Annotated in this window: 87 protein-coding genes (2 of these 87 running past the window's edge); 48 read left to right on the forward strand and 39 right to left on the reverse strand. The window is 54.6% G+C overall.

The window, feature by feature from the left end; genetic code table 11:
• From FYC48_RS26280 to FYC48_RS26320, 9 genes are all read right to left on the reverse strand, one after another.
• On the reverse strand, positions 1-1,542 hold the start of the coding sequence (locus FYC48_RS26280) for a mechanosensitive ion channel domain-containing protein (RefSeq protein ID WP_149499772.1). 1,905 nt of this gene lie to the left of the window's left edge; the window shows 1,542 of its 3,447 coding nt (coding positions 1-1,542); the start codon lies at positions 1,540-1,542; its stop codon lies off the left edge, out of view.
• A gap of 269 nt (positions 1,543-1,811) precedes the next feature.
• Positions 1,812-4,829 carry a WD40 domain-containing protein gene (locus FYC48_RS26285; RefSeq protein ID WP_160149779.1) on the reverse strand — a complete coding sequence of 1,006 codons (3,018 nt, stop codon included), beginning with the start codon at positions 4,827-4,829 and terminating at the stop codon, positions 1,812-1,814.
• Between the two features lie 77 nt (positions 4,830-4,906).
• Positions 4,907-7,069 carry a hypothetical protein gene (locus FYC48_RS26290; RefSeq protein WP_149499774.1) on the reverse strand — a complete coding sequence of 721 codons (2,163 nt, stop codon included), beginning with the start codon at positions 7,067-7,069 and terminating at the stop codon, positions 4,907-4,909.
• A 14-nt stretch (positions 7,070-7,083) separates the two neighbouring features.
• Positions 7,084-9,570, reverse strand: coding sequence for a DUF1549 domain-containing protein (locus FYC48_RS26295; protein ID WP_149499775.1), 2,487 nt, complete (start codon positions 9,568-9,570; stop codon positions 7,084-7,086).
• On the reverse strand, positions 9,567-10,913 hold the full coding sequence (locus tag FYC48_RS26300; RefSeq protein WP_149499776.1) for a DUF1501 domain-containing protein: 1,347 nt from the start codon (positions 10,911-10,913) through the stop codon (positions 9,567-9,569). The genes FYC48_RS26295 and FYC48_RS26300 overlap by 4 nt, the downstream gene beginning before the upstream one ends.
• Before the next feature lie 463 nt (positions 10,914-11,376).
• Entirely contained in the window at positions 11,377-12,498 is a 1,122-nt protein-coding gene (locus FYC48_RS26305; RefSeq protein WP_235034448.1) for a glycosyltransferase, read from the reverse strand.
• Positions 12,495-13,349: a lysophospholipid acyltransferase family protein gene (locus FYC48_RS26310; protein ID WP_230778352.1), complete on the reverse strand. Its 855-nt coding sequence runs from the start codon at positions 13,347-13,349 to the stop codon at positions 12,495-12,497. The genes FYC48_RS26305 and FYC48_RS26310 overlap by 4 nt, the downstream gene beginning before the upstream one ends.
• Before the next feature lie 145 nt (positions 13,350-13,494).
• Positions 13,495-15,075 (reverse strand): phytoene desaturase family protein, encoded by a 1,581-nt coding sequence (locus FYC48_RS26315; protein ID WP_149499961.1) that lies wholly within the window; start codon positions 15,073-15,075, stop codon positions 13,495-13,497.
• Positions 15,076-15,142: 67 nt separating this feature from the next.
• A complete protein-coding gene (locus FYC48_RS26320; protein WP_149499777.1) occupies positions 15,143-16,558 on the reverse strand; it encodes an aldehyde dehydrogenase family protein in 1,416 nt (471 codons plus the stop codon).
• Positions 16,559-17,026: 468 nt separating this feature from the next.
• On the opposite strand from FYC48_RS26320, the gene acs reads away from it, so the two are divergent.
• A complete protein-coding gene (gene acs, locus FYC48_RS26325) occupies positions 17,027-18,985 on the forward strand; it encodes an acetate--CoA ligase (RefSeq protein WP_149499778.1) in 1,959 nt (652 codons plus the stop codon).
• A 168-nt stretch (positions 18,986-19,153) separates the two neighbouring features.
• Here the strand turns inward: acs and FYC48_RS26330 are convergent, their stop codons facing one another.
• Positions 19,154-20,713, reverse strand: a complete 1,560-nt coding sequence (locus tag FYC48_RS26330) for a UxaA family hydrolase (protein ID WP_149499779.1) — start codon at positions 20,711-20,713, stop codon at positions 19,154-19,156.
• Between the two features lie 180 nt (positions 20,714-20,893).
• Between FYC48_RS26330 and sucC the strand changes: the two genes are divergently transcribed.
• The 6 genes from sucC (at position 20,894) to FYC48_RS26360 (ending at position 28,916) form a co-directional block, all read left to right on the forward strand.
• Positions 20,894-22,081 (forward strand): ADP-forming succinate--CoA ligase subunit beta, encoded by a 1,188-nt coding sequence (sucC, locus tag FYC48_RS26335; RefSeq protein WP_149499780.1) that lies wholly within the window; start codon positions 20,894-20,896, stop codon positions 22,079-22,081.
• 64 nt (positions 22,082-22,145) lie between these two features.
• Entirely contained in the window at positions 22,146-23,018 is an 873-nt protein-coding gene (sucD, locus tag FYC48_RS26340) for a succinate--CoA ligase subunit alpha (RefSeq protein WP_149499781.1), read from the forward strand.
• Positions 23,019-23,334: 316 nt separating this feature from the next.
• The gene (locus FYC48_RS26345; protein WP_149499782.1) at positions 23,335-25,854 is read left to right on the forward strand and encodes a CHAT domain-containing protein; all 2,520 of its coding nucleotides are present in this window, start codon (positions 23,335-23,337) and stop codon (positions 25,852-25,854) included.
• 257 nt (positions 25,855-26,111) lie between these two features.
• Positions 26,112-27,149, forward strand: a complete 1,038-nt coding sequence (locus FYC48_RS26350; RefSeq protein ID WP_149499783.1) for an aldo/keto reductase — start codon at positions 26,112-26,114, stop codon at positions 27,147-27,149.
• A 402-nt stretch (positions 27,150-27,551) separates the two neighbouring features.
• Entirely contained in the window at positions 27,552-28,433 is an 882-nt protein-coding gene (locus tag FYC48_RS26355; protein ID WP_149499784.1) for an alpha/beta hydrolase, read from the forward strand.
• A gap of 12 nt (positions 28,434-28,445) precedes the next feature.
• Complete coding sequence (locus FYC48_RS26360; RefSeq protein ID WP_149499785.1) at positions 28,446-28,916, forward strand: methyltransferase family protein; 471 nt, start codon at positions 28,446-28,448, stop codon at positions 28,914-28,916.
• On the opposite strand, the gene FYC48_RS26365 is transcribed toward FYC48_RS26360, so the two are convergent.
• On the reverse strand, positions 28,917-29,633 hold the full coding sequence (locus tag FYC48_RS26365) for a hypothetical protein (protein ID WP_149499786.1): 717 nt from the start codon (positions 29,631-29,633) through the stop codon (positions 28,917-28,919).
• A 342-nt stretch (positions 29,634-29,975) separates the two neighbouring features.
• Here FYC48_RS26365 and FYC48_RS26370 point away from each other — a divergent pair, with 342 nt between their 5' ends.
• The 13 genes from FYC48_RS26370 (at position 29,976) to FYC48_RS26430 (ending at position 42,716) form a co-directional block, all read left to right on the forward strand.
• Entirely contained in the window at positions 29,976-31,589 is a 1,614-nt protein-coding gene (locus tag FYC48_RS26370) for a type II and III secretion system protein family protein (RefSeq protein WP_149499787.1), read from the forward strand.
• Positions 31,590-31,672: 83 nt separating this feature from the next.
• Positions 31,673-32,269: a hypothetical protein gene (locus FYC48_RS26375; RefSeq protein ID WP_160149780.1), complete on the forward strand. Its 597-nt coding sequence runs from the start codon at positions 31,673-31,675 to the stop codon at positions 32,267-32,269.
• 71 nt (positions 32,270-32,340) lie between these two features.
• Positions 32,341-33,027 (forward strand): tetratricopeptide repeat protein, encoded by a 687-nt coding sequence (locus FYC48_RS26380; RefSeq protein ID WP_160149781.1) that lies wholly within the window; start codon positions 32,341-32,343, stop codon positions 33,025-33,027.
• A gap of 175 nt (positions 33,028-33,202) precedes the next feature.
• The gene (locus tag FYC48_RS26385) at positions 33,203-33,532 is read left to right on the forward strand and encodes a hypothetical protein (protein ID WP_149499790.1); all 330 of its coding nucleotides are present in this window, start codon (positions 33,203-33,205) and stop codon (positions 33,530-33,532) included.
• A 219-nt stretch (positions 33,533-33,751) separates the two neighbouring features.
• Entirely contained in the window at positions 33,752-34,111 is a 360-nt protein-coding gene (locus FYC48_RS26390; protein WP_149499791.1) for a Flp family type IVb pilin, read from the forward strand.
• Between the two features lie 78 nt (positions 34,112-34,189).
• The gene (locus FYC48_RS26395; protein ID WP_149499792.1) at positions 34,190-34,528 is read left to right on the forward strand and encodes a hypothetical protein; all 339 of its coding nucleotides are present in this window, start codon (positions 34,190-34,192) and stop codon (positions 34,526-34,528) included.
• 251 nt (positions 34,529-34,779) lie between these two features.
• A complete protein-coding gene (locus FYC48_RS26400) occupies positions 34,780-36,336 on the forward strand; it encodes a hypothetical protein (protein WP_149499793.1) in 1,557 nt (518 codons plus the stop codon).
• Positions 36,337-36,357: 21 nt separating this feature from the next.
• The gene (locus FYC48_RS26405; RefSeq protein WP_149499794.1) at positions 36,358-37,530 is read left to right on the forward strand and encodes a hypothetical protein; all 1,173 of its coding nucleotides are present in this window, start codon (positions 36,358-36,360) and stop codon (positions 37,528-37,530) included.
• A gap of 227 nt (positions 37,531-37,757) precedes the next feature.
• Complete coding sequence (locus tag FYC48_RS26410; RefSeq protein WP_149499795.1) at positions 37,758-38,258, forward strand: A24 family peptidase; 501 nt, start codon at positions 37,758-37,760, stop codon at positions 38,256-38,258.
• 63 nt (positions 38,259-38,321) lie between these two features.
• The gene (gene cpaB, locus FYC48_RS26415; RefSeq protein WP_149499796.1) at positions 38,322-39,518 is read left to right on the forward strand and encodes a Flp pilus assembly protein CpaB; all 1,197 of its coding nucleotides are present in this window, start codon (positions 38,322-38,324) and stop codon (positions 39,516-39,518) included.
• A complete protein-coding gene (locus FYC48_RS26420) occupies positions 39,515-40,846 on the forward strand; it encodes a CpaF family protein (RefSeq protein WP_149499797.1) in 1,332 nt (443 codons plus the stop codon). The genes cpaB and FYC48_RS26420 overlap by 4 nt, the downstream gene beginning before the upstream one ends.
• On the forward strand, positions 40,843-41,763 hold the full coding sequence (locus FYC48_RS26425; protein ID WP_149499798.1) for a type II secretion system F family protein: 921 nt from the start codon (positions 40,843-40,845) through the stop codon (positions 41,761-41,763). Before FYC48_RS26420 ends, FYC48_RS26425 begins: the two co-directional genes overlap by 4 nt.
• A complete protein-coding gene (locus FYC48_RS26430; RefSeq protein WP_149499799.1) occupies positions 41,760-42,716 on the forward strand; it encodes a type II secretion system F family protein in 957 nt (318 codons plus the stop codon). Before FYC48_RS26425 ends, FYC48_RS26430 begins: the two co-directional genes overlap by 4 nt.
• Positions 42,717-42,736: 20 nt before the next feature.
• On the opposite strand, the gene FYC48_RS26435 is transcribed toward FYC48_RS26430, so the two are convergent.
• The 7 genes from FYC48_RS26435 to FYC48_RS26465 form a co-directional block, all read right to left on the reverse strand.
• Entirely contained in the window at positions 42,737-44,347 is a 1,611-nt protein-coding gene (locus FYC48_RS26435) for an AI-2E family transporter (protein ID WP_149499800.1), read from the reverse strand.
• Positions 44,348-44,415: 68 nt separating this feature from the next.
• Positions 44,416-45,240 carry a DUF6690 family protein gene (locus tag FYC48_RS26440; protein WP_149499801.1) on the reverse strand — a complete coding sequence of 275 codons (825 nt, stop codon included), beginning with the start codon at positions 45,238-45,240 and terminating at the stop codon, positions 44,416-44,418.
• A 619-nt stretch (positions 45,241-45,859) separates the two neighbouring features.
• Positions 45,860-47,686 carry an ATP-binding cassette domain-containing protein gene (locus FYC48_RS26445; protein ID WP_149499802.1) on the reverse strand — a complete coding sequence of 609 codons (1,827 nt, stop codon included), beginning with the start codon at positions 47,684-47,686 and terminating at the stop codon, positions 45,860-45,862.
• Between the two features lie 213 nt (positions 47,687-47,899).
• Complete coding sequence (locus FYC48_RS26450; RefSeq protein ID WP_149499803.1) at positions 47,900-49,030, reverse strand: hypothetical protein; 1,131 nt, start codon at positions 49,028-49,030, stop codon at positions 47,900-47,902.
• A gap of 330 nt (positions 49,031-49,360) precedes the next feature.
• Entirely contained in the window at positions 49,361-50,287 is a 927-nt protein-coding gene (locus FYC48_RS26455) for a YihY/virulence factor BrkB family protein (protein ID WP_149499804.1), read from the reverse strand.
• A 50-nt stretch (positions 50,288-50,337) separates the two neighbouring features.
• On the reverse strand, positions 50,338-50,520 hold the full coding sequence (locus tag FYC48_RS26460; RefSeq protein ID WP_149499805.1) for a YqaE/Pmp3 family membrane protein: 183 nt from the start codon (positions 50,518-50,520) through the stop codon (positions 50,338-50,340).
• 58 nt (positions 50,521-50,578) lie between these two features.
• On the reverse strand, positions 50,579-50,986 hold the full coding sequence (locus FYC48_RS26465; protein ID WP_235034449.1) for a hypothetical protein: 408 nt from the start codon (positions 50,984-50,986) through the stop codon (positions 50,579-50,581).
• A 264-nt stretch (positions 50,987-51,250) separates the two neighbouring features.
• Here FYC48_RS26465 and FYC48_RS26470 point away from each other — a divergent pair, with 264 nt between their 5' ends.
• Entirely contained in the window at positions 51,251-53,794 is a 2,544-nt protein-coding gene (locus tag FYC48_RS26470; RefSeq protein ID WP_149499806.1) for a chemotaxis protein CheB, read from the forward strand.
• Between the two features lie 84 nt (positions 53,795-53,878).
• On the opposite strand, the gene FYC48_RS26475 is transcribed toward FYC48_RS26470, so the two are convergent.
• From FYC48_RS26475 to FYC48_RS26500, 6 genes are all read right to left on the reverse strand, one after another.
• Positions 53,879-54,502, reverse strand: a complete 624-nt coding sequence (locus FYC48_RS26475; protein ID WP_235034450.1) for an ANTAR domain-containing response regulator — start codon at positions 54,500-54,502, stop codon at positions 53,879-53,881.
• Between the two features lie 8 nt (positions 54,503-54,510).
• Positions 54,511-54,972, reverse strand: coding sequence for an ANTAR domain-containing response regulator (locus tag FYC48_RS26480; RefSeq protein WP_149499808.1), 462 nt, complete (start codon positions 54,970-54,972; stop codon positions 54,511-54,513).
• A 206-nt stretch (positions 54,973-55,178) separates the two neighbouring features.
• Positions 55,179-58,721 carry a PAS domain-containing hybrid sensor histidine kinase/response regulator gene (locus tag FYC48_RS26485; RefSeq protein ID WP_149499809.1) on the reverse strand — a complete coding sequence of 1,181 codons (3,543 nt, stop codon included), beginning with the start codon at positions 58,719-58,721 and terminating at the stop codon, positions 55,179-55,181.
• Between the two features lie 258 nt (positions 58,722-58,979).
• The gene (locus FYC48_RS26490) at positions 58,980-60,179 is read right to left on the reverse strand and encodes an AI-2E family transporter (protein WP_149499810.1); all 1,200 of its coding nucleotides are present in this window, start codon (positions 60,177-60,179) and stop codon (positions 58,980-58,982) included.
• Positions 60,176-61,843 (reverse strand): ABC1 kinase family protein, encoded by a 1,668-nt coding sequence (locus FYC48_RS26495; RefSeq protein WP_160149782.1) that lies wholly within the window; start codon positions 61,841-61,843, stop codon positions 60,176-60,178. Before FYC48_RS26495 ends, FYC48_RS26490 begins: the two co-directional genes overlap by 4 nt.
• A gap of 222 nt (positions 61,844-62,065) precedes the next feature.
• Positions 62,066-62,230, reverse strand: coding sequence for a DUF1328 domain-containing protein (locus tag FYC48_RS26500; protein ID WP_149499812.1), 165 nt, complete (start codon positions 62,228-62,230; stop codon positions 62,066-62,068).
• A 581-nt stretch (positions 62,231-62,811) separates the two neighbouring features.
• Between FYC48_RS26500 and FYC48_RS26505 the strand changes: the two genes are divergently transcribed.
• Positions 62,812-63,279, forward strand: a complete 468-nt coding sequence (locus FYC48_RS26505) for a response regulator (RefSeq protein WP_160149783.1) — start codon at positions 62,812-62,814, stop codon at positions 63,277-63,279.
• A gap of 128 nt (positions 63,280-63,407) precedes the next feature.
• Here FYC48_RS26505 and FYC48_RS26510 read toward each other — a convergent pair whose 3' ends face one another.
• Together FYC48_RS26510 and nadC are read right to left on the reverse strand one after the other, a co-directional pair.
• Positions 63,408-64,868 carry an undecaprenyl-phosphate glucose phosphotransferase gene (locus FYC48_RS26510; protein WP_149499814.1) on the reverse strand — a complete coding sequence of 487 codons (1,461 nt, stop codon included), beginning with the start codon at positions 64,866-64,868 and terminating at the stop codon, positions 63,408-63,410.
• Between the two features lie 142 nt (positions 64,869-65,010).
• Complete coding sequence (gene nadC / locus FYC48_RS26515; protein WP_149499815.1) at positions 65,011-65,949, reverse strand: carboxylating nicotinate-nucleotide diphosphorylase; 939 nt, start codon at positions 65,947-65,949, stop codon at positions 65,011-65,013.
• A gap of 173 nt (positions 65,950-66,122) precedes the next feature.
• On the opposite strand from nadC, the gene FYC48_RS26520 reads away from it, so the two are divergent.
• The 10 genes from FYC48_RS26520 to FYC48_RS26560 all read left to right on the forward strand — a co-directional run bounded on the left by FYC48_RS26520 (position 66,123) and on the right by FYC48_RS26560 (position 77,223).
• The gene (locus tag FYC48_RS26520; RefSeq protein ID WP_200836707.1) at positions 66,123-66,512 is read left to right on the forward strand and encodes a ComEA family DNA-binding protein; all 390 of its coding nucleotides are present in this window, start codon (positions 66,123-66,125) and stop codon (positions 66,510-66,512) included.
• Positions 66,509-69,631, forward strand: a complete 3,123-nt coding sequence (locus FYC48_RS26525; RefSeq protein ID WP_149499816.1) for a DUF1553 domain-containing protein — start codon at positions 66,509-66,511, stop codon at positions 69,629-69,631. Before FYC48_RS26520 ends, FYC48_RS26525 begins: the two co-directional genes overlap by 4 nt.
• Before the next feature lie 3 nt (positions 69,632-69,634).
• A complete protein-coding gene (locus FYC48_RS26530; RefSeq protein ID WP_149499817.1) occupies positions 69,635-71,089 on the forward strand; it encodes a DUF1501 domain-containing protein in 1,455 nt (484 codons plus the stop codon).
• A gap of 102 nt (positions 71,090-71,191) precedes the next feature.
• Positions 71,192-72,175, forward strand: coding sequence for a dihydrodipicolinate synthase family protein (locus FYC48_RS26535; protein WP_149499818.1), 984 nt, complete (start codon positions 71,192-71,194; stop codon positions 72,173-72,175).
• A gap of 138 nt (positions 72,176-72,313) precedes the next feature.
• A complete protein-coding gene (locus FYC48_RS26540; RefSeq protein ID WP_149499819.1) occupies positions 72,314-73,249 on the forward strand; it encodes a hypothetical protein in 936 nt (311 codons plus the stop codon).
• Positions 73,246-74,109, forward strand: a complete 864-nt coding sequence (locus FYC48_RS26545) for a TrmH family RNA methyltransferase (RefSeq protein WP_149499820.1) — start codon at positions 73,246-73,248, stop codon at positions 74,107-74,109. The genes FYC48_RS26540 and FYC48_RS26545 overlap by 4 nt, the downstream gene beginning before the upstream one ends.
• Positions 74,110-74,305: 196 nt before the next feature.
• Positions 74,306-75,067, forward strand: coding sequence for an MBL fold metallo-hydrolase (locus FYC48_RS26550; RefSeq protein WP_149499821.1), 762 nt, complete (start codon positions 74,306-74,308; stop codon positions 75,065-75,067).
• Positions 75,068-75,288: 221 nt separating this feature from the next.
• Positions 75,289-75,474, forward strand: a complete 186-nt coding sequence (locus FYC48_RS28035) for a hypothetical protein (RefSeq protein ID WP_160149784.1) — start codon at positions 75,289-75,291, stop codon at positions 75,472-75,474.
• Between the two features lie 76 nt (positions 75,475-75,550).
• Positions 75,551-76,600 (forward strand): hypothetical protein, encoded by a 1,050-nt coding sequence (locus FYC48_RS26555; protein WP_160149785.1) that lies wholly within the window; start codon positions 75,551-75,553, stop codon positions 76,598-76,600.
• Between the two features lie 194 nt (positions 76,601-76,794).
• Positions 76,795-77,223, forward strand: coding sequence for a hypothetical protein (locus tag FYC48_RS26560; protein ID WP_149499823.1), 429 nt, complete (start codon positions 76,795-76,797; stop codon positions 77,221-77,223).
• A 67-nt stretch (positions 77,224-77,290) separates the two neighbouring features.
• Here FYC48_RS26560 and FYC48_RS26565 read toward each other — a convergent pair whose 3' ends face one another.
• From FYC48_RS26565 to FYC48_RS26580, 4 genes are all read right to left on the reverse strand, one after another.
• Positions 77,291-77,803: a hypothetical protein gene (locus FYC48_RS26565; RefSeq protein WP_149499824.1), complete on the reverse strand. Its 513-nt coding sequence runs from the start codon at positions 77,801-77,803 to the stop codon at positions 77,291-77,293.
• A gap of 410 nt (positions 77,804-78,213) precedes the next feature.
• Positions 78,214-79,002, reverse strand: a complete 789-nt coding sequence (locus FYC48_RS26570; protein ID WP_149499825.1) for an SDR family oxidoreductase — start codon at positions 79,000-79,002, stop codon at positions 78,214-78,216.
• A 392-nt stretch (positions 79,003-79,394) separates the two neighbouring features.
• The gene (locus FYC48_RS26575; RefSeq protein WP_149499826.1) at positions 79,395-79,598 is read right to left on the reverse strand and encodes a CsbD family protein; all 204 of its coding nucleotides are present in this window, start codon (positions 79,596-79,598) and stop codon (positions 79,395-79,397) included.
• An 850-nt stretch (positions 79,599-80,448) separates the two neighbouring features.
• Positions 80,449-80,748 carry a hypothetical protein gene (locus FYC48_RS26580; RefSeq protein ID WP_149499827.1) on the reverse strand — a complete coding sequence of 100 codons (300 nt, stop codon included), beginning with the start codon at positions 80,746-80,748 and terminating at the stop codon, positions 80,449-80,451.
• 421 nt (positions 80,749-81,169) lie between these two features.
• On the opposite strand from FYC48_RS26580, the gene FYC48_RS26585 reads away from it, so the two are divergent.
• The 3 genes from FYC48_RS26585 (at position 81,170) to FYC48_RS28215 (ending at position 83,424) form a co-directional block, all read left to right on the forward strand.
• Positions 81,170-81,610: a carbon storage regulator gene (locus tag FYC48_RS26585; RefSeq protein WP_149499828.1), complete on the forward strand. Its 441-nt coding sequence runs from the start codon at positions 81,170-81,172 to the stop codon at positions 81,608-81,610.
• A 285-nt stretch (positions 81,611-81,895) separates the two neighbouring features.
• Complete coding sequence (locus tag FYC48_RS26590) at positions 81,896-83,149, forward strand: DUF1559 family PulG-like putative transporter (protein ID WP_149499829.1); 1,254 nt, start codon at positions 81,896-81,898, stop codon at positions 83,147-83,149.
• A gap of 110 nt (positions 83,150-83,259) precedes the next feature.
• Positions 83,260-83,424, forward strand: coding sequence for a hypothetical protein (locus FYC48_RS28215; RefSeq protein WP_200836708.1), 165 nt, complete (start codon positions 83,260-83,262; stop codon positions 83,422-83,424).
• 168 nt (positions 83,425-83,592) lie between these two features.
• Here the strand turns inward: FYC48_RS28215 and FYC48_RS26595 are convergent, their stop codons facing one another.
• Positions 83,593-85,683, reverse strand: coding sequence for an esterase/lipase family protein (locus tag FYC48_RS26595; RefSeq protein WP_149499830.1), 2,091 nt, complete (start codon positions 85,681-85,683; stop codon positions 83,593-83,595).
• A gap of 263 nt (positions 85,684-85,946) precedes the next feature.
• Between FYC48_RS26595 and FYC48_RS26600 the strand changes: the two genes are divergently transcribed.
• From FYC48_RS26600 to FYC48_RS26615, 4 genes are all read left to right on the forward strand, one after another.
• Positions 85,947-87,095 carry a multiheme c-type cytochrome gene (locus FYC48_RS26600; protein ID WP_149499831.1) on the forward strand — a complete coding sequence of 383 codons (1,149 nt, stop codon included), beginning with the start codon at positions 85,947-85,949 and terminating at the stop codon, positions 87,093-87,095.
• A 147-nt stretch (positions 87,096-87,242) separates the two neighbouring features.
• The gene (locus tag FYC48_RS26605) at positions 87,243-88,637 is read left to right on the forward strand and encodes a tetratricopeptide repeat protein (protein ID WP_160149786.1); all 1,395 of its coding nucleotides are present in this window, start codon (positions 87,243-87,245) and stop codon (positions 88,635-88,637) included.
• A gap of 64 nt (positions 88,638-88,701) precedes the next feature.
• Positions 88,702-90,129 carry a DUF1501 domain-containing protein gene (locus FYC48_RS26610; protein WP_149499833.1) on the forward strand — a complete coding sequence of 476 codons (1,428 nt, stop codon included), beginning with the start codon at positions 88,702-88,704 and terminating at the stop codon, positions 90,127-90,129.
• Entirely contained in the window at positions 90,126-92,072 is a 1,947-nt protein-coding gene (locus tag FYC48_RS26615; protein ID WP_200836709.1) for a DUF1549 and DUF1553 domain-containing protein, read from the forward strand. The genes FYC48_RS26610 and FYC48_RS26615 overlap by 4 nt, the downstream gene beginning before the upstream one ends.
• A gap of 324 nt (positions 92,073-92,396) precedes the next feature.
• On the opposite strand, the gene FYC48_RS26620 is transcribed toward FYC48_RS26615, so the two are convergent.
• Complete coding sequence (locus FYC48_RS26620) at positions 92,397-92,591, reverse strand: hypothetical protein (RefSeq protein WP_149499834.1); 195 nt, start codon at positions 92,589-92,591, stop codon at positions 92,397-92,399.
• Positions 92,588-93,853 carry a DUF1559 domain-containing protein gene (locus FYC48_RS26625; RefSeq protein WP_149499835.1) on the reverse strand — a complete coding sequence of 422 codons (1,266 nt, stop codon included), beginning with the start codon at positions 93,851-93,853 and terminating at the stop codon, positions 92,588-92,590. The genes FYC48_RS26620 and FYC48_RS26625 overlap by 4 nt, the downstream gene beginning before the upstream one ends.
• 770 nt (positions 93,854-94,623) lie before the next feature.
• Between FYC48_RS26625 and FYC48_RS26630 the strand changes: the two genes are divergently transcribed.
• The 5 genes from FYC48_RS26630 to FYC48_RS26650 all read left to right on the forward strand — a co-directional run bounded on the left by FYC48_RS26630 (position 94,624) and on the right by FYC48_RS26650 (position 101,980).
• The gene (locus tag FYC48_RS26630; protein WP_149499836.1) at positions 94,624-95,991 is read left to right on the forward strand and encodes a Gfo/Idh/MocA family protein; all 1,368 of its coding nucleotides are present in this window, start codon (positions 94,624-94,626) and stop codon (positions 95,989-95,991) included.
• Between the two features lie 153 nt (positions 95,992-96,144).
• Positions 96,145-97,536, forward strand: a complete 1,392-nt coding sequence (locus tag FYC48_RS26635) for a hypothetical protein (protein WP_149499837.1) — start codon at positions 96,145-96,147, stop codon at positions 97,534-97,536.
• Between the two features lie 149 nt (positions 97,537-97,685).
• Positions 97,686-97,937, forward strand: coding sequence for a helix-turn-helix domain-containing protein (locus tag FYC48_RS26640; protein WP_149499838.1), 252 nt, complete (start codon positions 97,686-97,688; stop codon positions 97,935-97,937).
• A gap of 376 nt (positions 97,938-98,313) precedes the next feature.
• Positions 98,314-100,530, forward strand: coding sequence for a PSD1 and planctomycete cytochrome C domain-containing protein (locus FYC48_RS26645; protein ID WP_235034451.1), 2,217 nt, complete (start codon positions 98,314-98,316; stop codon positions 100,528-100,530).
• Positions 100,531-100,540: 10 nt separating this feature from the next.
• The gene (locus FYC48_RS26650) at positions 100,541-101,980 is read left to right on the forward strand and encodes a DUF1501 domain-containing protein (RefSeq protein WP_149499840.1); all 1,440 of its coding nucleotides are present in this window, start codon (positions 100,541-100,543) and stop codon (positions 101,978-101,980) included.
• A 14-nt stretch (positions 101,981-101,994) separates the two neighbouring features.
• Here the strand turns inward: FYC48_RS26650 and FYC48_RS26655 are convergent, their stop codons facing one another.
• The gene (locus FYC48_RS26655) at positions 101,995-103,359 is read right to left on the reverse strand and encodes a DUF4013 domain-containing protein (RefSeq protein ID WP_235034452.1); all 1,365 of its coding nucleotides are present in this window, start codon (positions 103,357-103,359) and stop codon (positions 101,995-101,997) included.
• Positions 103,360-103,796: 437 nt separating this feature from the next.
• Here FYC48_RS26655 and FYC48_RS26660 point away from each other — a divergent pair, with 437 nt between their 5' ends.
• The 4 genes from FYC48_RS26660 (at position 103,797) to FYC48_RS26675 (ending at position 109,740) form a co-directional block, all read left to right on the forward strand.
• Positions 103,797-105,269, forward strand: a complete 1,473-nt coding sequence (locus FYC48_RS26660) for a trypsin-like peptidase domain-containing protein (protein WP_149499841.1) — start codon at positions 103,797-103,799, stop codon at positions 105,267-105,269.
• A 390-nt stretch (positions 105,270-105,659) separates the two neighbouring features.
• The gene (locus FYC48_RS26665) at positions 105,660-107,342 is read left to right on the forward strand and encodes a leucine-rich repeat domain-containing protein (RefSeq protein WP_149499842.1); all 1,683 of its coding nucleotides are present in this window, start codon (positions 105,660-105,662) and stop codon (positions 107,340-107,342) included.
• Positions 107,342-108,613: a nickel pincer cofactor-dependent isomerase, group 22 gene (locus tag FYC48_RS26670; protein ID WP_149499843.1), complete on the forward strand. Its 1,272-nt coding sequence runs from the start codon at positions 107,342-107,344 to the stop codon at positions 108,611-108,613. The genes FYC48_RS26665 and FYC48_RS26670 overlap by 1 nt, the downstream gene beginning before the upstream one ends.
• Positions 108,610-109,740, forward strand: coding sequence for a tRNA-queuosine alpha-mannosyltransferase domain-containing protein (locus FYC48_RS26675; protein ID WP_149499844.1), 1,131 nt, complete (start codon positions 108,610-108,612; stop codon positions 109,738-109,740). The genes FYC48_RS26670 and FYC48_RS26675 overlap by 4 nt, the downstream gene beginning before the upstream one ends.
• 85 nt (positions 109,741-109,825) lie before the next feature.
• Here the strand turns inward: FYC48_RS26675 and FYC48_RS26680 are convergent, their stop codons facing one another.
• From FYC48_RS26680 to ychF, 5 genes are all read right to left on the reverse strand, one after another.
• Positions 109,826-111,907 carry a prolyl oligopeptidase family serine peptidase gene (locus tag FYC48_RS26680; RefSeq protein ID WP_200836710.1) on the reverse strand — a complete coding sequence of 694 codons (2,082 nt, stop codon included), beginning with the start codon at positions 111,905-111,907 and terminating at the stop codon, positions 109,826-109,828.
• Between the two features lie 278 nt (positions 111,908-112,185).
• Entirely contained in the window at positions 112,186-112,857 is a 672-nt protein-coding gene (locus FYC48_RS26685; protein WP_235034453.1) for a DOMON domain-containing protein, read from the reverse strand.
• Between the two features lie 56 nt (positions 112,858-112,913).
• On the reverse strand, positions 112,914-113,270 hold the full coding sequence (locus FYC48_RS26690; protein ID WP_149499968.1) for an amidohydrolase: 357 nt from the start codon (positions 113,268-113,270) through the stop codon (positions 112,914-112,916).
• Between the two features lie 392 nt (positions 113,271-113,662).
• Positions 113,663-114,220: a hypothetical protein gene (locus FYC48_RS26695; protein WP_149499845.1), complete on the reverse strand. Its 558-nt coding sequence runs from the start codon at positions 114,218-114,220 to the stop codon at positions 113,663-113,665.
• 228 nt (positions 114,221-114,448) lie between these two features.
• Positions 114,449-115,343: the 3' portion of a redox-regulated ATPase YchF gene (gene ychF / locus FYC48_RS26700; protein ID WP_149499846.1), read on the reverse strand. Its footprint extends 197 nt past the window's final position; 895 of the gene's 1,092 nt are visible here — the last part of the coding sequence; its start codon lies beyond the right edge, outside the window; its stop codon occupies positions 114,449-114,451.

The following is a 115,343-nucleotide window of genomic DNA, read 5'->3' on the forward strand; positions in this document are numbered from 1 at the left end:
CATCGCACTTCGCCAGCCGTTGGGGGAACCGATCCACTTCACAACCTCGGGCGCCTCGGAGAGTTCTTCGAGTGAAAAGGCGGGGGCACTTCGAGTCCAAAACAAATGCTGGTCGACGAATTCAGTGAACTTCTCAATTTCGGCGGCAAGCCGACGTCGCTGGGTATCGTTGCCGACTAAGGTTGTTAACAACTTACCCTGACTCTGCAAAGTCGACTCGATCAGGTCCTTGCGTCGCCGCAAGAGTACCCACTCGGCTTCTTCTCGAGTGAGATCTGCCCACGGTACCGAGGTTGAATTCCAGTCGACGTTGACTACCTCGATATTTTCAAGTTCTTTTTCAATGCCTTCCAGTTCGTCTTCCAATTCGAACGCGTTCACTTGGAAATCGCTGAGGCTGAATTTTTCTCCGTCGTAGACAATCGTCAGGTCGTCGCGCGGCTGATATCGAGCGCGAAGTGATACCGCTTCTTCGCGCTGTTTACGAAGGATCAGTCCCAACGCATCGGTCAGGCCGACGGCCTTGATCCGCTCTTCACTGGTAACCAAGTCGGTCTGAACATCATTGTAAACCTTTTCGACATTCGTCTTTTCAGTTTGCGCCGCTTCGTCGATCGCCACGAGTTGCTGAATTCGTTTGGCAAGTTCGATGTTTGCCAAGGCATCTTCGCGAAGTGATTCGGGGACCGCGTCGACCGCCTTTTGCATGTCGGTGGTCGTTTCTTTGGCTGCTTGCTGCTGCCGATCGGCGATCAGCGCTTCCAGTTTGTCTTTCTGCAAACGCAACTGCTGGACGTTAGCCTCGGCAAACTGCCGTTCGAGCGGTAGCAGTTCGTCGGTGGTCGCCGTGTAGGCTGCTTGTTCACTTTGCAAGGACTCGATGAGAGCCAGGTTCTCCTTGATAGTCGCTCTTAGCTTTATTTTTTGAACGCGCTGTTGCGGATCATTTGAACTGCCATTGGTGAGCTGTTCGAGCTGTGTTCGAGCCTCCGTGATGGCTTGTTCCGCTTTAGAGACCAGGTCTGGAATCTCCGCGACCTTCGTGCGGCGGCGTGTCGGCTCCACAGTCAAATCGGTGACCCGCTTTGCCGTCGTTGCGATCTCGTTGTTAACCGTGGCAAGCTTCGTTGTCAGTGCGGTAGTGGAGAGGTTCTCATCGACTTTCAGCGGTTTTGCAGCTAACTCCTTGATCGAATCCTCAAGCTGCCCTTGTCGCAGCGGGGCCTCTTGAAGCATCGTTTTCCATCGCTTCGTTGCGTCCTGGTAATTGGCGGCATTGGTGAGAGAATCCTTAGCCTGCTTGAGCGATTCGACCACGCTCCCCTTCAGCGCGTCATCGAGCTGCGAATTAGCTTCGGCATCCGCAAGTTCCTTGTCGATCCCCGCAATGGTCAACCCATCGTCAACCGGCTCTGGATTCGCCGGCGTCTCTTTCGCCGTCGGCAGCGTGAGTTGCGGCCGTGCGTGAACAACCTGCGGTCCATCGACCAAGACAAGGGCTAGCAAAAGAAACGGAACAATTGGGCGGCGAATTGTTAGCATTTCGAGGTGGTAGAGCTGAACTGCGAAAGAATGATCTCGTCAGCCCACGTTCTAATGACCAACCGCCGTTGTTCCTAGAGTGACTCGTCGCGAGAATGCCAAAGTCGGCCGCGTTTCCCATGCCCCGAGGTGGTGAGAGTGACAGTACCCCTGCTCACACTGCCCCCGCTGTGGATGTCGATCGACGCCGAGACAAACGATGCCTGGCAAGCAACCGGGGTGTCTTCAAGAGCGGTTTGAGCGACTTGGCTGATGGCACGTTTTCGTCATCAGTTTCGTGGACTGAGGTCTTCGGTATTCCATCGCCGCAGCGTTCCCGATTGGCCGCACGTCAAAATCGTTTCGCCGTCGGCGGAGACATCCATCGTGTAGGTCAGTTCTCCGGAACCGGCAGCTTTGATCTGTGTCCCGTTGCTGGTTTGATGTACGCGAAGCTGTCCGTCTAGAGTCACACTGGCGAATTTCGCCTGATCAGCACCAACAAAGCGAACGGCGGAAACTTCATCGGATAAAACGCCGATTGATCGCTGTTGTTGACCGCTTTGCACATCCCAAAGTTTAATGTTCTTATCCGCTCCTCCGCTTGCAAGCGTCTGGCCGTCTTGCCGCCAATCAAGGGAAAGGACGTGATGGGTGTGTCCGTCAAGCGATTTGATGATGTTGGATTGTCGATAGTCGATCAGTCGAATCGATTTGTCTGCCGAGCCGCTCGCCAGTATGTCGCCGGCTGGAGAATAAGCGAGTGCGAGCACGGCGTCGCTATGAACGTCGGGTAATCGCCGCATCATCGACCCCGTGTCAACGTCAGCAATCGCAACCATCCCACTGCGGCTTGGAACACCGCTTCCAATCGCCAATGATTCTCCATCGGGGCTGAATGCCAACGCGGTCACTCGATCGGGAATAACGTCGGATCGCAACCCACCGATCATTTTGTGAAGTCGCCAAGCGGCGGGGTGATCGATGGACAATAGCGAGGTGTTCGCCGTTACCCAGATCGAGTCATTCGATGAAGATACGATCGCAGGTTTGCCGGCTACGTTCGTCGACATATCGTGCCGAAGCTTTAGTGCCGGACCCGTCGGCTGACCCGAAAGGATGTCGTAGTCTCGTAGTGTGCCTTCCGCGTCCAACACACTCATCCGATTTGAATCAAGCAATGCGATAGACGTCACCGGATGACCGGATTGCCCCGACGTTTGCAAGGCTTCGATTTGTCGCTTGAGTTGCTCGATTTGCAATGAACGAACAAGGACTTGACGTTGATGCTGGGGAATTCGATCGGCAGCGAGTTGATGTGCCTCTTTGACCGATTCCAACGCTTGCTTGCGGTTGGCTAGATTTTCCTTGTTACCTGCGACAGCTTTGTCACGTTCTTGCAGCGACTTTTCTAGCTGATCGATTTTTTGTTTTTGCTCGGCAGCTCTCTTTGTGGATTCATCACGTTGTTTTTCCAGTGCTGCTAGCTTCGTCGTCGCTTCTTGTTGTTGTTGCTGTTTAGACTTCAGATTAAGTTTGGCCTTTTCGAGCGATTGCATTGCTTGGGCCGCTTGTTGCTTGGCCTGTTCGAGTTGCTTCATTGCTGAGGCAACCTGGGCTTCTGCGGCACTGACGGCTTGATTCGCTTGGTCGGCCGTTGCTTTTAGCGGGGCCAAAGCTTTGGTATCCGATGCCAGTTGCATATCGAGACCAGCAATCGACCTCTTGTACGCCTCGACGTCGGCTTGGGATGTCGTCAAAAACTGTTCGGTCGCTTTCTTTTCTGACGAAACGGCACTGAGCTGCTGATCGACTTCGATACGTTTTTGAACCTCTTGTTTCAGCTTCTCTTCCGCTTCTGAGAAAGCCTTAGTGACCTCATCGAGCGATTTTTTTTCTCGATCGAGGTTGGCCTGCAACTTAGGTGTCTGTCCTTCGAGTCGTTTCGCATGACCTTCCGTTTGCGTGAGAGAGCGTCCCAAACGCTGGGCATAGAGCCGGTCCTGCCAATCGTCTTTTGCAACACTGACCTGCGTCCCGTCTTGCAAATTCAGGGTGATCACCGTTCCTTTGTCGGTGCCCGCAAACAAGTACGGATCGTTCACCGTTAAGGTCGTGACGAGAGACTCAACGGCAAACGTTTGGGTGACTTGGTCTGCTTCCAAATCAATCTGATGGACTGTTCCGGCTTGAGTTCCGACAAACAATGTCGTCGGATTCAAATAAATCGCGGTTGTCGCATCTTTGATTGCCGCAGCAGACGATTTTTTGAGAGGCTGTTTTTGACGGAGCAACCGCAACGTTCCGTCGGTGTGGACAACCACGGTCGAAGATCCGTCCACGGATCTCTCTAGCATGGCGACATTCCCTGAAAGTGATATCGAGCCAATTTCGGCAGCATCGTCGGCTTGGAAGAAACGCAACGTTTTGGTGTGGTCAATCACCGCGATTTCATGTTGAACACTCCAGTCGATCAGCTTGGCGGGTTGAACAGGCGAGATGACCTTCACGGTTTGACGATTGCTTCGCGACCAAATCTGAACATCGCCGACCGGATCGATGAATGCTACTTGTTGTTGGTCGGGTGCACAGACAACCTGTCCGGCGATCGGCATCGACGGGTCGAGCGGTGTCATTTCGCGTTTTTCACGGCGCCAGATCCTGACGCTTTTGTATCCTCCGGTTGCGATGTGTTCGCCCAGTGGCGAAATGGCGATCGCACCGATAAAGTCGACATCTGCAACGCCTGCCGGTGAAAGCGATTGATCGGCTAAGGTTCCGGTGATCATTCCAGAATGCTGATCAATCAATTCAACTCGATTGGCGCGGCCGACGGCTATAAACTGTGCATCGGGTGAAGCGGCGAGCGCGAGGCTGGTTCGAATCGATTCTGCGATTGGTTCCCAGTCCATCGCATCAGCACCTTTTTCGTCGACTTTCGCACCGGCTTCAATCCAGTGTCGGATCAGGTCGACTTCTTCGGCGCTCAGTCGCTTTGCGCCAACCGAATTGTCGTCCGGCGGCATGATCTCGTCCGTGTTAGTAATCCGATCGAGTAGCAGGCTTTCGCTGGGTTGTTTCAAATCGATCAGCTCGCCACTGTCACCGCCTTGGCCCATGCCTACCGCACCTTCGAGCGATAGTCCGCCTTCGGCTTGGCCGTCACGATGGCACGCCAAGCAGTTTTGCCTCAGTATTGGTGCAATGTGGCGGGAGTAACTGACTGCAGTCGTCTGCGTCGATTGGTCGGCGTTGGCCAAGGCTGCCGCAACTATCAAGCAGCCAACGAAAGAAGCATATCGAATCATGGCGTTCATACTTGGGGCGCGTTGAGATGCTTTGGAGATCCGCTGTTAAAAACCAAAGTGGTCAATACGACCACACGTCACTCAACGACAACGGTAATCAGAGAACTGGGGGCGTAAAGCGCGACGTCTTTTGCGGCGACCTGTTTGGCAACGGCTTGCACTTGCTTTTCGGAATCCTCCACTTGTTTTTGCAATCCCGCACGCGTTGCTTCCGTCGCAGACTCCAGCATCTGTTTTAGCTTTTGATGCTTTGCCTTGACCCGATCGAGTGCCTGAGGGTTGGTCGCAAACTTAACCTTGGTTTCCGCTTGTCCCCAAAAAGTGTAGGTACCGGGGGTCGCCTTATCGGTCACTTCGATCGGCCAAGTACCCTCGTCTTTGTCTCCCGCGATCGCCAGGTCGGCAACCTTGACGCCCGGCGGCAGTCCTTTCGCACGCAAGATGATGCTGGATTGATTTCCTTCGCCGCGCACGATCTTAAGAATTGCTTGCCCTTTACCGCCTTTGGGGATCGTCAGCGTGGATGGCTCGGATGCTTTGATGGAAACCGGGCATTGGTCCAGTTCACCAACGGTGATATTTAGCTGATCGCACTGACGGAAGGTCGGTTGTGGCTGGTGGCTGTCGGCGTCAGTCGCGATCGTTGCGAGGCGAGCCGGTTTGCTGAGCGTTTGCCCCGCAACCTCGCACCAGCCTTCGATGTTGAGCGACGTCGTCAACGCGTTTGCGCTAACATCCGCGGTCAGAATTAAATCGGCCGTCGATTGGTTTGAGGCAATCCAAGCGGGTTGACAATGAATGCCTTCTGGCAGGTCTCGTACTGTCAAACGTATGGGCGCATTCTTTCCGGTTCGCAACGCGAAGACGCGGATAGTTTGAGCCCCACCTCGAGGCAAGTAGATCCCTTGTGGTCTGGCGAAGTTTAGGTCCTTACTCGGAGTGACCGAGTAGGCAAGCAGTTCGAAGTCATCTTGTTCATTTTGGACGATCAGCCGATATCGTTGCTCGCTACCCAACGCTTGGCCGTTGTCTTGGTCGAAGACCACGATTTTATAGACGCCATCTGTGGGAGGAACAAAACGAAGTTGAGGATCCTTGCTGATCAATCGTACCACGGCATCACCGACGTTGGCTCGATCATCTGCGTTTGCGATCGGTTTCCAGACCGGGGCTTGTCCTTCCGGCGCTGTTTGTTGACAGATCGTCACTCGCACATCTGTAGGCTGTCCAATTCGTTCGGAGATGACATCGACGGTTAATGGAGTTCCCTTGGGGAAGTACGCCAAGTGACTGTCCAGTTCATCAGACGAATTAAACGCCCCGTCAACAACGAATGGAACTTGATACGGTTCGGTGCTCACTGTAGAGACAGGTCGGTCCATCAGCGGCGTGATCCCGATCGAGTTGACTTGACGATGGTGGAAATCATCGATCCAACTGGACATGCTTTGATCGGTGATTAGCAAACCGCAAGAGAACAGGTCACCGCCACGATAGAGGGCATCGCCGAATTTAATCGTCACCAAGTCGTCGGCGTCGGTCCCGAAAGTCAGCTCCGTGTCGACATCTAGACCACCAAAACGATTCGCCAGCACTTGGCCTTCGCGATCATATACCGTCACCGAACCAATCAACTTTGAATCGACCGCATGAGAGATTAATCGCAAACGATACGTTTGCCCGGCGACGGTTTTGAACACCGCATAGGACCGAGTCGTTGCGGGTACTCGTCCCGCGTAGATCTGATTTAGTTCGACCGGCAAAGGTTGTGCGGCAGAATTAGGAAACTGATCCACCCAGACAACGCGTTCGTCGACGACGACACCCCTAGGATTTGATTCGCCGAACCGTCCACTAATGCGCGATTGGTAGCAGCCGTCAGCGACAGCTTTATCCAGGGCGACATTGAATTTTCCATACGAGGGTTCAGTCACCGAAGTATCGGCAGGTGATTCGGTCGCCGGTCGCACCAGTGCTGACTTGATTCCTTGATCTGAAAAATGTAGACGATCGATTTCTTGTCCGTCGATCGAATCTTGTACATCGACTTCATAGCTCGCACCGGGGCGAAAAAAAGTTTGCGATAGCGCTCGCAAGCCCAGCGAAGGTAATTGAGCGTTTGCAGACCTGGGCGTGCCGGCGAACACCAGTACCCACACGATCATTGTCAGCGTGAATCGAATCGGCATAGGGGTGCCGACAAGAATCGCCGGCAATCGGCTTAGTTCAGTTCGATGCATCGATGGTCGCCAAATCAGTGGTTGAATAGAAATTCTTTGCTGTTGACGAGCGCCCAAATGAGGTCTTCCCACAATTGAACTTGCTGCGTTTGTTCCCCCAGATATGTCAGACTGGTTTTCAGTTCTTGGTCGCTTGGAGATCGACTGAGTGCAACTAAATACAACTCTCGAACTTTGTCGTCCGCCGATCGATTGGCGTCATTGGCGTATTGCTGCGCCCGCCCTTGGTCGGTCCCCAATTTGTTTTGCATCTCCGCGGAATTCAACAGGTGCAGGCTTTGCGCCAAGTTGGCTTCCGCCGATCGTTCACACTCGCAGGCCGTTTTGGCGTCGGGTTGTCCAAAGACGGTTAAAAAATACGAATCAAATCCTGTATCGGGTAGCTCGACTGCTCGGGTCGAAGCCGGCATTCCGCCGAATGAGGTGGTTGATCCGGTCACACGATCGACCGCGTCGAGCAAGGTTTCGGCCACCAATCGCTTCGGAAAAAAACGCGAATAACTACGTCGATCGATCAAGTTGCTTTCGTTGGCGTCGGACGAAGCCGCATAGGTTTGCGAGGTGCAGATGGTGCGGACCAGCTGGCGGAGGTCATAGCCCGAATCGATAAACGATTGAGCCAACGCATCCATCAATTCTGGGTTAGACGGCGGGTTGGTCACCCGCATGTCGTCTTCGGGTTCGACCAGCCCACGGCCCAAGAAGTGTTTCCAGTATCGGTTGACGAGCGATCGTGCGAAGAACTGGTTGTCCGCCGATGTAATCCAATCGGCAAGCGTTTGTCGCGGGTCTTGATAAGGATCAACCGACGTTGGCGTCGCATCGAGACCGGCCGGGGTAAGTGGCTGTCGCGTTCGTGGATGAGGGGACGTTGCGGCCGCGACGCGTGATACAAATGTGACATCGCCTCCAACGTTCTTTTTGGTCACCGTCGAGAAAAACGCCGACATTCGGGCGTAATCTTCCTGGCTCCATTTTTCATACGGATGATGGTGACAACGGGCGCATTGGATCCGTTGGCCGAGAAATAGCTGACTCATATCTTCGATCCGTTCGTTGTGGTCGGTCACATGATTGAGCCAAACGACTGCGGGGTTACTAAAAACACTTCCTCGGGCGGTCAGGAGTTCACGAACAAAGACATCGTAGGTTTTGTTGCTTTGTAGCGAATCTTTGACCCAATGATGAAAGACAAGGTTGTCGGCCTTGAGTGTTCCGCCGTCACGTCGATTCCGAAGAATGATGCTCCACTTACGAGCGAAATTGGACGCGTAGTCTTCGCTGGCTAGCAAGCGGTCAATTAGATGTGAGCGTTTTTCAGACTGTGAATCAGCAATGAACGCTTCGGTTTCTTCGAGCGTTGGCAACCGTCCGCAAATATCAATCGTTGCTCGCCGCAGGAACGTCGAGTCATCGCAGGGGGGAGACGGTTCAATTCCCAGTGAAGCCAGTTTTCGCCGAACTGCTTGATCGACGGGATGGTCCAAGGACGCGATTTGTTTTGGCGAAACGATCCCTTGGCGAGGGATCTCGGCGCGAAAGACGGCCACCCAACCGTTGTACCGAGCCATCACCGCAACGTCACCGATCGACTCACCTGCCGTCACCAAGCCCGTCACGCTGGCCTCGGCCATTTGAGTGTCATTGGATTCGAAGACTGCCGCTCGCGTGACGTCTTCGACGCGTCCGTCTTCAAATGTCGCAACGATCGACAACTGTTGAGTTTGCCCCGGGAACATCCGCCGCCCTTTGGGATAGACGTCCAGCTTTGTCACGCTTGGCACCGGACCGGAGTCGTAGGGCATGCCTTGTGAAATCCAGCGACGCATCAGGCGATACTCGTAGGATTCGGTGTCCGCCCGTGCCCCGCCACCATGGGGCATCGCACCGGTGGTTTTAAGCAACAGCAGACTGCGATCGGGTGACGCAGCGGAAACTCGTCGCCCACGCGATTCGGCGACGAGGTGGCGATAGTCTTCCTCAGGTTCGAAACCCAATAACGATAACCGGAAACCATTTTGCCCAGCGATTTTGCCGTGGCAACCACCGCCGTTGCAGCCCAATTTCGTAAAAATCGGAACGACTTGGCCGCAAAAACTGACCGGTTGGGACGCTTCCATCCCGGTGGTTGTGATCGTCGTTGTCGCTTGTCGCCCGTCTTCGGCAGTCGCGATGATGCTGACTTGCCCGTTGGCAAGCGGCGTCACGAAACCGCTTTCGTCGACGGTGACCAAACCATCAGGCGCAGCCGCATAGGACACTTTACCGGTAACGTCGGTTTCGGCCGTGCCGTCTGTCGCAGTCACGATCAATTGCAATCGCGTGTCGCGACCGGCGAGCAGCAATCCATCAGGCAGCGTTGATTCGAACTTGATCGAGCCCCGTGTTGCTTCGGGCAAGTCAGCCACAACAAGTGTTGGCGGCAATGCGATGCAATGAAACAACAGGGCAAGAAGCGATGCGATCAACAGAAACGAATTTCGAATGTGTTGATCGGTCATCCCACCAGCTCGGCTATTGGATCCTTGTCTACCAGAAATTGCGGCCGCCCGGTTGGGTCCGCAATGGTTGTTGTTTGAGTATCGATGCCAAGGCTGTGGTACAGCGTCGCAACGATTTCTTGCATGTCGACGGGCCGTTCGGTGGCTTCTTCACCCATGCGATTGGTCGCCCCGATCGCTTGCCCGGTGTTTAAACCGCCACCGGCAAGGTAGGCACAACTAACCTTCGTCCAGTGATCGCGTCCGGCTTGCGGGTTGATCTTCGGCGTTCGACCGAATTCGCCCCAAACAGCAATGACAACATCGTCTAGCATGCCGCGTTGATCCAGGTCGGTGATCAATGCACTGAGACACTGATCCAGTTTTCCGCCGTGATCGCGAACGAGATCAAAGTTTTTGCCGTGACTGTCCCAACGGCCGTAGCTCAGACTGACCACCCGTACGCCGGCTTCGACCAATCGCCTCGCGATCAACAGTTGTTCGTTACAGGTCGGCGCCCCGTCGTATTGGTATTTGTAAGGCTTGCCATCACCGTACATCTCGATCGTGCGCGGATCCTCTTGACTAAGGTCCAACGCGTCGACCAGTTTGCTGCTGGTCAATACGTCGAGTGCGCGTTGACCGAACGCGTCCATGCCTTCCATCGTTCCGTGGATATCGATGTCGCGCCGCATGCCATCAAGTTCAGCAAGCAACGCCCGTCGATTCGCGAGGCGATCGAGCGTGATTCCTTGAAGCGTCATATTTTTCATCCCCGGCCCATCGGGCTTAAAGGGGGAAAACGCAGACCCAAGGAATCCCGCTTGGCCGGCATCGGACCAAGGTACATGTCGTGTCGGTGCGGCAAGCCCGACGAATGGTGGCACCGCCGGGTCAACAGGGCCGTAGAGTTTCGCAGCGGCTGATCCGATCGATGGTCGGCCACCGAGACTTCGTAGCGAACCATTATCCCATCCGGTCAGGCACTGGATCGCGTCGTGTCCGCCGCGGCATCCGACAACGCTGCGGATGACCGCAGCCTTGTCCATCATCGAAGCCAACTTGGGGAAAACCTCGCAGATTTGGATTCCCGGGACGTTGGTGTTGATCGGCCGAAATTCACCACGGATCTCGCTCGGGGCGTCCGTCTTGATCTCCCACATGTCCTGATGCGGGGGACCGCCGGCGAGGAAGATATTGATGACCGACTTGTGTTTTCGGTCGGTAGCGTTGGCTGCTTCTGCCCGATAGAGGTCCGCGAGCGTTAGCCCACCGGAACCAAATGACAGTGCACCAATTTTCAAAAAGCTGCGCCGGTTTCGTCCGTCACAATAGCGGCTAGCCGGACCCTTGATCGTCAACATGATCAGGCCGCGGAGGTAGGAGGTGGGAAGCGATGGCGGGAAATCAAACGGTCGCCTGGCCGGAAGTCAAGCTGGATTGAATACCAACCTGGGCAGATACCAATTTGATCTGGATTTCACTGGGAGGCACGACACAACACATACAGTCCATTTGTATCGCTCCGCAGCAGTATACCAATCTAAGGGCGTTCAGTGCAACAAAAGCGAGTTTCTTGGGAAAATCCCCAATGATAGGCTTTCCGGCAAGCTCCCCGCATGACGGCGAGCGTGCTTCCAACGCTAAGCACCACGCTTAAATACCAGACGCAGGCAACAGTGACGAACGGAGTCGTTTTGGGATCGCGACAGCCTGGCATTCGCGTTTCGCACTTTAAACCTCAATTTGGACGGCGGAGGCATTCGCACGGCCGGAACCTGTCCCGTGACCGATGCTTCGGAAACGATGCTACGCTCGGACGTACTTCTATGTCCGGCCGCGCCAAGTGACCGTTCGTCCGGTCAGGTGATATCCTAGCGCCACCCATTGCAGTCCCACAAAAAGGATCGTGGCAGGGATGTGACAGACGACGCCAAAAAACGATTGTCGAAGTTTCATGGTCGCCAGCAAACGCGGACCATGAGCCAACGCCAACGCGATAACCGATACACCCGTCGCGATGCGGTCCGATTGACCGACCGCCATCGCCAGCGTGACCACGGGCAATAAACTGCAGCCAAGCAATAGAACGGTAAACAGTCCAATCAACTTTGGATTGGCGATGCCCTCGATCGCGTTCTTGAGTACGCCTCGAATGACTTGACTACCGCAGTCATACATGCGGCAAGACGCAAGGTCGGTCCCGTCAGTGACGTCGGTCATCAAGCCTGCTTCACGAAAGGCACGCGGCAACTTGATGCCGTCATGTCGAGACGAACGGATCGCGGCGTGTGTCCCGGCCTCCAAGTAGGCTTTTCGATCCGCGAGGAAAAGCTGGCCACATCCGGCCGCCAAACTAGGATCGCTCATCGACTGCATTCGTGAGAACGGCAGGTAGGACAGCAGGATAAAGTGCATCATCGGGATCAGCCACTTTTCCAGCCAGGTCACGGTCACCTGCTCAGGAAACGCGCTGATCAATCCGAGCGAGCGCTCCTCAAGTAGTCGCGACAACTCGGCAAGACCGGCTGGTCGGAGACGGACGTCGGCGTCCAGAAACACCAAGCGATCGTAGCGAGCCGCATCGGCGAGTTGTTTGCAGGCATGTTGTTTGCCGTTCCATCGGTCGGGGAGTGGCTTTCCGTGAATCAGACGTACTCGCGAATCTGCTTCGGCAATCGTGGAAACGATATCGGCGGTCGCGTCAGAAGAATCGTCGTCGAGCACGATGACTTCCAGTTCCACTGTATGGCTCGCCAACGCATGGCGAACACAGTGTTCAATCCCGTCGGCTTCGTCGCGAGCCGGAATTAATACGGAAATCGCGGCGTCAGCCGAATCCGGTTTCTCCGGTCGTCGATCACGAAGAAAACGTGGCAGGTTGGCCACCCACATGACGAGCGGAAACGCGGACAACAAGAGCCCGAAAATCGAAAGCGTGATCGTCAACGAAATTGTTCTCCGTGAGTTGCTTCGAATGGTTTTCCGGTCAGCTTGGCCTTAAGTTTCCGACAGCCATCGTACAGCCAACCGGCGCCGCGGCGGCCGGCGAGCAAGTTTTCAAAGGGTTGGCTGGAGCGAGCAATCGCAGCGTCGGCCAACTCTGCTTGAGCGTCACGCAAACGACTTTGCAGGACTTCTTTCCAGTCGTCCTTGCGCCAATCGGAATGGGAAGCGGCATCGATCAATTGGCCTGGGTTGGCCAAGCATACCGGAAGGCGTTCATCCCAGAATACATATTCCAGTGCCAGCGGTAGTGCGAGCACGGGTTGGCGGTCTCCGCCCCGCGTTGCGTTTTTGTGACAAAGGTGAGCCAACCCGGGCATCAAAGGGACGCTGTGATCTCGGGCATCGGCGAAGCGGCCTTCCGGCGTGATCCATAACGCCGCGTCATGCCGATCAAGGATCGCCGAGCTGTGATTCAAGAAATCCACCACACCAGACTTGCTCGACATCTGCACTCCATAGAAGCCAAGCTTTTCGAATACTTTGTATTTCTGCAGTGCTTGCGCATCGATCGGAGCAAAAAAATGTCGAGGGCTGAGCAATGTTTCGTTCAAAAAGTGGGCGATCAGCGGGTCCCACCACGAAGGATGATTGGCATAGACGATCAGCGGTCGGTTTCCGATGGCGGCGATTCGCTCGCGACCTACTGTAGTCACCGCGACCGCATGAAAATGACGTCGCAAGTATCGGCGCAGGAATCGCTGGAAGCCAGCTAAAAACCAACCCGGCGATGGCTTTGATAACGACGCTGATGGTGTGACATCAGGCGTTAAGTCTTCGGAAGGCTCGATCACGGGGAAACCATCACATGCGGCACGAGTGCTTCGTTACAACTGATACTGGGTATGCGATCTATCGGTCGACAGGTATTGCCCAGTGATCGCCGAGACGGTGGCAACCGCTATGGGGCAGGTCCTGGTTTTACGTGCTATCGAAACACTAAGATCGAGCGCCGGTGAGTTTCCCGCCGCGTGCGTCTTGGTCAAGCGAATCGGCGGCGATCCAGCCGCTCATCATCACCATTGGCATCCCCGGTCCCGGGTGTGCCGCACCGCCGGCAAGATACAAGCCTTCGAGATCTTTGCGGCGGTTGCCTGGCTTGAACGCTCCGGTAAATTTGCCGTGGCTAGCCAAGCCATAGATCGCGCCGTTTAAGACTCGATAGCGATTGTGAATTCCTTCGGGCGTCAGTGAAGCTTCGTAGACGATCGCATCGCGAATCCCTTTGGTGCCCGCACAAGATTCCAGTTTGTCCAGGATGACCTCGCGGTATTCGGGAAGCATCTTTTTCCAATCGTGATGCTCTCGCAAGTATGGCGTGTGAACCAGGATATAAAGTGCCTCGCAACCTTCCGGGGCGACATCGGGTTCGGAGATCGCAGGGGCACAGACGTAGGCCGTCGGGTCCGGTGCTGGCTCGCCCCGATCGTAGATGTACTCGAATTCTTTTTCGGGATCTTTCGAGAAAACAAAATTGTGGTGCAACAGTTGTTCGTAACGACGGTTTAATCCCAGATACAACACCACGCCGCTACATGCCGGTGAGTAGCGATTCGATTTTTCGAAACGCTTCGACTGGTCCGTCCCGTCCAATAATTCACGATACGTTCGTACCGCGTCACAATTGCTAACGACCGCATCGCAAGGCAACAATTCGCCGTTGGCAGTCACAACGCCGGTCACGCGTTTCTCATTCGACTCGATCCGCATCACGTCGACACCGGTTCGGATGTCGACGCCAAGCTCCTCGGCCAGTTTGGCCAGGCCTTCGGGTACCGCTCGGGTGCCTCCGACGGGATACCAGATACCTTCTTCGGTTTGCATGTGGGCGATGCTGCACAAGACCGCCGGAGACGCGTAAGGCGATGACCCGACGTACTGCGTGAAGTGATCCATCATTTGAGATACACGTCCGTCGGGTACGTGCGATCGCACAACGCTGGCGACGCTCTTGCCCATTCGCAGCGACAAAACATCCTTCAGCACGCTCAATGAAAACGCGCCACCGACATCCATCGTGTCCGCCAGTCCGCCGACCGATCGCCAAAAGAAGAAACGGTCGGAGACCTCATGCAAATGCTTGCTCAAACCGATAAAGCGTTCGTAACCGGCGCCGTTGATGTCGCCGCCGGTGAACTCGGCAAGGTGCCGCTTCATCTGTTCGACATCGCTGACTAAATCTAACACGCTGTTTTCGTTGCCCAGGTTTCCCTTGCCGTCGCTTTCATAAAAGCAACGCCACTGTGGATCGAGCGGCAGGATTTCAACGTAGTCTTCCATGTTGCGGCCGGCTTCGTCAAAAACGCGTTTCAAAACGCTTGGGACGGTCAAAATGGTCGGCCCCATGTCGAACCGGTATCCTTCGGCGACATGCTGGGCGGCTTTACCGCCGACCCAATCGTTCTTGTCCAACAGCGTGACGTTGTGACCACGGGCGGCCAAGACACAGGCACTGGACAATCCTGCCAGTCCGGCGCCAACGACAATGACATTTTTCCGGTCCGAATCCGCCGCGATCATGTTATGAATTCCTGTTTCGATGAAGGTCGCTGTATTCTTTCCGAGCGACAAGTGCGACCGAACCCGACTATGACGAGTCGTCCTCGTCAGCCTTTGTTTTGACGCTCGCCTGCATCAGCTTCAAGCCCGCCACTCGTTTTTGTAAGCCTCGGCCATGCAAAAATGTCATCAATCCCTGTAGCAAGCCTCGATCACGCGGTGTTCTGCGATCCAGGTGAGGTGTCATTCGACCACGGCGCGAACTCACTACGCGGATTGTCGTCATCGCCAGCAGTCCTTCGCGGCCCCGGGTCACCCCGAATCCACTTTTACCGCGACCACCGAACGGCAATCGTGGATCCGCCGTCGGTGCGATCAGGTCGTTGATCACCACCGTGCCGACGCGCAGCCGTTCGGCGATCGAGCGGGCTCGTTTTTCCGAGCCAAAAACGCTTGCCGCTAAGCGGTAATCACATTTGTTGACGACATCGATCATTGCTTCCACCCGATCGACTTCGATCACCGAAATCACCGGTGCGAAGATATCAGCGTTGGCGATCGGATCGCTCGGTTTGACATCGGTCAATACCAGCGGCGCGATCCGACCGGTAGTGCGCAGTTTTTGTTCGTCGTAAAGACATCTTGTTTCGTCTGCGCCACGGCGCAAGGCCGAAGCAAGGTTGTCGGCCAGGCTTCCGCGAGCCGCGGGATGGACGACGACTTCTGAGGCATCCTTCAGTTCTTCAGTGAGGGCGCCCACGACCTTGTCACGATCTTTTTTCAAAACAAGCAAACGTCGCGGGCCGATGCACGTTGCGCCGCCATTGAACGTCAACCCGAAACGGATCGCCTTCACCAGCCGCCCCGTATCGCAACCGGGAATCGCCAGTACCGCGTCGCAGCCGCTAAGTTCCATGATCGATGCCGCCAATGTTGACGACGATCGGGCGAGCACATTCTGGCCAGTCGCCGCCGAACCTGTCAGCACGATTAAATCGACGCCCGCATCGATCGCTCCGGTCGCCGATTCGACATCGCTGCCGAGTAGTCGAAGTTTTGATTGATCGAAGCCGACGTCTCGAAAACAGTCAACAAGGATCTCGGCGGAACGTTCTGTTCCAGCGGCGGGTTTAAATTGAACGGTGTTGCCTGCGGCGAGTGCTTGTGCGATTTGCACGCCGGGGAGCAACACGGGATAGTTCCAGGTGCCCAGAACCAATACGTCACCGTGGGGGACACGCTCGATCACCGAAGTCACACCGCTGAGCCAAAGTGGACGACCGAGCCGACCGGCCGACCGAGATCGTAGGACTTTCCCTCCATGTTTGCCGAGCCAGCGCAAGCTGGAGCAGAACGGTAGCAGCTCTCCAGTGATTGTTTCGACCGGGTCAACACGCCAGTCGCTACTACATGCGTCAACGAATTCATCGCAACGCTCAACAATGATAGGAGCGATCGAAGCGATACGCCGGCAGCGTTGGCGGAGAGTGTCGTCTTGGATCATGGTGTCGATCGCTCGAATGCGTCGTCTGTTTTTGTGAGTGTTTCGTCAGCGTTTGAAATTGGAATCAGCCGCATGGCGTTAGCCACGGTTGCTGAGCCATCATCGGCGCTTACACCCGTCGACTAAAGACTCGCACCTGGATATCGGAATGGAACCAAGCACACGCAAATTGATTGTGCAATGAAGAGTAGCCTACGAAGCCACCCACTTGGCCCAGACGGGCATGCTGCCAATCGGACTGACCGTGCGAAGTTGTAGCGGTCAGCCAAGGGAGAACGCGCATTTTTGTCACGTCTGGTCGTCCGGATAGTTGCGAGTATTGGCTACGAAGGCAACTTATCTGCCATGTCGACTTGTGGCCAATATCCCACCCCAAACCGGTAGACTATGCGCGGCGGACGGAAACTATTTAGACTATCCCCCGTCCTTCCCGCCACCCAACCTCGAACCGTTTGGAATTATTACTCGATGTCCGATTCCGCTGCCGGCCAAATTGACCACGTCCTCGATGAAACTCGACTCTTCCCGCCTGCGGCCGAGTTTACCGAAAAGGCCGTGATTTCGTCGCAGGAACAGTACGAAGATCTGTACCGTCGCGCCCTCGAAGATCGGGACGGATTTTGGAAGGAACAAGCGCTCGAACATCTACACTGGTTCGAGCCATTCGGTGACGTTTGCCAGTGGGAAGCACCGCATGCGAAGTGGTTTGTCGGCGGCAAGACGAACGCCAGTTACAACTGTGTCGATCGCAACATCGATCAAGGTCGTGGCGACAAGGTCGCGATCATCTGGGAAGGCGAACCGGGCGATACACGTACGCTGACGTACAACGAATTAAAGATCGAAGTCTGCAAATGCGCCGCGGCATTGAAAGAGCTTGGCATCGGGCAGGGTGACGTGGTCAGCATCTACATGCCGATGACGCCGGAATTGGCAATCGCGATGCTGGCTTGTGCACGAATCGGCGCGATCCATTCGGTGATCTTTGCCGGTTTCAGTGCCGAATCGATTGCCGATCGCAACCAAGACGCCGAAGCAAAGTTGGTCATCACATCCGATGGACTCCATCGTCGTGGCAAAGTTTTACCGCTAAAAAAGACCGTCGATGAGGCTTTAGAAAAGTCACCCTCGGTTCAAACATGCCTGGTTCTGAAACGAGTCGGCAATGACGCCCCGATGACCGAAGGCCGGGATGTGTGGTGGCACGACGTTGTTGATAAGCAATCCGGTGACCTCCCAGCCGAACCGCTCGATAGCGAAACCACGCTATTCATCCTGTACACCTCTGGTAGCACCGGTAAACCCAAAGGCATTCGGCACACCACTGCCGGTTACAACCTGTGGGCCAAGCGAACGTTTGATTGGGTGTTCGATCATCGTGACGATGATATCTATTGGTGCACGGCAGACTGCGGATGGATCACCGGACATAGCTATATCGTTTATGGTCCGTTGACGGCGGGCGCGACTTGTTTGATGTACGAGGGCGCTCCGAACTTTCCCGCCGAAGATCGCTTTTGGGATCTGGTCGAAAAATACAAAGTTACGATTCTCTATACCGCTCCGACCGCGATTCGTGCGTTCATCAAGTGGGGCGACGAGCACGTCGAGAAGCACGATCTATCCAGCTTGCGGCTTCTCGGAAGCGTTGGCGAGGGCATCAACCCAGAAGCTTGGATGTGGTATCACGAAAAGATCGGCGGCGGTCGCTGTCCCATCGTCGATACGTGGTGGCAAACCGAAACGGGCGGCCTGATGATGAGCCCCTTGCCAGGTATTACACCGACGAAGCCGGGATCTTGCACGCGTCCACTGCCCGGAGTTTCTCCGGCGATCATTGACGAGAGCGGTTCGGCCGTCGAAGGCGAAAACGGTGGCATGCTGTGCATCGATCAACCTTGGCCAGGCATGTTGCGCGGCGTCTGGGGGGACGACGAGCGATTCGTTGATACCTACTGGGCGACCGTTCCCGGCAAATACCTGACCGGTGACAATGCCCGTCGCGACTCCGATGGCTACTACTGGATCATGGGCCGTATCGATGACGTGATCAATGTTTCCGGGCATCGGCTCAGTACGATCGAAGTCGAGAGCGCCTTGGTCAGCCATGATGCAGTCGCCGAAGCGGCGGTTGTCGGGCGTCCCGATGACATCAAAGGCCAAGCGATTTGTGCCTTCGTGACCGTGACCACCGCCGATCCAGGCGACGAACTTCGTCAAGAGTTACGCCAACACGTCCGCAAGCAGATCGGTGCACTCGCCCAACCCGATGACATCCGTTTTGCAGCCTCGGTTCCCAAAACGCGAAGCGGAAAAATCATGCGGCGGTTGCTGCGCGACATCGCGGCGGGACGGGAAGCGGCCGGTGACACCAGCACGTTGGAAGATTACTCCGTGCTCGCGAAGCTTCGCGAAGAAGGTAGTTGATCGTCGACGCGAGGAACGCGGTGCGGCTGTCTAGATGTCGCGACACGCCGGGCGAACGTGGCTACCGCTTGGCGGCCTCCTGTATTCATCAGGCCACAGGCCCGTCAAAGCACAGGCCCGGCAAAGCACAGGCCCGGCAAAGCACAGGCCCGTCAAAGCACTGGCCCGTCAAAGCACTGGGCCGACGGTCCAAGGGACGAACTCATGGTCGCCGAAACCGTTTCGTTCGCTTGCCGTCGACTCACCGCTTGCCACGCGCAAGGCAAACTCGAAAAACTCATCACCGAGCTGATCGAGTGTTTTACCCGCGATCGCCTCGCCCGCATTCAAGTCCATGTCGTCGGGCATTCGTTCGAACAGTTCGGAGTTGGATGCGATCTTGATCACGGGCGTCGGCTTGCATCCAAAACAACTTCCGCGTCCGGTCGAAAACAGGACCAAGTTCGCACCGCCGGCGACCTTGCCGGTCACGCTGGATGGATCGAAGCCGGGTGAATCCATCACCACCAATCCTTTCGCGGTTACCCGTTCGGCGTAGTCGTAAACGGCTTCGAGCGCGGTCAGCCCGCTTTTGGACACCGCGCCGAGCGATTTTTCGGTGATCGTAGTCAGGCCACCGGCTTTGTTACCGATCGAAGGATTGTTATCCAATTGCCCTCCGTAGAAAGCGACATAGTCTTGCCACCAACGGATCAGATCGACCAATCGCTGAGCGACTTCGGGGCTGCGGCTGCGTTGGCAGAGTAAATGCTCGGCGCCGTACAGTTCGGTCGTTTCCGAAATGATTGACGTGCCACCACAGGCGACGATGCGATCCGACACGGCACCGATCGCCGGGTTGGCCGTGATCCCCGAATAGCCGTCGCTGCCACCGCATTCGACACCGATCACGAGGTGTGACGCGTCGACGGTGGAACGTTTCGCTTCGTTGGCGCGATCGAGTAGCTGTTCGACCAATGTTTCGGCGTGGTCAATCGTGACGGCCGAGCCGCCTTCGGTTTGCATGGTTAAAACGGGAACACGATCGTCACGTGTGATCGGTTTCCCATCGGGGGCATGTAGCGGGACGACCCCGTGGTGTTCTGCCAGATAGCCCGGGGTATTCTGTTCGCAGCCGAGACCGATGATCAGACGCCCGCCGACGTTGGGATGTTGTGCATAGCCCGCCATGGTACGAGCGATCATCTGATGCTTGCGGCTACCCAGAGCCAACGCACATCCGGTGGTGTGGGTGGCCGCGAAGACACCGTCCACATTGGGCCAACGACGCATGCGTTGCTCGTCGAACCGTTGCACGACTTTGTGGCACACCGTCGCACTGCAATTGACCGTCGATAGCACCGCGACATAGTTACGCGTTCCCACGCGACCGTCGGCGCGGACGTAACCTTCGAAGGTTCGACGTATGGGCGGCGGTGCCTGCGGCGGGGCGGTGCTGCGGATGACTGATTCGACTTCATGATGGTCAGTCAGATTGTGACTATGGACGTGATCGCCAGGGAAAATCAGCGAGGTCGATTTGCCGATCGATTGTCCGTACTTGATCACCGGAGCACCGGCGGCGATTTCTGAGACCGCGATTTTATGTCCCCGCGATATAGGGGCTCGCGCAATGACATGTCGGTCGCGAACCTGAATGTCTGTTCCAGCCGCGATCTCGGTGACGGCAATGGCCACGTTGTCGCTGTCGTTTAAATAGACAACAAGAGGTTGCTTGAGCTGGGCCATGGCATCGTTTGGGCGGTTTTGTTGTGTGAAATCAATCCAAGCTGGGTTGCGGCCGGGGTGCCTATGGTTCCGATCACCACTCGCCGGGCTTATATTCCCGAAATTGGTGCCTTCATGCCAGGGCGCCACGAAAACAAGAGTGCAATCTCATAGCGACCCACCAACGCGATCGGACGACCGATGAAAATCCACGAATTCCAGGGCAAGGAACTGTTTCGAAAGGCCGGGGTGCCGGTATTGGAGGGCATCGTCGCCAAGACGCCCGACGAAGCGGCCCAGGCGTACGACAAGCTCGGCGGCAAAATTGCCGTGGTAAAATCTCAAATCCATGCCGGTGGCCGAGGAAAAGGGACCGTCATCGATAACCCCAATCAGCACGGCGTTGTGCTCTGTAAGAGCGCCGACGAAGCCCGCGCGGCTGCCGAAGGATTGCTGGGGAAAAAATTGGTCACCATTCAAACCGGTCCCGAAGGTCAGACTGTCAACCAAATCTTCGTCGAAGCCGGTTGCGACATCGCCCGTGAATTGTATCTCGGGATCGTGCTCGATCGTGCCGCGGCCAAACCCGTTTTAATGGTCAGTACCGAAGGCGGGATGGAGATCGAGACGGTGGCCGAGAAGACGCCCGAACTGATCTTCAAAGAACACTTTGACCCGCACGTCGGGTTGGAAGCGTTTCAAGTTCGCAAGATCTGTAAGAAGCTGGGCATTTCCGGCGCGGCCGCCAAAGCGGCGTTCAAGTTCATGCCCGCGATGTGCAAGTTCTATGTCGACTATGACTGCGAACTCGCCGAGATTAACCCATTGGTCATCACCGGCGACGATCAGATGATCGCCCTGGACGCGAAAATCAACTTTGACAACAACGCACTTTATCGCCACCCCGAATTAGCCGATTTCAGAGACCTTAGCGAAGAAGAGCCCAGCGAAGTCCGAGCGACCGACGCAGGCCTCAGCTATGTCAAACTCGAAGGCAACATCGGCTGCTTGGTCAACGGAGCCGGTTTGGCGATGTCGACGATGGACATCATCAAGTACCACGGCGGTCAGCCCGCGAACTTTTTGGACGTCGGCGGCAGTGCGAACGAAGAGCAAGTCACCGAAGCGTTCCGCATCCTGCTTTCCGATCCCAACGTCAAAGGCGTCTTAGTCAACATCTTCGGTGGGATCGCACGTTGCACCACGATCGCCGCCGCCGTGATCGCGGCCAGCAAGACGGTCGGATTTGAAGTTCCTCTCGTCGTGCGTCTCGAAGGCACCGAAGTCGAGGAGGGCCGAAAGATGCTCGCCGATAGTGACGTCGACATCATCACCGCGAGCGACATTACCGATGCCGCCAAGAAAATTGTGGAAGCGACCGGGGTCTGACCCGATCACGCTCGACTGGTTTTTGACAACGACAACACACACTTCGCTAAATGCATAAGATTCAATGAGTATCCTAATCAATGCCGACACCAAAGTGATTTGCCAAGGGATTACCGGGAAAGCTGGTACATTCCACAGTCTTGGCTGTCGCGACTATGGCACGAAAATGGTCGGTGGCGTAACGCCCGGAAAGGGCGGCCAGAACGTCGAAGGCATCCCCGTCTTTGACACCGTCGAAGAAGCGGTTCAAGAAACCGGCGCCGATGCCACGATGATTTTCGTCCCTCCACCATTCACCGCCGACGCCATCATGGAAGCGCTCGACGCGGGCATCAAAGTCATCGCCGCAATCACCGAAGGCGTCCCCGTCCTGGACATGGTTCGAGTGTATGAGAAAGTTCGTGCCAGCGACGCCGTCCTGATCGGGCCGAACTGCCCCGGCTTGATCACCCCCGGCGAATGCAAAATTGGCATCATGCCTGGCTATATTCACCAGCCGGGAAAGGTCGGCGTGATGAGCCGCAGCGGGACGTTGACTTACGAAGCCGTTTGGCAAACGTCCTCGCTCAAGCTTGGCCAAAGCACCTGTGTCGGTTTGGGCGGTGACCCCATCGTCGGAACTAACTACATCGATCTGCTCAAACGCTATCAGGCCGACGATCAGACCGAAGCGATCCTGATGATCGGTGAAATCGGCGGTTCGGCCGAAGAAGAGGCCGCGGCGTTCGTCAAGGAACACGTTACCAAGCCCGTGGCGGCATTCATCGCCGGTCGTACCGCGCCTCCCGGAAAACGTATGGGGCATGCCGGTGCGATCATCAGCGGCGGGAAAGGAACGGCGACCGAGAAAGTCGCTGCCTTGGAAGCCGCAGGGATCGTCGTGGCGCCAACCCCCGCCGACATGGGCAAGGCCGTCGTCGAAGCGATGGGCAAGTAATCGAGCCGACGATCGTTAAACGCCTCCGTTACTCTTTCGCCGGTCGAAACCGGCAAAAGAGTAGCGACGAGCCGCGGGAATGCAACAGCGGGCATCCTGTCCGAAGACGCTTGCTCTGATCTATCAGCCGGTGGGCGTTGACTCCGGTTATCGCGATGCAACGTTCGGCCAGCCTATTGGGCCTGTCTTTAAACCGATGCCGCTCCCGTCGTCCGACGACGGCCGTGCCGCCGAAAGTACCTAAGAGACTTCATCGACAAACCGTTTCACGCCCGCTCTTTCTTTGCCATCACCACCGAGCCCACAGGATCTTGGCATGTACCGTCCGCTTGTTGTGTCTCTTTTGGTTCTGTGCAGTGGGTGGCTGACTCCAGCGGTCGCGCAAGAAGCGACGATCGATGCAACGATCAAAGCCGTTCGAGGTTCGGTCGATTCAGCAACGTTGGCCACGTTACTGAGTGCTTCGGCCGAACAGCACGTCATGGCTCAGCGATGGCAGCTTGCCTCCGAACGCGTTGACGAAGCGATCGGATTGGCGATCAAAAACGACGACGAAAACGCACTGAAATCGTCGCTGATGACTGCGGGTAAGATCCTCAATCATCTCCGCGGTGACGCTGGCAACGAATTCTATCTGAGTCTCCTCAAAAAAGTCGGTGACAAACCCAAGCTCCGTGTCACGGTGTTAAAGACGTTAGGCCAGCAGTTACTTTCTTCTGGCGACGTCGTCGCATCGATCGGTGCGTTGCAAGCCGCGTATGCCGAAGTCAAATCGTCGACACCGAACAGTGAGGAAGCTTTTTGGGTTGGCTATCAATACGGTCAGGCTTGTGTACTTGGCCGCCTCTTCGATCTTGGTCTTCCGGCACTCAAAGAAGCTCGCATGCTTGCCATCGAGCTGGGCCGAAATGACTTGGCCAGTTATACCAACCTGCCAATCGGCAATGCTTGCCTAACGACCGGCGAATACGAGCTTGCCGAAGACGTCTTTTCAAAACAACTTCAGTTGGCGATTGAATCGGGTAAGCAGGCCGCGATCGACCAAGCTATTTTTGGAGCCGTTTCGGTGCTGCTCCGACGGCAAAAACTTGAAACCGTCGAAAGTTTGCTTAACAAGGCACTCGCCGGCGGCGATGAGGCAGATGACGCCAACCGTTTGGCAGGCAAGTCGATGGCACAAACCCAAATGGCCCAGCTTGCAATCGCTAATGGGAATCCGGGACACGCAGCCGAGTGGGCAGATAAAGCTGCCGCATCGAAAATCGCGATGTTGCCGTTCCTAATGCGTTTCTCGGTCGGTGCCCAGTCTGCCATGATGGACCGACTTGCCGCCGCAGCGTTTTACCAACAAGCAGGTAATTCGGACGCTGCGATCGAGGCCGCCGACCTTGCCGAAAAGGGCTATCAGCACGCCGTTCGGCAAGCTCAGTCACTGGCCAAGCAAGGGATCGGGAATTTGGACGCGACACTAACCGCCTATTCCGAGATTCCGTCAAGCTTGAGTGCGATCCGTCAGCAAATCTTGGTTGACGCAAACCGATCGCACGACGCCCTCATCGAAAGCGAACGCGGACGATCGCAAGCTCAAATCGATGCTATGCGGCGCAACTTTGAACTCGCACCCGACGACACGGCGACGCTGACTCTGGAGCAAATTCGTGAACTCGCTAGGCAGGAAAACTGCACCTTTGTCGAATACTCTGTCATCCACCCCCTCGACTATTTCACCCGCACTGCCCTTGGATCCCGCTATGCCATTAGCCGATCTAACAAGCTGTTTATCTGGGTGATTCAACCGAGTGGCGAGATTCAATTTAAACAGGTTACGCTTGATCGGGACCTTTCCGATCTTGTCAAACAGGCTCGCGACGTCGTTTACCCACCGAAGCCCCAGCACTCAAGCAATACGAATAACTCTAAAAAGAAACAAACGGCACCGGGGGCGGCTGACGCGGCGACCGAAGGCCCCGATGCGGTGCAACGGTTGTCTCGGATCTTGATCGCACCGATCGAAAACTGGCTACCTGAGCAAGCCGACCAAGAAGTCGTAGTCGTTCCTCACCGGGAACTGTTCGCGATTCCGTTTGCGGCGTTAACCAAAAGCAATGGGGACCGCTTAATCCAGCAACACACCATCATTCATGCTGCCTCAATCGGCGCGTACAAACTGTCGGCATCACGGCGAGGCACCGCAGGCAAACTGAAGTTCGATGACATTCTGGTCGTCGGCAACCCCAAGATGCCTTCGTATCAATCACGGCCTGACAAACCTGCTGTGCCGCTAAGCGAATTGCCGGGGGCGGAACGCGAGGCGAAAGCAATTGCGCAAATGCTCGGCATCACGCCGTTATTGGGAGAGTTGGCGAAAGAATCCGAAGTCCGGTCACGCATGAAGCTCGCTCCCGTGATTCATCTCGCTTCGCACGGATTGCTCGAAGGCGAAAATGTGCTCAGTCAGCCGTATCTTTCAGCGATCGCTTTGACGCCTGATGAAAAAGAAAACGGATTCTTAACGGTCAGCGAAATTATGCGAATGAGTCTCGAAGCGGACATGACGGTCCTCAGTGCCTGTGACTCAGGACGCGGAAAAATCTCAGGCGAAGGTGTCGTCGGGCTCTCCAGAGGATACTTGTCGGCCGGGGTGCCAACCGTTGTCGTTTCTCTTTGGCCAGTCAATGACCAAGCGACCGCGTTTTTGATGGTGCACTTTTACGACGCACTCAAGAAAGGCGCAACCAAGTCGGCTGCCCTACGCGCCGCGATGTTAGAAACGCGCGAGAAATTTGATTCACCGAAACTCTGGGCCCCATTCACACTTTACGGCGTCGGTCACTGAGAATGGATCTGGACTGGATGCGTTTTGTATTGTCAGCCATTGACGCGGTCAGTAAGCCTGCATGACAAGACTGGGCTATGCAAGTGAGCCGATGGCATTAGCCCCGGGGGCGCCGGATTGGCAACCACCGCCCACCACCACGCTTGCAAAAGAGTCCTGACCCCTTTTTTCGTCGTGGGCGATTGGAACAACTCGTTCGGCAACCTATCATGGGGCGCTCGAATGGGTACCGTTGACGCGAATCGGATTGGATCATCATGGAATATCGAAGGCTTGGGCGAAGTGGCATCGTTGTCAGTGACATCTGTATGGGAACGATGACGTTCGGATCACAATGTGACGAAAAGCTGAGCCACCAGATCTGCGATACCGCGTACGACGCCGGGATCGATTTCTTTGATGCCGCAGAACTTTATCCCGTACCGCCTTCGGCAGATCATTTTGGTGTCACCGAAGAAATCGTCGGGCGCTGGATCAAGACCAAGCCGCGAGAAACGGTGATCGTCGCGACCAAAGTCACAGGCCCAGGCCATGGCTGGTTCAAACCGCCGGTTCGTCATGGAAAAACGGCACTTGATCGTCGGCAAATCGTGCAGGCGTGTGAAGATTCATTGCGACGTTTAGATGTCGACTACATCGACCTGTATCAGACCCATTGGCCCGATCACGGCATGCCCTACGAAGAAGTCTTGGGGGTGTTGTCTGACCTACGTGACGAAGGAAAAATTCGTACGTTTGGGGCCAGCAACGAGACCTCGTGGGGCATGATGAAGGCATGCTGGGCCGCCGATGTCTGTGAATTGTACCGCTACGAGACTGTTCAGAATAATTTCAGCTTGATCAACCGTCGCTGTGAAAGCGAACTCGCTCAGGTTTGTCGCCAAGAGAATCTCTCCTTGCTTCCGTATTCTCCCCTCGGCGGAGGCGTTCTAACTGGAAAGTACCAGGATGGACCGCCACCCGGGGCTCGGTTCACTGCATACCTTAATGGTGATGCCGAACGCCAGAAACGAATGGCGCAGCGTTTCGTGAACGATCGTACGCTCGAAACAACGCGGCGCTTGATCGAAATCGCCAACGATATCGGCACCACCGTGACGGCCTTGGCTGTTGCCTGGAGCCGGCAGCACGACTTCGTTGCCTCCACAATTATCGGGGCGACGTCACTCGAGCAGCTCGACGAATCACTGGCGGCAAAAGACTTGATTCTTGATTCTGAAACACTCGATCGCATCGATCAAATTGATTTCGAAATCCCCAATCCGATGACCGAGGACGGTCTGCGTCGACTGTAGCTTTGCCTCATTGCCAACGAAGACGAAACGTTAGTGTTTCGTTCCAGTTCAATATCAGGGGGATTCGAATGGCCTAAGTCACGGTTTCGGTGCAAGCATCGTGGCAAACGCCGTTAGCTGATGAGCCGAACCAATCCCTTTGGTCGAGACGGGCACTAGCGTCATCGCCACACGGATTGCAGGCATCGTATCCAGAAAGGTTTCAAAGTTCCTTTCGGCCGAACACGACGCTAAGGACTGTCTTCCACAGAAACCTAACGGACTTTGGAATACGAAAGACGCGAGCGATGGATGGACCGATGCCGTGAGCCAGGGTCCAACGGGAAACAACGCGTTCTAATGGTGGGCATGGTATTATAGAGGCGATTAAACCTGCCTACTCCTCCGATTCAGGATCCTTCCATGCCTCGTCCCACAGCGCACCTTGCGGCTCTTCTTGCGATCACTCTTTTGGCAAACCAACCCCTGGCGGCGGGTGAAACGGCGTCCGTAAAAAAGAAGACTTCCCAGGCGAAACCCTCGCCCGACCAAACGGTGGTTTACAAGACAATTGGCGAGGTCGAATTAAAACTTCACATCTTCGAGCCCAACAAGCAGGCTGACTCGCAAACGTCTAGGCCGGCGATCATATTTTATTTCGGCGGAGGATGGGTTGGCGGATCGCCTTCGCAATTCTATGGGCAGTCGAGGGCACTCGCCGATCGCGGAATGGTTGCCGCCTGTGCCGAGTATCGTGTGCGAAAGCAGCACGGCACGACTCCGCAGGAGTGCGTTGCCGATGGCAAGTCGGCAATGCGTTGGCTAAGGTCCAACGCCAAACGATTCAACATCGATCCGAATCGAATCGCGGCGGGAGGCGGTTCTGCAGGTGGTCACGTGGCCGCATCGACGGCAACCGTCGATGCGTTTGACGCCCCCACCGATGACACGACGGTCAGTCCGGTACCGAGTGCGCTCGTATTGTTTAACCCCGTCTACGACAACGGTCCCGATGGCTATGGCTATGATCGGGTCAAGGATTACTACAAAGATATTTCGCCCTTACATCGCCTCGATGAAGATGTCCCACCGACGATCGTCTTCTTAGGTACGAAGGATAAGCTGATCCCCGTCACCACGGCCGAAGCGTTCCGCGACAAGTTGAAAGAGCTTGGTGTTCGTAACGAACTGCATCTTTACGAGGGAGCACCGCATGGTTTCTTCAACAAAGGAGACGCTTACAAGGACACGTTGAGCAAAACGATTGCTTTTCTCGATTCGCTCGGTTACCTCACGCAACAGTAGCTCCACCAGGTAATGAACGCTGAACGCAAACGCGAATTCGGCGACAATCATCCGATCGCGATCGTCTTACAGTTTGTCTTTTCAGCCGCGCTGGTGCTCACAATTCAATGGACGCCATTTCCATGGATTGCCATCCTTGCCGGAACTCCGGGCGCGGTACTGGCGATCGCCGCATGGTTTCAGATCGGGCTGCGCAATATTCGCGTTGCTCCCGCCGTGACTCCCTCGACGAAGCTGACGACCAGCGGCCCATACCGGATCGTACGGCATCCGATGTATACGGGACTGCTATGGTTCACCGCGGCCACGCTGGGAGCGCCGCTCGATCAGATGCGTTTACTGATGTGGATCGGATTGCTTTTTGTTCTCAACAAAAAATCGTTGATCGAAGAACGGTCTCTCCGTCAGCATTTTGATCAATACGCGGACTATCAAAACCGCGTCGGGCGATTGTTTCCAAAGCTGACAACATGGCTCCGCTAGCTATTCGTTGTCGCGATGAATCGGTCGGAACTCGACCGCAGTTCCTAAGATCAGTTCGGACAGCGACTTTCGTCCCCGAGTATTGATCTCTTGGTCAACTAGATTCCGGAATGCTTCTACTTCAAGCGGTCGTTGACCGTGCGACGCTTCCCATTGCAAACGGGCCTGCTCATGGGCTTTCCAGTCGACGAATTCTAATGGCCGATCTTTTTGTAAACGCTCGGCTACGGTTTCGGCCGCCGCACGACGAACTGAGCGAGCTTCTGATCTCAAGACCTTCGATTCGACAGACCGATAAATCGTCTCAAGCTGGCTCGTCCGATAGGGATTCTTGATCGCCGGCTTCTCTGGGGTAATCGACTCGGTGCGATGGGGCGGTGACGCCGCGTAGTGTGCCGGGACGTCATAACCATGGTACGGGCGATGGTAGTAATCCATCTGCATCGCATCATACGGAAGTCGACGAACCAGTGTTCCCGGTGGATCGGTCAGCGATACGGACAGCCCTGCATCACAGCAGCTCGAACACGAGACGTCATGCAATCCTGTTGGCTGGACGAGCGGGGGAGAAGTTTCTGCGATCGCGTTGATCAGTATTCTGTCGCTCTCAATTTCTTGGGCAGCAAGTCCGCCTGCCAATAGGCTCCAAATCAATCCGCCAATGACGCCAAAGACTTGCCGACGATGACCCGCATAGGTTGGATAGGGGGCGTTCATCAATGCATACATCCGTTGCCGAGACAGTCAATCACACTCAGCTTCCATCGGTCGTCGACTCGATCGCTGAGTCCGTTTTCCTCCGCTTACCGACGGATTCCCATTTGGCATTTCTCCAAACTCTCCGGACTCTCCAGTTTCAATGGATGAGCCGCAGTTGATAGCAAATGTGTTGCCTTGATGGGCGAGACGAATCGCGAGTTTTGATTTGGCCTTTCGGCGAAATGGAGCGATTGCGTATTTCACGCATGAGTCTTTCCCGCAAAAAAGTCGAAAAACTGTTCGTTACGCTTGTTCTCGCTCCTCCGCATCTCCACCGTTTTGATTCATTCGCTGTCTTCTATGCAGATCGTTTGCATGGTGGTGGCGTTTGTCGCATCTGGCGTGCAACGCTGTAGCGGCCAGGTCTTGGCTGACCGACCGACCGCTGACAAAACAGGACCGCTTGAGAACCCTTCATCAATTTCGATTGCGAAAGAAAATTCGTTAATCGAAGAAATTTACGAACCCGAGATGCTGCTTCGTGTTGAACCGTCGCAGTCGAAGATCATTCGCACCAAAGTTCCGGTCCGCCGTACCGCTATCACCGATCCGGAGATTTTGGACATCCACCTGTTCGATGATGATGAGATCGAGATCATTGGGAAGCAAGTCGGCGAAACAACCATCACATTCTGGTTTGACGTACCCGACAAAGGCACTCAGGTGCTGAGGTACTATGTGGAAGTCGACGATGCCGAACAAGAACAGCGTCGCAGGGAAGCTCGATACAAATCATTGCAGTCACGCATTAACGAACTGTTTCCCAACAGTCAGGTTTTTCTATTCCCGATTGACGATAAAGTCATCGTGCGGGGGCAAGCGAGAGACGCGAAGGAAGCGGCCGAGATTATGCGTTTGCTTGGCGATGACCCTTACGATCGTGATCGGTTCGGCCGGGCCGATGATCTTGGTGTCGTCGACCGAAACCGCGATCCGTACGATGATAATTTTGATGACCTAGATTCCAATCGGTTCATCAATCTGTTGCGTGTCCCCGGTGAGCAGCAGGTGATGCTGAAGGTGCGAGTCGCCGAGTTGGTGCGGAACTCAAGCCGCGGGGCGGGTACTAATTTCACTTCGTTGATCAAGTCACTCGATTTACGCAGCACGATTTCAGGTGCAAGTAATCTTTCGGTGATTCTGGACGATGGCGATGTTGAGTTTTTCCTGAGTGCAATCGCAACTCACGGTTATGGAAAAATCCTTGCCGAACCGACGCTCGTCACGATCAGTGGAAAGCCGGCACGGTTTCTTGCCGGTGGTGAGTTTGCGGTTCCGACGACGGTCGGAGTTGGCGGTGTAGGCGCGGCAACAACGACCTTTCGCGGGTTTGGCACAGAATTAAATTTCACCCCTACGGTCACTGACAAAGACCTGGTGCGTCTGGAGGTTTCGCCTTCGTTTAGTACCCTTAATTCGGATGCCACCGTTGGCGGAATTCCGGGACTGAATCTTCGCAGTGTTGAAACGACGGTTGATTTGCGTGAGGGACAATGGCTGGCGATCGCGGGGCTGATTCAGGAAGAACAAGGTGGTCAACGCACGCGAGTACCGTACGTCGGCGATCTTCCGCTGCTCGGGCATCTATTCTCCACCCGACAAACGTCACGATTTGAAACAGAATTAATCGTCCTCGTTAGCCCAGAATTAGTTCATCCGCTTGAAAGTGAAGAGGTGCCGTTGTTTTTGCCGGGAATGCATGTGAGCGATCCGACCGACAATGATTTTTTTCTCCGGCAGTTGATCGAAGGATATCAGGGGTTTGACCATCGAAGCACCGTGTGGCCGGAAGTTGCCCAACAACGGCGTGGTAAAGACGAACGCAGTTTGAAGCAACGGCTTCACACGACCGTCAAACGTTCACTCTTGTTGCACGATGCCTACATTGCCGGTCCCTGCGGAGTTTCGAAGTGACACGGGGTTTACATAAGCAGGACTTGAAATCAGAGTGCCAGTTCGACCGTAGACGTTGCCTGCACATCGGATCGTGGTGGCTAGTGACAGTCATCGTCGGCTGTCATGTCCGACCGCCTCAAGGAAACGTCATCGAACCGCAGATGCTCGGGTCGGAAGTCGACGCGATCAACCAACGTCAAGAAGACAATGCCGAGCAGGCGAAGTTCATCGTGTACATGCACGAGTTCGAAATCAACTTACAAGAAGACCCGGCTCGCCGGGCGGCTGGCAAGAAAGCCATCAGCTTGTTCGACTATGTCGGAGAGGTCAGGCCTCACGGTCTACGCCTGACCCCCGCCGGTGAAGATCACGTCAGGCAACTAGCCACGCGATTGCGAGACCAACCCACGCTTGATCTCACCCCTCAGGTTTTTGTCGAAAGAAGCAACACCAGTAAACGCTGGGAGACCGAGCATCACTACCCGGTTCACTTTAACGAACAACTTGACGAGTATCGCAGAGAAGTCGTCGTCGAAGTGCTTGAATCCTACGGCGTAGTCGATGCAGACTCGATGGTGGTGGTGGCCCCCGCTTTTCCGACTGGACTCGAAGCGACCGAAGCGGCCGCTGCCTTCGAGAACTCGATTTATACTCAAGGTGCGATAGGACGCGGCAGTCGTGCGGGGGCAAATCGATGACCAACTTGCAGCCAAGCAATACGTTTCAAACCGTCTCGTGGTGCGGGCGGCGAGTCAGACAAAATCAATGCATGGCGAGTTGGCTCGGTCTGGCGTTCTCTATGTTGCTTTCCGGTTGCTCCACTCTGGTGCCTTCCAATAGTGCGTCGCTGTTGAAGAATGCGGTGACAGATTCGGTCGATGTCCGCTTCGGTGTCGCGCGGATGGTGGAGCACAATGGGGATATCAAGGACGCGCTCGATCTGTATCGGCAACTACTGGACGATCACTCCGATCATACTGAAGCGCGACACCGCTATGGAATTGTGCTGCTGAAACTCGAACGATTGGACGAAGCGATCGAGCAGCTTGTCATCGCGTCAGAGGAACAACCCACATCCGCAGCAATCCTTGGCGATCTCGGCTATGCTCACTATCTCGCGGGAGAGGATCGAGACGCGGAATCCTTGTTGAAGGATGCCTTGTCGATCGAACCCTCAGATGAGCGATTGGCGAATAACCTAGCGCTTGTTGTGGGACGACAAGGGCGGTTCGATGAAGCATTGCAATTGTTTCGGCAAACCGGATCGGAGGCCGAAGCTCAATCGAACATCGCGTTTGTGTTCTCATCGGCGGGGAAGCTTGAACAGGCCAAGCGACATTATCACCAGGCCCTCGAACTGGATCCAAAACTTGACGTCGCGGCGAGAGGCTTGGCTGAGTTCGCGCGCCTAGAGCAGTCCGCCCGAATGGCTGGCGTGAAATCCAGTCTTCGGTAGGCATAATCTGACGCGAAGACGCAATTTTCACGTGAATCTTTCTTTTTTAGGGTCACTGAGGGTTCACCCTCATTCTTTGACCTAGGGTTCTGTCGAGTGAAAGCCAATTCACTCACACACGATTCGGCGGTCAGTGAAAAAGCCGGTCGTTACCCTATTCTTTGGAGATTTAACAGTGAAAGCCACTGCTCAAAAACTATGGAATGACGATGCTGGTTTCGTCGTTTCGATCGAATTGGTTCTGATTTCGACCATCTGTGTGATCGGTTTACTTACCGGATTGACCGCGGTTCGCGACGGCGTCGTCAGCGAATTGTCGGACACTGCCGGTGCCGTTCAAGATCTTAACCAGTCGTATAGCTACAACGGTGTCACCGGTCACAGTGCGTCGACCGCCGGATCGAACTTCCAAGACTCGTTGGATTTCTGCGATTCGCCAAACGATATCTCTGGTCAAGCTGACAACTGCATCACGTTTGATGGTGCACCTGCAGACGAATTCTAAGCTTTCGTCTGTGCTTCATGATCATTGTCGACAGGCTGGCGCGCCGCGCGTGCCAGCTTGTTGTTTTTCCAGTGCTCCGTCTAGAGCCAATGTTCGGGTTTGGCTCATCAGCCGACAAGCATTAGCCCCGGTGATTGCACTGAAGCCGTGGCTAGCGCCAATCGGTGAATCCTTGTCTCAGATGTTGACGAAGTACCAGCTTCTTCTGGAGAAAGTCAAATGACTCGAAAACTGTCAGCGTTCTATCGCGATGAATCCGGGGCGATTGTCTCCGTCGAAGCGGTCTTCCTCGCCACCATCGTGGTGGTTGGCCTTCTGGTCGCCTTTACCGCGATCCGGGATGGTGTCGTCGAAGAACTTGCCGATACCGCATCCGGTGTCCAAGAGATCAATCAAAGTTACGAACTTCGCGGCGTCGTCGGTCGTTCGGCACAAACAGCGGGCGCCGGATTCGAAGATCATTCTGACTATTTGTACGGACAGCGAGACGCGTGCGTGATCTTCAACATTCCTCCTGGAAATAGCGAAGGGAAATGGGATGTCACCGACTATGGCGGGCGGGTTGTTTTCGGCAACTAAGTTCGACCGACTGGGATCGATTCGACATGAGGGTTCGGCAAACTTATCCCGACGTCATTTGGCACCGCTGAGATCTGTATGTCTTCTCTCGCTACGCTTCAAAACCGATGCCGTGCCACTGGATCGCGATTCTGGCATGACGATCGTGGATTTGTCATCTCAATTGAACTGATTTTGGTGGTGACCATCATGGTGATTGGGTTGATCGCAGGGCTGACCGCGTTGCGGGATGCGGTGGTGTCCGAACTGACCGACGTCGCACGCGGAGTTCAGCAGATCAATCAAACTTATCAAACCGGCAGTGCGACCGGGCACTCCGCGTCAAGTTCCGGTTCATCCTTCGCCGACGCTGCCGACCCTCATTCAAGTGCGGTCGACTTCTGTACTAGCGTCTACGGACTTAGCGAAGACCGATAACTGTTACGACCGCAGCAGTCGTCAAACTCTGCTAGACCAGAAATTTTTCGCAAATGATCGTTTTCCCTCAGGAATGTCGTCGAAGGAATTCCTAGCCAGCTCGCTCGTGAAACATCTGCTGGCGAGACCCAAGACCGCTCATCCAACACGCCGACCGATTGCCGGTCCCGGCTGTCACCGGAAGACGAGGCGACGCATGTTTGCTGAAGCAGTGTTGGGGACGACATCCTAACAGCCCCATATATTTCGCCGTGTCGACTGAACTTCGGCAAGCGACTTCGAGTTACCAGCTCGAAGCAATGCTTCCAGATAGCTGTGTCTTACGATGGTATCACGCCGTGCTTTGTGGCTTGTCCATCTCGCTCTTTTTGCTGCTTAGTTACCTACCCGTTTCGAGCCAGGCGACGTGGGCTAGCGTTGTCAAAGGTCAGTCTCGGCTAGCCTTGACAGAGCGTTTCCCGCTTTCGATCGGAATGCGGTCTTTTGAATCCGGTTGGGCATCGCACGAAATCATCGCCGGGCTTAATGAAGTCGGCGGAGCAGAGCTGCTTTCGTTCACGCTTGCAAGTATTCAAACACTCGTTTTGATCGGCTGGACGACATTGCTATTTCGTATCGGCGGACCATTGATCGCGATAGTCGGGTCATTGGTCATGATCGGCAACGCATTTATTTTTACTCGTGGACTTGATCCCAGCACCTTTGGGCAAATCGCATTCTTCGCGTTGGCTTTGCTTCTTTCCAAATCCATGGGTTACACGAGGCCCAGGCATTGTTGGTGCCGGGCATCAAAATTCAATTGGATAGCGATCGCATTATTGTTCAGCTTCTGGGCGAACGTTGACCTGTCGTTCTTGATCGGCTTGGCTTGGCTTGGCTGCTTCGCCGTTTCCGTTTGGGTGGACCGATCGATTCGTCATGGTTGGCGGATTGCGTTCCGCTCTCACGAGTTTCGATCACGTGTTCTGCTCTTTGAAATCTCCACGGCCGCAACGCTGGTTAATCCCCAGGGCTGGAGACTTTGGGAGGCATTCGTTTGGACGCAGGGGAATCCCTTGGTAGGATCGCTCGGTCAGTGGACGATGACTCCGATGGCAAGTCTGCCCGGGGCATTTGTCATGATCGGTTGGACGGTTTGGGTCGCTTTATCCAGGCGAAGTCAGACTTCGGCATTTGTGATGGCCACGCCGCTATTGGCGACGGTCGGGGTCGCCTTCAATCCTTCACTGCTGGTTTGGCTAGCTCCATCATTCTTGCTTTCGATCGCAGTTCTTAATGCTCGAAGCACATCACCCGATGAATCCGTCGGGTCAAGTTCAACAACGCAATCAGCCCAGCCGAAACCACTTCGATTCGTATTCACGCTCACCTGCGGTTTGATGATTTGGATGGGCTTCAGTTTTTCGCCATGGGGATCGGCCGTCTTAGGCGGAAAGCAGCGAAGTGAAGTCGCAGTCGTCGGTGCGAACTTGCCTATCGGGTTGAGCGAGCATCTGAAGGAACGGCCACCCGCATCACTCATGTGCTGCCCGATTCACTGGAGCGATTGGCTTCAGACTCGAGTCAAGATTCCTTTGATGGTTGGTTCTGATCAAGGTGTGATTCCGCGAAGCGTACTGAATGACTACCAATCGATTTATCGTGGCCAGACTGCGTGGCCAAGGATCGCGGAAAAGTATTCCCTAGACGGGATCATTATTGACAAAGCAGACCAGCAGGTGCTCATCCGAAAGATTCGTCGTGGTGTTGCTTCTTGGGAAGTCACATACGAAGACGAGCGATCGATCTTGCTGGAAAAGAAACGATAAACGCATCTATGGTGAAATCCAATGACAAAGTTTTACTTGACGCAAATTGCGATTTGGCTGACCGTTGGTCTGCTCGGCTGGCAACGATCGGGACAGATTAATAAACGTCCCACCGTACCAATCCTCCGTGATCGACCTCGTGTGGTCGGTCCGCTGTATGACTATCCATTCGCCGTTAGCGATGATCACCTTGCGACTGTGCTTTACAAGCTTCGTCCCCGGTTCAATGAGCAGCCGACGAAAGTCAATTTCATTGATCATGCGATTCGAATGTGGGGAACCAACGCACAGTTTGATGATGAATCGTTGTCGGGAAAGAGAATGTTGACGATCCTGATCAATGATGATGTATTCGCGCGGATGTGGGATCCACATACGCCGCTGCTTCGACTGTTCGATCAGGGCATCGCGGTTACAACTCAATCAGGAAGAGCATCGGTCAGCCACGTTGATCATTTGATGGGAACCCTGTGTGAAATCGGCGTCCCCCTATCACAAACGGTGAAAACCTCGACAGGAATCGGCACAGTCCGCGATGTACTCGCTTATGGCTTGAATCAATTCTGCGTCAATCAACGAGAGTACGAATGGACCGCACTTGCGACGGCGTTTTATGCCACAAGCGGTGCCGGTTGGTATACGTGCGAAGGGCAGGAGATTGATTTCAACACGTTCGCCGATCGGCTGATGCGACAGGAACAGCCCGAAGGAGTTTGTTACGGACAGCATCGACTCTATACGCTTACGATGCTACTTCGGATTGATGATCAGATGCAGTCTGAAGGTGTGATCCCCCTGCTTACCGATCTCACACGGCAACGAGTCATTGACTACCTGTTGGTGATCAATCAGCGACTGTTGTGTTCACAATCTGCCGAGGGCTTTTGGGACGGGAATTGGCCAGACGCAAGTCGAACGGTTGCTGACCCGACAACGAACCAGCTCAGTCGACGAATTTTGGCGACGGGACACGTCCTCGAATGGTGGGCGATGGCACCAGAAGAATTGCAACCCCCGCGAGAATCGATCATCCGAGCGACTCAGTGGTTAACCCGTGAAATCATTGCGATGGATCGAGCAACGATTGAGAAGAACTTCACGTTTTTGTCGCATGCCGGACGAGCACTCGCGCTGTGGCGAGGTGGCTTGCCAAGCCAATTTTCCGCTGCGAACAAGCCTACGGTTTCAAACTGAGCGACCTAGCGGTTCGCCAATAACAAAGCGACTGAGCGGCAAGGCGCTAGCCGCCGGTGAAAAGCAATCGAGCGGCAAGGCGCTAGCCGCCGGTGAAAAGCAATCGAGCGGCAAGGCGCTAGCCGCCGGTGAAAAGCAATCGAGCGACAAGGCGCTAGCCGCCGGTACGTCGCAACCACTCCTCCCCTCTCCTCTTTGTTTCAACACTCAGCCCAATCACGACTTCCATGGACCTTCAACCCGTTTCAATCCTCGCCATGATCGCGTTAACGTCGATCGCAACCTACGTGGACCTTAAAGAACGACGTATCCCTAATGCGTTGACGGTTTCGGCCGCGTTGGGGGGCGTTGCCTGGGGGGCTTACTCCGGCGGACTTGCTGGATTGCTGGCGTCCATCGGTGGATTCGCGGTTGGATTCGGCATCCTTTTAGCGCTTTGGCTGATCGGTGGCGGTGGAGGTGGCGACGTCAAACTTATGGGCGCCGTCGGAGCTTGGCTTGGTCCGTTGCCGACGTTGATCGTTTTTCTTGGCAGCACCCTGTTTGCGATCATTTGCACGCTTGTCTTGATGGTTTGGAATGCCTCCGCGAGCCATCAAGGTGGGCATCCCACCGTTTTATCGCAAGACGATGCTAACGAACCACCGGTAGCGAAGCAATCGATTCCGTATGCCCTACCTGTCGCACTTTCGATTTGGTCGCTCATCGTTTTTCAAACGATTCGCTAACCCTCAACGACTTGTCAACTTTGGGTTCATCGTCCAACTATCTTTTCTTGCGATCGAATCGTCATGCAATTGCCATCTAACGGACCTTCAAACATCAATTCGGGAACGTTGTTGATCGGAATGTTCGCCGTCACCGTTGGGCTCGCTGGGACCTATGTCCTACGAGTTGCCCTGCGGCAGGAGCCACCACCTGTGGTCGCCGAACAACCCGAACCAGAACCGGAGCCTCCGAAGCGAATCACCGTTCCCTTGGCGAGCCGTGACATTCCGGTCGGAACAGAACTCACGCTTGATGATGTCGCCCTGTATCGCTTGACACAAACCGAAATTGAAACACTGATCGGCAAGCAAGCGTTTATGACCAATCCCAAGCAGATTATCGGAAAGGTCTTGCAAAGCTCAATGCAACGTAATGACGCGTTCAATACCAAAAATTTGCTCCCGGCAGGCAAATTCCCGGGGGTTTCGAAGCGACTGAAACCGGGGCTCCGTGCGGTGACGATTCAAATGAGTTCAGAGAACGCGCTGCTTGGTTTTGCCACGCCCGGACAACATGTCGATGTGCTTTTTCACTACGGACAAATGAATGGTCACGACAATTCGCAAGGGACAGCGTACCCCGGCTTTTACCCGGCACACCACGTTTTTAATTCACCGGGGCTGCGTGATTACCACGGAAATCGGATCGGCAACGGATCGGGAGGGGATTTATCGGCTTTCCAGAATGCAACTTCGACCCTGATCCAAGATGCCGAAATTCTTGCCATCGGAATGTCCAGTACGCCGACTGATTTGGCGAGCCCGCTGCCCCGAGAAGAATCCGTACGTGTTACTTTGGCTGTCGCACCGAAACAAGCCGAAATGATCCGAGTTGCCAAAGGACACGGCGAGCTTTCACTCACGTTGCGTGGTCCGGAAGACAACCAATTTGTCAGCCTAGTCGATCCGGTGACGCTGGATCACATCATGGACTTTGACACGACGGTCCACGAAATGGAAATATACCGAGGGACGGCGCTCTCAAAAGTTCACTTCGGGACGAATCAATCCATCCGTGAGCAAGTATTTACAAACCATGCCGGTGGCGAAGATCCTGAAACCGATTCACAAGTCGATCAAAGTCCTCCTTCCGTGCCAGCGGGATGGCCAGTGATGGTCCCGATTCAAAGTCCGATGTTGGGCTACTTTGCCAGCCCGTCCGCAACGACGGGGGCAACGCCGAATGCGACATCTGATGCCGCACCGGAGAACGATCGATGATCACCGCCGTACCCGAATCTACTTCGTTTGCTATGCCGTACGACGACAGCAAACGTGAAATTGAGTTCCAGGTTAAGAAACAGCAGCTCCATCAACGCATCGTCGAAAGTCTCGATGTCTCGACAGCCGAACAGATGAGTCGTGAACGGTTGCTGAGCGAACTTCGGCAATTCATGCGGCTGTTCAGCGATGAAGTCGAGATGGACGACGGTGAGTTTCAACGTGTCCTCGATGAAATGCCTTGGGAAATGTTCGGCGTAGGTCCACTGGAGTTCTTGCTGCGATCGCCTGACATCAGTGACATTTTGGTCAATCATGCTCACGAAGTGTTCGTCGAGCGGAACGGTGTTCTTGAATCCTCGCCCGTGGTATTCGCTGATGATCAGCACCTGATGCGGTTGATTCGCCGCATCGTTACACGAGTCGGACGGCGAATTGACGAGTCCTGTCCACTTGTCGATGCACGACTGGAAGATGGATCGAGAATCAACGCAATCATTCCGCCACTGGCACTTGATGGTCCTAAGCTTTCCATTCGCCGATTCGGCAACCGACATGGTCGATTGGAACGATTGGTAGAGGCTGGGGCGATGAATACGACGATGGCATCGTTCTTGGATGCAGCGGTACGGTCAAGACAGAGCATCTTAATTTCCGGGGGGACCGGATCTGGGAAAACCACGATGCTCAACGCACTTTCTTCCTGTATCCCAGACGACCAACGTATTATCACGATCGAGGATTCCGCAGAACTGCGTCTTCAGCATCGTCATGTCGCTCGATTGGAAACCAGACCGGCGGGGAGTGAAAATGTCAGCGAATATAATCAACGCGATTTGGTCCGAAACAGTCTTCGGATGAGACCGGATCGGATCATCGTCGGTGAAGTTCGAGGTGCAGAAGCCCTCGATATGCTTCAGGCGATGAACACAGGACACGAGGGTTCGCTGACAACGATCCACGCTAACGACACCGTCGATGCCATCTCCCGACTGGAATTGATGATCGCAATGGCGGGCCTTGATCTTCCGCTTGCTGTGTTGCGATCCTACATCTGCAGCGGCATCTCGCTGATTGTCCACGTCGCGAGATTGCCCGGAGGTATCCGGAGAGTGACACGAGTTTCAGAGCTGAACGCTACTGATGATGGATACGATTTGATCGATGTGTTTCGGCGACGACGTGGAAGTTGCGATGGAAACGGTGAGTCGGGAGACGAGTTTGTCGCGTGCGAACGCCCACGCTGTATTGACCGTTTTATTGAAGATGGAATCTTATTCGACGATTCCATCTTTGAAACGCCCGGCGACCGAGAGGTAGTCCGATGATTTCGGTGATGGATGTTTCTGCGTTTTGTCTTTCATCGATAGTTGCCGGATCGATCGCCTGGATCAGCCGAAGTAGAACGACCTCCGTTGATCCGCATGCCGTAGTTCCAACCCGGTTGCTTGTTCGGCGTGACAAACAGAATGATATCCGAATCGGAGGTGTCTCCGTTCAGTTTGATCGATGGTTAGAAAGTGTATTGATTCGATCGGGAACAAAAATAGACCGGCTGACCTTCATCGTACTGCTGATCGCGATGACTCTTATCGCCGGATATGTCGGCTGGTCCTTAGCGATTCATCCTTTGATCATTGGGACGATTTGTGTTGCCATCGTGCCAACAGGACTCATGATCGCAACGCTCAAAATGAAACTTCGGCTGAACAAGTTAGAGTCCCAATTTCCGACGATGTTGGAGGTGCTTTCACGCGCAACCCGTGCTGGCGAAAACTTAGAAAACGCATTTCAAATCGCGTCCGAATCATCGGAGGAGCCGATACGCGGTGAGCTTCAACACTGTGTCCGTCAAATGAGAATGGGTATGCCAGCGGAAGCCGTGACGGCTGACTTGGCGTGGCGAATTGATTCGACAAATGCACACTTGCTCTCTCACTGTGTCGCGATTCATCATTCACTCGGTGGCAAACTGGCGGAATCTCTCGATCGCCTTTCCGGTGTCATTCAGCGGCGTTCCGATTGCGAGCAGAAAATTAAATCGATGACCAGCGTTGGCCGCTTTGCAATACTTTCGATCGTATTAATGGGAGTCTTTGTACTCGTCTATCTTGTGCTGGCAGAGCCGGATTACCTCAACAGTCTGCTCGAATCAAGTTTGGGACATAAACTTCTCGCGTATGCCGCACTGTCGGAATTGGTAGGCTTGATTTGGGTCGCTATCACATTGAAGTCCGACCTATGAACCTATCCGAAATTGCGACACTAGGGCTGTTTGCGTTCATCACGGGAACCGTGTTTTGGCTGTTGCGGCGACGGTATGCTAAACCAAGTTCACCATTGGAAACGGATGTTGGTTTGTTTGCTGCGCCTGCACTCGGAAGATGGAATCCCGTTTTCGCCAATGTTTTGCCGGTATCTCAAGCTCGTCGTCAGCGGATTGAAAAAGAATTAGGATTGGCAGGGGCGCACCAGGGATCGGCGATCGAAGATTTCTTGGCGAAACGTAATCTCGCTTCACTTGGTGTTTTCTTCACGGCGGGAACGGGCTTCGCCGCGGGGCTTGCCGATGACCACGAGCTAATTTATGTCAGTGCGGTAGTCGTCGTTGGTTCGCTGACCTACTGCATTCCACGGATCCTATTGAGCGGACAGGCGAACCGCCGCAAGCAGAAACTCGAGAAATCGATTCCCGATGTGATCGACATGATTGCGATGTCAATCGATGGCGGAGTTCCGTTAACGACAGCGATTGGAGATGTCGAGTCACGATGCCGGGGACTGTTTCCAGAACTAGCAAGTGAGCTTCGTATCGTTCGTCGACAAGCCGACTCGGGCGATGCGCCCGACGCATTCAGTCGCTTTGCAAAACGTATTGAAATGCCCGAAGTCGCCGCCTGGTGCGCAATGATGCGACAAAGCCAGAATCTCGGCGGTCAACTTGGCAATTCACTGAGAGACTACGCTAGTCGGTTACGCAGTGATCGTCAAAACCGAGTCGAGCGTGCCGGAAATACAGCGTCGCTGAAACTGTTGTTACCGGTTGTCCTCTGTTTGGCGCCTCCGATCGCAGTACTTTTGGTTGGACCAGCCGTGATTGAATTTCGAGACTTTATCAACCGCAACAAGGACGCTACCGAAAGTGTTTTTGAGCAGGTCCAGGCTGCCAACGAATCATCGACCATGTTGGTCGAATAGACAGTTAAAAAACGGTTTTGTTACTCGATTGACACTCCTTCGGCGGCAACTGTGGTCGCGTCTTGGGAGGTAGGCTGATCTTCGGCCGGATGATCGCGAAGTTCTAGCTCTTGATTCAAAATTTCAAGTAGCGTCTGCAGGAATACCACGACCATCGGTCCGATCAAGATTCCGATCGGACCAAATACAGGGACCCCGCCAAGCACGCTTAACAGTGCGATCAACGGGTGTAACTCAGAATGCCCGTGCAGTACGATCGCTTTGATCACGTTATCGATCGATGAAACGAGTGCCGCACCGTAGATAAACAAAAAGATTGCCGCGCCATAGCGTTGATCAACCGCCCCCAGGTAAATCGCACATGGCAGCCAGACTGACGCTGCACCAAGAAATGGGACCAGAGCCATCACTGTTGTGACAAGAAATAACAACACGTACGATTCGAAACCTAAAAAGAAAAACGCGATTGCCGCCAGCAGTCCTTGAACCAAAGCGCTAAGCACACTTGCCAAGACGACGGCGCGACTCGTTTTTTCGAATTCATTGAGAAGCTGAAGTTCATAGTTGTCATCGAGAGGACTTAGACGCATCAAAGTGCGAACCATCCCCGGACCGTCGACGAAGAAGAAATAGATGGCGATCACCATGATCAGCAACCCGAATGCCGTATGAACAAACGCTCGCCCGGTCGCACCGGAGAACTTGACGAAACGTGGTTGAATGAATTCACGGACCGTGTGAATTGCTTCGGCGAGATCTCGTTCACTTGGATTGATCAAGAGTTTCGCTTGCGTACGAAATGATCCGCCAAGCTTTGCGGTGACCCAGCTATGAATCGCAGCCGACGCGACGACACCTTGTCGATGAAACCGTTCGGTCAATTCAATCTTGTCATTCGGCTCAAACACATCGACTGATTCGGCCAGCCGCAGCTCTTCGACTGTCGCGGAAAACTCGTCAAGGCGGTCGAACGCGATATCACTCATTTCTCCGGTGGGTGACGCGCCACTGGTTTTTTGATCAAGAAACGCGATGAGCTCCCTCGACTCTTCGATCGCCGAGTTGACCGCGTCGGGGTTTTCGATATCACCGATCAGTCCGGCAAGTGATTCCAGTCGACGATAGCGATCAGCATATTCGAGCTTCAATCCGATTTTCTCACGGCCACGGTCCATGGCCGACTTGATATCATCCAAATCCATACGCCCGACCAGTCCGGTCAACTGCCCAACAGCCACGGTGATCAGCAAAATGAACGGTAGCAAGACGATCGTTAAGATCACCGATGTCGTGGCGGCGGCGGCGAGTGACTTTCGGCCACGGAGCTTTCTTTCAAACCAGGCTTGCATCGGGTGAAAGATCACGACAAGCGCGGCTGCCATGAATAGCGGGATGAAAAATCCCACCATCACCTTATAGAAAAGCATTCCGACAACAAGGATTCCAGCCAATAGCACGATCACCGACAGCACCCGCGACATCGATGGCATTTCCATGAACGTCGAAACCGCGGTTTGCATCTCGCTTTCGGCCGGGCCGGAGTTCGACCTGGTCTCCTCCAAGTTCGACTTCGGTTCGCCGGTGGGATCTGATTGGACTTCGGCCGATTCGGATTCGTCAGGTTGTTGCACGCTTGTGCCTTCCGGTTCGCATCGAGGGTGGTCGAAGGTGATGGTCGACGTGATCGCCGGACCGCTCCCTACCAACGACCGGTATGGTGGTCGGTTTCCACAATTTTACGAGCTTCCGCACTAATCCCATACGGCAGGTCAGGGTGGTTTAGCTCGAAGAATACCGTGTATTTTTGATGAACCGCGTCGCTAAAGACGACCGGAGCGTGCGTCAACCGTAGAAAGTGTGTCGGTCTACCGTTCCAACGCTTCGTGTACGCCCCCGCCTCCAACGCAGGCTCACGTTGCAACCCGTACCCGCTGACCATCAATCGCTCAAGATTGGTGGGATTGCCGGTAAAGCCATGGAACGTGACCCGTTGCAGTTGATCGGAACTGTCGAAGTAATAGGTCAAAGTTCCCGCCAGATCGTCGGCGCGAATCCCAGTGACGATCGGAACTCGCAACCCCTTCAAATTCAAGTTTGCGAGGACCGTACTGACTCGCGAAAACTGAGTGATAACCCAATTGGGGCTGATATCGAAACGCAGCAACTGAGAGATATCCTGAACATGGTGCCCGCTTAATGTCGGCTGGCCGGTCGGATCAGTCGGCAGTCCGCCTAGTTTTTGTGCTAGTTCGGTATCGTAGCGGTACTCCTTGTGACGCACTTCACGCAGCTTTTCGATCTCATAGAGCGAGTGGTTCGCGTAACCGCGTTCACGTTGCTCTTCGTCACTCGGAATACCATGGGCAAGCTTCTCTTTTGGACTAACACTGACGGGGGTTTGCCCATCAAAAAGTCCATTGAATGATTGCACCGCACCACGCCCCATGTCGGTTTCCGTCGCGACGTACGGACCGATTCCGGCGGCGGCAACGGCGGCTGCGATTTTGTATCGGATGGCATTCATGTCGAAACTCAGGTTTCGGGAAGGGGCACACACGATCATCTATCGGAGCGCGCCAAACGCATCTTTTTCAAATTCGCGATGCGACTCTTCGCGATGACTGTGACGGTCATGACCAGCGATGACGGCCGGATCGATTGCGTCAACGTTGACGTACGTTCGACATCGACTGGCGTTGAGCGAACACCGATGAAGTTTCAGTGCTGCAAAAACGGGAAAATCGACATCCAAAAGGATTTTGGACGTGTCAAGACTTGCCGAGTGCGATAAATTTTGCGCATTAAGGATGGGCCTCAAGGGGCACGACGCCCACCATGATCGCCGCTAGTTTGTAATGAGCTAGCGGCGATCGCCTTTTCTAGATTGCGTCAACTGAGTTTTAAAACACAACAACGCAGTGGTGCTTATCCAAGCGATAAATTCCAGGTTCGCATCGGTGCGAAAGCCGCCACGATATTCGTTCAGCCAAACGGACCATCGAAAATTCTTGGCGGATTTCCGATGGAGTGCTTCGTCAACCTTTGATTTGAGGATAAGCCGCATGGCGTTAGCCACGGTTTCGGTGCGTTCACCAGTGCAAACACGCGTCGGCTGGTGACGTCTTTTCGAATGGAACCACGCGCTAGCTCTCAAGCTCTTCCCAACGCACGAAGAACTGCTCTAGCTCACTTTCAAGCGTCTTCAATCGGACGGCATCCTCGGCAACTCGATCGCCACCCTGCTGGTAATAGGATGGGTCTGCCATCAGAGTGTGTAGTTCGGCAATTTGCGACTCGTGTTCTTCAATTTTTGTTGGAAGCGAATCCAACTCCCGTTGCTCCTTGTAGCTCAGCTTTTTCTTTTCTGGTTTTGCTGGTTGGCTTTCCTGGGGCGGTTCTGTTTTCGAAGGCTTCGCTGCAGCGGCTTGCTTGGGCTTCGAACTTGCCGCCTTTTCATCTTGTTGACGCCGATCGACAGCAGCTCGCCAGTCATCGTATCCGCCAACGTACTGTCGCAGAGTTCCACCTTCAAACACAAGCGTGCTGGTGACAACATTATTGAGGAAGGTTCGGTCGTGACTGACAATTAAGAGCGTTCCTTGGAAATTAACGAGCACGTCTTCGAGCAGTTCGAGCGTCTCTGCATCTAAATCGTTCGTCGGTTCGTCCAGAATTAGCACGTTCGCCGGCTTGGTCATCAACTTCGCCAATAGTGCACGATTGCGTTCGCCTCCAGAAAGAAATTTGACTTTGGTACGTGCCCGTTCGGGCGAGAAAAGATATTCCTGAAGATACCCGAGGACGTGCTTCTTTGCCCCGCCGATCGTCAGTTGATCGCTGCCCTCCCCGACGTTTTCTTGCACCGTCGACTCAGGATCGAGCGTGTCTCGAAGTTGGTCGAAATAGGCGATTTGCAACTTTGTCCCAAGACGAACACTTCCAGAATCCGGTTCGAGTTGTCCCAGAAGAAGTTTCAACAGCGTGGACTTCCCAGCACCGTTGGGGCCGATCAAGCCAATCTTGTCGCCCCGCATAATGGTTGTCGAAAAATCGTCGACGATCTGATGTTCGCCGTAGGCAAAACTGATGTCCTTGACGTCGGCGACTAAGGCCCCGCTACGTTCCGCTTCCTGAACGGTAAGCTTCGCAGTCCCAACTTGGTTTTGACGCTGGCGTCGTTTTTCTCGCATCTCTTTGAGTCGACGCACTCGGCCTTCGTTTCGAGTACGACGGGCCTTGATCCCTTGGCGAATCCAAGTTTCTTCTTCAGCCAATCGTTTATCAAAAAGAGCATTCTGTTTCTCTTCAGCCTCGATCGCTTGTTCTTTGCGTTTGAGGAACGTCCCGTAGTCACAGGTCCAATCGAACAATCGGCCACGATCGATTTCCCAGATGCGCGACGCCAGTGACTGAAGGAAGGAGCGATCGTGAGTGATGAAAATTAATGTCTTGGACCAACGCGATAAGAAATTTTCTAGCCAAATGATCGAATCGACATCCAGATGGTTGGTCGGTTCATCAAGCAGCAACACGTCAGGTTGGCTAACAATCGATCGCGCTAGCAGGACTCGACGTTTCATTCCGCTGGAAAGTGATTCGAATTGCAAAGCCGGATCGAGCTGCATTTCGGTCAACGTTCGGTCGATTTGATGATCAACCTGCCACGCACTGGCGGGGTCAGAGAGCACCTCAGCGGAAATCCCGGCGCGAACCATTGCTTCAATCGTCCCCGACTCATCCTGGGGGACGTCTTGAATCAGTCGACGAACCAGGACCGAATCCGCTGCTTGAATTTCTCCATGATCAGGCATTAGCTCACCAGCGAGCATTTTAAGCAGTGTTGTCTTGCCGGCCCCGTTGCGACCTAAGAGCCCAATCCGATCGCCCTGCTGAATTTGGGCCGTCACATCGTCCAGTAAATTTGGACCGCGGAATCCGATAGAAATGTTTGCGAGAGACAGGACAGCCATAGACTGAATTCGGAAGGAGATTGCGTCGAATGAGGTGGACGCACAGTTTGCCCATTTAGACCGGGGAATCGCAAGCGGGGAGGGGGCGAAATCACCGACCAATCTGACCTGGCCGGAATAGGAATCGATTGCCGCGAGCAAAAAAAAGCGAGCATCCTTGGAGAGGACACTCGCGAGCGAGGCAATCGCCTGAATCGTTTGAGGCAAGAATTCTTAGAACTGACGGCCAGTCTCGGTTACCTGACCTTCTTGAACCATCTTTCTGGCCAAAAGAACGACCCGATCTTTCACCTTCGCCGGAATTCCTTGCACGACAATTTCTGTGCCGTCATCGAGACCGTCCAGTCGATCCTTTGGACCAAGATCGACAAGAAGTTTCTTGTCAGCCTTTGTCTTCAGCATCGCAATCTGGTGGGTTCGTCCACGGACTTTGGCCGTCATCGATTTCTCAACCGTCCCTTGGTAGCTTCGTCCGGTTCGTTCAAGCTGAACTTTCTCGCCGGAGATCGTCGCCTCTTTCGCAACCAATAGCGACTGATCACCAACCTTCATCATCAGCCCCTCGACCGTCACATCGCTACCTTCTTCGGGAACCGCATCGAACTGATCTTTTGGACCCAAATCGGCGACAATATTTCCTTCCCCATTCCGCTCCATCGTGATAACGAGATGGTCTCGATCCCGGACTGAAACCGTCTTCGTTTGCTTAACGGTTCCATTCACCTTTAACGGAGACGACTTCATCGTCTTTTGCTTGTTCATCGCCCGCATCCGTCCTTCATTGCTGTTCCCATCGTCGTTCAATGATAGATACGTAAAGTCTTCATACACCCCGTCACCGTCGTTGTCTCCGTAAGTTGCCAGAGCATCGTATAATCCATCACCGTTTAGGTCGTAGTAGTTCGTTAGATATCGATCACTCCAGTACATGTAGCCATCGTCGTATTGATCGTAAAACCAATCCTGCTCATTCCCCTCCCTGTATCCGTATTGGTGATGCGCGTCGAGGCCAGCTGCTTCTCGAGCGTTGCTTTCGCCGGATGGGCTTTGATTGGAAATAGCGGGCTTTTGAGACGAGTACTGATCACCGTCGTTGTCTCGGTCTGAACTCAACGCATTATCACTGAATTGGAATTTTTCATCATCCCAGCGACCGATCGCCTCGTCGGTCGGGTTGTAATCGTTGCCATCAAACCACTCAGTGATGTCGTACCATGCATCGTCTTCATAAAACGGAGTATTACTTCCAAACTCGTCTTGCGCGTAGAGCGGCGTTGGCAAGCTGACCGTCGCGGCGATTGCAGCGGCGAGCACAGTTCGTTTACGGATCGTACGAAGATTCATCGATTTCTCCATGGTTTGTGTTAGCTAAGGCATCGAAAAGAGGGGACGCGATACCTCATCGCGACACCAACGGAAATCTGCAAGATAGATGCCAACGTCGGAAAACCATCGAGATGGCTCTCGAGTTGTGCGGTGAACCCACCACCTGGATAGACACCAGCCGACTTATCTCAGAAGTTGACCGAATCGAAGCCAGGGCAGGACGAGTGCTTCGACCTTTCGAAGGCTTCGGATTTGGCTCATCAGCCGACGGGCGTCAGCCCTGCCTATTGCACAGGAACCGTGGCTAACGCCAAACGGCTGATCCTGCCTTCAACGGTTGATGGAGATCTAAGTCGAAGGTGACTTCGTACGAGGGCGGGTTGATTCGACAACTCGAACTGCACCTTCCTGCGGACGAATTCCGCCGCCGTACTGAACCGCGTAGACCTGCGTGGCCTCCGCGCCGAGTAAGAAGATCATGCTACTGTAGTACACCCAGACCAGGATCACAGCAAGCGAGGCGGCTGCGCTACCGAGTTGTGCCCCGGGGGAGCTTTGGCTTAGATAATACTGGAGGCCAAACCGGCCGAGTAAAAACAACACCGTGGTGATCGCGGCGCCAACCGCAACATCGCGCCAACGGATCTCCGCATCCGGCATAAATTTGAAGATCGCCGCAAACAGGATGTAGGTTACGAAACCTTGCACGATGTAGTTAATCATTTGGGCGGCGAAATCGTCGGTACCGATCCAAGTGGTGAGCTGGTCGCCGATCGCTGACAGGACAGTCGAAACGACCAACGAAACGATCAGTAAGAAGCCGAGTCCCAAGATCATCGCCAGGGAAAGTAGGCGCTTTAGCAAAAAATCTTTGACGGTCGACGTCTCAGGGTCAGGTTTAACCGACCAAACGCGATTCAGCGCGTCTTGAATCGCGCTGACAACACCGGTCGCACCGACGACGATTGCCACAAAGCTGATAAGCGTTTTCCACCACTTACCGCCGGTGTCGCGATCGCCTTCTATAATCGAGGCGATTTCGTCGGTTGCGGCTTGATTGCCGATCATCTGAGCCGCTTGTTGCTGTAACAGTGACTGAGCTTGTTGCTCCGCCTGCTCCGTCTCATAGGCAAGCGACAAACCGAACGTCATTACGATGACTAGTAAGTACAACAAAGGCGGTAAAGCAAAGATCGTGTAATAGGCCAACGCGGCGGACAGCGTCGTGCAACGATCTTTGGAAAAGTCAGCGAATGTCGTCTTGATAAAGTTCATCGGATGAATCGTTCGGATAGTCAGTGATTATGTCGACAATGTGGTACCGCCTATAGCACAACCGCGAGTGCGTGAATGATCCCGATGATCCAAAATCCGACCAGGGTCAGCACGATGTTCAAAACGAATTGTGTTCCAAGACCTCGATCCATAAAAACGGCTAGTGGCGGAAGCAACACTGCGAGGATGACCATCAGCAACGTGTTGGTAGAATGGGTTGTTGTCGTAGACATGAAATAAACCTCAAGTGAGTGTGAACTCGTAATGGTGAATCAGTGACGCGAGCCGAGATTATTCGTCGTCATCGGGAAGATCGACGTCGACGTTCGGGACTTCAATGTCCGTTTTCTTCATGTCAACATCGACATCTGGGACCTCGACTTCCTTGGTTTCGGTGGAGACGTCAACATCCGGGCCTTCGACGTCATACTCGGGGAGTTGCCCCGGATCGCCGGTTACTTCCACGTCGACGTCGGGAAGTTCGCCTTCCTTGGTTTGATCAACGTCACAACCTGCCGTCGCAAAAACGGCAAGGGCACAGCACAGAATGGTTCGCAATTGCATCTTCATCTCAATCACCTTTGGTAGGGACTGCCGTCCGGTCGACGGCGGTTCGTTAAACTCAATTCGTTCAGCCGACGATTCGTCGACCGTGGCAACATGGACAAATGCGTCGCCAACGGCAGTGGAGGAATGCAACCACTGTGCCAACCGGTGATCTACTCTCTGGAACTCCCTGTGTTGGTCGTAAAGTGGTCAGCATGAATGGAAAGTTTCCATGCCAGATCAACCCACTTTGCCCCTCACGGCGTGGAGGTACTGGGAATTTCGCGGAACATTGAGCCAACGGATCCCGCCAGGCCCATGGTGTGTCGTGTGATGCGTTATCTTCGGACTTTGGTGAAGAAAGTTGGTTGATGGTCGCTCCAAACGCACCCATTCTTAACGCAGGTAATCGGCAAGATGAACGAGCCCGCAGGGATTTCCAAACGCGACGGATCGAGAGTTGCTCGCCGGGATCACGCCATCGTTCCAGCCGTAAGTCAAGATGTCAATGTGATCGAATTACCGTATGTCATCGCAATCGGAGCTTCGGCCGGAGGCATCGAAGCGTTTGAGCGAGTGTTCAAAGAGATGCCAAAAGATTTGGCAGCCCCGATCGTAATCATCCAACATTTCGCGAAAGACTTCGTCGCAGATTTCGAGCAACGACTTTCTGACGCGATTGATATGGATGTCAGGATGATCACCGATGGGATGCCACTGGCACCCAACGTCGTTTTTGTTAGTCCCCCGGGCTACTTCGTCGAGCTTGAAAATCGCCGGTTGTGTCTGAAGGATCGACAACAACAGATCAGCGTTTACCATCCGATCAACACGTTCTTTCAGTCGATCGCTCAGCAGGTGGGGGCGATGTCAATCGGCGTCGTGTTGTCCGGAGCGGGGAGCGATGGAACCCAAGGAGGGCTTGCAATCGCCGATCAAAACGGTCTCGTGATTGCTCAAGAACCGTCGAGTTGCCGTTTCTCGGCGATGCCACAGAATCTTGTCTCTAGCGGGGCGGCGTCAATTACCCTGCCGCCCGAGTCAATCGGTCCTGCACTGGAACGCTATCTTCGCTTCGGTGAATCGATCGAAGCGATCAAAGACGTCCGACTTTCGACAACCACCAAAACCGGGCTGCCATTGGTCTATGAGAAACTGAAAAGCTCCCATGGCGTCGACTTTCATCGCTATAAGCAAAAAACGATCGAGAGACGCATTCAACGACGAATGTGCCTGACCGGTTTCGATTCGATCGAACGCTATGCAGAAAACTTGTTGTTCGATGACGAAGAGACAGCAATGCTGTTCCGCGATTTGTTAATCGACGTGACGAACTTTTTTCGTGACATAGAGGCATTCGAGCGACTGCGTCAAATCATACTCCCAGATCTTTTTCGATTCGATGAATCCGAGGAGATCTTTCGTGTTTGGGTTTGCGCGTGTGCCAGCGGTGAAGAAGCGTATTCGATCGCAATCCTTATCGAGGAATTGATCCGAGAGCACGACCTAAATCTCAAGTATCAGATTTTCGCAACTGATGTTCATCGCGACTCAATCATTCGTGGTGAAGTAGGGACGTATGCGGCTGGACAGCTTGATGGTCTGTCGGAAGAATGCCGTGAGCGCTACTTCCACTGCGAAGGTGGGAACTATTCGGTCGTGGAATGGATTCGACGACGAATCATTTTCACGACACACGACGTCCTTTCGATGGCTCCGTTTGCCCATATCGATCTGATCTCTTGCCGGAATATGCTGATCTATCTCAATCGCAACGCTCAGCAGCGATGCCTGGGAAGTTTTTACTACGCTCTACGCCCGGCCGGCATTTTGTTCTTAGGGCCAAGTGAATCGGCAAACGATTACGGAAAAGAGTTTGAAAGCCTGGATAAACGTTGGAAAATTTTCAGACGCCGTGAACGGGATACGGCACCGCTGCAGTTGCGAGATCAACTCTTCGACAAACTCGCAGCCGGTCAACCATCATCGGCGATTAAGTCGACTTCGCTAGCCCCGGAAAAGCTATTTGCACTCTACGACTCACTATTGAGTGAGATGTTGCCGCCGAGTGTGCTGACCAGTGAAAAGCTAGATGTGTTACATACATTCCCTGGCGCCGAAGCGTTCTTGCATATTCCCGCAGGTCGTTTGTCGACGAATCTGATGGAGTTAATCGACGAACAGTTTAAGTCGTCTTTGCAAGCAGCCGTGCGTCACGCGATCGAACACAACGTCGTAACCAACTACGACGCATGTACCTCAAGTGGCCCCAATGAAGACACGGTTCGTATTATCGTCCACCCGATTGGCTTACCGGCGTATAGCGAAAGGCATCTGCTAATTCATTTCGATGTTGCCGCCGGAAATGAACGGGAGACCTTCACCGCAGAAACAGCGGCACCCGCCATGGTTCGGCACATCGAGAACTTGGAAGACGATTTAGGACACTCGCGTCAAAATCTACAAGTGACCGTCGATGATCTGCACCGCATCAACAATGAACTGCAGGTTGTAAACGATGATTTGATTGTGGCCAATGAAAAGCTACAGAGCGCGAACGAAGAGTTGCAAAGTGTCAACGAAGAGTTGTATTCATTGAACGGTGAAAACGAACGGCAGATTGAAAAGCTACGACGCGTGAAGCTTGATCTCGATAACCTCCTGCAAACGACCGGGAAAGGAGCTGTTTTTCTGGATCTAGATCTCGATGTGCGATTCGTTTCGCGTATCGCAGCCGAGTTGTTGAGCATGAGTGCGACTGACCAAATGTTTGGTCTTGAACTGCTGCGAAACCGCTTGGGATGTCCCAGATTGCATGAATTCATATTGGCGGCGAGAGACAACGCAACCAAAGAGACATTTGAAGCCAGCGTTGACGGACGTTGCCTTGAAGTGGAGATCGCGCCTTATCGATCTGGGGACGTGATCGATGGAGTCACGTTATTGATTAGTGATCAATGACTCAGCCACTGATTCTTGCCGATGACTTGCATCTCGCTGCTTGAGTGAGGCCGGTCAAGCCATACGGGACGAGGGGATAGGCGTCTATCGAGCTTCGATATCATTGTCAGTGAGGAGTTCGTCGATACCTAGCAGATTTCCGCCGTCGACGATTTGTTTGGCAACTTCGACCAATCGCCGCCTCGTACGGCGGGCGGTGTTTTGCAGGAATCGGTGAGCCTCGGGCTCGTCCAATTTACGAACCTGCATAATGATTCCTTTCGCCAATTCGATTTGTTTGCGATCGCTTAACTTCTGTTCCAACGAAGCGACTTTCTCTTCCAATGATTGCAGATGATTGAAACGTTTTTCACAAAGGAAGATTGCCGGTTGGAGTGACTCGGCAGTCACCGGCTCGACCAAGTACGCCATCACATGGTCGTCCATCGCCCGTTCGACCTGAGATAGATCATCATCACGAGCGACAATGATACTGGGGGTCGGATTGACGTTTCCGATCTGAATCAAAGCCTCGATACCATCCATGTCTGAAAGCATCGGAGAAGCGACCAGCAGATCTGCAGGTGTGGCAAGTGCTCTTTCAATCAGTTCTTTCCCCGAGTCAGTCACCAATGACAATTGATGCCCCAGGGTCGAAAGAATGGCTTCCAAGACTTCGCGTGAGGCGGAGTCATGGTGAGCTAAGTAGATTGTGCGTTTTCGATTCACCTTATCTATCATGATTCGTCCTCCGATCTTTGATCGGCGAGACCGCTAATCTCGCGATTGATCTCCTCGCATCGCTTTCGAAGTTGTCGGGCCTGCTGAAACCTTCGTTCGGCAAGAAAAATTGCCGGCCGAAAATCTCGGTCACTCGCCGGAGAAACAATCACACCGGTCAAGTCATGGACCATAAGCCGCCCCATTCGATGAACATCTTCAGGGCGGATTACCATCAACACGGGGCACACCCCCATCCGCGATAACTCGTTCGAGACCGCAAAAACATCGGTACCCGCGAACTCTGTTCCCACGATCGCGATGTCAGGCGGGTTTTCCTGACATCGACGAATCAAGGTGGCCGGATGATCCGTTGAAAGTTCCACCCTATGGGTCAGCTTTTCCAAGGTTGCCTGAATGATTCGGCGTGAAGCCGATTCACCGTGGGCCAGGTACACTCGATGTCGTTGCTCCTGCATTTCGTATCGCTTTGATGGTCAGCGTGCGGGTAAAGTTTGCCTCCAAGCCGATCGCCGTATCTCAATTTTGTTAAGACCGGCAGGCAGCATGGGATGCCATCGCTTGGCACTAACCACCGCTTTTGCAAAGCATGCGCCAATCACGACGCCGTGTCGAAGTAAGGTATCGTTGATCGTTTATCGACCACACTGCATTTGCCACAGTCTCAGGCATCGCTACAGAAACCATCCACGAGCCGAAGTAGCTTGTTCGCATCGATTGGCTTGCTCAGATAATCGTTGCATCCGCTGGCGATGCAGCGATTTGAATCTCCATCCATCGCCTCCGCGGTAACGGCAATGATGGGGCCTTGGAAATCCATTCGGCGTAACCGCGAGGCGGTTCGGTAACCGTCCAGCCGCGGCATCTGCATGTCAAGAATAATACAATCAAACGTGTCATCCGATTGTACCGACTCTTTGACACGATCGATCGCATCAAGTCCGTCGACCGCTTCGACGACTGTCGCGCCAGCCTTGGTTAGGATTCGTTTGCTTAGCAGGCGGATATCTGGTCGATCGTCCACGACCAAGATTCGTTTATCCAGTCGAATATTGGCGACCGAGTACTCGCTTCGCTCTTGGATCGAACCCTTGCTCGGGCTGACCATCGCCACGCCCGGAAGGGGCGGTGCTTCGACTTGAAATGTAAACGTACTTCCCTCGCCGATCGTACTGTCGCAATTGATTTCACCGCCAAGGATGTTTGCGAGTCGTTGGCTGATCGCCAGGCCAAGTCCGGTGCCGCCGAATTGACGATTGATTCGCGCATCACCCTGGGTGAATGGTTGGAACAGTAGGTCCTGTTGTTTTTGGGTCATGCCGATCCCTGTGTCCGAGACTTCGAACTGCAGGTAGCCCTCGTCTTCATCGAGGTAGCGCACGGTGACGGTAACGCCACCCTGTTTCGTAAATTTGATCGCGTTGCCGATGAGGTTGATCAAAATTTGCTTCAAACGTTTGGGGTCCGTCCGGGTGACTTCCGGAAGCAGGCCTTCAAATTGAACGTTGAGGTCGAGTTGGTTTTCGGCGGCGCGGACGCTCATGATCGATTGGACATCGGCGACCAGACTGGCCGGTTCGAAACGCTGCCGAGCAATCTCGATCTTGCCCGCTTCGATCTTTGAAAGATCTAAAATATCGTTGATGATTTCCAGCAGGTAGTAGCCGTTCCTGCGTATCGTACTCAGATGCTCGTCTCTTTCCCGCGGATTAGCGGTTGATTGGGCCAACTCGGTGTAACCAAGAATTGCCGTCATTGGCGTCCGAATTTCATGACTCATATTTGCCAAGAACGCACTCTTGGAAAGATTCGCCTCTTCGGCTTGCCGTCGGGCTTCGTCTAGCTTGATCTCCGTTAATTTTCGATCGGTGATGTCAAGTTCAACGCCAATCAATTGAAGTGGGGCATCGTCGTCATCGATGCTGACATGGGCGAGTGCAAGGATCCAGCGGGGGTGACCGTCGACAATGACACGGTATTCCTCTCTGAATGGTGTCCGCTCTTCCAAGCAAACACACAAGTGCTTCTCGACACGATCTCGATCTTCCGGATGAATGCTTTCGATAAACGTTGCCAGGGAGTCGGTCGGCATCGAAGTCAGACGTCCACCGAAGTCATCGCCTCCGATGCTGGAAAACCATCGATCTTCTCCGACGTTCCATTGCCAAAGTTTCAAATCTGCGGCGTTGAGTGCCAATCGCAGTCGTTGTTCGCTTTTGCGGATTTCAGACTGTTGCAAGATTGATTCGGTGACATCCTGCCCGGTTGCGACGACGAATTGAACCTCGCCGTCATCTCCGATCGCCGGTTGGTAAATGAAGTCTGCGTATCGCAAGGTACCATCGGGACCGTTAAAGGTGAGGACTTCGCGATAAGTTTTGCCTCGCAAAGCGTCATCGAAGTGGCCTCGTAACTTGCCACAGGTTTCTTGATGCCCCACCCACCAAGCTGTCTCCCAAAATGGTTTGCCAATCACCGCGTCTCGATCAAACTCGAACGGAACGGTCGCCGCGTCGTTGATGTCAATTAGGCGGCCATCCAAATCGATAACGCCTGTATAGAAAAAGCTCTGATCAAAGAGGACTCGCAGTTTACTTTCTGCCGAACGAATCTGTTCGAGTGCCTCAGCCAACTTTTGTGTTTCGCGAAGCAGGTAAACTTGATTCTCTTTCAAGCGGTGCTCATAGCGTTTCCGGTGGGTCACGTCCGTCGCGAGGACATAGACGCCGACTTGATTATCGTCAGAATCAAAGTCGGGGATGAACGTCACGTCTTTGATAATCGCGTCTTCACCGCGGGGTAGTGTGAGCTCGAATTTACAGCGTTCGCCTTTCAGTGAACGGATCAAGTTCGATCGAAGTGAGTGATAGGTTTCGTCGCCCAGAAAGTCATACACCGACATTCCGACGGCTTTGTCGGGCGACGAGTTGAATTGAAAAGCGAACGCCTCGTTGGCGAATTGAATCTTTTCATCCTGATCGATTAAGGCGATTAATGCAGGCATCGCATCAGTAACCGATCGCAATTGTCGCGATTTCGCTTTCAGTCGACGCTCGGTTCGTTTCTGATCGGTGATGTCCATAATCGCACCGATTAAGAGCGTCGGATCGCCAAGTGAATCTCGCTCTACAGAACCGTCACCGCAAACCCAAAGCCATCGTCCACTCTTGTGCCGCATCCGACACTCGATGTGATAGTCGTCACAGCTACCCGTTAACGTTTTTTGAATCTCGCGCTCGACCTTGCCACGATCATCGGGATGCAACAGAACTTTGAATGCTTCAAACGTGCAGCCAAAATCTTCGCGTTCAAAGCCCAACAATTTATAAAGTGAGTCAGACCAGCTAACGGTGTCGTGACTGACGTCCCATTTCCATGTTCCCAGTCCACCGGCAGTCAACGCGATCTCGACTTCTCGTCGAGACCTGGCAAGCGATCGCTCAAGTTGACGTCGCTCTGTCGCGTCCCACGCGACGCCGATTAGGCTAGATTTTCCTTCCGAATCACGGATGTATTTTCCACGCATGACGATCCAAGAGACACGCTTTCCGTCGTGACGGACACGGAACTGGGCATCGTAGTCCTCGCGGTTTTTGCATGCCGATTCAACCTTTTTTCGGACCGCTTCCTCGTCTCCTTCGTGGATTTGGGCGAACAGTTGATCGCCTCGAGTCAATGTCCCTGGCTTCCGGCCAAGAAGGTCGCAAAACACATCACTGGCGATCAATTCATCCGTTCGCGGATCAAGGTCGAACACTCCCAGGCTCGAAACTTGTGTCGCGAGCGACAAGCGGCGGCGTTTGTCTTCTACGGTTCGGCGCAGTGAATCGACTTGAGTGATATCCTCGAATGTGATCAAAAACTGTTCGTCAGAGGATTGATGCCCATTCGAAGACGGTGGTGACTTGAGGGGCTGGGCAAGTATTTTGAGGTGACGGCGTGAATTGCCATCGACCCAGGAGCCTGTCGCACTCGCCGGACTCTGTGTTTCGAGAACCGTAATAACGGGTTTCTCGAGGATCTTTCGGACATCCGGATGAAGAATCTGTTCGACCGTTTGGCCAATGGGGGCGTCCACAGTCCACCCATCAAATTGGCCATGAAAGTCGACGATATGCTGAGATGCATCGATGACCAAAGCAGCAGGCGCAAACTGTCGCAGCAACTCTGTTCGCATCAAGTCGCCACGGCCGCCTTCGCGATTCATTCGATATTCAAGAACTAGGGGTTCGAGGGATTCCGAATCGATGACTAGTAACGCGGTATCGATCAGGATTCGCGCCAGACGTTACTATCTCAGATCAGTGAATTCGCGACAACCTGCAAGTGACTCGTTAGTCGCGTCGACATTTCGAATTCACCGATGTGGCCGTGCTTGATCCTTGTAATATCCCGCTGGTTACTCGGCACCAGGCTCGTCGAGAAATGTTGCGAATTCGAACGATTCCCATTCGGGCAGCTTTGCTTAGCCCTCTGGGTTAACCTTCAAACCAATCGCCACACCAGGATCCGGAGTGCCATCAGTCTGCGCGTTTCGGTCCAACTGGCGTTTTCCACCAAGAAACTCAGCGATCCCCTGGGAACACTGATAGTGCTCGCTCGCCATACGGATAGCGATCAAGATTGGAACCGAAAGCAGGACTCCGACCAAGCCCCACATCCAGCCCCAGAACACCGTAGCGATGAACACCAACACCGGATTCATCTGCATCGAACGCCCAAGGATAGTGGGAGTAATGAACTGCCCTTCGATCGTGGTGAGCGTCAAGAACGTTCCGGTGATGACCAGCGCGTAGTAAAACGGTTCGAAAGTCAATAACGCGACGATAAAAAGGAGCCCCGCGCCGGCGAGAGCTCCGAGTACAGGGACGAAATTGAACACGCAGGCCATCACGCCCCACAGAAGTGGAGAAGGCATTCCAAGGAGCCACATCGCGGACGACACGCAAACTCCAAGAATCACGTTGATTACGCTGACATGGGCGAGGTAAAGGCTGAGCCCATCCTGGACACCATCAATCGCGGCGAAAAAATTTCGCTTGGTTCGAAAGTCTGGCAGAGCATGAAGCAGGGATCGAATCAATTGATCTCCATACGCTAGCAGGAAGTACAGAAGAACGCCGGATACGATGATCAACGAAACGACGTTTCCGGTGCCGCTGATGAACGTCAAGTTGGCGTTCCAGTCCGGCTGTTTGATCTCAACCGGAACAGGTGTTTCTGCCGGATTTTCTTCCGCCTCTTCGCGAGCCAATTCTGACGTCGCGCTGTTCAGTGCGTCGAGTTTGTCAAAGACAAATCCCAACCTTTGCTTTACGTTTTGTACGTACTTTGGCATCTGCTCAAGCGTTTGACGCGCCGGTTCCATCACTAAATAGCTTGGCACGACGATCAATATAAGACTCGTACCCAAAATCAATGCCGCCGCGACCGATGATGGAATCCCAACCCGACGACCTTTCCTCACCAATGGCCGAAGCGTTAAGTACGCGAAGATGGAAATGAGGACGGGAATGATCAGCGATCGAGCGAAGTACATCGCATAGAGAACCAGGACAACAGCACAGACAATATTGGCCTTTGCACTAAGCGGTCGAGCGGACCGTTCGACGTTCGGTGAATCAGAAGCGGCTAGCGAACCCTCGATCGGTTCCATCGTGGTCATCGTGAAGCTCGATCAGAGAACGTGGCTTGAAAAATCAGAACACAGCCGATGACAAACGAGAGCAAAAACATCGCCGTTGCCAAAGCGGGGTAGCCGAAAAGCATCCAATCCGTCTCAAGCTGCATGATGATCGAAGCCCCGACGATCATTGATGCGACGATCAAACCAGAGGTGATCCGGTTGGCGATTCTGTGTGCGCCCGTCAACAACGTTGACTCGTCAATCGCGTCAACATTGATCCGAAGTTGATTTTCCGATAGTAACCGGGTGATTCGGTTTAATCGTTCGGGCAACTGGGACGCAAGTTCCGCCGACTCCAACAGCGCCGACGCGACCCGTCCCGGGTTCGCTTGCTCTTTCGCTCGATGATACAGGAGCTCTGCAGTCTTCGAACGGATCATGCGTTGGACATCGAACGACGGATTCAACATGCAGAGCGTTGTTTCGAGCTGCAGGAATGCCTTGCTAAGCAATATTAATTCGAAAGGGAGCGTCAGCCCGTTTTCGCCCGCGACGGAAAGAAATCGCACAATCGTCCGCCCTAGTGACATCGAATCGAATCGACCGCCGGCATTGGCAACGACGCGCGCGGCCGCGACACGGAATTTCTCCGCATCAAAATCCTCATCCGCGTATCCCATCTCTTGCGCAAGTGCGGCCGCCCGCTCCCCTTCGCGTTCGCCGAACGCGAGCAGCAGCGCACCCAGTTTACGCCGCATCATCGGCGGAAGCTCGATCACCATCCCCGCATCGATCAATGCGATTTGTGCACCATCACGACAAGAATTCTCCCCGGCCGTTAACAACATCAAATTGCCGGGGTGGGGATCGGCATGAAAGACCCCGTCAATCAAGATTTGCTTTAGATAGGCATCGACAAGCTCGTGTGCGATTGATTCGCAGTCTCGCTCTAGCAGGACCGAGCCGTCAACGTCTTTAACCGGAATACCTGAAACGTATTCCATCACCAGGACGTCCTCAGCGATCAGTTGAGGCACCGGACGCGGCAGACAAAGCGTTTTAAAGTCGGCGAGGTTTTCACCGAGCGTGATGAGATGATCTGCTTCACGCCGGAAGTCTAATTCGACTTCAAAAGCATATTCAACTGCCTTGATCAGCAACCCAAAACGGAACTGCTTCCCAACCGATGTTTCTTTATCGACGACCGACGCGATGCGTTTCAAGCTGCGAATTTGTTTTGCGACCTCACTTTCGACGTCGGGCCGACGCACCTTCACGACGACTTCGCGACCGTCTTTCAGTCGCGCGCGGTGCACTTGCCCCAGCGAGGCGGATGCGAGCGGACGCTTGTCGATCGATGCAAAAAGCTTGGCCGGCTTGGTATCGAATCGTTGTTCGATAATCTGTTCAATCTGGGGCCATTCCAATGGCGAAACATCATCTTGGAGACGCTCGAATGCTTCGATGTATTCCGAAGGTATTAGATCGTCACGCGTGCTGATGATTTGCGCTAACTTGATGTAGGCCCCGCCGAGCTGCTCGATATCGCCGGCAAGTGCTTCGGCGGAGGCACCTGACGATCCCGTCTCGTCGCCCGCGGTCGAGAGGCCAAGTGATTTCGCAACATCAGCAAATCCATGCTTCAGCAACAGTGACGTGAGAGCAGCGTATTGTCGCCCGTCTTGAGTTAACAACTGAATCATCAAAGAAGCATCGCCATCGAAGGAGACGCAATCGAGACCTGATCGCGTGTGATTGTAGAAGTGATGAGCAGACAATCTGCTCAGACGGATTCCCGATTGACGTTGGGTGCGCTGACGTTCAAGTGGCGGCCAGGGCACCAGTGTCTTTTTGACCAAAGCACGGCGCGAGCCAGCATGTCTTGTTGACTCGCCGTCGTGCGTTCGGTTCATACGACGTTGCTGTTAGACAGCGGTTCGACGTCCCATAATCAGGCTGACGATGAACAAGATTAGGAAAACGAAGAACAGAATTTTTGCAATTCCGGCGGCACCTGCTGCCAAGCCTCCGAAACCGAAGACAGCGGCAAGCAATGCGATCACGAAAAAGACTGCGGCCCAGTAAAGCATGGTATTCCTCATAAGTTGGAAGTGGATCGGCTAATCGAAGCAGCCCAATCAAAGCGTGGACGCTTCACACTCGACGACGTGTATTTGATCGACATCGAGCAAGCCATTAAGTGATGCCTGTTGGCGATCGAGAAGCCTCATCACGCAAACGTTGGGCCAAACGGTTAAGCGATAACCATTTGGAACTCTTTCGATCGGAGTTTCCTCGCTATTCGTGCGGTGAAACGGTCAAGGAGGAGGGACAAAGATTTGCGGGACGGCATTTTGTCGAGCTGGTCGAATTCCGACCAAGCGATTGGTTAGCCACAGAAAGAGCGGCCGCTCTGACACCACCAAAGCGATTGCTCGCCGTGGAAGAGAAGAAATGCGGTAAATTCCCTACAAAAGATTTCTGCCGACACCGATGTTGCCCCTGTCGGACTTGACACGCTGCTACAGGGCGAATACACGCACGATAGCCCGCTTGAAAACAGAGTGAAGCCTTGCACAGAAACGGATTTCTGAGCAAAAGACCACATCAAACAGACGTCTGGCATGCGATGTGCGTCCACCGAGATGTACAGCAGTCACACGGAGATTTCATGAGCCGACCTAACGCAAACGACCGATTCGCGACCGGTGCAAAAGCGCAGCGTGTGCTGGTCGTGGATGATTTGCCGGCGAGTCGATTGCTGTTGTTTCGAGTGCTTTCGGCACTCAACTATGACGTTTCTTTGGCGTCTGATGGTGAAGAGGCATGGCACCTGATGGTCACACGACGGCCTTTCGATTTCGTGCTTACGGATCTGGAGATGCCTGAGCTCAATGGACTCGAACTGGCACGGAAAATACGCCAGTCTGGTCGTAGTGAGATTAGTGACAGGCCGATCATCATCCACAGTTCGACCGATCCAGCAATCCTTCGTGAGCCATTAGCCGCCGACCCGCTCACGTTTTGTCTGCCGAAGCCGTTGGAAGTCAATCGTTTGCGAGATATGTTGAAGCGGATGCAAAGTGTCTTCACTTCTTCATCGCAAAGCCAGTCGAGTGTCGACCACGCCGCCGGGTAGGCGTCAGCGTCCACGCGTTCGCCTGACGGCAGGTAGGTTTAAGATCGAGGCTTTGGTGAATCACCAGCCATGCGTGACACGCGAGGTAGATCGTTAATGACGAACGCGTGTGGCGCACACCTTGGTGACTAATAGGCCGTGTCCTGTTTCCAAACCACCATCACGGTTTTAAACAGGATCTTCAAGTCGAGCCAGATTGACCAACGCCGAATGTATTGGTGGTCCCACTGTACGCGCTCTTCCATCTTGTCAATCGTTTCAGTTTCGCCGCGGCAACCGTTGACCTGTGCCAAGCCGGTGATTCCCGGTTTCACTTTGTGACGAAGCATATAGCCGCGAATCAATCCACGGTATTGTTCGTTGTGCGCCGACGCGTGCGGTCGCGGACCGACTAATGACATCGTTCCTTCGATGACGTTGAACAACTGCGGTAACTCATCCAAGCTCGTTTTTCTCAAGACGCGTCCGAGCGGGGTGACACGTGGGTCATCTTTGGTCGCCTGTTTGACCACCGGGCCGTTGTCGCAGACTCGCATCGAACGAAACTTCCACACCAGTATTTCTTTTCCATCAAGTCCGTAGCGTTTTTGGCGGAAAAAGATGGGGCCCCGACTGGTCAGTTTGATGCCGAGCGCGATCAAGGTCATAGGGATTGATGCCACCAAAAGTCCGGCCCCGGCCAACATGACGTCAGTCACCCGCTTGACCGCACCATCGACACCGAACAATGGGTTTTCGAAAACACTAACTGCGGGCAGTCCGCCCATGTTTGTCCAACGCGAATGCAACAACTCAAAGACAAAGAAATCTGGAACGATGTAAACCGAGACCGTCGAATCACTCAATTGGTCGAGCAGAAACCGAATGCGATCTTCGGCTCGCATCGGTAGGGTAATCATGATGGTGTCGATCTTGTTCTCGCGGCAATGACGCACCATCTCGGCAAGGTTGCCGGCTAGTTGATGTTTGTGTTGATGACGACCGTTTTCATCAAAGTGATCCTTGGCATCGGACACTGACTGCCCTGGTCGGTCCTCGGTCCGATCGTCGTAGAACCCGACGAAGCTGAATCCTAGGCCGGGTTCGTCCAAGATATTCGAAGCGGTTTGACGACCGAGTTCGTTCATTCCGGCGACGGCGACTCGGCGAACGCCATATCCGCGATCGACCGCCGATTGCAGTGCGATGCGGATAAGCATCCGGCAAAGCGCGATCATCATCGGGGCGATGACGATCCAGACGAACATGACACTCCGTGCGAAAACTTGGCCATATCGAGTGGCGAAACCAATCATTGTCAAAGCCATCGCGGTTGTCAGCCACGTCAAAAAGATCGCCGTGACTTCGTGATTTGCGTTGCCGCGCGCGTTGTTTCGTGACAGCCCCGAGACTTTAGAAAAGATCAGGAACACGATTGCGGCGGTCAAGCCGAGTACGATTCCTGCATCATCGATTCCGCCACGTGCGACGTATTTGACCGCGTATAACGATCCGACGATTGCGATCGAATCCAAGGTGGGTTGAAGAAGATCCAATGATCGTCGCTCACCGGAAATCGGCGAACGACCATCAAGCGGTCGAACTGGCATAGCGAATACTGGAAACCGAGGTGTGCGATCGTTGAATCGATCGAGCGTTTCCGATGGACACCTTCCAGACGACTCCGAAATCGAAGTCGCTGCGCGATTGCCCCCCAATGAACTTGCGTCGACCGATGAAAGTCAAGCAAACCTAGCTCTCAGTCTTGTCCCGTGTGTCAAACCAGTCGAACCCCAAATCCAACCAAGTCGCCTGATGGGTGAGGGCTCCGCTGCTAATTCGTTCCACGCCGGTTTTGGCGATTTCGACGATCGTGTCAAGCTTGACGTTTCCGGAGACTTCCAGTTCGACCGCCGTGTTGATTTGGTTTCGCATTTGAACGGCCGAGCGGATGTCTTCGAGAGAGAAATTATCGATCAGGACGATGTCAGGGCCGGTCGGTAAGACATCGCGTAGCTGATCTAACGAGTCGACTTCAATTTCAACCATTGCCGGAGCGGTGAGGTGTTCGACTTGACCGCCGCGCCACTGGATCGCTTTTCGTGCCGCTTCGCTGGCGGGCATGGGAACCCCGTCGTTGCCGCCGAGTTGCAAATGGTTGTCTTTAATGAGAAAGCCATCATATAAACCGCGGCGATGATTTCGTCCTCCCCCACAGGCGACGGCGTACTTTTCGAGTAAACGCCAGCCCGGAGTCGTTTTCCGGGTGTCGTAGACATGGGCCGACGATCCTTCGATGGCGTCGACATATTGGCGTACCAGAGTGGCGACTCCGCAGGTTCGGCTCAGTAAATTCAGGATCGTGCGCTCGCTGGTCAGCAAATCGCGAACGTTTCCTCGCAGCTTTGCGATTGGCTTTCCGGGGACGAGCGGCTCTCCATCGCGAAGGAACACCTCGGATTGCAGATCGGCGTCGAATTCGTCGATGATCCATGGCAATATTGCCAGACCGGCGCAAATTCCGTCACCGCGTGGCGTGATCTGACAGCCGCCGTCGACGTCATCATCGACCATGCAAACCGTCGTCCAGTCGATCGCACCGGCCAAGTCTTCTGCGATTGCCAATCGGACCAGCAAGCGAACATCGTTCTCGAGTGCGGCGTCGGCCGTCACGGTGGCATAGTCTTGCATGAATTGTCGAACTGTTGGTCAAAAGGCGAGGCGAATTGGTGTCGGCGATCGATTCATATTTTGCCGAAAAAACATCGCACTGGCGAGCGGGCCGCTTGTGGGGGTCACACCCATCGAAAAAAATGGACGCCCACCGCTGTCCTCATTGAGACACGCCCCCCGTTCTGTTTTCGATGAACAAGCGATCCGATTTGCCGCAACCCGCTCTTTTGAATCCTTCTGTGCAGCGGATGTTGGTACGGGCCAGCCTGGGCGGAATTCTGTTGTTGGCGGCGATTTCCGTCGCACATTCGTTGCGGTCGCGGCGCGAAGTGCGATCTCCCGCACCATTGCGGATCGACTTAAACCAAGCCGGCGAACGCGAGCTTGCTCTTCTGCCCCAGATCGGAACAAAGACCGCTCGTCGCATCATTGCCGATCGCGAGCAAAACGGTCCGTTCGGTTCGATACAAGCTTTGACGCGAGTTCATGGGATTGGTGAAAAGACGGTCGAATCCTTGGTACAATACATTTCCCTCCCCGAATCAACTCCTCTCCCACCAACCTCGCCATCGTATCCATGAAGCGTTTGATCACGGCGCTTGCCGCTGTCGCGGCTTGTGTCAGTGCGTTGATGCTGGCCGCAATCTGTGACGCGTCCGAGTCGCAGTCATTGGATTATGCCACTGATGTCCGCCCGATTCTGGCGGACGCATGCTTCCACTGTCACGGACCAGACGAAGAATCCCGCGCCGCGGGATTGCGTTTGGATGATCCCGATGAAGCCTCGGCGGTGATCGATATTGACGATCCCGATGCAAGCGAACTGCTCAAACGGATCCTTGAAACCGACTCCGATTTGAAGATGCCACCGCCGGATTCGGGGAAACAGCTCACTGAATCGCAAATTAAACTCTTACGAAAGTGGATCGAACAGGGAGCGGCGTTTCAATCGCATTGGGCATTTACCGCGCCCGTTCGACCGACCCTCCCCATTGTCCGGCAAAGCAATTGGATCAAGAACGAAATTGATGCGTTTGTGTTGAAGCGGCTCGAGAGCGAAGGACTTTCGCCATCGCCGCCGGCGTCTACACAAACGTTGATTCGCCGACTCTCACTCGACTTGACCGGCTTGCCCCCCGAACCCGATTTCGTCCTTCGATGGACGTCAAGGCTCGATCAAGGTGGAGAACCGGCCTACGTCGAACTAGTCGAAACCCTGCTTAGTAGCCAACACTACGGCGAGCATTGGGGACGTCTGTGGCTCGACGCGGCGCGCTATGCCGATTCGGATGGCTATGAAAAAGACAAACCGCGACAAGCATGGTTTTACCGTGACTGGGTGATCGATTCGCTAAACCGTGATCGCCCCTACGATGATTTTCTTATTCGACAAGTTGCCGGAGATCTCTTACCCGGGGCAACTCAAGATGATCATGTCGCGACGGGATTTTTGCGAAATTCGATGGTCAACGAAGAAGGCGGCGCCGATCCGGAGCAATTTCGGATGGAAGCGATGTTTGACCGCATGGACGCGATCGGTAAGTCGATCCTCGGTTTGACCATCCAGTGTAGCCAGTGTCACTCGCACAAGTACGACCCGATTACCCATGACGAATACTACGGGCTGTTCGCGTTTCTAAATAACACGCACGACGCGATCGTTCCCGTCTATACCGATTCTGAACAACATCAGCGTGACCGTGTTCTACAGCAAGTTGCGGACTTGCGAAAACAAGCCAAAGCTTCGATCAGCGATTGGCAACCGCGGTTGATGCAGTGGGCCGAGGAAACTGCGAATCGACCTCAGCCAATTTGGAAAGCGATCGAGCTTGAGTTCCTCGACCAAACGTTGGGAGGATCGAAATTCCTGCACCAGGGTGACCAATCTTATCTGTGCCAAGGTTACGCGCCGACCAACTTCAATCCCCAAGGCACCGGATGCTTCGACGGGAAACGCCTGACAGGGTTGCGTTTGGAGTTGCTCATGCATCCGAATCTCCCCAAGGGCGGTCCAGGACGGAGCGTGGACGGGACATGGGCACTCAGTGAAATCACCGCCGAAGTGGTACTCTCGGGGCAGCCCGATCGATCGATCCCACTGAAGTTTGTCCGTGCCGTCGCGGATCGATCACCCGAACAAGCGGACCTCAAATCTCGCTATGACAATCGTAAGAAAACGAAACGAGTCACCGGGGGGATCGAATACGCAATCGACGGCGACGCGACGACGGCTTGGACTAACGAAGTCGATACGCCACAAAGTAACATTCCGCAAATCGCGTGGTTTGAACTCGCCGAACCGATTGAGATTCCCGAGGGGCAGCATGCCAGCCTGACGGTGCATCTCGCTCAGCGGCACGGCGGATGGAATAGTGATGACAACCAAACCTTCAATCTTGGTCGGTTCCGAGTTTCCGTGACCGGTGATTCGCTGCCGGATCGATCACCACTGCCAGTTGCGATCGCCGAAATCTTAGATCGCCCACGTCCACAATGGTCGGAGCACGACATCGACCGATTGTTGACACATTGGTTACCTTCCGTTGATGACGGTAAGGATTGGCACGAAAAGATCCAAGCGGCATGGCAAAGTCACCCCAATCCGATCACGCAGTTAACGCTGGCTAGTCGAAAACGACCTCGCCAAACCTCGCTTCTCGATCGTGGTGATTTCCTCAGTCCGAAACACGAGGTTCAACCGCATGTTCCGGAGTTTTTGCATGAGCTATCGCCTTCCGATGAGCCGCCACGATTGCAATTTGCCCGCTGGCTCGCTTCGCCGCATTCGCCCACGACCGCTCGGTCAATGGTGAATCGGATTTGGCAACGCTACTTTGCCGTCGGTATCGTGGAAACCAGTGACGACTTGGGAACACAGGGCTCGCCACCCTCGCACCCGCTGTTGCTCGATTACTTGGCGACCGAGTTGATGGCGAATGGCTGGAGTTTGAAGTCGATTCATCGACTGATCGTGACCAGTGCGACATACCGGCAGTCGTCCGACGTCACCGAGCAGTTGCTGACGAAGGATCCACGAAATCGCTTACTCGCACGAGCGGCTCGTTTTCGGGTTCCCGCCGAAACCGTTCGCGACATCACGCTATCCGCGAGCGGGTTATTGCACCCGGTTGTTGGCGGACCGAGTGTCTATCCACCCGCACCCGGGTTTTTGTTTCTTCCTCCGGTAAGCTATGGCCCCAAAGTTTGGAACGTCGAAACCGATCGTGATCGCTATCGCCGCGCCCTCTACACGTTTCGGTTTCGAAGCGTCCCGTATCCGATGTTGGAAAACTTTGACGCCGTACCCGGTAATCTGTCGTGCGTACGGCGCAGCGTCAGTAATACGCCGATGCAGGCACTGACTTCGCTTAATGAGCCGGTGTTCCTTGAATGCGCGATTGCTTTGGCGGCGAAAGTGATGCGTCAATGTGCCGACGGTGAAGGACTCGATCGTGGCAGAATCGAACTGGCGTTTCGGCGATGTCTTGCCCGGGCGCCCCGCGACGATGAACGCCGTGTGTTGGAAAGCTTTCTCCGACAGCAACGGGAGCGAATACAGTCCGGCGAGCTTTCCGCAGAGGACGTTTTGACTCCCGGCAAATTACTACAAACCGAAGGCTTGGACCGCAAAGAGCTGGCCACTTGGTCGCTGCTTTGTCGCGTCATCCTGAATCTCGACGAAACAATCACACGAGAGTAAGCCATGCATCAACAAGTCCAAACACTCCGAAAACGAATCGCCGAAAACATTTCCCGGCGGTGGTTCATGCGTGATTGCGGCGTCGGCTTAGGGGCGATCGCGGCGACCGACTTGCTTTGCGAATCGTCGGCGTCAAACCAAGCAAACGCGGCCTCGCTGCCGGCAGAACCTTTGGCGGCTCGCGCACCACACTTTCCGGCGAAAGTCAAAAACGTCATCTACTTGTTCATGGCAGGTGCACCAAGTCATCTGGAACTGTTTGACAACAAGCCGCAACTCGCGAAGTTCGATGGGACGCTTCCGCCGGCAGAGTTGCTCAATGGTTATCGGGCAGCGTTTATCAACCCAAACTCGAAACTACTGGGGCCGAAATTCAAGTTCGATCGGTACGGCCAATGCGGGGCCGAGATCAGTGAAATTTTGCCGCACACCGCCTCCGTCGCTGATGAGTTAACGATCGTCAAGTCGATGAAGACTGATGCGTTTAATCACGCACCCGCTCAGATCATGATGAACACGGGCAGTCAGCTATTTGGTAAACCGAGTCTTGGGGCGTGGACGCTTTATGGCCTCGGCAGCGAATCGAAGGATCTGCCTGGCTTTGTGGTGTTCAGCAGTGGCGCGAAAGGCCCCAGCGGCGGAAACAGCAATTGGGGCAGCGGATTCCTGCCGACCGTTTACTCGGGTGTGCAGCTGAGGAGCGTTGGTGATCCCGTGCTGTATCTCTCGAATCCACCGGGGGTCGACTCGAGAGCGCAGCGCGATGCACTTGACGCGATCGGCAACCTCAATCGCCAACACCTTGCCGAAACCGGTGATCCCGAAATCGCGACGCGGATCAATTCATTCGAAATGGCATTTCGAATGCAAACCTCGGCCCCTGAATTGATGGACATCCGCAGTGAAACACAAGCAACTCTCGATCTGTACGGCGTCGATCCGGACAAGCCTTCTTTCGGCAAAAACTGTTTATTGGCGCGACGTTTGGTCGAACGGGGTGTGCGGTTTGTTCAATTGTTCCACGAAGCTTGGGACCAGCACGGAAACCTGGTCGGCGGATTGAAGAAGAACTGCAAAGACACCGACCGAGCGTGCGCGGCGTTGATTGAGGACCTGAAGCAACGCGGCATGCTGGACGAGACCCTGGTCATCTGGGGCGGTGAATTTGGCCGGACCCCGATGGTGCAAGGCGGAGGTGACGACGGTCGAGACCATCACCCTAATGCGTTCACGATGTGGATGGCCGGCGGCGGGATGAAGGCTGGGACCACGTTCGGTCAAAGCGATGAATTCGGATTCAACGTGACCGAGGATGAGGTTCACGTTCGTGACCTGCATGCGACGATCCTGCACCAACTCGGCTTTGATCATCGCCGTCTTAATTTCAAATTCCAAGGTCTCGACCAGCGATTGACCGGCGTCGAGCCGGCGCGAGTCGTTGGCGAAATCCTGGCCTAAGGTTTCTCATCATGCCGATTTTTTGAACGCCGTCGCTGGCTCGAGCCGGCGACCACTTGGTGAACCTGTCCCTCCATTCGATCCAACTTGACCAACCGAACCATGAGCGAACCGATCTCAGGGATCTTGACTCCCAACATCACCCCCGTCGATCAACAAGGCCGCGTCGATGAAGACACGCTCCGCGCCTACGTCGACTGGCTGATCGAAAAGGGGGTCGATGGGTTGTATCCCAACGGTAGCACCGGGGAATTCGTCCGCTTCACGCCCGAGGAACGCCGCCGGATCGTGCAGGTGGTGACCGATCAAACCGCCGGCAGAGTTCCGATCCTAGCCGGCGCAGCCGAAGCGAATACCAAAGAAACGATCGATGCCTGTGAAGCTTATGGGGCGATGGGCGTCCGCGCGGTCGCGATCGTCGCACCGTTTTATTATCGACTTAGTGATCAAGGGGTTTATGCGTATTTTCGCGAGATCGCTGACACGGTCTCGGTCGACGTCACGCTTTACAATATCCCCCTGTTTGCGTCACCGATTTCGGTAGACACCGTTGTCCGTTTGGCATCGGAATGCCCACGTGTTGTTGGGATCAAAGACAGCTCCGGCGATTTGCCCAACATGATGCGGATGATCTCGCAAATCCGACCGATTCGCGAAGACTTCAGTTTCTTGACGGGCTGGGACGCCGCACTCGTTCCGATGCTGGTCGCCGGAGCTAACGGCGGGACCAATGCCACCAGCGGCGTTGTCCCCGAACTCACACGAGCGATCCACCGCACCGTCGTCGCCGGCGATATCAAGCAAGCGATGAAGTTGCAGTACCAGTTGCTTCCACTGTTTGATGCGATGATCTCCATCGGCGAATTCCCCGAAGGTTTCCGAGCCGGCGCGAGGAGTCGCGGTTGGGATCTCGGTCCCGGCCGAGTGCCACTGTCGGAACAGCAAAAATCTGCGGTGGCCAACGCCCAGCGACAAATCGATGCCTTGTTGGGTGAGTACGCCGACTCGCCTCGTGACACGATTGCGGTAGGAAACATTGAAAAAATCGTCGCGCAGGTTGTTTCGCAGCTGCGAGTTCAATCGTAACATCGCCAGTCTGTGATACCTCGGCTCACGGCCCCATTGTTCAGCCTCGCCCGATAAGTAGGTATACCGGCGTCGCGATTGGTTCCTGGTTGTCGGATTAGTACCTAGACGTTTTTTGCCTCGCACGATTGTCGTCGAATGAGATCCGCGTTTCAGCAGCTTGCCCCTCAGCGCCGAACGTTCCTTGCGGTCGTCAGGTTGTTTTTGGCGGCTAGCCTATCGGGGTGGTCAATGACGCCCGGCGCACACGCGTGGGAGCCCAGCGACGATGTGGTTCGCGGCAATGCTTCGCTGGAGCTGCGTTTAAATGCGCTCAAGGAAAGCAGCGGGCTAGCATTCTCGCTGCGCGAGCCCAATTGTGTTTGGACGCACAACGATTCTGGTGGTCAAGCTCGTCTATTTGCGTTCGATGATCAAGGTCGTTCCTGTGGCCGCGTGATCGTTAAAGGAATCAAAGCAAACGATTGGGAAGATATCGCATCGTTTGACGACGACGGTCCTCGGCTACTGATCGCGGATGTTGGTGACAATGATCACCAGCGCAGCTCCGTTTCGCTGTATTTGCTCGACGAACCCAACCCACAAACCCATAGCCGCATTACCCCGTACGTGCATTTGGTTGTTCGCTATGCCAACGGGGCACAAAACTGCGAATCGGTTGCCGTCGATGTTAAGAACCGACGAATCTGGTTGCTCAGTAAATCCGGACTCGTCGCATCGTTGCACGAACTGGAACTTCCCAAACGAGAATCGATTACCCCGGCAGCAGATGACGCGGGGGAAGCGGTTCCGACGATCGAAGTAACAACGACCCTTGTCCGTCGGGTCCCCGTGCCGCTGGCCACCGGAATGGATTTTTGTCCGCGAACTGGTGACTTGTGGATCTGCAGTTATCTCAATGCCTTTCATGTCAAGACAGACGCGGGACGAGATCTGCCGACCCGGTTTTCCAAGACGCCGGCCTTGGTCAATCTGCCAAAGCTAAAGCAAATCGAAGCGGTCGCGGTCGATCGGTCAGGCCGAGTGTGGGTCTCCAGCGAAGGCTTCCCCACACAGATGCATCGTGTGAAATGAGCTTGGACGAAATCGCCGTTCAGCGCTGTGAGAACCTCGATGACCCACGATTGGAAGATTACCGGTCGCTGAAGTTACCGCCGAGCGGACGCTATCGCGGACAAAAACATTTCGTGGTCGAGGGCCGCAAGCTCTGCGAACGCCTTCTGCTAAGCGACTTTCCCATCCGTTCGATGTTGGTCGAACGAGGGCTGGATCGGTCGACCATGCCCGCTCCCAGAACTCCGCTAACGATTTTCGAAATGAGCCGCGAGCAACTCGGCGAACTGGCGGGATTCGATTTCCACCGCGGTTGGCTTGCCAGTGCCCAGCGGCCAGCCGATCACGGTTTGGATCAGTTCCAGCCCGATGCCGTGTCGCTGGCGTTGGTGGGAATCAGCGATATGGAAAACGTGGGGAGCATGCTTCGTTCGGCAGCCGCATTCGGAATACGGCAAATCGTCTTGGACCGACAAAGCGTGGATCCTTTCTCACGACGTGCGATGCGTGTCAGTATGGGCGCGGCGATGACGATGCGCTACTACCGTCTGCCTGAAGTGGTCGCTGGCATCAGGGAACTGCAGTCTCGGGGGACCGATTGTTTGGCCGCAACGTTGACCGATGATTCGGTCTCGATTGATCAATACCGGACTTGGTACAAGCACGGAGATCGACCATGCGTCTTGGTCATGGGGAACGAAGGCAACGGTCTGCCGCTGGCGGTCCAACGAAATTGTCGCCACCGCATTCGTATTGCGATGCGACCGACGATCGTTGGCGCCCCGTTGTTGGACAGTCTGAACGTTTCCGTCGCCGCGGCGATCCTGATGCATGACTTGACCCGAACGCGAAGTCCGACGGAGTGCGATTCGCCGGACTAGTGTTCCGTCTAAATGAAATGCCCGGGTTCGAACCATCAGCTGACGGGCGATAGCCCCGATTGTCACACCATAACCACGGCGAACGCCGTCGGCTAACACGCTATGATGTAACAATACTCCGATAGGTGTTTAAGACAGAAAGTGACGCTCGGTCGCTTGGAATCCATGACTTGCTTCCTCTCAATCGTCCGACATCATGCTGCTGCATTGCCTGGGAACCGCCGGCTACCACCCGAACGAGCAACGTCAGACAAGTTGCTATTTCATTCCCTCCGAGGGCATCGTCTTAGACGCGGGGACGGGCTTTTTTCGTCTGCGAGAACTGGTTGAAACACCGACCCTGGATATCTTGCTCAGTCACGCGCATTTAGACCACATTGCCGGACTGACGTTTATACTCGATGTGCTTTACGATAAATCTGTTGAAAAGATTCGTATTTGGGGTGAACAAAAGAAACTCGATGCCATCCGCGAGCATTTGTTTTCGTCACTCATCTTTCCGGTCGAACTCACCGCCCAGTGGTGCCCGATTGATGAACAAGCCGCGATTTCGATCGGATCGTGTGAGGTAACTTGGCGTCCTCAACCGCATCCCGGTTCAAGCGTTGGATATCGGTTGGAGTGGAGCGACGGCCCGACACTCGTCTACCTGACCGACACGACCGGGCAAACGGATGCAAAAGCGGACGCGTTCAATGCGTCGGCGGACTTGATGCTGCACGAATGCTACTTTCCCGACACGTTGCAAGAGCTTGCGAGAAAGACTGGGCATACGCATTGCGGGCGGCTCGCCAAAATCGCACGGGCCGCGAATCCTAAGCATCTGCTACTCACCCATGTCAATCCGATCGACCCCAATCCCGAAGCGTTACTCGACGACGTCGCTCAAAACCTGATCGATACGGACATCGAGGTGACGTTGGCCGAAGACCGAATGTCAATCGACTTTGGCCGGTAGACGATCGGCGGGTCGACGATGGGATAACGGAATTAGCGAAGCATCTAGCGGTGCAGGATGCTGGCTTGATCTCGACACGAATGACCATCGGTTGCCCGCCGCTTCGCCCATCGGCGTTACCAATCCGAATGGGGTTGACCTAGCCGGAGCGGTTTGCTTAGGGTTGCCAAAGGTGTGGTGCATTCCGTTTGATCTCGGAGTGCGATAGGAACGGCGGTCCAATGCTATCCGCCGTTTCTGACTGCAGGTCACGCATGGAACATTGCGTTGCGTCAAGTTGGGACAACTTTGGCGTTTGCGAAATCTACCCCGAAAATGCTGGCCTCCACGCCAATTTGTTGCCGATCACCATGGACGGTGTGCAATCACAATATTGGAACGAAAAAGGCCGCAAGGATGCCGAATAGAAACCATCTAAAACAGCAACTCTTGGTCACTGGATGCGCAGCTCTCGTTGCTTGCTCGACGGGATGTCGCAGTGCCATGCCCAAATGGAGCATGTTTGGTTTACGCAAAGCTCCCTCGGCAGAGATGCTTGCCGGAAACGGCCCCACGCATACTTATCCGCCTCCGCCAAGTTCATCGGCGACTCCGATGGCGATCGCTTCGACGGCAGCGGGGACGACTGGGACTGAGATGCCAGCCGGAACGATGGTCGCTCGGGCGACGACGGGCGAGGCTGGTGCGACGCCATCAACCAATCCTGCGGCCTCTCCGTACGGTTTCGGAGCGAACGGTGGCCCCAACATGGCGGCCGCCCAAGCGAACGGTTTTGCCGTGACCGGCGGGCCGAGTCCGACGGCTTCGGGTGACGCACCGCAATACGCACTCAGTTCCAATGTGACTCCGGGAAAAAATTCTTCTGTTCCTGCGATCCCCGCCGGGTATCAATTCGGAACCAAAGCTACCGCTCCGGCGGCCAGCTCTACGGCAATGACAACTGGCGGAGCGGTCCCTCCCGATATGGCTGCCGCGGCAGCGAAATCGGGAGGTTACCAGATCCCGTCGTCGTACCCCGCGCCATCGGCAACGGCATCCGCGTCGCCTTCCGGTGCGAGTGCTTACCAGCTGCCATCAACTGTGACGCCGCCAGCTAGCTCCGGGGCTACCGGTGCATCGTCGGGCGGTTTTGCACTTCCAGACGACGTGATGGCAAGCGTGCAACAAGCTTCGAGTGCGGCAACCAATTCAAAACCTTTTACGCCAAAGACGACTCCCGGAATTCCCGCTACCTCGCCAGCAGAGGCGGAAACTGCGGTCTCTGCCTTGGCGATGCCTTCGAGTGCCAATCTGCCTGCGACGAGCGGAACGCCCGCCACGACGGTCGGTACCGGAAACAGCAAACCATCATTCTCAACGGCCAGTGCTTCTTTATCATCGGGTAATAACTCACTTTCGCTGCCCATTAACGGGGGCGAAAGCAGCAGTAGTTCTTCCGGTGGTTATGCTCCGGGAAGCACTGGTGCATCATCAGGGTATCCAGCCACAAGCGGTTACCCGAGTCCAGGCACCAATGGAAGTTTTTACCGCTAGGCCAAGGTACAGTTCACCCAGTCGATCCTAACGTTTAGAGCTTGTCACGTTCTCGCTTTCGCAGTTCGCAAATGAACGGGTTCACCCGATCAGAAGCCGCGCGGGGCTGGTCACATCGCAAGCACTAAAGGCGGCGTTCATTTCGGCATACGAACTCGTACCGGATGCTTTCTCACGCATCAGGAGTTCCGCCGATGAATTTGTTGCTTCAACTCGCAACTGCGATGGCTATGTCGGTCTCGCTACAGTCCTCTGTGGTGACGACCGCCATCGATTCGCAATCTAAAACGCAGGCCAAAGTAGATTTAGTCGAACTGAATCACTTCTTGGATGACCACGGTCGCGAGGTGTTTCGCCAAGTGGTCTTTTACGATTGGTCTGGCAAGAACCGACAATTCGAAGTCCGGGCATGGCGACTGGTCAAACACTCGTCTCAATTGCCACGCCAACAACATCGTGGCGAAGGCTATATCGTGCGTTGGCAAGACAAACATCTCACGCGCGAAGTCATCGCCAGAACGATGCGAGAGACGTTCAGCCAAGACGACCCCGAGCGGATCAATCGCCACATCTTGCCTGAAAACGAACGCCGTCCGCTTTGGCCGTCCGGTGAATCACGTTAGCGAACGTCGACGATTTGGTTGGTCTTCGTAACCGAAGGCCGATGCTTGCTCGGCCACGCTCAAGCGATTATTTCTTGCCAGTGTTCTGAGTGATACTGGTCCCGTCATCGCCAGCGGCAATGATGATGTTCAACAGTCGCTCGTCCTTGCTCATGCTCGTCATCCACATCTTGCCGCCTTGCCGCGTGACGGTTTCCTCTTTCCAGCCAGCTTTGACAGTTGAGGATTGGTAAAACTGGACCACTTCCTCGAATCCTTTTGGGCTAGTGCCCTGGATGACGAAGCTTCCATCACCCTTATTGGAGTGGGCCATGTTGATTTTGATCGATTGTTCGACCGGGATATCCTGAGGAAAGTCGGTAGGAATGGACGCGGATTCGCCGACCGCATACTGCATGGCCCCGTCGGCTCCTTCAATTTGAATGTTCATCCCGCCATCGCTGATGTCGACATTCGAATTCTTGCCATCCTTGGAAAGCTCGGATTCAATCGCGCTTTCGGTCGCCTTTTCCACCATTTTCGAACAGCCCGGAGCGACAATAAGTGCGGTCAAACAAACCAGCGGAAAGACAATTTTCATTGAGGTGGATCCTGTCGGCAAGGTCGAAGGCAGATGAAGTAGACGCCAGGAAAAACGATTTCTCGGACAAACCTCGGCGCCGCACTGCAAAACTGTAATCGGCGTCATTTCCGATGAAAAGGTCCTGCCTACGCTTCAAGTCTCTCAGGGTTAGTGAGCTAGGCGTGTAACTGCTCGGGGCTAGCGCGCCTTGTTACCAGCGTTTACGTTACCAGCGTTTACGCTTCACGACGGCGAAGAAGATCTGCACCGAATCTGCCCGTCGCAATCGCAATATTGGGACAGTCCTGTGTTCGTCCGGGTTGTCGCAACGAAACCACGGTTACATCGAACGGCTAATCCTATAACTGGACACGTTTAAACCGCGAAGCAATTAAACCGCGAAGCAATTGGGTGTCCTTCCACGCGGATCAGACGATTAAGGATTGACCTCCATCAATCCAGACCGGCGTTCCGGTAATATGGCGACTGCTGTCGCTGAGCAAAAAGACGGTGAGATCGGCAACTTGATCGGGTGTCCCGTATTCTCCTCCGGTAAGCGGAATCTTTCCTTCAGGATACTCGATGGGAGTCTCGATCTTGTCCAGGTTGTCACGGTCCGTTTTCTCATGAATCGCCGACTCAATCGCACCGGGACAAATGACATTGACGCGAATCTTCGACGGTGCCAGTTCCAACGCTAGCATCTTGCCCAACGCATACTGTCCGGCTTTGCTGGACGCATAAGCCGATGCGCCTTCGTTGCTAAATGTACGTGTACCATTGATCGATGACATAATCACGATGCTACCTCCACCGGCGGCGCGGAGATGGGGTACGGCAAAGTGTATCGCCATGTACGTACCGGTCAGGTTAATATCGATGGTACTGCGCCATTCATCCGTTGTCATCTCATCGATCGGAGTCCACGTTCCGTTCGTCCCCGCATTAGCGACAAGTGAATCGAGTTTTCCGAAGTGTTCGACGACCGTCTCCACTGCGGACTTCATCTCTGACTCATTGGTTACATCTGCCGTCACCCATATCGCTTCACCGCCGTCACGTTTGATCGATTCGACGACTTGCCGAAGTTCGTTTTCGTCACGTGCCAGTACAGCGACCTTTGCGCCACATGCAGCGCACGACTTTGCAATACCCGCGCCGATGCCTTCGCTGCCACCGGTGACTAGAACGACACGATTTGTCAGAGTTGTGTTCATTGATTTACAGTTAATGAGCTAGACGAAAGACTCGCAATCTACCAACGAATGACGGCCGCTACTGGTAACACGCGCGTAACGACGTCGAGTTTTAATTCGATCGCAGCTCTGTCCGTTGGCGAATCGGTTTACCGGGTCGGATGTAATCGGGATTCCGTTGATTCCATGTTCCGAGCCGACGAATTGATCGCCGGCAGAGAAATCCGCTGACGAATACGGCTCAGAACTTCAAGGTGGTGGGCCCAGGATTCGGAGAATCGCAGTTCAATGTCGCTCAGCTGTTTTCGTTTAACGAATGAAGAAGCAAGCTGGCATTCCGATTAGGACCCGCTCCTATTACTGACGTTTACAACGGATCACCCGATTACACCCTGTCGAGTTACAGTGCCGCTTTAGCAGTTGCAGCTCGTTTCAAATTCCTTCACTTGGCGTTCGGCCTCGTCCTTGGCGATTCCATAACGCTCTTGTACACGCCCCACGAGTTCTTCACGTTGACCATCGATTCGATCTAAGTCGTCATTGGTCAGGTCACCCCATTTTTGTTGAGCTTGACCTTTCACCTGCTTCCACTTTCCTTCGATTTGATCCCAGTTCATTGCTTGTCTCCGGTTTTTGAGTTGTATCAACGGTCAGTCGATCGATCACGTGATCGTGACTGATTGCCAACTCATGGCGATGCATCTCCCGGGCCAATCCGGTTCGTCGGCCGCAGTGAGCACGAAGACTTCAGAAGGGCTTCAGTAAATGATTCGAAAGAATGTTGGGGCAGCCGCGAGCGATCGGCCAATGGCAATCGCGACGATGAACGTGGCGCATCTGCTAATTGGTTCATCCGGCCGTCAGTGGGAAGCCGCGAACTAGGCGTTTGCGACCTGTCGGGAGACGACAGCGTTGCATCGAAACGCCTCGGCATCGGTATCAATTAGTAATTGCGGAGAAGAATGCGAGAACGCTGCCGTGGTGAGAAACGAGCAGCGGTTGAGCGGTAAGGAGTCATGCTGTTCGATGATCACCGGTCCGAGGTCGGGCTGAGGGTGTTCCGACAGAAAGCTAGTATTCGAACTTGGTCTAAGTAATCTTCAACCTGCCAACTGGGCACCAAGGTTCGCCGCGACTGCCCCACATCGGCGGACCGCCCAGTTGGCTCTTTCTTAATTGGTACGCGTCTAATGTCAGCCGGTCTAGCAACCAGGGCCGATGTCTCGTTCTGCCATCACGTCAAAGGCAAGGTGACCAAGCGAATCGTGTCCGCCGAAGCGCGCTGGGATTCGAAGAAGTTTTCTCGATCGGGGAAGTCGTCGCCAACTTGGCTAAATTGACATGGAGTCCTGCGACCAAATCCCTCTTTCCAACCGGGACGATGTTGACTGCTTCACGTCTGGTTCTAAACGGTCGCTGGACGAAATATCGTGACGGTTTGGAGGGTGCCGTTATCGGGCGCATTGCCTAGCCAGCAATTGCGGCGTGCAGTTTTAATGTGGTTGCCGCCGGTGTCGCGGATGCCGATGCCCGCTCAGAATCATCACCGCTTTGGTCCATCAAGTTGCTGGTGAGGGTCATTTTGAGTGCTGCTGCCTGGGCAGCATCCATGGCCAGTCGGCTTTGGACAAACCAGCCAACGTGAGGCGAGAAGTTCTCTTGCCGCAAAACCAGTTGCGATTGACCATCAGGTCCAGACTCGCGTGCTAGAACGAGACGCGTGCTGTCGTCTTGACCCGGAAAGACATTCAGGATTCGGTTGCTCATCGTGTGCTGCTGAAGGGAACGTTCGCTGCGGAGGACAGAGCTGGGAAAACAGAACTGCGGTAGGGCAGCCGAAATCGGAGGATTGGTTCGGCGGCAGTGAGGTCGTAGGATCCGGCATCAATTGAATGCAAATGATCATGAAAACGATTCTCAATAACGAACAGTCTACCGCATCTAGCCTTGCGGTCAATATTTCACCGGCTTGTAAAGTCTTCTTCCAGCAAAATTGCTTTCTGACCAGGCGACGGTCTGCCGCCGATACTGTAAGTCCTGGATTTTCCGGGGGTTAAGTGAAATTCGATCCGTCGTTGGCTGTTTTGGCACGGACCGTGCATTCAGCCTCGATCACCACGGATGGTCGCGGTTGACCTCCGTCGCCCCAAAGTTCTCTCTAAGGCCGCCATCGGCAAAGGAAGCTGCCATGCTCGTTCTCTCTCGTAAAGTCGACCAACGAATTCAAATCGGCGAAGACATCACGATCACGGTTGTTCGTGTGGAAGGAAATCGTGTCCGCATCGGAATTGATGCCCCGCGTGACCAACGAATCGTTCGAGGTGAGTTGGAACCGATCGCCGAGACGGTCGAATTCGAACTTAGTGACCGCGAATTCGCATTCGCTCATCCGCAAGATTCGACCGATGTCAATAGTTCCACTGCTAAGCGATCGAGTGGACGTCACGAGTCGACATCTAGCAAGCGAGCCGCATCGACTCGCGCTGTCGCTGCGAAGAAGCCTGCCGGATCGGAGAACGTTGTCGTCTCTGGAAAAGTATCGACCGACGGCAGCAAGGTTCAGCTAAATACAGATGATACGAATCGAGCCCGACGGTCACCTTTGGCAAGCTTCGTGTCAGCGTCTTAATGCGTCACGCCCCATTACGCCGCGAAAGGATTCGCGGATTTTTCTTCTCTTCATGCTGGCCTTCAATTAAAGCAATTTGAGCTTCATCAAAGCTCCCTTATTGTCGCTCGGTATCCACCACAAGCCTCGTCACTGGTTTCTCCGGCTGGACGAATTCGTAAGGCAACTTTCGAATAAAGGTAAAAGCCTTAATCTCCCGAATCAGGTCGATCAAGCGTGTGTTAAATCAACACCGATATGCATCATCGCAATCGGAGTATTCTTTCACACATTCTGAGGCTTGGAATGAGAAAAGACTCTCTTCGAAGTGAACGTCAAGCGTTTACCTTGGTGGAGCTATTGGTTGTCATCGCAATCATTGGGATTCTTGTCGGGTTGTTGCTACCCGCCGTGCAAGCAGCGCGTGAAGCGGCGCGTCGAATGAGCTGCAGCAATAACTTCAAGCAGATTGGCTTGGCGATCCACAACTACCATTCGACCTACAAGCAACTTCCGATTCACGGGGCAGGCACATACGCTCCGCCTGGACGTGACATATGGGACACAAACCCGGGTCGTGAGACATCTGCAAATCGGCGTTTATCTTATCTCGTTGGGCTATTGCCATTTGTTGAGCAGCAGGCGATTTGGGACCAGATCTCTCGCCCGCTCGCAATCAATTCTGACGGTACGGAACACTTACCGCCTTGGCCACCGATGGGGCCACACCCTGATCGTGTTCAGTACCCTCCATACGCATCAGAGATTCCGACGTTTCGTTGCCCTAGTGACCCCGGTCGTGGATTGCCGGCGCTTGGCCGAACCAACTATGCGTGCTGCGTCGGTGACTCGGCCGTCCATTCGCGCGACCCCTATTTGAACATTGACGAAAAAGGTGACGATGGGACAGTCACGTTTCCCTATTCCGCGGACAACGGCCACGTGACTCAATCCAATGGGTCGCAACGCGGGATGTTCGTAAACTGTCGGGATATGCGTTTTCGCGATGTGCTCGATGGTCTTTCGAATACGGTGATGGGTGGGGAAATCGCTACCAGCTTGAATGACTTTGATTCACGGACGGTGTTGCCGATCAATAACGGGGCGCATGCCGCACCGTCTGAAAAGACCGAATGTCGGCTCGACCCGATGTATGCAGAGCCTTACTTGAACCCAGAACGTCCGCGTTATTGGCTTCCCGATGGTTTTGACTACAACGTCGCGTGGGGACGTGGCTTCCGGTGGCACGATATGATGCCGCCTTATACACAAATGACGACGGTCCTTTCGCCGAACAAGTTACTGTGTTCCGATGGCCGCGATCACCGAGATGTTGTGTCGCCTCCGTCCAGTCGTCACCAAGGTGGCGTCCATGTCTTGATGGGTGATGGTGCGGTGATCTTCATTACCGATTCGATCGAAGCTGGGAACCCGCATTCGCCTCAAGTGTCGCACCGAGCCGGTTCGCCGCTGCCGGGTAGCCCCAGCCCCTACGGGCTGTGGGGAGCACTCGGCTCACGCGATTCGTCGGAAGTCATCAGCGAATCGTTAAATCAATAACAAATCGGTTCCAACTATTGGACGCAACCGTTCATTTCTTCAAGACGGGCGCCGCGAGTCGGCGCGCGTCTCTTTCTAATTCCATTGTTTCGTTTCACTGGATTCCATTGATGAAATACTTGTTGATGCTCGTCTGTGTGTGTTTGGCCATCGGCTGTTCTTCTGAGACATCGAATATTGTCGGCGATGCCGATGCAGAGGCCCTGGCTGAATACGAGGCCGCACTCGCCGAAGCGGATAAGATGGCCGCGGGCGATTCAGATTACGAGAAGTAACCTTGCCACCAAGAAACGCAGTGGCTGATAAAACGCAACAGGATTAACGGCGGGTAAGACGCGTTCGGCTACCGTAAAAGACTTGGGCTACGCGATCTCGGGCTGGCGTTATCAATGCGGGGCACCGACAAAACGCTCAGCGTGATTGATCTACGCGGCGACGGTCACTTATCGTGTGATCGTTGCCGTGTTTTTCCGCTCATCGGATTGCAATTGGTCCATCTGCTGCTGGCCTATTCGATCGGCATCCGTCGTCGGCGTGCTTTCGTTGAGTGCGATTCGGTCTGACGCATCTATTTCTTGCAAGTGTTCGAGCAGGATTCGGCGAACTTCGAAAATCGCTTGTCCGGTCATGTGGATTTTGGTGTGATCGGCATCGACGACCAATTCGCTTTCGGTGTCCTCCATCGAAGCGCTTTGGTAACTGACAACGCCGTCCCCGCGTCCGGCTTTCTTTTGCAACAGCGTCGGATCGGACAGGACACCGATGATGTTGTGGTACTTCACATCCGGCGCATATTTGGCCCGCAACATCACTGGAAAGATCGGTGATTCGGGCGCTAATGAGTCGATCGCGTTCGCCATCGTCAGCAGCTCGGTATCACGAAAGTAGTTTGGATTGGTGTCGACCAGGCTTTCGCCCATTGCGGTCGTAATCTGGGGCAATTTGATGACCTTTCGGGCCAACCAGCGCGTCATGTCGTTGGCGAATCGGCTTCCACGGTGTGGTGTTCCGATCGTGATCACACGTTTGACTGACTGATTGGGATGAAAGTACAGGGTGCTGACTAGCTTCATCCGCTGAGCTTCTTCGCCTAGCAGCTTTTCTTTGGGCTGGTCGCTCACGATTCCCCAAAAGTCATCACCGCTGTCGATCGTCTGCATCCGGCTTACCAAGCCGCCCATGCTATGTCCGACGAGAACCATCTGGTCCATCGTTGAGTCTTGGTTCAATGGATCGAACGTTTTGCGAAGGTCTTGTAGGTCGCTACGCAGTTGTGTTGCACTGATCCAAAACGGTTGGCCGGACGGGTACAGGTAAAACCAGAATTGATAACGTTCGCGGATTTCGGCGAAACTGCGAAGGTCATTGAACATGTCCATCCAGGTGCGCGGACTGGACCATAGACCGTGGACCATCAGGACCGGGATACGGTTTGGATCGTAGGGCTCGAGCATGTAGACCCCGCGTTTGATTGATGCGTCTGCGGGATTGATCAAGCCTTGGGTTTCGTGGTTGCGTTCACGAAACTTGGGGGTGTCAAGAAAGAATGCCAGCGGCGTTGTGAGATCCGTTTCTAACGGCACCCAGTGGTCGGCCAGCTTGACCTGATTGGCTTGAAGCGGATCGAAAAATTCCAGCACGCACGTATTTACACCCCCGGTTTCTTCGAGCGGCGGCGTAGTGCACCGCATCATCGCCGTGACGGCATAGCTAAGTCCTTCGGGATAGTATTTCTCTCGCCTGTCGCCTTTGTTTTTACTCTTGCGAACCGCGATCATCGGCACACCCAGTCCGAATGTCGTGTGCTTGCTACGCAGCGTCTGAATTTCGTAGTCGCTGACGAATTCATAGTGATCGAATTCGTCCGAACTCCACTTGCCACGCATTTGAGTTTGGATCACGAATTCTTGATCGTTCGCTTTGACCCGATACGTCTGACCGGGTTTAAGGTGGCTTTCTTTACAGAGCAGACGTAACGTGTCTTCGAGCGACTCGTTGTAGAGATCACAGGTCGCCCGAAATTGGGGATCGTAGTGGTTCCGCGTTTGGCTAAGTTCGTCGGAAAACAGGAACGCGTAGCTGTTGGTCAACGTCACGCCGAAATGAGCGAGCGCATCGCTTTCACGGCCAGCGGATTCTGCCTTTTTGCCTTCAACGTAGGACAATTCGGCGAGCGAATGAATCAGTTCGGGGTCACGGTTTTCGCGAATCGTCTGTTGAATTTTCAAAAGGCAGACGGCCGCGTCGTCGTCATAGCCCTGCTGTAATCCATACCGACGAAGTGTGTTCCACGTGCGATCGCTGATCTTTGGCCCCGATCGGTCGATCAAACGCAGCGGGGCAGTGAGCGGATTCTCTCGGACATTGCGAGGCGAAAGGTAGCGGACGGTCGAACAACCGCCGACCGAAAGCAAGGTGATGCTTAGCAAGGCGGCCAATTGCAACGGAAACAACCGCGACGCCAGCGGCGACGTGAATCGGTGCCGTTGCCCGTCACGGTGAGTCGCGATGTGTGTCGTTTCCTTTGCAATCATCCTTGTGGTCCGTCACGCAGTGATTCCGCGCAATCCTGGCGCAGAGTCGGCAACGGTAGGACTCCATCGAGGCTCGTGTCAACAGAAGTTTCCTACCGGCATGTTTCACGGGCGCTGCTTGGACCTGTGTGATCGCATTGCGATTGGCTCTGGTGAGGTATCGGAGATCTAAATCGGTTAAACTGGACGGCGACATTCCGGTACGTGCCATATCGCCGATTGGCGGCGACCGCTCCTTCTCTTTTCTTACTGCTAGTTCACCTGTGACAGCTCGTTTTTTGTTCTTCGCTGTTGTGACGCTCGTGATCGGGACGTTGGCCGTTTCGATGTTCGACGATCATGATCGCTCCGATCTACATCGCGATCGCGCTAGTCAATCGGCCGAACGTGTTACCGCTGCTGCTGTTGAGCCGACATTTGTTGGCAAGGCCGTTTGTGGTGAATGCCACCAAGATAACTTTCAGCTTCATCAAAATTCCGGGCATGCCCAGACCTTTCACGCTGCCAACCAAGACAACATTGTCCAGCATTTCGCCGGAAAGACTGCCGACGCCGGCACACCGCACGGGTTCTACACGTACCTATCCGGTCCCGACGGGCTGCAGGTGTTTCGTCGCCGGACTGCCGATGCAAGTGATGGGGACGTTGACGATGAAACCTTTCAGTACGCGTTAGGCTCCGGACAAAACGCGATCACGTTGATTAACTTGGATTCCAAAACCGACGGGGATCCGGTGCTGCTAGAACATCGAGTGTCCTGGTTTCGATCGCACGGTGGATTTGGATTGACACCGGGACACCTTCATCATGTCCCCGAGGAAAAACGCGAATTGTTTGGCGAGTTGTTCGAAGGACGCCCGTTGCAACAGTGCGTCTGGTGTCATACGACATCGGGGGAAGTTATAGGTGACGAAGTGAAAGACTTAATCGCCAACGTCAACTGTGAGAAATGTCATGGACCGGGGAGCGAACATGTCCGTCAGGCTCGCCAGTCGGACACGCCGCCGCCCTATTCGGTTGGCAAGGCCGACTGGGACTTCGAATCAGAACTTCAATTGTGTGGAAACTGCCATCGACTTCCACGCCACGTCGATCCAAAGGACATCCGTGACTATATTCCGATGATGCTCCGATTCCAACCAATCGGGCTGGTTCGAAGCGCATGCTATTTGGAATCTGAAGGTCAGATGATGTGCTCGACCTGTCACGATCCGCATGCGCACTTTACGTCGAAGACGCAGCAACAGTACATCGATGACTGCGTCGGTTGTCACCAGCCCGACAACGATCATCACACCGTCTGTTCGGTATCGACATCAGAGGGGTGCATCGATTGCCATATGCCCGCGATGAAGGTCGAGCAAGGTATGGTCTTTCATGACCACTGGATCCGCGTACGGCCGGAGAATTGATCGATGAACATCAAGCGATGCTCGTCCCCAGATTCGCGATCGACGGCATTGACATTGTCGTGTGTGTGCTCAGTCGTGGTTTGTGCCGTCTTGCCGATCGGCTGCAGTCCTTCGAATCCGGAGCCGACACAGGCTTCTAAGACACCGGTGGAACGATCGCAAGCGATCGGACAACGTGACAACGAACGTGTCAATGAACGCACCGGTATGTCTGGATCGACGTCCGCACCGGAGCATCGAAGTGATCCGCCATCGGCGATTATCGAAACGTCTCCGATCGATCCAAGGCAGGAAACCCAACTTGCGTCACAGGCATTAAATGACGAAGAGTTCGAGTCCGCGTACCGGCACGCGCGCAACGCCTATCGGGCGAGCCCCGATGATCCTGCGGTAATGTTCGTGATGGCTCGCGTCCTTGGACAGCGTCAACGTTTTCCCGAAGCGATTCGGATGCTCGACCGAGTCGCCAAACAAGATCCCAACGCGACACTTCCGGCACTCGGCCAATCGGCCCAGTGGTTGATACAGGATGGCCAATGGGATAAAGCGGAATCGCGATTGAAGAAGATCCTCGAATTCGTACCGGCTGCGGCGATGGTCGAACGAGAATTGGCCAAACTGTATCTTCGCCAAGGAAGACGCGACGAAGCTGCCCGATACATAAAAACGCTCACACAGCAGGGTGAGATCTCCGCGATCTACTTGAGAACATTAATTCAAGTCGCGATTGAACTTGGAGATGAATCCTCGGGGCAGGCCGAGGAGTCGATCGGACGATTGGGCGTTGCCAAATCGTTGGCTGGAAAACCAAGTTCGGAGAAACCGACGTCCGGAAAACAAACACGCAAACAGGCTGGGTACCGGGCCGCACTCGAGGTACTCGATGGTCCGGTGCTTCATCGGCTAGAGCTTCCCGTGCATGAAGCCGCATTTCGCGGACGGTTGTTGGCCTACATTGACGACCAATCGGCTCTGAATGAATGGGCCGAGGATTGGAACGAGACTTTTGTTGACTCGCCGGTTGCGTCGCAGTTGCCGGATGCTTGGTTTGCATTGGGGCACTGGCATGCCCACCATGGCAGAATCGACTTGGCGATCGAATCGTTTTGCTACGTCGTGCTTCGTGACCCAACCGATGCGGAAGCGTATGCCAACTTAGCCGAGTTGACCGAAGGGGCCGAGCCGGGGCGATCGGCGGATTTGTCGGGGAGATCTGAAGCGATCAAGCGGACGCGAATGCTGGCCAAATCGGTAACCGCCGGAGGCAGCCAGCAAGTTGATCTGCCGTCGATCGAAGCACTGGCAAAGCAGTTGCGAGAACTTCGCCGAGTCGACGAAGCGCTCGCATGGGAGGGGTTGAAGATCGCCTTCGATTCGAGTCTCACCGCTTCGCAGAGAGAAGCAGCGATGGGATCGATCAACCGCGAGCGAGTCGACTACGTGAATTCCCTTGCGGGGAAAACGCCGACGGTGGACATGTCATTCGTACTCTGCGGCTTGGATCCACCGCGGGAAAACAGGGTCGCGAAGGAAGCAAACTGAAGGTTCACCTTTAACGGAAAGAGGATTTCCACGGCGGGGTCTGGTCCGTGTTAGAATGGGCGGCATGAACCATTCACCCACTGCAAAAACGAACCCGATCGGTCCTGGGCTGAAGCGTCGTTATTTCTTGCGATCTGCCGCCGGCGGCGCGAGCTTGCTCGGGATGTCCATGCTGGACAATCAACGTATACGGGCCCGAGAATCGATCCCCCAGCCAGACTTTCCCCCGCGCGCCAAGCGTGTGATTTGGTTGTTCATGCATGGTGGTCCCAGCCATGTGGATCTGTTTGACCCAAAACCGGCTCTCAAGAAATACGCCGGCAGTCCACTGCCGGATAGCTTTGGCAACGTGATGACCCGCCGCCGGGTTGCGAAGAATCCTCTGCTTGGCCCGATTCGTCCCTTCCGTCCACGCGGCGAATCCGGAATCGAGATTTCTGATTTCTTGCCTGAGATATCAACGATCGCCGATGACATCTGTGTGATCCGTTCGCTGCACGGCGATAGCGTCAATCATCCCCAGTCGGTCTATCAAATGAACACCGGCAGCATTTTGATGGGGCATCCCAGTTTTGGTAGTTGGTTGGCGTACGGGCTGGGCACCGAAAACGAGAACATGCCAGCCTTCGTCGTTTTGCCCGATCCACGCGGTGGATTGAAAGGCGGTCCGGCGGCATGGGGCAATGGGTTTCTGCCGGCGGTCTATCAAGGGACGACGATGCGGGCCGGTAAGACGCCGATCCTGAATCTTAACTCACCCGCCGGGATCAGTGACCAGCGGCAACGTTCGACACTTGACCTGCTCAGTCAGTTCAACCGGCGCCATTTTAAACAGCGCGATTCCGACGATGACCTCGCCGCTCGAATGGAGTCTTACGAGTTGGCGTTTCGGATGCAGTCGGCTGCCCCCGAAGCAGTGGATCTTTCGCAAGAGTCGGCTGCGACGTTGTCCCATTACGGAATTGATCATCCGACGACCCGCGATTTTGGACAACGTTGCCTGCTGGCGAGACGATTAATCGAACGCGGAGTTCGTATCGTTCAGGTCTATTCCGGCGATACCAACGGCTGGGACGCGCACCAAGACGTCGACCAGAATCATACCGAATACTGTGCCCGAACCGACAAACCCGTTGCGGCACTGATCAAGGACCTGAAACGATCGGGACTACTCGATGACACCTTGGTGATCTGGTGTGGCGAATTCGGGCGGATGCCGATGAGCGAACAAGGCAAGGGCCGTGATCACAATCCTTGGGGTTACTGTGGTTGGTTAGCAGGAGCCGGGATCTCGGGAGGCCGAACGTATGGCGCGACCGATGACATCGGATTGCGAGCGACCGAGGATACAGTTCACGTGAATGAATTTCACGCCACACTGCTGCACCTGATGGGACTCAATCCGCTGGGGCTTTCCTATCCACACAACGGACTTGACGAACGTCTGATTGGCCCCAGCGAAGTTGACGTGGTGGAGGGCTTGCTATCGTGATTCCACGTCCCATCGAACATTACATCCGTTGGTTCTTTGCGATCTCGTACGCGACCTTTTTCACCGCGATTTCGCCGGCCGGCGAGCCCCCGACGATCGGACCTGCCGAAACGCAGACGATCGAAGAGCCGGAGATTTCAAAATACGACCGTGATCATTGGTCGTTCATGCCAATCACCGCGCCGCCGATTCCCCAGGTAGACGACTTCTCTTGGGCGAAAACTTCGATTGACCGTTTTGTTTTGGCGTCGCTGGAATCGGAAGGTATCCGCCCGGCCGACGCCGCCAATCGATCGACGTTGGTGCGACGGCTGTATTGGGATCTGATCGGGCTTCCGCCGACGGCCGAGCAAGCTCGACAGTTCGTTCAAGACGACTCCCCGAATGCCTACGATCGTCTCGTTGACGAATTGTTGGCGTCACCGCATCACGCGCAACATGCGGCACTTGCTTGGTTGGATTTGGCTCGGTTTGCCGAGACCGATGGTTTCGAACACGACAAAATCCGCCCTTCAGCCTGGCGTTATCGGGATTGGGTGATTCGTGCACTCGGCAACGATCTGCCCTATGACACGTTTATCCAGTGGCAAATTGCCGGCGATGAATTGGAACCGGATAATGAGGAAGCACAGCTGGCGACCGCATTTTGTGTCTCCGGGCCCGACATGCCGGATATCAACTTGATCGACGAACGGCGTCATGTACTGCTGAACGAAATGACGTCAACCGTGGGAAGTGTCGTGATGGCATTGCAGTTCGGGTGTGCACAGTGCCACGACCATAAGTATGACGCGATTAGCCAGGCCGACTTCTATCGCTTGCGTGCTTTTTTTGATCGATCGCTGAACCTAAAACAAAACAAGTCGGTGACAACGCTGACTAGCATCCAAAACGACAGGCCAAGTCGCCTGATGAACCGTGGCGATTTCCGCAGTCCCGGCCCGGTCGTTCATGCCGCCTATCCCCGGTTGTTGAATGCGAATTCGGATTCTCCAATCGATGGCGCCGGACAACGCGCCGCCTTGGCCAAATGGTTGACGTCGAGTGATCACCCCTTGACCGCTCGCGTGATCGTCAATCGTGTTTGGCAACAGCACTTTGGACGCGGTTTAGTGACCACCCCCAGTGACTTCGGTGTGATGAGTGATGAGCCATCACATCCAGAATTGCTGGATCATTTGGCGTCGGAATTGATCGCCAATGATTGGAGTCTGAAGTGGTTGCACCGAACCATCGTTCGATCACAGGTCTATCAACTTTGCAGTCGCCCACCGGCGGATGCCGCAAATTCTGATGGGGTGTCTCATTGGCAACACGCACTCGAAAACGACCCAGAAAATCGTTTGCTTGCACGCTACCCCCGGCGTCGTTTGACCGGTGAAGCGATCCGCGATGGGATGTTGCTGGTCAGCGATTCGTTGGAATCTACGATGGGTGGGCCTGGATTCAAACCACCGCTACCTGCGGAATTGCTCAAGACGCTGTTAAAAGGGCAATGGAAAATCACCGAGGATCCTGCCGAGCATCAGCGCCGCAGCGTCTACCTTTTTGCTCGTCGAAATTTGCGTTATCCGTTTTTCGCGACCTTTGACCGGCCTTCGGCTGACCAGCCGTGTGCGTGCCGAAATGAGTCGACAACGGCGGTTCAATCTCTGACGCTGTTTAATTCCCAAACCAGCCTTGATGTCTCGGAGCGGTTAGCCGATCGCGTGCTTTCGGTTGGTCCGTCACGGCCAGAACAGATTAACGAGTTATTTTGGCGATTGTTCGCGCGGTCGCCAGCTGAAAAAGAGCGGACGATGGCGATCGATTTTCTAAGGTCTCAAACGGTGCTGATCGAGTCCCAGGATATCGACTATCAGAAAAGGCACGCTTCACGTTTGGCGATGGTCGATCTGTGCCGTGGGCTGCTGAATTCGAACGCCTTTGTTTATGTTGATTAACGCGGGATGGGTTCCGACTCGTGATTCGAACACGTTCGCGATTGGGGTTGATCATTCATGTGCGGAGAATGGTTTGGCCAATCGGCGTCCGGTCCGGTGGTTGTGACATAACCGTGGCTAACGCCATTCGGCTGACGCAACATGACGATGTCATTGTGACTCGCGTCGGGGCCGGTCTTCGCCAGTTGAACCATGCGTTGCTTGTGGCACGAACGCTTGTTCATGGCGGTTCAGCAACGTCTTCTTTGGAGACCGTAAAAACGACAAGTCCGAGTGCAACCAGGTCGCGCTCGGACTTGTGCGGTTAGTGACGGACCTAGCCGACTAACTATCTTTTCGCGAGCCGCCTTGTACGGCATCGCGGTTATAGGCCTCCATCTCGGCGTCACTCATTTGGTTTTGAGTGTCCGGGCGGACCACGGTGGTGACATCCGATCCACAGCCAGCGATCACGGCGATCGCAAGTGCGGCGGCGATGAACCAGTGGACGGGGTTGGGGAGTTTGATTTCGTCGATCACTGGAACGACTCCTGAACAACTTCGTTGCTGGCGCGGGTACCGAGTGATCCCCAAAGCCCATAGGGGCTTGAAGCTCCCGGCATATTGCTTGGCGCGGTGGTGTTCGCTCCGTTGAGCCAAACCGATGGGGCGCTGCTGGTCCCCGCTTCGATTGAATCACTGATAAACTGAACCGAGCCGTCGGCAAACAAAATATGCGCGCCACCTTGGTGTTGGCTACTTGCCGAGACGACTCCGATCGATCCGTCACCCGCCGCCAAACAAAGTTCGGTATTGGGCGGCAGGATGGTGTTCATCCCGGTGAATAACGGGCGACTGTCGGCCCAGCGGAAACCACGTTTTTGACCATCCGCCGACAGCGTCCCATCGGTCACGGCTCCTTGCCAGTTGGGGACACTGTCGTCCCATTTGGTTGGTGACTCTGGATCGAGAAACGGACGGCACAGCAGAGGGTTGTCGCGAACGTCGGCGTCGCCCCCTGGGGCATTCAATGGGTTGGTCGAAACATTTCGGTCGCTCAAGCCCGTCCTAATTTCGCCGGCCATGATGGTGTTGGAAAGCCCATCAAGGATATCGCGAAACCGGGTCGAACTGCGAGGGACAAACACACCGCGGCAAGCGGCATTGGTGCGGTTGAAACGCCAAGCAAGGCTATCGCTCCAGCGGTTGGGTGCTGATGAGTCGTTGAACACCGGAGGTCCCACATGGATGAAGTCAATCGCGTCGCCAAGGCAGGCGGCGTAGTTGGTGCGTCCGAGTGCGGGAAGGCCGTTCCCCGGATCACTGGGGCAGCGGAGCGCGGGAATTTCTGATGCCCAGGGAACATATTGTCCTTGCCATGGCACCGGGCCCATCGCGTTCCAAGCTCGCGCTGGCGTCGAGCCGTCTGCCATCTCACTGCTCGGAGCGACGATGGTGTCCCACAGGCCCTGTTGTTCAAGGAATGGGATCGTACCGACCAAGTAACTTAAAAACAGCGAGTTGTTACCGCCGCCGCCGCCGGTGACTCCCGCGTTGTTGGTGTTCGTCGCGCTACGAGTCCCCGAGCCATGCTTCGGAAGCACTTTGTAGGCTGATTCATAGTTGTGGATCGCTAGCCCAATTTGTTTGAAGTTGTTACTACAACTCATGCGTCGCGCCGCTTCGCGAGCCGCTTGGACGGCGGGAAGTAATAGGCCGACCAGGATTCCGATGATCGCGACAACAACTAACAGTTCAATCAAGGTAAAACCACGCCGGCGGCGCGGAGATTGTTTGTTCATGGACCTTATTCAAGAAAGGAGGTGAAGCAGAAAAGAAGTGGGCTTCCATCAGCGTCGGCAATCGTGCCGAACGTGAATTGAAACCGAAGGCGACGTGGCCCTAGCGGGCACAAACCTTCGACGGCAGCAGAAAGAACTTCCGCTTCCGAAGCTGATCAGCAGAGGCTTCGGAATTAAACCGTGTGAATCGCGCTGGTCACTCAAGTGACCGCTGAACGCGACGGGCAGGTCCTCGAAAAAAGAGAGGTGGATTCGTCGGAAAGTGCTGTTTGATGGGGCGGTCTTTCACCCGCGACATGACCCAGCGAACGGACGACTTTTCGATCGAATCAAGTGTTCGAATTTGATGAATGATTAACGCAGTCCGACCCCACCTTGTTTCGTGGAATCACGAAAAAATGAAAAAATAGTTTGAGTGGCTTTTAAGCAGTTGAACACGAAAGATTCGGCTTAAGTCATTTCACTCTCACACTGGGAGAGTCGGGCCTTCAGGCCCGGAGAGGGCACCCTCCCCGGCCGTTTGCTCGTCCGACCCTCCCGCAAGCGGGAAGGTGTTATCCAGATGTTTAAACCCAAAGACTCGTGTTTGCCTGCTTAGGTGCCAAAACGTGGCGGCAGGAAAACAAAACGAGGCGTTCCATCGCCGCCGGGCAACCCTGGGAAACGCTACCTGTGCGGTTGAACAGAGGGGCGACATCTCCGCCTCCTATGGGGCTATAATATTGGCCCTTTCAGCAATCCTTTTTATTTCCATCCAACCGGACATGCCCATGTCAACGACACGTCGTCAGTTCATCAAGACCACCGCAGCCGCATCGGCGATGGCGACCACCGGAATCGCTTCGGTGGGAGCTTTGCAGGCTCAGGAAAATTCAAAAAAGCTACGCTTGGCGGCGATCGGCGTCGGCGGGTCGCGCGGTCGCTACAACCGAGGCGGCTCGATCGCTCGCGGTGCAGCCAAGTTTGCCGACATGATCGCCGTTTGCGACGTGGACGACTTGCACACCGAGGAGTTCAATCAGGCCTTTGGCGGCAAATTGAATAAATATCGTGACTATCGCGAGATGCTGCAAAAGGAAAAGCCGCAAGTGGTCACGATCGGAACTCCTGATCATTGGCATGTGCCGATCGCGATCGAAGCCCTTCGCAGCGGCGCCGATGTGTATTGCGAAAAACCGTTGACGTTGACGATCGATGAAGGCAAGCAGATCCGCAAAGTCGTCGAAGAAACCGGACGCGTCTTCCAAGTTGGCACGCAACAACGGAGTACCAAGTCGTTGTTCCTGACCGCGATCGCGATGGTTCACACCGGACACCTTGGTAATAATGTCAACGCTTATGTCGCGATCGGTGGTGCCCCCGGTGACGGTCCTTTTGAAACAACCGAAGCCCCCGATGACCTCGATTGGAATTTGTGGCTCGGGCCAGCACAGGAAGCCGGGTACTGCGAAGAACGCCGCCGGATGTTCCGCTGGTACTTTGACTACTCCGGCGGAAAAATGACCGACTGGGGGGCTCATCACATCGACATCGCCCAGTGGGCACTTGCTCCCGGTGAAACGGGACCGACGCGGGTCAAAGGAAGCGGCGAATTTCCAAAAATCGTCCCCAGCAACTTTGACTGGCCGAGCTACCTTGACGGCGAACTGAGCCTGCCCAATGGCTACAACACCGCCACCAAATTCAGCATCGACCTGAGCTTCGACAACGGATCGACGATCAATGTCAACGATCGCTACAAACGCGAAGGTGACAATGTCGACTTCCCCAATGGCATTTTGTTCGAAGGCGACAAAGGGCGTATCTTTGTCAACCGAGGAAAACTGGAGGGCGGACCGGTCAATCGCTTGACCGACGCCGACAAAAAGGAGCTCGATGCCTACATCACAAAGCTTTGCAAAGGCAAAAAGCCGGGTGACCACATGGGGAACTTTTTTGAATGTATCGGCGACCGTAGCAAGCCGATTTCGGACGTTTGGTCGCACCAGCGAACGATGACCTCGTGCCACCTTTGTAACATCGCATTGATGACCGGGCGTGAGCTGAAATGGGATCCCAAGCGTGAGGTCTTTATCGACGACGAAGACGCCAATCGCTATCTGAGTCGCAAATCGCGTCAATTCGATACGGTCAGCTAAGCGATTGTTTTCGATCGGCTTGATTACCAATCGGTCTGGCTGACGGCCGGATCGATTCGGTAGTCTGTTGTTTTCAAACCGAATGATTGAATCAGTCGACGCGCAGGCGATCGGTAGCAATAGCCGCCGGCATGCCCTGGAAAAGGATTTCTGATGAGTGACTACGGCAATCAGCCCGGAGGCGGATTCAGCAGCGTCGATGGTTACAACGATCTGGCTGGCTCCCAGGCCGAAGAACAGCAGCGGATGCTGCAAGACGAAATGAATCGGCAGCGTCTCGAACAAGAGGCCAATGACGCTGCAATGATCCAGGCAGAACAACAAGCGGCCCAACAGCAAGCAGACCGCCAGACGCGTTCACAGCAGCAAGAACGCGAGCGACGCCAGGCACCGACCGGACGTCAGAATCCAACTGCCGCGGCGCGTCAAAAACACCGTTCAGCAAAGAAGACAAATTCGCCGGCTTCACCAACACCGATTAGTCCCGGATTCGCGCTTCTAGGGTTTGTTGCCGGCGGCATGTGGGGGCTTAGCTTGCTCGACGGCGATGGCAAGCTATTCGGCGGTCTGGTCACCGGCGTGATCGGCGCCTATATCGCCGGGCACTACTCCAAAGTACTGATTGCGGCACTTTTGGTCGGTAGCGGATGGTGGGTGCTCAGCCAGCCTTCGTCGCGTACCGGAGACCAAGCACGAGTTTCTCTTGGGAATCCGTCCGACGCGAAGCAAGCCAATACTCGGCTGCCCGAAATCTCGTCCAAGCTCCCTAGTCTCCCAAGCACAACGACCAGCGATACAAAAGAGGATCTGGCGACCACAGATTCGCGACGTCCGGTTCCTTTCGCTTCAAAAACATTGACGCCGGTTCAAAAGGTCGAGCAACAGTTCCCCTATCCACCCAAGCCGGACTTGTTGTTGCGCCCGCATCAGGCACTGAAGACGGATCCCGCGCTAATGCGGCGATTCCAACAGGCAATATTCGATTACGAAACTCGAACCGGAAAGTCATTTCTAAACGATCATCCCTCGATGCAATCGGCAACGCTCAACCGCTTCGATTACTTCTCGCGGTATGGAAAAGATGGTTTGCTAGACGGCCAACAGCCAATCAAAAGTTTGAAACCGACGCAGAATCTTTGGCAATACACTCGTCCCCAGCTTTGGGAACTCGACTTGTTGGCAACCGTTGAGCAGCATTTTCTCTATACCTCCACCGCCCCATCTGGCATATCACGTGATGGGAAAATTCGATCTTATCCGGGAAAAGGCTTATGTTATCAGCCGCTCAATCGTCCGTTTTTCCGTGATGGAACACGATACGAACCATTCCAAATTCCGGTACTTGGCGGTGACGTTTGGCGGGACTACGTGCGTCGGGTATACCAAGCAAAAACGGATCAAGAACTTCTCGCGCTCGATCCGTTCAACCTCGCGATTTCAAAAACGCACGACGACACTCGGCGGGCCAAAGCCAGCTACGAGACACAAAAACAGCAAGTCGACGAATTGCGAAGAGCTTCACTGGAAAATCTGAATCTTCGTTAGCCATCTTCAGCTTCGAGGACGCCTCCCTTATTTAGAGCCAGCCGACGGGGACGTTACCACGTTCACTGCACCACGTTCACTGCGGATCGACTACATTTTCACATGCGGCTCGTGATCAAGCTCCACGGGGAAGGACCGTCGCCGACTTAATGAACACGTTTTCGATCTCACGACGAAGACTTGAGCAACGATTTCGTACGGAACTTAAACGCAGTCCCGCCGAAGAAATTCGTCGTGTCCGTATGGCCCACGTCGGTCGCTTGCTGCAGGATTCCGACAAACCGGTGGCCACGATTGCGACCGAAGCTGGGTTTGCTTCTGGGGCGTCGTTGTCGCAAGCCTTTCGACAGTACTTCCAGATGACTCCGGGCGAGTACCGGCGACTGAATCAGACGGATTGATTTTTCCGCGTACAAAAGTCGAAAGTGATTTGCGCATCTGCGTATTGCTGCGCCATCGTGTTCACGTAGGCTGTAGGGCAGCATTTGACCGGCGTTGGTAATCATTCGCAGACCAGAGGGTCCCTCGTTGCCAATTGTTTGCTCCGGTCTTTGTCGTGCTGATATGATGGTCATCACCGCGTCATCCCACCTCACGCCTTCGATTCTTTCTTTCGTGAATATCATGAAGGTTCTGTCATTACTAAGTTTCGTTGAATCCCGCCGGGCTCGACTACTACTTTTATTGATTGGATTGCCTATTGGCATTTGTCTAACGCCATCGGACCAAGGAAAAGCAGCTGAGACCGAGGGGGATTCGCCCGCCGAGACGAAGGCAGTGACAATTGATTTCGTGCGTGACGTGCGGCCGATTCTGCAAGAACACTGTTATGAATGCCATGCAGGAACGACCGAAGAAGGCGGCCTAAATCTGGGGATTAAAGCCAAAGCGATTGGTGAGAGTGGCGGTGACTCGGTCATCCATCCGGGAAATGCTGACGAAAGTCTATTGATCGAGCTTGTTTCCGGTGCAGACCAAGATCGTCTGATGCCACCGGAAGGAAATGCACCCCTACGGAAAGAACAAATCGCATTGCTGCGAGCATGGATCGACCAAGGTGCGACGTGGCCAGACGATGCCGATATCATCGATCCCAAGATGGATCGCGCGAGAACCCACTGGGCATTTCAACGGCTTGTATCGGTAGACGTGCCATCACGACGTTCCGACGACAACTGGTCCAAAGGGGCGATCGACAAGTTCATACAGCAACGATTAGGCAGCGCGGGGCTTCGCCCGTCACAGCCCGCCGATGCGCGAACGTTGGTCCGCAGGTTGTACTTCGATTTGATCGGTCTACCGCCGACATCGGATCAAATAGAACGATTCATCGACGCTTACTCCGGCGATGCTGACAAGGCTGTCGCGGACCTGGTGGATCAGCTGCTTGATTCGCCGAGGTACGGAGAGCGTTGGGGAAGGCACTGGCTTGACGTTGCTCGCTATGCCGACAGTGATGGGCAAGAAGCGGATCAAGATCGCCCGCACGCCTACACCTACCGCGATTTCGTGATCGAAGCGTTCAACGAGGATATGCCGTACGAACAATTCGTGCGTTGGCAAATAGCCGGTGACGAGTTCCAGCCACAGAGCGATGCGGCGGTTTCGGCGACGGGATTTTTGACCGCCGGACCGGCATTCAAGTTGCCTGATTCGTTTTTGGAAAGCGAACGTTTAATGAATCGCTACAACGAACTTGACGACGTTATCTCCACCCTCGGATCGGGCTTTCTAGGTATCACTGTCGCTTGTGCGCGTTGCCATGACCACAAGTACGACGCGTTTTCAGCTAAGGAGTATTACCAACTGTTGGGCGTATTCCACAGTGGTGACCGTGTTTCGGCTGAGTTGCCCAGCGGGAAGGAAGCGTTTTACTTCAAAGATTTTGACAACGAACGTCGAACGACTTGGTTATTTCGCCGCAGTGATTTTTACGATCGTGAGATCGAGGTCGAAATTGGGTTCCCCGCCATGTTGACCACGGGCGTCGATGCCGATGACTATTGGCAGCATGCCAAGGAAGCATTTCGTGAATACGGGGAACCAGATAGTACGCTACAGCGTCGTGCGTTTGCCGAATGGATCACCGATACCGAACGGGGCGGCGGTGCGTTGCTGGCTCGGGTGATGGTCAATCGGGTTTGGCACCATCACTTCGGAAAAGGCATCGTGGAAACCACCAGTGACTTTGGCGTGCGTGGTGATTCTCCCTCTCATCCGTTGTTGCTCGAACACCTGACTAATGAATTCGTTGCCGGAGGGTGGAGCGTCAAAACGCTACATCGCAACATCCTCAATAGCGCCGTCTGGCGCCAATCCAGCAGGCAAGAAGCAAGCGATCACCGTGGAATGGATATCGACCCGGGCAATCGGTTGCTTTGGCGGATGACGCCGCTTCGATTGGAAGCCGAGGCGCTTCGAGATGCGATGCTGGTCGCCAGTGACACCTTGAATTTGCAAGCCGGTGGCCCGGGGTTTAAGCCCTACATCCCACCGGAAGCTAACTTGGCTCGAAACATCCAGGGAGCGAGCTATCCCAAGGATGCCAAGGACGACGCCAGCACTCGACGCCGAAGTGTCTACATGTTTCACAAGCGTCTGATTCCGTACCCGATGTTTCAAGCGTTTGATCGTCCGGACTTGATGACCAGTTGTGCCCGGCGACAGAACACAACCGTGGCTCCGCAAGCGATGGTGATCCTAAACGATGGATTCGTGCGTGCCGTCGCACGGGATTTCGCCCAGCGGTTGCTCCAGCCGAATACGGGCGATGAAGCACTCACGCATGTCGAACTGGGCGATGTGACTAAACGTGCCTTCGAAATTGCATTCGCCCGCCTTCCGACTGACAGCGAAGTAACTGCATCGATTGAGTTTATCGAAGGCCAAATCCTATCTCGCAACGAACGTTCCGAACAGCAACCGCGTCTGGAAGCAATCACAGATTATTGCCAGACACTGTTTGGTCTAAACGAATTTATCTACGTCGATTGAGTGGGCAGTGATGACTAGAAAATCCTCTTTGTTTCCATGTGGTCGCGTCGCCAACTTATTGAGTCGTCGCGAATGGTTATTCCGAGCCGGCGGTGGCGCCGGGATGCTCGGTCTCGCCAACCTGCTAGCCGAACAGAATCTCCTTGCCGCACCGGAATCACAGACATCGGCCGAACCGATTGACTCGCTGACTCCACGCAGCGGTCATTTTCCGGCGAAAGCGAAATCCGTTATCTGGTTATTTATGGAAGGGGCTCCCAGTGCGGTCGACATGTTTGACCGCAAGCCGGAGTTAGACAAACGCGATGGGGCGACCACAGATATTCAAGCGTTTTTCGGCAACCCGGGCCCTCTCATGAAATCGCCGTTTTCGTTTAGCCAATATGGCGACTGTGGTCAGTGGGTTTGTGATCAATACACACATGTCGCAAAGCACGTCGACAAGATGGCGTTTATCAAGTCTTGCTTTAGTGAATCGAACGACCACGTTCCCGCGATTTATCAAATCAATAGTGGTTTGCCACGCCCTGGGTTCCCGACAGCCGGGGCTTGGGTGACATACGGACTCGGTAGTGAGAATCAAAACTTGCCCGGATACGTCGTCATGGGGAATACGCAAGGTGCTAAGGGCGGTCCACATAACTGGGGAGCGGGTTTCTTGCCATCGACTTTTCAGGGCACACTGTTCCGATCCCAAGGAACGCCGGTCCTGAATCTTAAGCGGCAACCGCAGATTACCAAGCGCGATCAGCTCGCTCAGCTTGACCTGATGGCCAAGTTGAACGACGAACACATGCGGCGTCATTCTCGGGATGCGGAGTTTGCCAACCGAATGCAGTCGTTCGAATTGGCATTTCGAATGCAAAAAGAAGCAACTGAGGTCGTGGACTTATCGCGAGAAACGAAGGCGACGCATGAGTTGTATGGTATCGACAATCCAAGGTCCAAATCGTATGGCTCGAAATGCTTGATGGCGAGACGGTTGGTCGAAAGCGGCGTTCGGTTCGTCCAGGTCTACAGTGACGGTGAATGGGACGCACATGACAACTTGGAAGAAAATCATACCCACCATTGCGCAGCGACCGATGTGCCTGTCGCCGGTTTGCTTACCGATTTGGAAGCACGTGGACTTCTCGATTCAACCCTGGTGATTTGGGGTGGTGAATTTGGGCGGATGCCGATTTCGCAAAATGGAAAAGGACGTGATCACAATCCCAAGGGGTTTATGCAGTGGATGGCCGGTGCCGGGATTAAAGGTGGCGTCAGCTATGGCGAAACCGATGAAATTGGCTATGAAGCGGTCGAAAACCCGGTCAGTGTGAATGACCTGCACGCCACAATTCTGCACTTGCTAGGGCTCGATCATGAGCGACTGACGTATTTCCATAACGGGCGAAGCTATCGGCTGACCGATGTGGCGGGGAACGTCATTCGTGACATCCTGGCGTAGCATTGGCATGCCGACTAAACACCAAAAAAGGGAATCGGGATAAGAATCGCGTGTTGTTGAACCCAGGTTTGTAGACCATCCCAGCTAGTGTATTGGCTGAGCGTTACGAAGGCTAAGTACACCCCTACGACAACCGGCATCACGGTACGAACGGTCCATCGTGAGAAGAAATTGATCCAACTGCTTGGTTTCGTCGCTCCATCACCATAGTCGCTCGCAATTCGCTTGGCCCGTCGCAGCGCCAATCCTGCCGAAAGTCGCGCCGGCAAGATAAAGGCGACAAACACGAGCGTCGGTAGCCAGGTGACTTCACGGGGTAACGCCTCGATCTTTAGCAAATACAAGGGGATTGGAAACAGCACCAGACTTAACAGCATTGCCCCCAGCCACGCCCATGGGGCATAACAAAACAAACGGCGAATGCGGCGAACTTCGAAGAGGGCACGCCAGCGGTTTTCGGCGGCAAAATGAGCTTGTAGCATCGGCAAGTACATCAGGACGATCCCAAGTGTGATCGCCGCGATGATTCCTACCAGGCCTGCCAACCCGGTCTCGCCGTTGCGGTTTGCCGCGATCACGATCATCGCCGGAATTAGCCAGATCAGCGTTCCGATCGCTCCCCTAAGTCCGAGCCAAAAAAACTTTGGAATTTGCAACGAATGCGTGAAATTCCACAGACGATCGGGTAACTCACGGTAAGTAGTCGGCCGCCAGCCGCGTCGCAGAAACCCGATCGGCTGGGGCCAAACAAAGTCGCGTAATCGACCGCCTCGGGCCAGAGCCCACAGTAAGTAAACCATTGCAGCACCGGCGGCAGCGATCGCAAAGATGCGCATTTGATCCGATTGATTGGACCCCGGATTAATCAACGCCGCAACGCTTTCCAGGTGAGCAAGTAATTGCACCGGAAGTGCGCCGACGACGACTGCTCCGATGACGATTCCGATGCGTCGACACGAGTCGAGATGCGGCAATGAATCACGCAACTTCTTACCGCGAGCGAGTCCTCCGGCAACCTCCAAGAGGTAACCAAACGACACCAACTGGACGATCGGGATCGCGGCCAGGAATGCCAAGCAAACGATCAACGATACAATAGAAAAGACCGCCGAAATCACCCAACCGACCCCACCCATCAGTCGTCGAAGAGTGCCACCACGCTGTTCGGGCAACTCGTCGGATGTGGGGCGTTCGGAGGTTAGGTCTTTGGAATCTTCTGCAGAATCGTCAGCAAAAGTTTGGGACTCGGATGCGTGACAGAATTCCGGCGGTCGGTCGATCTGCGGATCGGTAGCATGCAACGTGGTATGGTCGGAGGCAACTTTGTCGGCCGGGATATCGTCGGAAAAGGGCATCGTTTCGACGGAGGATTCATTCACGGCCGTTTCCCAAAGCTGCAAAAGGGGCGTCACGCTCGACGGCTCGTATCGGCCGCGATGTGAAACTCACTCATTGACAAAGCACTTGCTTGTCTTGTCGTTCGGCGCCCCGGGAAACTGCTTGGCAACGGGGCGCAAAAATCTTGTGTTTTTTTAAACGATTCTGGTGACGGTCGTCCTGTAATTCGGCGCCGAAATTTTCGCGACGGCGCAAAAACGCCCCCAAATTGAATACAGTTCAGCCGGGGCGGTTCCGGCAATTGTTAAGACTGGTAAACCTTGCGGCATGAACATTCAGCCGTCAAGGGATCGTAGCGGTTGTTCCGATTCACACTCTCGTGCCGGGCACTCCGGCACTGCCGTCATCGCTGAACGACCCGCAATGTTCAACTCGGTGGCGGACGCATCCAGTTTTGCTCCACCGGGTACGGGGACCAATGCGACCGATCCAAATTTCCCCGGCCATCGGCCGTCGACGACGGAAGACCCAGCGATGGTACTCGCGATTCGCCAAGTACGGATTGACCTTTTCGATCGCTTCTGCCATCTGCGTTGCCGATGTTTCGGCTCAGCAGTCGGCGTTGACATCGTTCGAATCGTCAGTGCCTGTCGGTCGAGTCAGCGATTCCAATCGTGAAACTCCCACCGTCCTGGCCGTACGCCGCGCTAGCCCTGCAGTCGTAAACCTTCACGGTCAAAAAACCGTCCGCTCGACTGCCGCCGGTATGGCTGGCGGAACGGGCGACGGTGGTTTCAAGCACGTCAATGGCATGGGCACCGGCGTGATTATCGATCCGGCAGGCTACGTGATCACGAACTATCACGTGGTTGAGGATGTCGACAACATCCGTGTCACGTTGCACGACGGATCGGTCACGACCGCCCGATTGATCGCATCGCGTCCTCGCAATGATTTGGCACTTGTCAAGATCAGTACCGATCAACCGTTGCCGACCATTCCACGTGGCACCAGCAGCGACTTGATGGTGGGCGAAAGTGTGATCGCGATCGGAAACGCTTACGGTTACGTCCACACATGCACCCAAGGCATCGTCAGTGCTTTGCACCGTGACGTGCCCGTCAATGACACACAAGACTATCAAGATTTGATTCAGATCAGTGCCGGTATTAACCCGGGCAACTCTGGCGGGCCGCTCCTGAACATCGATGGCGAAATCATTGGTGTAAACGTCGCCGTCCGCGTCGGGGCACAGCAGATCGCCTTTGCGATCCCGATCGATCAGGTCGTCGACATAGTGACTTCGATGATCGAGGAGCACAACGCGACTCGACTCGATACCGGATTGAGCACCCAGGGTGGCCCGCGCGATGGCGATGGAGTGACCATCACCCATGTCTCCGCTAGCAGTTCAGCCGCACGGGACGGATTGAAGCCGGGTGACCGCGTGGTCCGCGTTGGGGCTCGATCGGTTGACGATCGTTTGGATTACTCACTGGCAATGCTACACGCCAGGCCGGGGCAAAACCTGCCGATCGAAGTGGAACGCGATGGCCAGGCGATCCAACTCGCACTTGCCGCTTCCAACCGTTCGCAGCAGGGGCAAGGTTCTAGCGACGCCGCTTGGTCGGTCATCGGAATCCGAGCTAAACCGATCAGCCAGTCCGCAATGAACCGTCTGAATGCCCGCATGCGGACTCCTTATCGCGGCGGATTGATGATCACATCGGTTCGTACCGGATCCGAAGCAGCCGAACAAGGCATTCAAGTGGGCGACGTCTTACTGGGGATCCACAACTGGCAAACCGCCAGCCTGTCAGATTTGGCCGGTATCCTTGATCATCCCGATATCAAGAAAGGTCCGAAAGCGAAGTTCTACATCGTTCGTCGCGAGCAAACCTTGTATGGGCATTTTCAACTGGCCGCCCGTGACCAGACACAGCATCACTGAGATGCTGCTCCGAAGCGATTTTTGAGCAGTCAAAAACGCTGAACGTGTAAAAGGTTTGTGTCTTCCATTTCCGGTGACGAATCTGAACCCGAGATTCATTGGACCGGAAAGAGGAAAGGCGAAGGTCGTGGCGACTTCTGCCGACACAATTGCGCTCGTCCCGGAGTAAGCTCTTTTGATTCCGCAAAGTCAAACGAGCTTACTGACCCAGCCGGGACGAGGGCTTACCTTTTCGCTCTCTGCAAACGCCGCAATTGGGCTTTCCGCGTTTGTGTCGCAACTCCGGTCAGCTAGACTGGTTTCATGGACACACTGAAACCAATCTTTTCTACGGCATGCACCGAAAGATTTGCTCGTCGCCAACCCATCACGAGGCTGCTGACGGCGTGCATGGTTCTCGTCATCCTTGGCGGCGGACATTTCGCAACCGCCAACGACCGAACGTTTGCGTATGCGATCGCCCCTACGGTCCAGCTACCAAGCCATTTTGAAGACCAGTGCGATCGGGTGTGCCGGTCCGACCCGGGACAAGGGATTCCCAAATGGGACGTGCCTGGCTGGGAGCAGTACATGCAAGTTTGGTCGGAGCTTGCTGCGGACCCGACCAACCAGTCGCTACGGCAATTTCTTGGTTTACCGATCGGCGACGATACCGGACAATCACTTGCCGCGATTCGCGCCACCCGAGGTCGAAGCGCGCCGTCATGGATCGGCTGGAAACCGGGAACCTACGCCCAAGTCGATACGCCGCATTTCCAGATCTTTTCACGATCCGACCGCGACAAAACGACCGAGGTCGCCGAAGACCTCGAACGCTGCTACTGGGTCTGGACGCAGATTTTTTTTCCGTTGTGGGAAGGCCGTGCTCAAGCGACGCTGCACCTGCGAGATGACTCATCCGCCGGAACAATGTCGGATCGATTGGCCGGTGGGCGTGCTCGATTGTCGACTCGGAAAAAAATGCGCGTCGTCCTTCTGCGGGATGCCGACGACTACGGACGAACACTCGCCCGTCTAACCGGTGGTTCGCTGCAAGCGGTTTCGCAGTCGACCGGCTTCTACAGCTCTGAACGACGGACATCGTTTTTCTTTCCTGACCAATCCGGTGACGCGATCGCCTCCAGGCGGCATGAATTAGTTCATCAATTGTTTCGCGAGGCCACGCGGAGCCAACTGGGAGGTGACGAAGCCGGCGCGCGATCAGATTTCTGGTTGGTCGAAGGCATCGCAGGTTACTTTGAGTCGATGCATTTCGACAACGGGTTCGCGACGGTCGGCGGATGGGATAGCCCACGGTTGCAATTCGCTCGCTACCGCGTCTTCGCACAACAGCAAGTGGTTCCTCTAGCTGCCTTGCGTCCCGATGGTCAAACGCAGGTGCAACAACGCGGCGACTTGGCACAGTTTTATGCCTTCGCGATCGCCTACACCCATTGGATGATGGACAGTGGTGACGTGGCGACCCGGCGATGGATCTACCAGACGCTCGCCGATCTTTATCGAATCAAGATCGATGTTGAAACTCTCAACGAGCCTGCCGATCCGGAACGAGGCACGGTGGCGATGCTGAGACTCGATGATGCCACCTTGGCGTCGAATCCTGCAGGACGAACGTTGGAGCAGCTTTGTCTGCGAGGTTGTTTGGTCAGTTCGAAAGGATTGTCACAGCTCGAGCCGGCCGAGCGATTGCGGTGGTTGGATCTGACCGGTTTGCCGATCAACGGCGATGACCTTCGACGACTGGTAAAGTCTCCCGAATCGTTGACGCAGTTATCGCTGGAGGCTTGCCCGATGATCGATGATGCGATTGCGTCTTGGCTTCGCTCGGCAAAACAGCTCGAAGAGTTGGACTTGTCTGGGACCCGCTGTGGCGATCTGGTGCTCCAATCGCTGGCGGAGACAACGTCCCTGCAAACACTTTGGTTGACCGACACTCAAGTCACCGACAAGTCGCTCGAGATTCTTAGCCGGCTACCTCAATTGGAAACGATCGACCTGCGAGGCACCGCAGTCTCTGCCGAACAAATCGCACGGCTTCAACGTCAGCATCCCAATTGGAAATTGAATCCGTGATGAGCGATCCAGGGCGGTCCTTGCCGAGAATGTTTTGTGTCCAATCATCGGATCCGAACCGGCGGATCGATGACATCGAGTCGAGCGTCAAATCGTCCGTTGCGGCTTGTCCCGCACTCGAATCGGTTCGGTCGGGCGACAGCGTAGCGATCGCCGTGGGCAGTCGAGGTATCGACCGAATCGATCGGGTCGTCCGGGCGGTTGTCAATGAGATGGCGTGTCGAGGAGCGAAGCCATTCATCGTACCGGCAATGGGAAGTCATGGTGGGGCGACGGCAGAGGGACAGGTCGCGACGCTGCGGTCATTGGGGATAACGGAGGCGTCGGTTGGATGCCAGATCCGTGCAACGATGGAAACCGTCTCGCTGGGCAACGCGGCGGGAATCGACTTGTTCTTCGATGCAAACGCGTCCAAAGCAGACCATGTCATCGTGATCAATCGCATTAAGCCGCACACGCGATTGATTGGCACGATCCAAAGTGGACTGTGCAAGATGCTGATGATTGGGTTAGGGAAACGACGCGGGGCGATTGAGTTCCATCCAGCGTTTCGTTCGTTCGACTACCAACTTGAAACGATTGTCGATGACGTAGTCTCATTGATTCTGGAAAAAACAAACGTGCGCTTTGGTGTTGCCGTGATCGAAGATGCATACGATTCCATCGGATACGTCGACTGTATCGTCGCAGCCGAAATGATTTCTCGTGAGAAAACGCTTTTGAAGACGGCGGTGGACTGGATGCCAAAACTGCCGTTCAAAACGGCAGATGTCTTGATCATTGACGAAATCGGAAAAGAGATCAGCGGAACGGGAATGGATACGAATGTGATCGGACGAAAATGGCACGATAAAATGGCAGGCGAAAACGAATGGCCTAAGATCAACGAAATTTATGTCCGATCACTCACGGCGAAGACCGCCGGAAACGCCAGTGGAATCGGAATCGCCGAGTACACCCATCGGCGTGTTGTCGATGCCATCGATCATGAAAAAACACGAGTCAATTGCTTGACGGCCAACCATGCAACCGCCGCGGCGACCCCGCTTTGGTTGGATCGTGACCAAGACGTCTTGAGTGCAATTTGTGTCCAAACACCCCAGCCCGCGGCTTCACGACGGTGGATGTGGATTCGAAACACGTTGGAACTTAGCAACGTCTGGTGTAGCGAAGCTTACCGTGGCGAATTAGAGCAGCGATCTGACCTCACCGTGCTTGACGGACCTGTCGCATTTGAATTTGATGATAACGGGCAATTGATTCCGCGATGAAGGTGCTTGGAATCGAACCTTATTTTGGAGGAAGCCATCGAGCATTTTTAGAAGGGCTCGTTCAGTTTTCCCGCCATCAATGGACACTCGCGACGCTGCCGGCAAGACACTGGAAGTGGAGAATGCGATCGGCACCCTCGGTGCTGGCCGATCAAGTCGCTGGTATGTTCGGACCGCACGTGAAGGATCAAGTGTTTCCAGAGCTCGTTTTTTGCAGCGATATGTTGGATCTGCCCACATGGATCGGTTTCGCAAGCCGTAAACGATCGCTTTGCGAATGGATCGGTCATGCCCGCCTCGTGACATATTTTCACGAAAATCAATGGGCATATCCAACCGCCGCCGGTGCTCGACTCGATCATCACTATGGCTACACGAATTTGTTGACTGCAGATTTAAGTGATGAATGTTGGTTTAATTCGGCATTCAATCGTGACACCTTTTTAACTCGCTCTCGAGAGTTCTTGCGAAGGATGCCCGACGCTCGTGACTCCGTCGATCTTGACCGAATCGAGCGATGCTCTCGAATCATCCGCCCAGGGTTCAAGGCATTTCAATCGCAACGTCGACATCAGGAGCGTTGCAACGGACTTCGGGTCGGTTGGGTGGGACGATTTGAGTCCGATAAGCGTCCCGACCGATTTGTGGTGTTGCTTGAAGACTTGGAAGCCAACGGGATTCGCTTTGAATTGGTCTTGCTAGGCCAACGTGGGCGCCAAAGAGACGCCTATGAACAGATTGCTTCGCGGTTCTCCGATCAGATTTTGTTTGACGGTTATTGTGAAGAAGTTACCGAGTATCACGCACGCTTGGCCGAGATCGATGTCGTGGTTTCCACGGCGGACCACGAGTTCTTTGGGATCGCAATGTGCGAAGCCATCTGGGCGGGGGCTGTTCCGGTGGTACCCGATGGGCTTTGTTATCCCGAGTATGTCCCCGCTGCGCTCCGTTACCGAACACACGCGCAAGCGGTCGAGATCATCCGGTCGCTCGAATCAAGTCAAACCCGTGCGAAGTTTTCTAAGCAATGCCGTGATCAAATCCAATCTTGGACAATCGATCAGGTAGCCGCCGAAGTCGATGATCAGTTTCGGCGGCTCTGTCAGACAGAACAGCAACGTCGGTGATGCACAAGATGGGACGACACGGATGGCAAATGCCGAAGCAATTGAGCTGAGCTGCTGAGCTTCGGTACCGCAGTCAAATTCAGGCCTACCACACCTGCCAAGTTTCGTCAAAGAACCCGGAATCAACGATCAATCCGGGGGCTCTCATCGTCGGTCCATCGGTGACGTCGACGATCGCCCAGTCGGGTAGTTTTGGGGTCTGTCTGGCGTTGTTTAGGTAGTCATATTCGCGGAACGTGAAGCCGCTATTGATCACCAGATACTTCGACGTTTGAAGCGGGTTGGGGTAGATCGCAATGCCGGTGATGTTTGCTTGTCTGTATTGCTTCGATCCCAGCTTCAGAGCGTCACGGGACCACTGCATTGGCAGGGCGTCGCGCAGACGCTCTAACAGTGTATTGCATTCCGGATCACCGAAGGTCACCAAATGATGTCGTAGAATCATCTCCTTGGTGACTTCATGGTCGTTCACGACGCGTATATCCCCGCGGAAATGTTTTCGCCAGTGTGACATCGCGTGCTTGGCTTCTTGCTCATACCAAGCTTGAAGTTTCTCGTTTGAGGACTTTTTCGATGGCAACACGAACAGAAACGAGTCCATAAACGCATCGTCGATTGGCCCTTGAAGACCCGGTCTTTTGCGGAGGGAATCGTGATCTTCGGCGATCACCCAACGTCCTTGTTGCTTGGCGAGTGAGATCTCCCAAGAACGATCGGAGTGGATCGGGGGACCAATCAGTTGCGTACCATCGATCTTTAGCACCGGTGAACAGGGAAAGTCGCCCGGCCATTGTCCTGATCGAAATGACAACCTCAAATGAGTGACGTTTTCAGTGTTGAGTTCGATTTGTTGATCGTTCAAAAACGACGCAGTGACGTGAGCTTTTTCCCAGTGTTGTTGCAAGCCTTCGACGTGGACCCAATGCATGCGGTTGTAACGCAACGTGTAAGTTGTCAGGTCAATTTGTCTTGGTACGTCTGACTTCGCAAGCGACGCCAGAGACTTCATCCGTTGTTCGATTTCGACCTTGGAGTCATCGTGAATCTTGTGTTCGGTTTGAGGGCCGATCACATGAATCAAATCAATGTCATGTTCGGCCAATGCTGATTCCATGACGTCGGCGGCTTGTTTTTGCCGGTCGAGTTCACCGCTATAGGCGACGGTTGGACAATGGACCAAGTTGCGGGACCACGGCGGGCAATCGTACAGACGCCACAGTTTGCGCTGGAAGTCGGGAGTCCCGGAAAGGTCTTCTTGCTGGAACGATTTCAGGAACTCAGGGGTTTCCGAAAAGCCGGCGCCGGGATTGGCCGCGAAAAAGCGATCTGCGTAGTGTGTCGCGAATTGCCAGCAGGCCGCGCCGCCCATCGAGAACCCTCGCGCGGCGATCTTGTGTTCGTCGACCGGGAGTCTTGATTGAAGATACGACAACGCTTCAAGAACATCGATTTCGCCGGCAAACTTAAACGCATTGCTATAGCGACCGTAGGGATGCAGGACAAAGCTATCGTCCGGTGTGTACTGTCCGGCCGACTTTTGGCCGTTGAACAAAAAGTTGACTTCGCTCAGCTTCTCGCCGCGCCCGTGAAACCATAAATCCAAACGCCGTGGACGACTGTCGCCTTGGGCGAATCCTTTTGGGACCACAACGGCGTAAGGTTGGAACGATCCATCGATCTTCGAACGGTAGCCGCCGACGATTAGCTGTTGTTGCTTGCCATCGCGGATGCCGATGACTTCTTCCCAAGAGACGCCTTCGTTGGCGAGTTTGATCCGATGTTCTGCCAGGTCGAGAAGTTGATTGGCGCTGTCGACTTCGCCTTCTTTGTAAAACTGGTTCAGTTCGATGGCCAATTCGACCGCACGAGGGAAGACTAAGACTTCCGGCTCAAGACTGCGTAACTCATTTCGCTTTTTCCGCGCCGTAGCTTGTTGCCATTTCTTGCTGTGCTGGACTGTCTGCTCGGCCTGAACCATAACGTCGGACCAAGACGCGCGGACGGCATCGCAGCGTTGGCGAAGTGATTGGATCACTTGCTGGTCGATTTCGATTCCCGCTGGCGGGATCGGTCGGACAGATGAAGCAATGTTGTCAGCCGGACCATCGGCAAGGACGCCGAACGAGGCAAGCGGCATAAGGATCGCCGCAACGATTGAACGCAGCATGATAAGAACCGGAAAACGGAAGGGGGAAAGGATGAGTTCAGCGTTGACCGGTCGCCGCCGCTTTGCCGCTGATTGAAGTCGTAGGGGGAGAGAGATGTCAGTTCGCAACCGAAGTCGCAGATCGTTTATTGATTGAGGTATCGCCGAGTTTCTGCGCAAATCGTCAAACTGCCGAGGCTTGGGCAAACTTGATGTGGCGGACCGGAACGCTCGGTGATTCCTCACGATCGTTGGGGTTCAAATCTAAATTTACCCCCTCCATTTATTGGGGCGAAGTACTAGGAAACCAGGTCGGCTTCGGCCCAAAGACTGGGGTTTTCCGCTACAGGATACTCTGGACCGAGGCTGAGTGTTTGCCAGCCGAGTTCGCGATCGATGACGATGAAATAGAATCCCAAGCGTGATTGGTCTTTCGGGGCAAATCCCGTCATCGCTGCCGCCGGGATCAAGCCGCTGAGTTCATAGCCGTCTTGCCGTGCGAGTGTTTTCAATTGCAGTGTATTCGGCGGTACCGGCTTGGGATTTGCTCGGGCCCGATTGATTTCGATCAGCGAGGCGACCGGGCGTCCTCGGGTCGGTCCGCCGCCGGACGGCATAAACAAGAAGCGATGACAGTACGCCGTCGCACGATGGATGTTGGGACTGCAGCGTGTATCAAGCCAAAGATGAAAGCCATCGCTTTCGTCCAAACGCGTTTCGCGACACCAGGGCAATTGCTTTTTACCGGTTACCTGGACATGAATGCCGATTCCGGTATCGTCCCAGGCAAGACGGACATCGGCATAATTATTCCGACCCGAGAGTGCCCCCAACGAAGCGATACGGCAAGTTTCCGGCAATGCCAAGCCTTTGCCTGTCCATTCCAATTTGTGCTGTCGGATCGGAATTTCAAACCGAAACAACATCGTTGGATCAATGAACTTTTTCGGCTTGGATTGTGGAGCGTCCATCGAGGTGTTTATCGAACGGCGGAGACGGTCGGCAAAATGGTGGAACCGCGATGGAGTTACTTGGCTGCCACGATTGCGGTGATCGTGTCGAGTGCCAGTCGCAGTGATTTAGCCGCCATCACGAAATTGGTATGGCCGCTCACTTCGGGCTGAATTTCCTCATAAAGCTCGGTCGCACGCCGAAGCCTAGAGAGTTTCTTGCGTGCCATCTTCAGGTACTTGGCTTCGTCGTCGACGTCATCGATCGGTCCGATCGCAAGAATGAAGTCGTAGATATCGCGAACGATGTCACGCAAGTCTTCGTCGTCTTCGGATTCGTCGGCATGCTTTAAAAAGGTGCGCACCATCCATAGGTGAGCGACTTGCTGGTCGATCTGAACGATTCGTTTATCAATTGGATCGGAAGGTGACATAGTCGATAAAGACTGAACGGTCTTGTTTGCCTCGCTCGGCGTCGCACTGACGGCGGGCCAGGCGTTATTTGAACGGCCGGCAGATTGTGGTTCAGCCGCAACCTCGATAACGGTTTTTGATTGGCTTTTGGGATAAACCGTATCGTGAAGGCGACGGATCAATTTGCGGCTGCCGAGGTGATTGTTCGGGAACCGTGGCTAACGCCATTCGGCTAATGCCCAGGCTGAACTGGGACAAATCACTTATGCTCCGTTTAGACGAAATGCTGGGTTCGACTCATCAGCCGACGGGCGTTCGCCCCGGTGATTGCTCGGAACCCGTGGCTAACGCCATTCGGCTAATGCCCAGGCTGAACTGGGACAAAATTAGATCTCGCGTTCGCGGTCCATTGCTAAGATTCGGTAGGCGTGTCGTTTGAATCGGCTGCGGGTGCCGAGTCGACTGCCGGTTGAGCGGCAGGCTTAGCCGGCGAATGCCCGTGTGGTGTGTAAGCTGCGGTCAGTATGATCCCCACGACGACCAAACCCATGCCGACAAACATCAGCGGATTGCCTTCGTGGAACTTCAGGTACGACGCGATCGCGTTGACTGTGACAGCACCGCCAAAAACGATTGGCATCACGTAGCTAGGTTTGCCGCCGGCTTTGGTCAACGCAAACGTCAGGGCCAATGCCCCGAGAGCACCGAGCGATCCAGCCAAAAAACCCCACTTCATTGCCGGTGCGTAATCACCGGTGTAATTGAAGTTATCGTTGAATGCCGTTCGCATCATGATCGATCCGCCACCGATCGCGATCACGAGGTAGGCGACACCGATGAACAGATAAGGCTTGAAGGGACCCCATTTGACTGGGGAGTCGGCACCGGCACGGGCGTTTGTCAACGTCGGACCATAGAGTCCCCAGCAGAGGGCAACGGCGAGTGCACAAAAAACAGCAAAGAGTTTCATGGTGGAGGTTAGGGTGTTTCGTAGGAGGGCAAAGCGACGGGATTGGTAGCCCGTGGATAGGTACTCAGTCTCGGGAACGATCAGCTAGTGAAGTGTGCTTCGTCGGGACAAAATTAGATGCCAGTCATCACCCAAGGACGCCGGCACCGGGGCTCGCATCGCGGTTATTGCGCGGAACCCGTGGTCAACCCCATGCGGCTGATCCTAAAATTGAACTGCAACAAAGCTTTAGATCTTGTGAAGGAAGTGACAAATGTCGCCGTCTTGCATGACATAGTCCTTGCCTTCCACGCGTAGTTTACCGGCTTGGCGAATTTCTTTTTCGCTACCGTAGGTTTCGAGGTCTTCGAGCGTGTAAACCTCGCAGCGGATGAATCCTTTCTCGAAGTCAGTGTGGATCACACCGGCCGCCTGTGGAGCGGTCGCACCGGCGGGAATGGTCCACGCCCGAACCTCTTTTTCCCCGGCCGTGAAGTAGCTTTGCAGCCCCAGTGTTTTGTAGGCCGCCTGGGCGATTGTGCTTAGAGCGGGGGCTTCAAGGCCGACATCGGCCAGCATTTCGGCAAGATCTTCGTCTTCGAGTTCGGCGAGTTCTGATTCCAGTTTCGCACTCACGCAAACGACGTCCGCTCCTGATTGTTTGGCATGTTCGCGGACTTTGTCGACTAACGGATCTTTGCCTTCCAAGTCATTTTCGTCGACATTCGCGACGTACAGAATTGGCTTGGCAGTCATGAGACCGAAACTATGAATGGACTTCGCTTCTGCTTCGGTCAGTTTCAATGTGCGCAGCGGTTGTTCGGCTTCCAAGTGCGCGTTGCATTTTTCGATGGCCGCGACGCGAAGCTTCGCTTCTTTGTCACCACTGCGAGCAGTGCGTTGGGCTTTGACCATCGCGTTTTCGAGCGTTTGTAGGTCCGCCAGCACCAATTCGGTTTCGATCGTGTCGATATCGGCGACCGGATCAACGGTTCCGGCGACGTGTACGACGTCTGGGTCTTCGAAGCAGCGAACCACTTGGACAATCGCATCGACTTGACGGATATGACTTAGGAATTTGTTGCCCAAGCCTTCTCCCTCACTGGCACCTTTGACGATCCCCGCGATGTCGACCAATTTCAGG

Origin of the sequence: Roseiconus lacunae (genome assembly GCF_008312935.1) — a bacterium.
GTDB classification, from domain to species: domain Bacteria; phylum Planctomycetota; class Planctomycetia; order Pirellulales; family Pirellulaceae; genus Stieleria; species Stieleria lacunae.

Excerpts from the sequence above, each read along its gene's own strand:
- FYC48_RS26285 (WP_160149779.1), bottom strand. The coding sequence starts at position 4,829 with ATGATTCGATATGCTTCTTTCGTTGGCTGCTTGATAGTTGCGGCAGCC.
- FYC48_RS26290 (WP_149499774.1), bottom strand. The coding sequence starts at position 7,069 with ATGCATCGAACTGAACTAAGCCGATTGCCGGCGATTCTTGTCGGCACC.
- FYC48_RS26295 (WP_149499775.1), bottom strand. The coding sequence starts at position 9,570 with ATGACCGATCAACACATTCGAAATTCGTTTCTGTTGATCGCATCGCTT.
- FYC48_RS26300 (WP_149499776.1), bottom strand. The coding sequence starts at position 10,913 with ATGTTGACGATCAAGGGTCCGGCTAGCCGCTATTGTGACGGACGAAAC.
- FYC48_RS26315 (WP_149499961.1), bottom strand. The coding sequence starts at position 15,075 with ATGATCGCGGCGGATTCGGACCGGAAAAATGTCATTGTCGTTGGCGCC.
- FYC48_RS26320 (WP_149499777.1), bottom strand. The coding sequence starts at position 16,558 with ATGATCCAAGACGACACTCTCCGCCAACGCTGCCGGCGTATCGCTTCG.
- acs (WP_149499778.1), top strand. The coding sequence starts at position 17,027 with ATGTCCGATTCCGCTGCCGGCCAAATTGACCACGTCCTCGATGAAACT.
- FYC48_RS26330 (WP_149499779.1), bottom strand. The coding sequence starts at position 20,713 with ATGGCCCAGCTCAAGCAACCTCTTGTTGTCTATTTAAACGACAGCGAC.
- sucC (WP_149499780.1), top strand. The coding sequence starts at position 20,894 with ATGAAAATCCACGAATTCCAGGGCAAGGAACTGTTTCGAAAGGCCGGG.
- sucD (WP_149499781.1), top strand. The coding sequence starts at position 22,146 with ATGAGTATCCTAATCAATGCCGACACCAAAGTGATTTGCCAAGGGATT.
- FYC48_RS26345 (WP_149499782.1), top strand. The coding sequence starts at position 23,335 with ATGTACCGTCCGCTTGTTGTGTCTCTTTTGGTTCTGTGCAGTGGGTGG.
- FYC48_RS26350 (WP_149499783.1), top strand. The coding sequence starts at position 26,112 with ATGGAATATCGAAGGCTTGGGCGAAGTGGCATCGTTGTCAGTGACATC.
- FYC48_RS26355 (WP_149499784.1), top strand. The coding sequence starts at position 27,552 with ATGCCTCGTCCCACAGCGCACCTTGCGGCTCTTCTTGCGATCACTCTT.
- FYC48_RS26360 (WP_149499785.1), top strand. The coding sequence starts at position 28,446 with ATGAACGCTGAACGCAAACGCGAATTCGGCGACAATCATCCGATCGCG.
- FYC48_RS26365 (WP_149499786.1), bottom strand. The coding sequence starts at position 29,633 with ATGAACGCCCCCTATCCAACCTATGCGGGTCATCGTCGGCAAGTCTTT.
- FYC48_RS26370 (WP_149499787.1), top strand. The coding sequence starts at position 29,976 with ATGCAGATCGTTTGCATGGTGGTGGCGTTTGTCGCATCTGGCGTGCAA.
- FYC48_RS26380 (WP_160149781.1), top strand. The coding sequence starts at position 32,341 with ATGGCGAGTTGGCTCGGTCTGGCGTTCTCTATGTTGCTTTCCGGTTGC.
- FYC48_RS26390 (WP_149499791.1), top strand. The coding sequence starts at position 33,752 with ATGACTCGAAAACTGTCAGCGTTCTATCGCGATGAATCCGGGGCGATT.
- FYC48_RS26395 (WP_149499792.1), top strand. The coding sequence starts at position 34,190 with ATGTCTTCTCTCGCTACGCTTCAAAACCGATGCCGTGCCACTGGATCG.
- FYC48_RS26405 (WP_149499794.1), top strand. The coding sequence starts at position 36,358 with ATGACAAAGTTTTACTTGACGCAAATTGCGATTTGGCTGACCGTTGGT.
- FYC48_RS26410 (WP_149499795.1), top strand. The coding sequence starts at position 37,758 with ATGGACCTTCAACCCGTTTCAATCCTCGCCATGATCGCGTTAACGTCG.
- cpaB (WP_149499796.1), top strand. The coding sequence starts at position 38,322 with ATGCAATTGCCATCTAACGGACCTTCAAACATCAATTCGGGAACGTTG.
- FYC48_RS26420 (WP_149499797.1), top strand. The coding sequence starts at position 39,515 with ATGATCACCGCCGTACCCGAATCTACTTCGTTTGCTATGCCGTACGAC.
- FYC48_RS26425 (WP_149499798.1), top strand. The coding sequence starts at position 40,843 with ATGATTTCGGTGATGGATGTTTCTGCGTTTTGTCTTTCATCGATAGTT.
- FYC48_RS26430 (WP_149499799.1), top strand. The coding sequence starts at position 41,760 with ATGAACCTATCCGAAATTGCGACACTAGGGCTGTTTGCGTTCATCACG.
- FYC48_RS26440 (WP_149499801.1), bottom strand. The coding sequence starts at position 45,240 with ATGAATGCCATCCGATACAAAATCGCAGCCGCCGTTGCCGCCGCCGGA.
- FYC48_RS26445 (WP_149499802.1), bottom strand. The coding sequence starts at position 47,686 with ATGGCTGTCCTGTCTCTCGCAAACATTTCTATCGGATTCCGCGGTCCA.
- FYC48_RS26450 (WP_149499803.1), bottom strand. The coding sequence starts at position 49,030 with ATGAATCTTCGTACGATCCGTAAACGAACTGTGCTCGCCGCTGCAATC.
- FYC48_RS26455 (WP_149499804.1), bottom strand. The coding sequence starts at position 50,287 with ATGAACTTTATCAAGACGACATTCGCTGACTTTTCCAAAGATCGTTGC.
- FYC48_RS26460 (WP_149499805.1), bottom strand. The coding sequence starts at position 50,520 with ATGTCTACGACAACAACCCATTCTACCAACACGTTGCTGATGGTCATC.
- FYC48_RS26470 (WP_149499806.1), top strand. The coding sequence starts at position 51,251 with ATGAACGAGCCCGCAGGGATTTCCAAACGCGACGGATCGAGAGTTGCT.
- FYC48_RS26480 (WP_149499808.1), bottom strand. The coding sequence starts at position 54,972 with ATGCAGGAGCAACGACATCGAGTGTACCTGGCCCACGGTGAATCGGCT.
- FYC48_RS26485 (WP_149499809.1), bottom strand. The coding sequence starts at position 58,721 with ATGAATCGCGAAGGCGGCCGTGGCGACTTGATGCGAACAGAGTTGCTG.
- FYC48_RS26490 (WP_149499810.1), bottom strand. The coding sequence starts at position 60,179 with ATGACCACGATGGAACCGATCGAGGGTTCGCTAGCCGCTTCTGATTCA.
- FYC48_RS26495 (WP_160149782.1), bottom strand. The coding sequence starts at position 61,843 with ATGATTCAGTTGTTAACTCAAGACGGGCGACAATACGCTGCTCTCACG.
- FYC48_RS26500 (WP_149499812.1), bottom strand. The coding sequence starts at position 62,230 with ATGCTTTACTGGGCCGCAGTCTTTTTCGTGATCGCATTGCTTGCCGCT.
- FYC48_RS26505 (WP_160149783.1), top strand. The coding sequence starts at position 62,812 with ATGAGCCGACCTAACGCAAACGACCGATTCGCGACCGGTGCAAAAGCG.
- FYC48_RS26510 (WP_149499814.1), bottom strand. The coding sequence starts at position 64,868 with ATGCCAGTTCGACCGCTTGATGGTCGTTCGCCGATTTCCGGTGAGCGA.
- nadC (WP_149499815.1), bottom strand. The coding sequence starts at position 65,949 with ATGCAAGACTATGCCACCGTGACGGCCGACGCCGCACTCGAGAACGAT.
- FYC48_RS26520 (WP_200836707.1), top strand. The coding sequence starts at position 66,123 with ATGAACAAGCGATCCGATTTGCCGCAACCCGCTCTTTTGAATCCTTCT.
- FYC48_RS26525 (WP_149499816.1), top strand. The coding sequence starts at position 66,509 with ATGAAGCGTTTGATCACGGCGCTTGCCGCTGTCGCGGCTTGTGTCAGT.
- FYC48_RS26530 (WP_149499817.1), top strand. The coding sequence starts at position 69,635 with ATGCATCAACAAGTCCAAACACTCCGAAAACGAATCGCCGAAAACATT.
- FYC48_RS26535 (WP_149499818.1), top strand. The coding sequence starts at position 71,192 with ATGAGCGAACCGATCTCAGGGATCTTGACTCCCAACATCACCCCCGTC.
- FYC48_RS26540 (WP_149499819.1), top strand. The coding sequence starts at position 72,314 with ATGAGATCCGCGTTTCAGCAGCTTGCCCCTCAGCGCCGAACGTTCCTT.
- FYC48_RS26545 (WP_149499820.1), top strand. The coding sequence starts at position 73,246 with ATGAGCTTGGACGAAATCGCCGTTCAGCGCTGTGAGAACCTCGATGAC.
- FYC48_RS26550 (WP_149499821.1), top strand. The coding sequence starts at position 74,306 with ATGCTGCTGCATTGCCTGGGAACCGCCGGCTACCACCCGAACGAGCAA.
- FYC48_RS28035 (WP_160149784.1), top strand. The coding sequence starts at position 75,289 with ATGCTATCCGCCGTTTCTGACTGCAGGTCACGCATGGAACATTGCGTT.
- FYC48_RS26555 (WP_160149785.1), top strand. The coding sequence starts at position 75,551 with ATGCCCAAATGGAGCATGTTTGGTTTACGCAAAGCTCCCTCGGCAGAG.
- FYC48_RS26560 (WP_149499823.1), top strand. The coding sequence starts at position 76,795 with ATGAATTTGTTGCTTCAACTCGCAACTGCGATGGCTATGTCGGTCTCG.
- FYC48_RS26565 (WP_149499824.1), bottom strand. The coding sequence starts at position 77,803 with ATGAAAATTGTCTTTCCGCTGGTTTGTTTGACCGCACTTATTGTCGCT.
- FYC48_RS26570 (WP_149499825.1), bottom strand. The coding sequence starts at position 79,002 with ATGAACACAACTCTGACAAATCGTGTCGTTCTAGTCACCGGTGGCAGC.
- FYC48_RS26575 (WP_149499826.1), bottom strand. The coding sequence starts at position 79,598 with ATGAACTGGGATCAAATCGAAGGAAAGTGGAAGCAGGTGAAAGGTCAA.
- FYC48_RS26580 (WP_149499827.1), bottom strand. The coding sequence starts at position 80,748 with ATGAGCAACCGAATCCTGAATGTCTTTCCGGGTCAAGACGACAGCACG.
- FYC48_RS26585 (WP_149499828.1), top strand. The coding sequence starts at position 81,170 with ATGCTCGTTCTCTCTCGTAAAGTCGACCAACGAATTCAAATCGGCGAA.
- FYC48_RS26590 (WP_149499829.1), top strand. The coding sequence starts at position 81,896 with ATGAGAAAAGACTCTCTTCGAAGTGAACGTCAAGCGTTTACCTTGGTG.
- FYC48_RS28215 (WP_200836708.1), top strand. The coding sequence starts at position 83,260 with ATGAAATACTTGTTGATGCTCGTCTGTGTGTGTTTGGCCATCGGCTGT.
- FYC48_RS26595 (WP_149499830.1), bottom strand. The coding sequence starts at position 85,683 with ATGATTGCAAAGGAAACGACACACATCGCGACTCACCGTGACGGGCAA.
- FYC48_RS26610 (WP_149499833.1), top strand. The coding sequence starts at position 88,702 with ATGAACCATTCACCCACTGCAAAAACGAACCCGATCGGTCCTGGGCTG.
- FYC48_RS26625 (WP_149499835.1), bottom strand. The coding sequence starts at position 93,853 with ATGAACAAACAATCTCCGCGCCGCCGGCGTGGTTTTACCTTGATTGAA.
- FYC48_RS26630 (WP_149499836.1), top strand. The coding sequence starts at position 94,624 with ATGTCAACGACACGTCGTCAGTTCATCAAGACCACCGCAGCCGCATCG.
- FYC48_RS26635 (WP_149499837.1), top strand. The coding sequence starts at position 96,145 with ATGAGTGACTACGGCAATCAGCCCGGAGGCGGATTCAGCAGCGTCGAT.
- FYC48_RS26640 (WP_149499838.1), top strand. The coding sequence starts at position 97,686 with ATGAACACGTTTTCGATCTCACGACGAAGACTTGAGCAACGATTTCGT.
- FYC48_RS26650 (WP_149499840.1), top strand. The coding sequence starts at position 100,541 with ATGACTAGAAAATCCTCTTTGTTTCCATGTGGTCGCGTCGCCAACTTA.
- FYC48_RS26660 (WP_149499841.1), top strand. The coding sequence starts at position 103,797 with ATGCGACCGATCCAAATTTCCCCGGCCATCGGCCGTCGACGACGGAAG.
- FYC48_RS26665 (WP_149499842.1), top strand. The coding sequence starts at position 105,660 with ATGGTTCTCGTCATCCTTGGCGGCGGACATTTCGCAACCGCCAACGAC.
- FYC48_RS26670 (WP_149499843.1), top strand. The coding sequence starts at position 107,342 with ATGAGCGATCCAGGGCGGTCCTTGCCGAGAATGTTTTGTGTCCAATCA.
- FYC48_RS26675 (WP_149499844.1), top strand. The coding sequence starts at position 108,610 with ATGAAGGTGCTTGGAATCGAACCTTATTTTGGAGGAAGCCATCGAGCA.
- FYC48_RS26680 (WP_200836710.1), bottom strand. The coding sequence starts at position 111,907 with ATGCTGCGTTCAATCGTTGCGGCGATCCTTATGCCGCTTGCCTCGTTC.
- FYC48_RS26685 (WP_235034453.1), bottom strand. The coding sequence starts at position 112,857 with ATGGACGCTCCACAATCCAAGCCGAAAAAGTTCATTGATCCAACGATG.
- FYC48_RS26690 (WP_149499968.1), bottom strand. The coding sequence starts at position 113,270 with ATGTCACCTTCCGATCCAATTGATAAACGAATCGTTCAGATCGACCAG.
- FYC48_RS26695 (WP_149499845.1), bottom strand. The coding sequence starts at position 114,220 with ATGAAACTCTTTGCTGTTTTTTGTGCACTCGCCGTTGCCCTCTGCTGG.